The sequence below is a fragment of the Streptomyces sp. UF-297 genome (assembly GCF_058245575.1).
Map to the genome: position 1 here is coordinate 1 of NZ_JBSIBZ010000032.1, position 81,922 is coordinate 81,922.

At 71.3% G+C, this 81,922-nt stretch carries 72 protein-coding genes, 5 tRNA genes and 1 pseudogene; 54 read left to right on the top strand and 24 right to left on the bottom strand.

Features of this window, described 5'->3' with window-relative positions:
* Positions 1 to 846: pseudogene (locus AC4IJH_RS19635) on the bottom strand (PucR family transcriptional regulator); the annotation flags it as partial.
* Between the two features lie 214 nt (positions 847 to 1,060).
* Between AC4IJH_RS19635 and AC4IJH_RS19640 the strand changes: the two are divergent.
* From AC4IJH_RS19640 to AC4IJH_RS19655, 4 genes are all read left to right on the top strand, one after another.
* Entirely contained in the window at positions 1,061 to 1,987 is a 927-nt protein-coding gene (locus AC4IJH_RS19640) for a proline dehydrogenase family protein (protein ID WP_490853073.1), read from the top strand.
* Between the two features lie 106 nt (positions 1,988 to 2,093).
* Positions 2,094 to 3,725, top strand: a complete 1,632-nt coding sequence (gene pruA, locus AC4IJH_RS19645) for an L-glutamate gamma-semialdehyde dehydrogenase (RefSeq protein WP_490853074.1) — start codon at positions 2,094 to 2,096, stop codon at positions 3,723 to 3,725.
* Between the two features lie 282 nt (positions 3,726 to 4,007).
* Positions 4,008 to 4,139: a hypothetical protein gene (locus tag AC4IJH_RS19650; RefSeq protein WP_490853075.1), complete on the top strand. Its 132-nt coding sequence runs from the start codon at positions 4,008 to 4,010 to the stop codon at positions 4,137 to 4,139.
* 89 nt (positions 4,140 to 4,228) lie between these two features.
* A complete protein-coding gene (locus AC4IJH_RS19655) occupies positions 4,229 to 5,026 on the top strand; it encodes an SDR family NAD(P)-dependent oxidoreductase (RefSeq protein WP_490853076.1) in 798 nt (265 codons plus the stop codon).
* On the opposite strand, the gene AC4IJH_RS19660 is transcribed toward AC4IJH_RS19655, so the two are convergent.
* Positions 5,023 to 6,663: a purple acid phosphatase family protein gene (locus AC4IJH_RS19660; protein WP_490853077.1), complete on the bottom strand. Its 1,641-nt coding sequence runs from the start codon at positions 6,661 to 6,663 to the stop codon at positions 5,023 to 5,025. The genes AC4IJH_RS19655 and AC4IJH_RS19660 overlap by 4 nt on opposite strands.
* A gap of 129 nt (positions 6,664 to 6,792) precedes the next feature.
* Between AC4IJH_RS19660 and AC4IJH_RS19665 the strand changes: the two genes are divergently transcribed.
* The 10 genes from AC4IJH_RS19665 (at position 6,793) to cimA (ending at position 18,934) form a co-directional block, all read left to right on the top strand.
* A complete protein-coding gene (locus AC4IJH_RS19665) occupies positions 6,793 to 7,836 on the top strand; it encodes a 3-isopropylmalate dehydrogenase (RefSeq protein ID WP_490853078.1) in 1,044 nt (347 codons plus the stop codon).
* Between the two features lie 230 nt (positions 7,837 to 8,066).
* Positions 8,067 to 9,152, top strand: coding sequence for a branched-chain amino acid aminotransferase (locus AC4IJH_RS19670; protein WP_490853079.1), 1,086 nt, complete (start codon positions 8,067 to 8,069; stop codon positions 9,150 to 9,152).
* A 200-nt stretch (positions 9,153 to 9,352) separates the two neighbouring features.
* A complete protein-coding gene (ureA, locus tag AC4IJH_RS19675) occupies positions 9,353 to 10,030 on the top strand; it encodes an urease subunit gamma (protein ID WP_490853080.1) in 678 nt (225 codons plus the stop codon).
* Positions 10,031 to 10,039: 9 nt separating this feature from the next.
* Positions 10,040 to 11,731, top strand: a complete 1,692-nt coding sequence (locus tag AC4IJH_RS19680; protein WP_490853081.1) for an urease subunit alpha — start codon at positions 10,040 to 10,042, stop codon at positions 11,729 to 11,731.
* 50 nt (positions 11,732 to 11,781) lie between these two features.
* Positions 11,782 to 12,816, top strand: coding sequence for an agmatine deiminase family protein (locus AC4IJH_RS19685; protein ID WP_490853082.1), 1,035 nt, complete (start codon positions 11,782 to 11,784; stop codon positions 12,814 to 12,816).
* An 81-nt stretch (positions 12,817 to 12,897) separates the two neighbouring features.
* The gene (locus AC4IJH_RS19690) at positions 12,898 to 13,455 is read left to right on the top strand and encodes a TetR/AcrR family transcriptional regulator (RefSeq protein ID WP_490853138.1); all 558 of its coding nucleotides are present in this window, start codon (positions 12,898 to 12,900) and stop codon (positions 13,453 to 13,455) included.
* A 114-nt stretch (positions 13,456 to 13,569) separates the two neighbouring features.
* Positions 13,570 to 14,136: a TolB family protein gene (locus AC4IJH_RS19695; RefSeq protein ID WP_490853083.1), complete on the top strand. Its 567-nt coding sequence runs from the start codon at positions 13,570 to 13,572 to the stop codon at positions 14,134 to 14,136.
* Positions 14,137 to 14,238: 102 nt separating this feature from the next.
* Complete coding sequence (locus AC4IJH_RS19700) at positions 14,239 to 15,567, top strand: MFS transporter (protein ID WP_490853084.1); 1,329 nt, start codon at positions 14,239 to 14,241, stop codon at positions 15,565 to 15,567.
* A gap of 118 nt (positions 15,568 to 15,685) precedes the next feature.
* A complete protein-coding gene (locus tag AC4IJH_RS19705) occupies positions 15,686 to 16,999 on the top strand; it encodes a S28 family serine protease (RefSeq protein WP_490853085.1) in 1,314 nt (437 codons plus the stop codon).
* 309 nt (positions 17,000 to 17,308) lie between these two features.
* Entirely contained in the window at positions 17,309 to 18,934 is a 1,626-nt protein-coding gene (cimA, locus tag AC4IJH_RS19710) for a citramalate synthase (RefSeq protein ID WP_490853086.1), read from the top strand.
* A 190-nt stretch (positions 18,935 to 19,124) separates the two neighbouring features.
* Here cimA and AC4IJH_RS19715 read toward each other — a convergent pair whose 3' ends face one another.
* A complete protein-coding gene (locus AC4IJH_RS19715; protein ID WP_490853087.1) occupies positions 19,125 to 19,748 on the bottom strand; it encodes a YceI family protein in 624 nt (207 codons plus the stop codon).
* A 261-nt stretch (positions 19,749 to 20,009) separates the two neighbouring features.
* Here AC4IJH_RS19715 and AC4IJH_RS19720 point away from each other — a divergent pair, with 261 nt between their 5' ends.
* The 4 genes from AC4IJH_RS19720 to AC4IJH_RS19735 all read left to right on the top strand — a co-directional run bounded on the left by AC4IJH_RS19720 (position 20,010) and on the right by AC4IJH_RS19735 (position 25,672).
* Positions 20,010 to 22,334 carry a polysaccharide lyase 8 family protein gene (locus AC4IJH_RS19720; RefSeq protein WP_490853139.1) on the top strand — a complete coding sequence of 775 codons (2,325 nt, stop codon included), beginning with the start codon at positions 20,010 to 20,012 and terminating at the stop codon, positions 22,332 to 22,334.
* Between the two features lie 303 nt (positions 22,335 to 22,637).
* Complete coding sequence (locus AC4IJH_RS19725; protein WP_490853088.1) at positions 22,638 to 24,221, top strand: acyl-CoA carboxylase subunit beta; 1,584 nt, start codon at positions 22,638 to 22,640, stop codon at positions 24,219 to 24,221.
* A 54-nt stretch (positions 24,222 to 24,275) separates the two neighbouring features.
* Positions 24,276 to 24,488, top strand: coding sequence for an acyl-CoA carboxylase epsilon subunit (locus tag AC4IJH_RS19730; RefSeq protein WP_490853089.1), 213 nt, complete (start codon positions 24,276 to 24,278; stop codon positions 24,486 to 24,488).
* Between the two features lie 527 nt (positions 24,489 to 25,015).
* On the top strand, positions 25,016 to 25,672 hold the full coding sequence (locus AC4IJH_RS19735; protein WP_490853090.1) for a DUF4360 domain-containing protein: 657 nt from the start codon (positions 25,016 to 25,018) through the stop codon (positions 25,670 to 25,672).
* Positions 25,673 to 25,802: 130 nt separating this feature from the next.
* Here the strand turns inward: AC4IJH_RS19735 and AC4IJH_RS19740 are convergent, their stop codons facing one another.
* The gene (locus AC4IJH_RS19740) at positions 25,803 to 27,095 is read right to left on the bottom strand and encodes an MFS transporter (protein WP_490853091.1); all 1,293 of its coding nucleotides are present in this window, start codon (positions 27,093 to 27,095) and stop codon (positions 25,803 to 25,805) included.
* Positions 27,096 to 27,303: 208 nt separating this feature from the next.
* Between AC4IJH_RS19740 and AC4IJH_RS19745 the strand changes: the two genes are divergently transcribed.
* Positions 27,304 to 29,271 carry a dihydroxyacetone kinase family protein gene (locus tag AC4IJH_RS19745; RefSeq protein WP_490853092.1) on the top strand — a complete coding sequence of 656 codons (1,968 nt, stop codon included), beginning with the start codon at positions 27,304 to 27,306 and terminating at the stop codon, positions 29,269 to 29,271.
* Between the two features lie 426 nt (positions 29,272 to 29,697).
* Here the strand turns inward: AC4IJH_RS19745 and AC4IJH_RS19750 are convergent, their stop codons facing one another.
* The 8 genes from AC4IJH_RS19750 to AC4IJH_RS19785 all read right to left on the bottom strand — a co-directional run bounded on the left by AC4IJH_RS19750 (position 29,698) and on the right by AC4IJH_RS19785 (position 40,336).
* Positions 29,698 to 30,276: a GTP-binding protein gene (locus tag AC4IJH_RS19750; protein ID WP_073447656.1), complete on the bottom strand. Its 579-nt coding sequence runs from the start codon at positions 30,274 to 30,276 to the stop codon at positions 29,698 to 29,700.
* Positions 30,257 to 30,907, bottom strand: a complete 651-nt coding sequence (locus AC4IJH_RS19755) for a DUF742 domain-containing protein (RefSeq protein WP_490853093.1) — start codon at positions 30,905 to 30,907, stop codon at positions 30,257 to 30,259. Before AC4IJH_RS19755 ends, AC4IJH_RS19750 begins: the two co-directional genes overlap by 20 nt.
* An 86-nt stretch (positions 30,908 to 30,993) precedes the next feature.
* Complete coding sequence (locus AC4IJH_RS19760) at positions 30,994 to 31,407, bottom strand: roadblock/LC7 domain-containing protein (RefSeq protein ID WP_018087204.1); 414 nt, start codon at positions 31,405 to 31,407, stop codon at positions 30,994 to 30,996.
* A 10-nt stretch (positions 31,408 to 31,417) separates the two neighbouring features.
* Positions 31,418 to 34,642: a sensor histidine kinase gene (locus tag AC4IJH_RS19765; protein WP_490853094.1), complete on the bottom strand. Its 3,225-nt coding sequence runs from the start codon at positions 34,640 to 34,642 to the stop codon at positions 31,418 to 31,420.
* A gap of 414 nt (positions 34,643 to 35,056) precedes the next feature.
* A complete protein-coding gene (locus AC4IJH_RS19770) occupies positions 35,057 to 35,641 on the bottom strand; it encodes a GTP-binding protein (RefSeq protein ID WP_490853095.1) in 585 nt (194 codons plus the stop codon).
* Positions 35,622 to 36,029 (bottom strand): DUF742 domain-containing protein, encoded by a 408-nt coding sequence (locus tag AC4IJH_RS19775; RefSeq protein ID WP_490853096.1) that lies wholly within the window; start codon positions 36,027 to 36,029, stop codon positions 35,622 to 35,624. The genes AC4IJH_RS19770 and AC4IJH_RS19775 overlap by 20 nt, the downstream gene beginning before the upstream one ends.
* 128 nt (positions 36,030 to 36,157) lie before the next feature.
* The gene (locus AC4IJH_RS19780; protein ID WP_490853140.1) at positions 36,158 to 36,571 is read right to left on the bottom strand and encodes a roadblock/LC7 domain-containing protein; all 414 of its coding nucleotides are present in this window, start codon (positions 36,569 to 36,571) and stop codon (positions 36,158 to 36,160) included.
* Between the two features lie 9 nt (positions 36,572 to 36,580).
* Positions 36,581 to 40,336, bottom strand: coding sequence for a sensor histidine kinase (locus AC4IJH_RS19785; RefSeq protein ID WP_490853097.1), 3,756 nt, complete (start codon positions 40,334 to 40,336; stop codon positions 36,581 to 36,583).
* A 603-nt stretch (positions 40,337 to 40,939) separates the two neighbouring features.
* Here AC4IJH_RS19785 and AC4IJH_RS19790 point away from each other — a divergent pair.
* The 9 genes from AC4IJH_RS19790 to AC4IJH_RS19830 all read left to right on the top strand — a co-directional run bounded on the left by AC4IJH_RS19790 (position 40,940) and on the right by AC4IJH_RS19830 (position 44,924).
* Positions 40,940 to 41,140, top strand: a complete 201-nt coding sequence (locus AC4IJH_RS19790; protein ID WP_490853098.1) for a hypothetical protein — start codon at positions 40,940 to 40,942, stop codon at positions 41,138 to 41,140.
* Positions 41,141 to 41,231: 91 nt separating this feature from the next.
* The gene (locus AC4IJH_RS19795) at positions 41,232 to 41,993 is read left to right on the top strand and encodes a fumarylacetoacetate hydrolase family protein (RefSeq protein WP_490853099.1); all 762 of its coding nucleotides are present in this window, start codon (positions 41,232 to 41,234) and stop codon (positions 41,991 to 41,993) included.
* Entirely contained in the window at positions 41,986 to 43,473 is a 1,488-nt protein-coding gene (gene gltX, locus AC4IJH_RS19800; protein ID WP_490853100.1) for a glutamate--tRNA ligase, read from the top strand. The genes AC4IJH_RS19795 and gltX overlap by 8 nt, the downstream gene beginning before the upstream one ends.
* Before the next feature lie 101 nt (positions 43,474 to 43,574).
* Positions 43,575 to 44,300, top strand: coding sequence for an HAD family hydrolase (locus AC4IJH_RS19805; RefSeq protein WP_490853101.1), 726 nt, complete (start codon positions 43,575 to 43,577; stop codon positions 44,298 to 44,300).
* A gap of 86 nt (positions 44,301 to 44,386) precedes the next feature.
* Positions 44,387 to 44,458, top strand: a tRNA-Gln gene (locus AC4IJH_RS19810).
* A gap of 21 nt (positions 44,459 to 44,479) precedes the next feature.
* A tRNA-Glu gene (locus AC4IJH_RS19815) sits at positions 44,480 to 44,552 on the top strand.
* Between the two features lie 84 nt (positions 44,553 to 44,636).
* A tRNA-Glu gene (locus AC4IJH_RS19820) sits at positions 44,637 to 44,709 on the top strand.
* Between the two features lie 34 nt (positions 44,710 to 44,743).
* A tRNA-Gln gene (locus AC4IJH_RS19825) sits at positions 44,744 to 44,815 on the top strand.
* Positions 44,816 to 44,851: 36 nt separating this feature from the next.
* A tRNA-Glu gene (locus AC4IJH_RS19830) sits at positions 44,852 to 44,924 on the top strand.
* A gap of 44 nt (positions 44,925 to 44,968) precedes the next feature.
* On the opposite strand, the gene AC4IJH_RS19835 is transcribed toward AC4IJH_RS19830, so the two are convergent.
* Entirely contained in the window at positions 44,969 to 45,640 is a 672-nt protein-coding gene (locus AC4IJH_RS19835; RefSeq protein ID WP_490853102.1) for a MerR family transcriptional regulator, read from the bottom strand.
* Positions 45,641 to 45,729: 89 nt separating this feature from the next.
* Between AC4IJH_RS19835 and AC4IJH_RS19840 the strand changes: the two genes are divergently transcribed.
* Positions 45,730 to 46,221, top strand: a complete 492-nt coding sequence (locus AC4IJH_RS19840) for a DUF4188 domain-containing protein (protein ID WP_490853103.1) — start codon at positions 45,730 to 45,732, stop codon at positions 46,219 to 46,221.
* 14 nt (positions 46,222 to 46,235) lie between these two features.
* On the opposite strand, the gene ndgR is transcribed toward AC4IJH_RS19840, so the two are convergent.
* On the bottom strand, positions 46,236 to 46,952 hold the full coding sequence (ndgR, locus tag AC4IJH_RS19845) for an IclR family transcriptional regulator NdgR (protein WP_490853104.1): 717 nt from the start codon (positions 46,950 to 46,952) through the stop codon (positions 46,236 to 46,238).
* A gap of 195 nt (positions 46,953 to 47,147) precedes the next feature.
* Between ndgR and leuC the strand changes: the two genes are divergently transcribed.
* The 5 genes from leuC (at position 47,148) to AC4IJH_RS19870 (ending at position 50,754) form a co-directional block, all read left to right on the top strand.
* Entirely contained in the window at positions 47,148 to 48,578 is a 1,431-nt protein-coding gene (leuC, locus tag AC4IJH_RS19850; RefSeq protein ID WP_490853105.1) for a 3-isopropylmalate dehydratase large subunit, read from the top strand.
* 3 nt (positions 48,579 to 48,581) lie between these two features.
* Positions 48,582 to 49,190 carry a 3-isopropylmalate dehydratase small subunit gene (gene leuD / locus AC4IJH_RS19855; protein WP_490853106.1) on the top strand — a complete coding sequence of 203 codons (609 nt, stop codon included), beginning with the start codon at positions 48,582 to 48,584 and terminating at the stop codon, positions 49,188 to 49,190.
* Between the two features lie 135 nt (positions 49,191 to 49,325).
* The gene (locus AC4IJH_RS19860) at positions 49,326 to 49,571 is read left to right on the top strand and encodes an SCO5555 family protein (RefSeq protein WP_490853107.1); all 246 of its coding nucleotides are present in this window, start codon (positions 49,326 to 49,328) and stop codon (positions 49,569 to 49,571) included.
* A gap of 125 nt (positions 49,572 to 49,696) precedes the next feature.
* Positions 49,697 to 50,386: an HU family DNA-binding protein gene (locus tag AC4IJH_RS19865; RefSeq protein ID WP_490853108.1), complete on the top strand. Its 690-nt coding sequence runs from the start codon at positions 49,697 to 49,699 to the stop codon at positions 50,384 to 50,386.
* Positions 50,387 to 50,505: 119 nt separating this feature from the next.
* Positions 50,506 to 50,754: a hypothetical protein gene (locus tag AC4IJH_RS19870; RefSeq protein ID WP_490853109.1), complete on the top strand. Its 249-nt coding sequence runs from the start codon at positions 50,506 to 50,508 to the stop codon at positions 50,752 to 50,754.
* Here the strand turns inward: AC4IJH_RS19870 and cofC are convergent.
* Positions 50,735 to 51,430: a 2-phospho-L-lactate guanylyltransferase gene (gene cofC, locus AC4IJH_RS19875; RefSeq protein ID WP_490853110.1), complete on the bottom strand. Its 696-nt coding sequence runs from the start codon at positions 51,428 to 51,430 to the stop codon at positions 50,735 to 50,737. The genes AC4IJH_RS19870 and cofC overlap by 20 nt on opposite strands.
* A 140-nt stretch (positions 51,431 to 51,570) precedes the next feature.
* Between cofC and AC4IJH_RS19880 the strand changes: the two genes are divergently transcribed.
* The 3 genes from AC4IJH_RS19880 (at position 51,571) to AC4IJH_RS19890 (ending at position 54,565) form a co-directional block, all read left to right on the top strand.
* The gene (locus tag AC4IJH_RS19880; RefSeq protein WP_490853111.1) at positions 51,571 to 52,350 is read left to right on the top strand and encodes a lysophospholipid acyltransferase family protein; all 780 of its coding nucleotides are present in this window, start codon (positions 51,571 to 51,573) and stop codon (positions 52,348 to 52,350) included.
* A complete protein-coding gene (locus tag AC4IJH_RS19885) occupies positions 52,347 to 53,348 on the top strand; it encodes an NAD(P)H-dependent glycerol-3-phosphate dehydrogenase (protein ID WP_490853112.1) in 1,002 nt (333 codons plus the stop codon). The genes AC4IJH_RS19880 and AC4IJH_RS19885 overlap by 4 nt, the downstream gene beginning before the upstream one ends.
* Positions 53,349 to 53,428: 80 nt before the next feature.
* Positions 53,429 to 54,565 (top strand): D-alanine--D-alanine ligase family protein, encoded by a 1,137-nt coding sequence (locus AC4IJH_RS19890; RefSeq protein WP_490853113.1) that lies wholly within the window; start codon positions 53,429 to 53,431, stop codon positions 54,563 to 54,565.
* Between the two features lie 77 nt (positions 54,566 to 54,642).
* Here the strand turns inward: AC4IJH_RS19890 and AC4IJH_RS19895 are convergent, their stop codons facing one another.
* The gene (locus AC4IJH_RS19895; protein ID WP_490853114.1) at positions 54,643 to 55,128 is read right to left on the bottom strand and encodes a DUF3515 domain-containing protein; all 486 of its coding nucleotides are present in this window, start codon (positions 55,126 to 55,128) and stop codon (positions 54,643 to 54,645) included.
* A gap of 20 nt (positions 55,129 to 55,148) precedes the next feature.
* Entirely contained in the window at positions 55,149 to 55,382 is a 234-nt protein-coding gene (locus AC4IJH_RS19900; RefSeq protein ID WP_490853115.1) for an Lrp/AsnC family transcriptional regulator, read from the bottom strand.
* Between the two features lie 158 nt (positions 55,383 to 55,540).
* On the opposite strand from AC4IJH_RS19900, the gene AC4IJH_RS19905 reads away from it, so the two are divergent.
* Both AC4IJH_RS19905 and thiD read left to right on the top strand, forming a co-directional pair.
* Positions 55,541 to 56,509, top strand: coding sequence for a thiamine-phosphate kinase (locus AC4IJH_RS19905; RefSeq protein ID WP_490853116.1), 969 nt, complete (start codon positions 55,541 to 55,543; stop codon positions 56,507 to 56,509).
* A gap of 10 nt (positions 56,510 to 56,519) precedes the next feature.
* Positions 56,520 to 57,353, top strand: a complete 834-nt coding sequence (thiD, locus tag AC4IJH_RS19910) for a bifunctional hydroxymethylpyrimidine kinase/phosphomethylpyrimidine kinase (RefSeq protein ID WP_490853117.1) — start codon at positions 56,520 to 56,522, stop codon at positions 57,351 to 57,353.
* Between the two features lie 88 nt (positions 57,354 to 57,441).
* Here thiD and rpmB read toward each other — a convergent pair whose 3' ends face one another.
* Entirely contained in the window at positions 57,442 to 57,627 is a 186-nt protein-coding gene (gene rpmB / locus AC4IJH_RS19915) for a 50S ribosomal protein L28 (protein ID WP_003984695.1), read from the bottom strand.
* A 255-nt stretch (positions 57,628 to 57,882) separates the two neighbouring features.
* On the opposite strand from rpmB, the gene AC4IJH_RS19920 reads away from it, so the two are divergent.
* The 10 genes from AC4IJH_RS19920 (at position 57,883) to mutM (ending at position 67,578) form a co-directional block, all read left to right on the top strand.
* Positions 57,883 to 59,529: a DAK2 domain-containing protein gene (locus AC4IJH_RS19920; RefSeq protein WP_490853118.1), complete on the top strand. Its 1,647-nt coding sequence runs from the start codon at positions 57,883 to 57,885 to the stop codon at positions 59,527 to 59,529.
* A 95-nt stretch (positions 59,530 to 59,624) separates the two neighbouring features.
* Entirely contained in the window at positions 59,625 to 61,841 is a 2,217-nt protein-coding gene (recG, locus tag AC4IJH_RS19925) for an ATP-dependent DNA helicase RecG (RefSeq protein ID WP_490853119.1), read from the top strand.
* Positions 61,842 to 61,972: 131 nt separating this feature from the next.
* Positions 61,973 to 62,530, top strand: a complete 558-nt coding sequence (locus AC4IJH_RS19930; protein ID WP_490853120.1) for a hypothetical protein — start codon at positions 61,973 to 61,975, stop codon at positions 62,528 to 62,530.
* 80 nt (positions 62,531 to 62,610) lie between these two features.
* Positions 62,611 to 63,210 (top strand): 16S rRNA (guanine(966)-N(2))-methyltransferase RsmD, encoded by a 600-nt coding sequence (gene rsmD, locus AC4IJH_RS19935; protein WP_490853121.1) that lies wholly within the window; start codon positions 62,611 to 62,613, stop codon positions 63,208 to 63,210.
* A gap of 26 nt (positions 63,211 to 63,236) precedes the next feature.
* The gene (gene coaD / locus AC4IJH_RS19940) at positions 63,237 to 63,716 is read left to right on the top strand and encodes a pantetheine-phosphate adenylyltransferase (RefSeq protein ID WP_490853141.1); all 480 of its coding nucleotides are present in this window, start codon (positions 63,237 to 63,239) and stop codon (positions 63,714 to 63,716) included.
* 99 nt (positions 63,717 to 63,815) lie between these two features.
* Positions 63,816 to 64,880 carry a F0F1 ATP synthase subunit B gene (locus AC4IJH_RS19945; RefSeq protein WP_490853122.1) on the top strand — a complete coding sequence of 355 codons (1,065 nt, stop codon included), beginning with the start codon at positions 63,816 to 63,818 and terminating at the stop codon, positions 64,878 to 64,880.
* A gap of 76 nt (positions 64,881 to 64,956) precedes the next feature.
* On the top strand, positions 64,957 to 65,652 hold the full coding sequence (locus tag AC4IJH_RS19950) for a YceD family protein (RefSeq protein ID WP_490853123.1): 696 nt from the start codon (positions 64,957 to 64,959) through the stop codon (positions 65,650 to 65,652).
* A 2-nt stretch (positions 65,653 to 65,654) separates the two neighbouring features.
* Entirely contained in the window at positions 65,655 to 65,828 is a 174-nt protein-coding gene (gene rpmF / locus AC4IJH_RS19955) for a 50S ribosomal protein L32 (RefSeq protein WP_490853124.1), read from the top strand.
* A 19-nt stretch (positions 65,829 to 65,847) separates the two neighbouring features.
* Positions 65,848 to 66,633 carry a ribonuclease III gene (gene rnc, locus AC4IJH_RS19960; RefSeq protein ID WP_490853125.1) on the top strand — a complete coding sequence of 262 codons (786 nt, stop codon included), beginning with the start codon at positions 65,848 to 65,850 and terminating at the stop codon, positions 66,631 to 66,633.
* An 84-nt stretch (positions 66,634 to 66,717) separates the two neighbouring features.
* Positions 66,718 to 67,578 carry a bifunctional DNA-formamidopyrimidine glycosylase/DNA-(apurinic or apyrimidinic site) lyase gene (mutM, locus tag AC4IJH_RS19965; protein WP_490853126.1) on the top strand — a complete coding sequence of 287 codons (861 nt, stop codon included), beginning with the start codon at positions 66,718 to 66,720 and terminating at the stop codon, positions 67,576 to 67,578.
* Positions 67,579 to 67,606: 28 nt separating this feature from the next.
* On the opposite strand, the gene AC4IJH_RS19970 is transcribed toward mutM, so the two are convergent.
* On the bottom strand, positions 67,607 to 68,044 hold the full coding sequence (locus AC4IJH_RS19970; RefSeq protein ID WP_490853127.1) for a winged helix-turn-helix transcriptional regulator: 438 nt from the start codon (positions 68,042 to 68,044) through the stop codon (positions 67,607 to 67,609).
* Positions 68,045 to 68,158: 114 nt separating this feature from the next.
* Here AC4IJH_RS19970 and AC4IJH_RS19975 point away from each other — a divergent pair, with 114 nt between their 5' ends.
* On the top strand, positions 68,159 to 68,755 hold the full coding sequence (locus tag AC4IJH_RS19975; protein ID WP_490853128.1) for a flavodoxin family protein: 597 nt from the start codon (positions 68,159 to 68,161) through the stop codon (positions 68,753 to 68,755).
* A gap of 57 nt (positions 68,756 to 68,812) precedes the next feature.
* Here the strand turns inward: AC4IJH_RS19975 and AC4IJH_RS19980 are convergent, their stop codons facing one another.
* Positions 68,813 to 69,751, bottom strand: a complete 939-nt coding sequence (locus AC4IJH_RS19980; RefSeq protein ID WP_490853129.1) for a CAP domain-containing protein — start codon at positions 69,749 to 69,751, stop codon at positions 68,813 to 68,815.
* Positions 69,752 to 69,989: 238 nt separating this feature from the next.
* Here AC4IJH_RS19980 and AC4IJH_RS19985 point away from each other — a divergent pair, with 238 nt between their 5' ends.
* From AC4IJH_RS19985 to AC4IJH_RS20000, 4 genes are all read left to right on the top strand, one after another.
* Complete coding sequence (locus AC4IJH_RS19985) at positions 69,990 to 70,271, top strand: acylphosphatase (protein WP_490853130.1); 282 nt, start codon at positions 69,990 to 69,992, stop codon at positions 70,269 to 70,271.
* A 431-nt stretch (positions 70,272 to 70,702) separates the two neighbouring features.
* Entirely contained in the window at positions 70,703 to 70,912 is a 210-nt protein-coding gene (locus tag AC4IJH_RS19990; protein WP_490853131.1) for a hypothetical protein, read from the top strand.
* Positions 70,913 to 71,205: 293 nt separating this feature from the next.
* The gene (locus AC4IJH_RS19995) at positions 71,206 to 75,111 is read left to right on the top strand and encodes an AAA family ATPase (RefSeq protein ID WP_490853132.1); all 3,906 of its coding nucleotides are present in this window, start codon (positions 71,206 to 71,208) and stop codon (positions 75,109 to 75,111) included.
* 224 nt (positions 75,112 to 75,335) lie between these two features.
* On the top strand, positions 75,336 to 76,754 hold the full coding sequence (locus tag AC4IJH_RS20000; protein WP_490853133.1) for a sugar porter family MFS transporter: 1,419 nt from the start codon (positions 75,336 to 75,338) through the stop codon (positions 76,752 to 76,754).
* Positions 76,755 to 76,833: 79 nt separating this feature from the next.
* Here the strand turns inward: AC4IJH_RS20000 and AC4IJH_RS20005 are convergent, their stop codons facing one another.
* The 4 genes from AC4IJH_RS20005 to AC4IJH_RS20020 all read right to left on the bottom strand — a co-directional run.
* Complete coding sequence (locus AC4IJH_RS20005) at positions 76,834 to 77,820, bottom strand: LLM class flavin-dependent oxidoreductase (protein ID WP_490853134.1); 987 nt, start codon at positions 77,818 to 77,820, stop codon at positions 76,834 to 76,836.
* Positions 77,821 to 77,906: 86 nt separating this feature from the next.
* On the bottom strand, positions 77,907 to 79,391 hold the full coding sequence (locus AC4IJH_RS20010) for a purine-cytosine permease family protein (RefSeq protein WP_490853135.1): 1,485 nt from the start codon (positions 79,389 to 79,391) through the stop codon (positions 77,907 to 77,909).
* Positions 79,392 to 79,603: 212 nt separating this feature from the next.
* Positions 79,604 to 81,172 (bottom strand): class I adenylate-forming enzyme family protein, encoded by a 1,569-nt coding sequence (locus AC4IJH_RS20015; RefSeq protein ID WP_490853136.1) that lies wholly within the window; start codon positions 81,170 to 81,172, stop codon positions 79,604 to 79,606.
* Positions 81,173 to 81,583: 411 nt separating this feature from the next.
* Positions 81,584 to 81,922: thiamine pyrophosphate-dependent enzyme (locus AC4IJH_RS20020; RefSeq protein ID WP_490853137.1), on the bottom strand; the 339-nt coding region annotated here is incomplete at its 5' end.

The window sequence follows — 81,922 nt, forward strand, 5'->3', positions numbered from 1 at the left end:
GAGCAGGGGGGCCGCGCCGGTGCGCCGGGCCGCGGCCGCGCCCGCCCCGGCCCGCGGGGAGCGCAGCAACTGCTCGCCCGCCGTGCGCGCCTGGTCGGTGAGCGCCGCCGTACGCAGCCGGACCAGGGCCGCCAGCACCTGCCCCTCGGGGGCGTCACCGGCGCAGTCGTCGGCGGGCTGCGGCCGACCGGCCGGCAGGGAGCAGGCGGCGAGCAGGCCCGGCAGACCCGGCAGGGGAGCGGCGTCGGTGTCGGAGGTGTCCCAGGGGGCGACGGCGACCATGGCCAGCGGGGTGCCGTCCGCCGTGCGCAGCGCCGCGCCCAGGGCGTCGGCCGCGGCCGGGCGGGCGGCCGGGCGGCAGGTCAGCAGCTCGCGCAGCAGATCGCCCAGTTCGGCGCCGGAGCGGGCCTCGGCCGCCAGCAGCGCGCCGATGCGGTCGGCGGTCTCCATCGCCTGTGCGATCCGGGCGTCGGGCTCGGTGCCCGCCCCGCCCAGCGCCAGGTCGGTCAGATGCCCGTCGTCCAGCAGCCAGACATAGCCGTGCACGGTGCCCCGGTGGCGTACGGGCAGACAGATCCGCCCCCTGAAGACGCCGGCCGCCGGGTCCGGGGGGATGCGCAGGGCCGTTTTCGCGCGGGCGATGCCGAAGCCCTCGAACCACGCGCGCACCGCCGCGGTCGAGCGCCGCTGGAGGATCGATCGGGTACGGACCGGATCCATGGCCAGATCGTCCTCGCCGTCGTGCGCGCCGAAGGCGATCAGCGCGAAGTCCCGGTCCTCCAGGGTCGCCGGGGCCCCGAGCGCCTCCGAGACCTCGTCAACGAGCTGTTGGTAATCGCCCCGCATCCGCCGCGTGGCTCCTTTCCGGTCGCATCCCACTGGTGTCCCGCCGACCATTCTCATACATGTGTCTGAGATGCAGGGCACGAAGGCGTGACAGCTGTCGATGGTCCAGATCCCTGGAGATCTCTAGGTTTCACGGTGGTTCTCCGTGCCGCGCCCGGGCCGTTGTTTCGCGTTCCCCGGCCGGTACCTTTCTGCTGTTTCATTGGAGGTGCCCGTGCTGGCTCCCGTGATCCTCACCGCGTCCCGCAGCGACAAGATGCGCCGTTTCGTTTCGGCGGCCCCGGGCACCAAACAGGTCGTCGACCGCTTCATCGCCGGTGAGACCGTCGACCAGGTCGTCCCGATCGTCCAGGACGCCGCGGCCAAGGGCCTCGAAGTCACCCTGGACGTGGTCGGCGAGGACATCACCACGGTCGAGCAGTCGCACGCCGCGCGCGACGCCTACCTGGAGCTGATCGGGCGTCTGAAGGAGCTGGGCCTGGGCGAGAAGGCCGAGATGTCGGTCAAGCTCTCCATGTTCGGCCAGTCCCTCCAAGACGGCCACGAGCTGGCGCTGGCCAACGTCCGCCCGGTCGTCGAGGCCGCCGCCGCGATCGGCACCACGGTCACCCTGGACGCCGAGGACCACACCACCCTCGACTCGATGTTCGCCATCCACGAGGAGCTGCGGAAGGACTTCCCGCAGACCGGCTGCGTCATCCAGGCCTACCTCTTCCGCACCGAGGACGACGCCCGCCGCCTGGCCGCGGCCGGCAGCCGGGTGCGTATCGTGAAGGGTGCCTACAAGGAGCCCGCCACCGTCGCCTACCAGGACAAGGCGGCCATCGACAAGGCGTTCGTCCGCATCGTCAGGATTCTGATGGCGGGCGAGGGCTACCCGATGATCGGCTCCCACGACCCGCGCCTGATCGCCATCGCGCAGGAACTGGGCCGGCAGGCGGGGCGCAAGCTGGACGAGTACGAGTTCCAGATGCTGTACGGCATCCGCAGCGAGGAGCACGTCCGGCTGGCGGCCGAAGGACACCGGATGCGCGTCTACACGGCGTACGGCACCGACTGGTACGGCTACTTCATGCGCCGGCTGGCCGAGAAGCCCGCGAACCTGCTGTTCTTCGCCCGCTCCGTGCTCACCAAGAGCTGAGACACCGGCTCTGAGCGCCGGCCGGGGCCGGACCTGAAGGTTCCGGCCCTCCGGGCGCCCACAACTTAATGTCCCCTGACACCCCCCGATCGAAGGAGACACGGCCATGGACGCTGTGACCCAGGTCCCGGTGCCGGTTAACGAGCCGGTCCACACCTACGCCCCCGGCTCCCCGGAGCGCGCCCGCCTGGAGGCCAAGCTCAAGGAGCTGGCCGGCAACCCCATCGAGCTGCCGATGACCATCGGCGGCGAGCGGCGGATGGGCGGCGGCGAGCGCTTCGACGTCGTCCAGCCGCACAACCACTCCGCCAAGCTCGGCACGTACGCCAACGCCACCGTCCAGGACGCCCAGGACGCGGTGGACGCCGCCCTGGCCGCCGCCCCGGCCTGGCGCGCGCTGTCCTTCGACGACCGCGCCGCGATCATCCTGAAGGCCGCCGACCTGCTGGCAGGCCCCTGGCGCGAGACGATGGCCGCCTCCACGATGCTGGGCCAGTCCAAGACCGCGCAGCAGGCCGAGATCGACACCCCCTGCGAGCTGGTGGACTTCTGGCGCTTCAACGTGCACTTCGCGCGCCAGATCCTCGCCGAGCAGCCCCCGGCCAACGCCCCCGGCGTCTGGAACCGCTCGGACCACCGTCCTCTCGAGGGCTTCGTCTACGCGATCACGCCCTTCAACTTCACCGCGATCGCCGGCAACCTGCCGACCGCCCCGGCCCTGATGGGCAACGTGGTCGTCTGGAAGCCGTCCCCGACCCAGACCCACTCCGCGGTGCTGCTCATGCAGCTCCTGGAGGAGGCCGGGCTCCCCAAGGGCGTCATCAACCTCGTCACGGGCGACGGCAAGGACGTCTCCGAGGTGGCCCTGAACCACCCCGACCTGGCCGGCATCCACTTCACCGGCTCGACCAAGACCTTCCAGTACCTGTGGAAGACGGTCGGCAACAACATCGAGAAGTACAAGACCTACCCGCGTCTGGTCGGCGAGACCGGCGGCAAGGACTTCATCGTCGCCCACCCGAGTGCCGACCGCGCGGTGGTCAAGACCGCCATGACCCGTGGCGCCTTCGAGTTCCAGGGCCAGAAGTGCTCCGCGGCCTCGCGCGCGTACGTCCCGGCCTCCATCTGGAACTCCGGCTTCAAGGAAGAGTTCGCCGCCGAGGTCGACGGCCTCACCCAGGGCGACGTGTCCGACCTGTCGAACTTCATGTCGGCCGTCATCGACGAGCGCTCCTTCGCCAAGAACAAGGCCGCCATCGACCGCGCCAAGAACGACCCGACCGTCGAGGTCGTGGCCGGCGGCACGTACGACGACAGCCAGGGCTACTTCGTACGCCCGACCGTTCTCGTCTCCACCGACCCGGAGAACGAGATCTTCAAGGACGAGTACTTCGGCCCGATCCTGGGCGTCTACGTCTACGAGGACGCCGAGTACGACGCGATGCTGGAGCAGATGGAGTCGGCCTCGGCCTACGGCCTGACCGGCTGCGTCATCGCCCAGGACCGCGCCGAGGCGGCCCGTACCTGTGAGGTGCTGCGCTTCGCGGCCGGCAACTTCTACATCAACGACAAGCCCACCGGTGCCGTCGTCGGCCAGCAGCCCTTCGGCGGCGGCCGCGCCTCGGGCACCAACGACAAGGCGGGCGCCAAGCAGAACCTGATGCGCTGGACCTCCACCCGCTCCATCAAGGAGACCCTGGTCCCGCCGACGGACTACCGCTACCCGCACATGGGCTGACGCCCCGGGGCACCACGGATGCGGCCCGGCTTCCCTTAGGGGGGCCGGGCCGCATCCGTCTCAGATAGTAGGAAGCCAAAGTAATTGTGCAGACATCACGGCCCGGCTGGCTTACGTTTGTAGAAGCCGAACGTCCCGCTCCATCGAGCGAAGGCGGATGCGGCCCGGTGCGCCGGTGCAGGTGACCCCTGCCGCGCCGTGGCCCCCGCCCCTTCCGGCGCGTATCTGAGAAGGCACATTCCTTGAACCCTCTCGGGGCTTTTCGCATGGGAGACGTGAATCATGGCCACGACCGCTGTCCGCAGGACCCGTCACTCCGCCCGTACGACCAATGAGGCCGACCGCAAGGCGGCCGCCGCCGCGCTGCAGCGGGCGCTGGACCGCCGCGACAACGGCGGCTCCACCGGACACTGAGCGCCCCGGTCCCGGTACGGACACCCACCCGGCCGTGTCCCGGTAGGACATGACGTCCCACAGGGTCACGGCCGGTGTACGGTCCGTACATGACTGTGGCGCCATCGTCGACCGACCGCCCAGCCGGTGACCCGGTGGCCGGGGAATTCGCCGGACACAGCGCGCTGATCACCGGAGGGGCCTCCGGGATCGGGCTGGCCGTCGCCCGGCGGCTGGCGCGGGCCGGCGCCGCCGTGGTGCTGGCCGACCGCGACGGGGAGAGCGCGCGCAAGGCCGCCGCCGAGCTGTCGGGCGAGGGCGCGCGCGCCGTCGCCCTCGCCGTGGACGTGGCCGATCCCGCCTCCGTCGAGGCCGCGGTGCGCCGCACCGTCGAGGTGCTCGGCGGGCTGACGCTGGCCGTCAACAACGCGGGCATCGGCGGGCCCAACGCGCCGACCGGCGAGTACGCGCCCGAGGACTTCAAGCGCGTCATCGACATCAACCTCGGCGGCGTCTTCCACTCGCTGCGCTACGAACTGCCCGTGATGGCCGCGGCGGGCGGCGGCGCCATCGTCAACATGGCCTCCATCCTGGGAAGCAACGGCTTCAACAACACCCCGGCCTATGTCGCCGCCAAGCACGGCGTCATCGGGCTCACCAAGACCGCGGCCCTCGAATACGCCGCGCGGGGCATCCGTACCAACGCCGTGGGCCCCGGCTTCATCGACACCCCGCTGCTGCGCGAGGCCGACCCGGCCGCCCGGCACTTCCTCGCCTCGCTCTCCCCGGCGGGCCGGCTGGGCACCGCCGAGGAGGTCGCCGAACTGACCGCGTTCCTGCTCTCGGACCGCGCCTCGTACATCAACGGCAGCTGCCACCTGGTGGACGGGGCCTACTCCGCGCGCTAGCGGGAGCCGCGGCGCTCGACGGTGAAGTGGTCGATGCGCCGGCCCGATTCGGCGAGGGCGGTGACGGCCATCCGGGGGCGGGGGCCGGGATGGACCCGGACCGCGATGAAGGAGAAGCCGGTGTAGCGCACCCGGGACCACTCCACGCTCTCCTTCGCCTTCTCGCCGTCCTTGGTCCAGTGGTACGTGGCCACGGAGTCCAGGTCCTGGACGTGGCCCTCGTGGCTGTCGGGCACGGGGAAGTCGTACAGGGCCTTGCCCGCGCCGCCCGCCGTGACGTACACGATCCCCTCGCGCGCGGGGTCCACGCTTGCGCCGACGGGCACCCGAGCGCTGCGGCGGCCGCCCTTGAGGGCGTCGGTGCGCTCGTAGATGTGGTTGTGGCCGTTGACGACCAGATCCACCCGGTGTTTGTCGAACAGCGGCAGCCAGGCGTCGCGCACGCCGCCGTCGGAGGCGTGCGCGGTGGTGGTGGAGAAGGCGCAGTGGTGGAAGAAGACGACGACGAAGTCGATGCCGTCGCGGGCGCGCAGCTCGCCCAGGCGGCGGTCCAGCCACGCGGTCTGCCGGCCCGCCAAGTAGCCCTGGTTGGCGGGGATTTCGTAGGAGACGTCGTTGGCGTCCAGGGCGACGACGGCGAGGTTGGCGTAGGTGAAGGAGTAGACGCCGGGGGCCTTGGCGGCGTCCGGGCCGTTGCCGGGCAGGGTCCAGCGGGCGCTCTGGCCGCCGTAGCCGTTGGGGGAGTACCAGGCCTCCATGTCGTGGTTGCCGGTGGTCACCATCCACGGCACGGACTTGGCCACCGACTCGGTCTGGGCCAGGAACTGGTCCCACACCCGGGCGTCGTAGGTGTCGTGGTCGCTGCCGTGCCCCGAGGAGTCCGCGTAGCAGATGTCCCCGGCGTGCAGGTGGAAGGCGGGGGCCTGGCCCAGGATCAACTGGTCGTTGGCGAGCGCGTCGTAGCTGACGCCCTGGTCGCCGAAGGCGGTGAAGGTGAAGGGCTCGGGCCGGGCGGGGGCCGTACGGAAGGTGCCCAGGGTGCCGATGTGGCGCGCGTCGGCGGGGTCGAAGCCGTCGTGCCCCACGCCGTAGTAGTACGTCGTGCCGGGGCGCAGTCCGTCCAGCGCGGCGTGCAGGTAGTACTGGTCGACGGCCGGGAGCTTCTTGGACAGCGCGGGGGTGTGCAGCGCGCGGACCTCGGCCTGGATCTTGACGCCCAGGTCCCAGGGCTTGAGTCCCACCCGCAGATACGGGCGTCGGACGGGGAGGGGGACCTGCCAGGAGACGCGCATCTGGCGCTCGGGGTCGGCGCCGAAGGCGAGGTGCCGGCCGAAGGGGGCGACCAGCGCGCCGTCCACCGCGGCGGTGGCGCGGGCGGTGTGCGGGGCGGGGGGAGAGGCGGAGGGGGCGGCGGGCGGGGCCGCGCAGGCCGCCGCGGAGAGCAGGCCGGTGCCGGCGAGCGCGCCCGTGGCGGCGGCCGAGACGCGCAGGGCCGAGCGGCGGGTCAGCCGCGCGCCCAGCTTCGTACGGAGGTACTCGTGCTGCTCGGGCATGGTCATGCGGCGGGCGAGCTGCTCGGGGATGCCGACGCGGGGGGTGGGGGATTCGGGGGCCGTGCCCCGGGGTGTCGCTGCCATGGAAGGGAAGTTCCCACCGCGGGCCGACTTGATGGCGTACCCGCGGTGAACGCGGGGTGGCGCGCCGCCCATGTGTCCGTATGCCGGACGTCAAGTGTCAATCAATGGGACGGGGAGTAGCCTCCAGTCATGTCTCGCAGCATGCGCCTCGCAGTGATCCCCGGTGACGGAATCGGCCAGGAAGTAGTGGCCCAGGGCCTGAAGGTCCTGAGCGCGGTCCTCCCGCAGGAGGTGAAGCTGGAGACCACCGAGTACGACCTCGGCGCCAAGCGATGGCACGCCACCGGCGAGACGCTCCCGGACAGCGAACTGGCCTCGCTCAAGAACCACGACGCGATCCTGCTGGGCGCGATCGGCGACCCGTCCGTGCCCTCCGGCGTCCTGGAGCGCGGCCTGCTGCTCAAGCTGCGCTTCGCCTTCGACCACTACGTCAACCTGCGCCCCTCCAAGCTCTTCCCCAACACCGCGACCCCGCTCGCGGGCCGCCCCGAGATCGACTTCGTGGTCGTCCGCGAGGGCACCGAAGGCCCCTACACGGGCAACGGCGGCTCGCTGCGCACCGGCACCCCGGCCGAGGTGGCCACCGAGGTCAGCGTGAACACGGCCTACGGCGTGGAGCGCGTGGTGCGCGACGCCTACGAGCGGGCCCAGGCCCGGCCGCGCAAGAAGCTGACGCTGGTTCACAAGAACAACGTCCTGGTCTACGCGGGCCACATGTGGAAGAAGATCTTCGACAAGGTGGGCGAGGAGTACCCCGAGGTCACCACCGACTATCTGCACGTCGACGCCGCGACGATCTTCTTCGTCACCCAGCCCGAGCGCTTCGATGTGATCGTCACCGACAACCTCTTCGGCGACATCCTCACCGACCTCGCCGCGGCCGTCACCGGCGGCATCGGCCTGGCCGCCTCCGGGAACATCAACCCGAGCGGGGCCTTCCCGTCCATGTTCGAGCCGGTGCACGGCTCGGCCCCCGACATCGCGGGCACCGGCAAGGCCGACCCGACGGCCACCGTGCTCTCCGTCGCCCTGCTGCTGCGCCACCTCGGCTTCGAGGCGCAGGCGGCCCGTATCGAGGCGGCCGTGGCGGCGGACCTGGAGGCCAGGGACGGCTCCGGGGCCCGTACGACGGACGAGATCGGCGACGCGCTGGCGGCACGAGTAGCGGGCTGACGCCCGCCGCGACCAGGACACAAACCGGTACACAGCGGTGGGGGCACCCGCCGCTGTGCTACCGCGCGGTTGGGTGCGACCATCGATCCCAGGCCGCGCACGCGTTTCCGCGACGGATCCCACGAGAGCGATAATCGAACGTGGGGCCCGCCGCATGAGGGGAACTCGTATCTCTCCACACGCCTTCGTGAGCGCGGCCGCCACAACCAAACGGTGAAGGAAACGCACTCATGACGACGCCCACGATCGAGCTCAAGCCCTCCTCGCACCCGCTCTCCGACACGGAGCGGGAGCAGATCCTGGCCAACCCCGGTTTCGGACGCCACTTCACCGACCACATGGTCACGGTCAAGTGGACGGAGGGCAGGGGCTGGCACGACGCACAGCTGGTTCCCTACGCCCCGCTGTCCATCGATCCGGCGAACATGACCCTGCACTACGCCCAGACGATCTTCGAGGGGCTCAAGGCCTACCGCCAGCCCGACGGCTCGGTGGCCACCTTCCGCCCCGACGCCAACGCCCGCCGCTTCCAGGCCTCCGCGCGCCGCCTGAGCATGCCCGAGCTGCCGGTGGAGACCTTCATCGAGGCCTGTGACGCGCTGGTCAAGCAGGACAAGGAGTGGGTGCCGGCCAGCGGCGAGGAGTCGCTGTACCTGCGCCCGTTCATGTTCGCCACCGAGGTCGGGCTGGGCGTGCGGCCCGCCAACGAGTACCTCTTCGTGGTGATCGCCTCGCCGGCCGGCGCGTACTTCTCCGGCGGCATCAAGCCGGTGTCGGTGTGGCTCTCGCAGGAGTACGTGCGGGCCGTGCGCGGCGGCACGGGTGCCGCCAAGACCGGCGGCAACTACGCCGCGTCCCTGGTCGCCCAGGCCCAGGCCGCCGAGCAGGGCTGCGACCAGGTGGTGTGGCTGGACGCGATCGAGCGCCGCTGGATCGAGGAGATGGGCGGCATGAACCTGTACTTCGTGTACGGGAACAAGATCGTGACGCCTGAGCTGACCGGCTCGCTGCTGCCCGGCATCACCCGTGACTCGCTGCTGAGCATCGCCGCCGACCTGGGGTACGAGGTCGCCGAGGGCCGTATCAGCGTCGAGGACTGGAAGCGCGGCACCGAGGACGGTTCGCTGAGCGAGGTCTTCGCCTGCGGCACCGCCGCCGTCATCACGCCGGTCGGCTCGGTGAAGTCGGCCGACGCCGACTGGACGGTGGGCGACGGACAGCCGGGCGAGGTCACCATGAAGCTGCGCAAGGCCCTGCTGGAGATCCAGACGGGCGCGGCGGCCGACCCGCACGGCTGGATGCACCCGCTGGGCTAGGGAGCCCGCCCCGCCGCCAGGGCTGAGGGATTCACCCGCGGCCGCCCCTCGACAACGACGGGCGGCCGCGGGTTTTTCTGTGCCGGCGGACGTTTTGAGCGTCATTCAATGTGGCCCGGTTCCGACGGCCAAGTCAACCCTTCCGGGATGGGGGATTGTTGTTTAGAGTGACGCTCTAAACGAGCTGGAGGTGTGGCGGAATGCGGCTGACTCCGACCGAGCGCGACCGGCTGCTGCTGTTCGGCGCCGCCGAGCTGGCGCGGGCGCGCCGGGCCCGCGGGCTGAGGCTGAACGTTCCGGAGGCCACCGCGGTCATCGCGGACACGGTCTGCGAGGTGGCCCGCGACGGCGGGCGGCTCGCCGAGGCCATCGAGGCGGGCCGTACGGTGCTCGGCCCCGAGGACGTGCTGCCGGGGGTGGCCGATGTGGTCACCGAGGTGCATGTGGAGGCCGTCTTCGAGGACGGCTCACGGCTCGCGGTGGTCACCGCGCCGATCCGCGGCGGCTCGCTGGGCGATCACGCCCCCGGTGCCGTACGCCCGGGACCGCCCCACGCGCAGCCGGAACCCGCGCTGACGCTGCCCGTACGCAACACCGCGGCCGTGCCCGTCAGCGTCACCTCGCACTTCCACTTCTTCGAGGCCAACCCCCGGCTGCACTTCGACCGCGCGGCCGCCTACGGCATGCGGCTGTGCGTACCGGCCGGCTCCTCGGTGCGCTTCGACCCCGGCGGCCAGGCCGAGGTCGGACTGGTGCCGATCGGCGGCGAGCGGATCGCGATCGGCTTCGCGGGGCTGGTGGACGGGCCGCTGGACGCGCCCGGCGCGAAGGCACAGGCACTGCGGCGGGCGGCCGCCTGCGGCTATCTGGGAGCGTGAGGAGCGGCGATGACGGCGATCGACCCACGGGAGTACGCGGCGGTGCACGGGCCGCGGGCGGGGGACCGGGTGGTCCTGGGCGACACCGGGCTGGTGGTGCGCGTCGAGTCCGATGCGCAGGAGCCCGGCGAGGAGTTCCTGGCGGGCTTCGGCAAGACGGCCCGCGACGGGCTGCACCTGAAGGCCGCCGCCGTGCGCGAGACCTGCGACGTGGTGATCAGCAATGTGCTGGTGATCGACGCCGTACAGGGCATCAGGAAGGTGTCCGTCGGCATCCGCGAGGGCCGTATCCACGCCATCGGACGGGCCGGGAACCCGGACACGCTGGACGGCGTGGACGTCGTCGTGGGCACCGGCACCTCCATCGTGTCCGGCGAGGGCCTGATCGCGACGGCCGGCGCGGTGGACACCCATGTCCACCTGCTCTCGCCGCGGGTGATGGAGGCCTCGCTCGCCTCCGGCGTCACCACGATCATCGGCCAGGAATTCGGTCCGGTGTGGGGGGTGGGCGTCAACTCGCCCTGGGCGCTGCGGCACGCCTTCTCCGCCTTCGACGCCTGGCCGGTCAACATCGGCTTCCTGGGCCGGGGTTCGTCCTCCGGCGCGGCCCCGCTCGTCGAGGCGCTGGCCGAGGGCGGCGCCTGCGGCTTCAAGGTGCACGAGGACATGGGCGCGCACACCCGCGCCCTGGACACCGCGCTGCGCGTCGCCGAGGAGTACGACGTCCAGGTGGCCCTGCACAGCGACGGGCTGAACGAGTGCCTGTCGGTGGAGGACACCCTCAAGGTGCTGGACGGGCGCACCATCCACGCCTTCCACATCGAGGGCTGCGGCGGCGGACACGTACCCAACGTCCTGAAGATGGCGGGCGTGCCCAACGTCATCGGCTCCTCCACCAACCCCACCCTCCCCTTCGGGCGGGACGCGGTCGCCGAGCACTACGGGATGATCGTCTCCGTACACGACCTGAAGACCGACCTGCCCGGGGACGCCGCCATGGCGCGCGACCGCATCCGGGCCGGGACGATGGGCGCCGAGGACGTGCTGCACGACCTGGGAGCCATCGGGATCACCTCCTCCGACGCGCAGGGCATGGGCCGGGCGGGCGAGACGGTGCGGCGCACCTTCGCCATGGCCGGGAAGATGAAGGCCGAGCTGGGGCCCGGCGAGGGCGACGGGCCGCACGACGACAACGGCCGGGTGCTGCGCTATGTCGCCAAGCTGACGGTCAACCCCGCCATCGCCCATGGCCTCGCGCACGAGATCGGGTCCATCGAGGTGGGCAAGCTGGCCGACATCGTGCTGTGGAAGCCGCAGTACTTCGGCGCCAAGCCGCAGCTCGTGCTGAAGTCGGGCTTTCCCGCGTACGGGGTCACCGGCGACCCCAATGCCGCCACCGACACCTGTGAACCCCTCGTGCTGGGGCCGCAGTTCGGGGCGCACGGCGCGGCGCCCGCCGAGCTGTCCGTGGCCTTCGTCGCGCGGGCCGCCGCCGAGCAGGGCCACGACCTGATGCCCACCCGGCGCCGCCGTGTCGCCGTGCGCCACACCCGCGGCATCGGCCCGGCCGACCTGCTCCTGAACTCCCGTACGGGAGCGGTCGAAGTGGACCAGCACACCGGCCTGGTGAGTCTCGACGGCGATCCCCTGCGCTCCGAGGCCGCCGAATCCGTCTCGCTGAACCGGCTCTACTTCCTCTGAACGCCCTGTTTCGAGCCCCCCGATCAAGGCCCCCTGATCTAGGAACCGCGATGACCCTGTACATGCCGCCCGAGTGGGCCCCGCACGAGCGCACCTGGATGGCCTGGCCCGGCCCCAACACCACCTTCCCCACCCCCGAGGACCTGGACGAGGCCCGGCAGGCGTGGGCCGCCGTCGCCCGCGCCGTGCGCCGCTTCGAGCCCGTCACCATGGTGTGCGGACCCGGGCAGTCGGCCTGCGCCCGCGAACTCCTGGGCCCCGGCGTGGAGTTGGTCGAGCGCGAGCTGGACGACGCCTGGATGCGCGACATCGGCCCCACCTTCGTCCGCGAGACGCAGGGCGGGAGAAGCCAACTGGCCGCCGTGGACTGGACGTTCAACGGCTGGGGTGCCCAGGACTGGGCCCGCTGGGACCACGACGCCAAGATCGGCGCGCAGGTCGCGGACCTGGCCGGCGCCGCCACCCACAGCTCCCTCCTGGTCAACGAGGGCGGCGGCATCCACGTCGACGGCGAGGGCACCGTCCTGCTCACCGACACCGTCCAGCTCGGCCCGGAGCGCAACCCCGGCTGGACCCGCGAGCAGGCCGAGGCCGAGATCCACGCCCGCCTGGGCACGACCAAGGCCATCTGGCTGCCGCGCGGCCTGGCCGCCGACTACCCCGAGGACGGCTTCGGCACCCTCGGGCACATCGACCTGGTCGCCTCCTTCGCCCGCCCCGGCGTCGTCCTCGTCCACACCCAGCCCGACCCCGCCCACCCCGACCACGAGCCGTGCAAGGAGAACGTGGCGCTGCTGCGGTCCCGGACCGACGCCAAGGGGCGGCCGCTGGAGGTCGTGGAGATTCCCGCGCCCACCGTCCTGGAGACCGAGGAGGGGTGGGTGGACTACTCCTACATCAACCACTACGTGTGCAACGGCGGCGTGGTGCTGTGCGCCTTCGGCGACGAGCGCGACGAACACGCCGCCGGGATCTTCCGTCGCCTGTTCCCCGGGCGCACCGTCACCCTGGTCGACGCCCGTACGATCTTCGCCGGGGGTGGTGGCATCCACTGCATCACCCAGCAGCAGCCCGTCGTGAACTGACCTGAAGGAGCGAGCGTGGCCCAGGCCCGTGCGCCGCGCAGGCGCAACGCCCCGCCCCGCGAGGAGGTGCTCGCCGCCGCCATGGCCGCCATCGCCGAGCACGGCCTGGACCGGCTGACCATGGCGGGCCTGGGCCGCGCCGTCGGCATGAGCAGCGGCCACCTCCTGTACTACTTCGGCACGAAGGACGAGCTGCTGCTGCAGACCCTCCAGTGGAGCGAGGAGCAGCTGGGCGCCCGGCGCCGGGCGGCGCTGAGCCGCCGCGTAGCGGTACGGGAGCGGCTGGACGACCTGATCGGCCTCTACCTGCCCACCGGACAGGGCGACCCGCGCTGGACGCTGTGGTTCGAGGTGTGGAACCGCTCGCAGAACGCGGACGCGCACACCCGCGAGCGACAGCTGGAACTGGAGCTGGCCTGGCACCGCGACCTGGTGGCGCTGCTGGCCGAGGGCGCCTCCACCGGCGAGCTGCGGACCGTGGACGCGGACCGCTTCGCGACCCGCACCCGCGCCCTGCTGGACGGCTTCGGCACCCACCTCGTGGTCGGACTTCCCGGCGTCGACCGGGCCCAAGTCCTCGCCCACACGAGGGAGTTCCTGGACGAAGGGCTGCTGCCCGAGGCGCCCGCGGACGCTTGACGGCGCGGGTGGGCTGTACGGAAAAGAGCCCATTGACCGCTTGGCGGCGGTGCGGTTGCATCCCTGCGTGCCCTCGGTGCGGGGCCGGGGGCAGGAGTGTTTCCGGGGGGAGACATGGGACGTGGCACACGCGCGGCCATCGGGGCCGCACTGGCCGTCGGGCTCACGGCGGGCGCCGCGGGCGCGGTGCCCTCGGCGCCGCACACCGAGCGATCACGGACCGAGAGAGCCAGCGTCACCCGCGAGGGCACCCAGGCGGACGCGCCCGCCTCCGGAGCCACCGTCAGCGCCGACGGCCGCCGCGTCGCCTTCTCCTCCAAGGCGCGCAGCCTCGGCGGCAACGGCCGCTACTACAGCGCGTTCGTCAAGGACCTGCGCACCGGCACCACCCGCAGGCTCGCCGAAGTGGCGGGCGCGCAGGGCACGTCGGTGCGGGCGATCGACGCGGGCGGGCGCCGGGTGCTGCTGTCCGCGCGCGAGGCGGGCGGGACCGCGCTGTTCCTGCGCGATCTGCGCACCGGGCGGGACACCCGGGTGACCGCGCCGGCGCCGGGCGCCTGGGCCATCGACGGCGCCCTCGCGGCCGGCGCCGGGGCCGTCGCCTTCGGCTCCGACGCGAGCGACCTCGTGGAGCAGGACACCAACGGGCAGCCGGACGTGTTCCTGCGGCGCGGCCGCTGACCGCGGCGGCCTCGGGCCGTGACCACAACGCACGTAAGTACGCGCGATCGTTGTGGTCACGGCTCTTGCCGCGGTGCTGATCGTGGGCGACCGTGATCGGCTATGGGACGAGAGCAATGGAAGAAGATCTGGGTCGGCTCGGCCGGCAACATGGTCGAGTGGTTCGACTGGTTCGTGTACGCCAGCTTCGCGGTGTACTTCGCGGACTCCTTCTTCCCCAAGGGCAATGACACCGCCAACCTCATGAACACCATGGGGATCTTCGCCGTCGGCTTCTTCATGCGGCCGGTCGGCGGCTGGCTGCTGGGCCGGGTCGGCGACCGCAAGGGCCGCAAGGCAGCCCTCACCCTCACCGTCACCCTGATGTCCGCCTCGGCCGTACTGATCGCCGTCGCCCCGACCTACGCGGTGGCCGGCTACGGCGGTGTGGCGGTGCTGCTCATCGCCCGCATGCTGCAAGGCCTCTCCGTCGGCGGGGAGTACGCGGCCAGCGCCACCTACCTCACCGAGGCCTCCGCGCCCGGCCGCCGCGGCTTCGCCTCCAGCTTCCAGTACGTCTCCATGACCGCGGGCCAACTGCTGGGCCTGGGCCTGCAGATCGTCCTGCAGCGCACCATGTCCGAGGACGCGCTGCACAGCTGGGCCTGGCGCATCCCCTTCATCATCGGTGCGCTGGGCGCGGCCGTCGTCTTCTACCTGCGGCGCAACATGCTGGAGACGGAGGTGTACGCGGCCGACGACGACGCCCACACCGACCCCGACCCCGACCGCGGCACCATCAAGGCCCTGTGGGCCCACAAGCGCGAGGCGTTCCTGGTCATCGCCCTGACCATGGGCGGCACGGTCGCGTACTACACGTACACCACCTACCTGACCAAGTACCTCTCCAACAGCGCCGGGATGTCCAAGCCGACCGCCTCCCTGGTCAGCTTCTGCGCGCTGTTCGTCTTCATGTGCATCCAGCCGCTGGCGGGCCGGCTCTCCGACCGCATCGGCCGCCGCCCGCTGCTGATCACCTTCGCGATCGGCTCGACCTTCCTGACCGTGCCGATCCTGACGCTGCTCCAGCACGCCGGGAGCTTCTGGCCGGCCCTGGGTCTGTCCCTGCTCGCGCTGCTCGTCGTCACCGGCTACACCTCGATCAACGCCTGTGTGAAGGCCGAGCTGTTCCCCACCGGCATCCGCGCGCTCGGCGTCGCCCTGCCGTACGCGATCGCCAACGCCCTGTTCGGCGGCACCGCCGAATACGTCGCCCTGTGGTTCAAGAACGGCGGCATCGAGTCGGGCTACTACTGGTACGTCTCCGGCTGCGCCGCCGTCTCGCTGATCGTCTACCTCACGATGCGCGAGACCCGCACCATCGACCTGCACCGGGTGGGGGCCAAGGAGGAGGCGGGCGCGGCGGCGCCGCGGGTCGGCACCGCGAGCTGAGGCGCGTACGGCTTCCCGCGCGGGGGCAGGCGGCTCCCCCGCGCGGGGGAGCCGCACCGAGGGCCGGGCTTGGTTGACTGACGCCATGGCGCATACGAAGAGACTGCCTCCAACGACCATGGCGCTCTCGGTACTTGTGCTGCCGGCCACGCTCCTCGGCCAGGCCCCCACCGCGGCGGCGCACCCCCTCGCCGAGCGCACCGGCATCCTCACCCGCCTCAAGGCCGTCCCCGGCCTGCGCGTCCTGGGCGAGGCGCCCGCCCCCGCCGGACACCGCGCCTTCCGGATGGCCTACCGCCAGCCCGTGGACCACCGGGGCCCGGCCCGCGGCACCTTCGAGCAGCGGCTGATCCTGCTGCACCGCTCCACCGACCGCCCGACGGTCCTCTACACCAACGGCTACGCCCTCAACCCCGACACGGGCTTCGTCAGCGAGCCCGCGGCCCTGCTGGACGGCAACCAACTCAGCGTGGAACAGCGGTACTTCGAAGCCTCCACTCCCAGCCCCACGGACTACTCCGCGCTGGACATCCGGCAGGCCGCGAGCGACCACCACCGCCTGGTGCGGGCCCTGCGGCCCCTGTACACCCGCGCCTGGATCTCCACCGGAGGCAGCAAGGGCGGCATGGCCTCGGTCTACCACCGCCGGTTCTTCCCCCGCGATGTGCAGGGCACCGTCGCCTACAGCGCCCCCAACAACACCGACGACGGCGACGACAGCGCGGTGGACGCCTTCCTCGGCCGGGTGGGGACCGCGCGGTGCCGGGCCGCGCTCAGGTCCGCGCAGCGCGAGGCGCTGCTGCGCCGCGAGGAGATGGTGGCCCGCTATACCCGCTGGGCCGCCCGCACCGGCCGGACGTTCTTCGTCGTCGGCAGCGCCGACCGCGCCTTCGAACTCGCCGTCCTGCGCACCCCGCTGAACTTCTGGATGGGCAAGGACCCGGGCGACCGCGCCGCGATCCCCGCGCCGTCCGCCTCCACCGACGCGCTCTACGCCTTCTTCGAGGACGCCGGCCAGCTCCCCGTCCTGACCGACCAGGTCCTGAGCCGGGTCGTCGCCTCCTTCTGCCAACTGGGCACCCAGCTGGGCAACTTCGAGGTCAGGGCGGCGCATCTGGACGGGCTGCTGCGCCACCCGGGCGTCCAGCAGGCCCGTACCTACGTCCCCCGCGAGATCCCGCTGCGCTTCCAGCCGCGGGCGATGCCCGACATCGACCGCTGGGTGCGCCGCCACGGCAGCGAGCTGCTCCTCGTCTACGGCGAGCGGGACCCCGTACGCGCCGAGCCCTTCCGGCCGGGCCCCGGCAGCCGGGACACCCACGTCCTGCTGGCCCCCGGCGCCAACCACGTGGCGCGCATCGAGAAGCTGGCCCCGCGGGACAGGGCGCGGGCCGTCGCGGCCCTGAAGCGGTGGGCGGGCGCAGCGGCCTGATATCGCCCGGTCCCCGCCCGCATCGTGAGACCGCCCCGTGCTCCTCCGTACGGGTGTGGCAGACTGCGGCCGTGCTCTCGTTCGCCATGATTATTGGCAGCAGGCGCGCCGGTCCGCAGTGACCGCCCGTACGAACCGAGTACGGCGCGGACACCGTCGTCCCAAGACCCGCGCGCAGACCTCTCGCACCCGCGAGGGGTCTTTTCGTTTCCGGCCCACCCGCTGCCGGAGCGGAGCGCGCGGGATCATGGAGGGACGGTGGAGCCGGTTCTTCCGGTAGACCGAGATCCCGACAGGAGCCAGACCAGCATGACGGACACCTCCACGGACGCCCCCGACACCACAGGGCTGTCGGACGACTTCCATGTCTTCGACACCACGCTGCGCGACGGCGCGCAGCGCGAGGGAATCAACCTCACCGTCGCCGACAAGCTGACCATCGCCCGGCACCTGGACGACTTCGGCGTGGGGTTCATCGAGGGCGGCTGGCCCGGCGCCAACCCCCGCGACACCGAGTTCTTCCGGCGAGCCCCCGAGGAGATCGACTTCCAGCACGCCCAGTTGGTGGCCTTCGGCGCCACCCGCAAGGCGGGCGTACGGGTCCAGGACGACCCGCAGGTCGGCGCGCTGCTGGACTCCAAGGCCCCCATCGTCACGCTGGTCGCCAAGTCCCATGTCCGGCATGTGGAACTGGCCCTGCGCACCACGCTGGAGGAGAACCTGGCGATGGTCCGCGACACCGTCGCCTACCTGTGTGAGCAGGGCCGCCGGGTCTTCCTGGACTGCGAGCACTTCTTCGACGGGTACGCGCTGGACCCCGGGTACGCCAAGCGGGTCGTACGGACCGCGAGCGAGGCCGGCGCCGATGTGGTCGTGCTGTGCGACACCAACGGCGGCATGCTCCCCGCGCAGGTCTCCGCGGTCGTACGGACCGTACTGGCCGACACCGGCGCCCGGCTGGGCATCCACGCCCAGGACGACACCGGCTGCGCCGTCGCCAACACCCTGGCCGCGGTGGACGCGGGCGCCACCCACGTCCAGTGCACCGCCAACGGCTACGGCGAGCGGGTGGGCAACTCCAATCTCTTCCCGGTGGTCGCCGCCCTGGAGCTGAAGTACGGCCGCGCCGTCCTGCCCGAGGGCAAGCTCGCCGAGACCACCCGCATCTCGCACGCCGTCGCCGAGGTCGTCAACCTCACCCCCTCCACCCACCAGCCCTATGTGGGCGTCTCCGCCTTCGCGCACAAGGCCGGGCTGCACGCCTCCGCCATCAAGGTCGACCCCGACCTCTACCAGCACATCGACCCCGCCCAGGTCGGCAACAGCATGCGGATGCTGGTCTCGGACATGGCGGGGCGGGCGTCCATCGAGCTCAAGGGCAAGGAGCTGGGCGTCGATCTGGGCGACGACCGCGAGCTGGTCGGCCGGATCGTGGAGCGCGTCAAGGAGCGGGAGCTGGCGGGCTACACCTACGAGGCCGCCGACGCCTCCTTCGAGCTGCTGCTGCGCGAGGAGGTGCGGGGCCGGATCCAGCGCTACTTCACGGTCGAGTCCTGGCGGGCCATCGTGGAGGACCGGCCCGACGGCACGCACGCCAACGAGGCGACGGTGAAGCTGTGGGCCAAGGGCGAGCGGATCGTCGCCACGGCCGAGGGGAACGGCCCGGTCAACGCGCTGGACCGGGCGCTGCGGGTCGGCCTGGAGCGGATCTACCCGCAGCTGGCCGAGATGGAGCTGGTGGACTACAAGGTCCGCATCCTGGAAGGGCGCCTGGGCACCGGCTCGATCACCCGGGTCCTGGTCTCCACCAGCGACGGACACGGCGAGTGGTCCACGGTCGGCGTCGCGGAGAACGTCATCGCGGCGTCCTGGCAGGCACTGGACGATGCCTACGCCTACGGCCTGATGCGAGCCGGGGTGGAGCCGCAGGACTAGAAGTCCAGGCCCCGGCCGGGACCGCGGTGCCCGGCGCCTCCCGCACCTCCCCCGTGTCCCCCCGTGTGTGGGCAGGAGCGCCGGGCACGCTTCAAGGCTGCGCCCGGCGCCGCCCCGGGGGCGAACTGTTTCGGTGTGGACCGAAGGTCGGCCGGCGCCGGGGTGAGCCCGGCGCCGGCCCGGTCCTGGCTCAAGCCTGTTCGGCGGCCTTGACGGCGGAGATGTCGAAGGTCAGCTTGACCTTGTCGCTGACCATCACGCCGCCGGTCTCCAGCGCGGCGTTCCAGGTCAGGCCCCACTGCGAGCGCAGGATCTCGGCGCTGCCCTCGAAGCCGACCCGCTGGGCGCCGTAGACGTCGGTGGCCGCGCCGTTGAACTCCAGGTCGATGCTGACCGGCTTGGTGACGTCCTTGATGGTCAGGTCGCCGGTGATGCGGTACGTGTCGGAGCCGACCCGCTCGGCGGCGGTGGAGCGGAACGTCATCAGCGCGAAGCGCTCGGCGTCGAAGAAGTCGGCGCCGCGCAGGTGGGCGTCGCGGTCGGCGATGCCGGTGTCGACGCTGGGGATCTTGACGTCGATGGCGGCGGTGGAGCGGGACGGGTCGGCGCCGTCCAGGTGCAGCGCGCCCTCGTACTCGGTGAAGGCGCCGCGGACGTTGGTGACCATGGCGTGCCGCACGGTGAAGCCGATCCGGCTGTGCGCGGGGTCGATCGTGTAGTCGCCGGTCAGCGCGGCCAGCGCCGGGTCCGCCTCAAGGACGGCGGTGCCGGTGGCGGCGGATTCGGCGGTGCGCTTGCGGTTGAACAGAGCCATGGCTCCTCCTTGAGAACGGTTTGTTTAACCTTCAACGAGATTTACTCTAGGCCTATCTGGTTCAACATTCAACTTCTGCGGGGTTCCGCTACGCCCATTGCTGTCCCCCGCTCCCCGTGCTGCACTGGCGGCCAGCCTCCAACTGGCCGTACGCGCCGCACAGTTGGCGCTCCATGGAGAGGATCGCCCGTGCCGCCTCCCGCAGCCTTCTCCCGCAGAGGATTCCTCACCGCCGCCACCGCGGGCGCCCTCCCGCTCGCCATGGCCGACGGGCCCGCAGCGGGCGCGGGCGCGGGACGCGCGGCGCCCGATGAGTACGAAGCGCTGCGGCAGCGCTGGCTCGGCCTCCAGCTCGGCACCGGCTACGACCCCGCCGCCGAGCCGTACGCCGCCCGCCTGAAGGAGACCGGCGACCTCGCCCGCGGATTCCGCGCCACCATGGCGCCCACCGACACCTCCCTGTGGCCGGGCCACCCCTTCGACCCGCCCGCCGGCATCACCCGCAGCTACGGCAGGCTGGACACCATGGCGCAGGCCTACGCCCAGCCCGGCACCGGGCTCACCGGCGACGCGGGCCTGGCCGCCGACGTCCTGCGCGGCCTGGACCACCTCGAACGGCGCGTCTACAACCCCGCCACCACCCGCTACGGCAACTGGTGGGAGTGGCAGATCGGCAGCCCCCGGCTCCTCCTGGACACCGTCGCGACCCTGTACCCCCTCATCCCCGAGGACCGCCGCACCGCCCACCTCGCCGCCGTCGACCACTTCGTCCCCGACACGATGCTCGGCGACTACACCGGCACCAGTACGGGCGCCAACCGCGTCGACCTGTGCCGCGTCGTGGCCCTGCGCGGCATCCTCGGCCGCGCCCCCGCCAAGATCGCCCTGGCCCGCGACGCGCTCTCCCCGGTCTTCCCCTACGTCACCAAGGGCGACGGCCTCTACGCCGACGGCTCCTTCGTCCAGCACACCTGGGTCGCCTACTCCGGCACGTACGGGCAGGTCCTGCTGGACGGCCTGGGCCGGCTCTTCGCCCTGCTGCGCGGCTCCACCTGGGCCGTGACCGACCCCGCCCGGCAGATCATCCTGGACGGCGTCACCCACGCCTTCGCCCCGCTGCTGCACAACGGGCTGATGATGGACATGGTCAACGGCCGTGCCATCAGCCGCGGTTACCTGGCGAGCGACGACCGGCAGGTCATGCGCAGCGACCACTTCCACGGCCACGCGGTGATCGCCGCCATCGCCCTGCTGGGGCTGGGCACGGAGGAGGGGGAGCGGGCCCGCTTCGACGCCCTGGTCAAGGGCTGGATCCAGCGCGATGCGGCCCGGCCGGTGCTGGCCGACCGGCAGTTCCCCGTCGCCGATCTGGCCCGCCTGAAGGCGATCGCCGACGGCGCGGGGCCCGCGGCCCCCGAACCCGTCGCCCACCGGCTCTTCCCCGCCATGGACCGCGCCGTGCACCGCCGCCCCGGCTGGGCCGCCGCCATCGCCATGGCCTCCGACCGCATCACCTACTACGAGAACGGCAACGGCGAGAACCCGCGCGGCTGGCACACCGGCGCCGGGATGCTGTCCTGGTGGGGCGCGGACTTCGGCGGCGACCAGTACACCGACTCCTTCTGGCCCACCGTCGACCCCTACCGGCTGCCCGGAACGACCGTGTCCGCCAAGCGGCTCGCCGACAACGAAGGCGGCGCCTGGGGCGCGCCGCGGCCGGCCGTCCGCTGGGTCGGCGGCACCACCGACGGCGAGTACGCCGCCATCGGCCAGGACCTGCGCGGCCTCGCCTCGACCCTGCGCGCCAAGAAGTCCTGGTTCTGCGCCGACGACGCGATCGTGTGCCTGGGCGCCGGGATCACCTCGCGCGACGGCGCAGCGGCCGAGACGGTCGTCGACAACCGCAATCTGGGTGCCGAGGGCACCCACCGGCTCACCGTGGACGGCGTCCGCCAGCCGGCCGACCCCGGCTGGTCGGCCCGCTTCCCGCGCGCCCGCTGGGCCCACCTCGCGGGCCACGGCGGCTATGTCTTCCCCGGCGGCGGGCCCCTGAACGCGCTGCGCGAGGCGCGTACCGGCTCCTGGCGCGACATCAACACCGGCGGGTCGCCCGCCCCTGTCACCCGCCGCTACCTCACGCTCTGGCACGACCACGGCACGGACCCGGACGGCGCCTGCTACGCCTATCTGCTGATGCCCGGCGCCACCGAGGAGGCGCTGGCCGCCCGCGCCGCCGACCGCCACTGGCTGAAGGTCCTGGCCAACACCGACGCGCGGCAGGCCGTCGCCGTCCCCTCGCTCGGCCTGACCGCCGCCAACTTCTGGCTCCCCGGACGCGCGGGCGCGCTGAGCGCCTCCGCGCCCGCGAGCGTGCTGCTGCGGCTGCGCGGGCGCAGCGCCACCCTCCACGTGGCCGAGCCGCCGCGCACCGGCGGTGTGCTGGAGATCACATGGCACTGCCCGGTGCGCTCGGTGACCGCCCGGGACCCCTCCGTCCAGGTTCTGGCGACCGCCCCCGCGCTGCGTCTGCGCATCACGCCCGGCACCGCGTGCGCCACCCACGGCTGTACGGTCGCGCTGCGCTGAATACCGGGCGGTAGGCAAGCGCCCGCGAGCCCGGCCGGAGCCGCATCTGAGGTCTCGCTCAAGCCGTTGGTGCGGCCTGGGTCAAGCCCGGCTCAAGCCGTGGTCAAGCGGCGGACCACGACAACACCACCCGACCCACGTTTGTCGGGCCCATACAGACCGCCTCCGTCCGGCTCACCCGTCTGGAGGGCCGGGCTCAGGCCGCGTACAGGACGGTTCTGTCCTGCCTGCCCACGAAATCGAGCCTGACGTTGTACGAAACTGACATCGGTCCCGGGGGCCTTGTCCACGTACCGTCTATCCATGACCACTGTCGAAGATGCGCCCGCCGAGGCGAATGACGCCCGCGGGCGCGTCGCCGAGCTGCACGCCATCCGCGAGCAGGCCCGGCGAGGCCCCAGCGAGCGTGCCACCCAAGCCCAGCGGGCCAAGGGCAAGCTCACCGCCCGTGAGCGGATCGACCTGCTGCTGGACGAGGGCTCCTTCAGCGAGGTCGAGCCGCTGCGCCGGCACCGCGCCACCGGCTTCGGCCTGGAGGCGAAGAAGCCCTACACCGACGGCGTGATCACCGGCTGGGGCACGGTCCACGGCCGCACCGTCTTCGTGTACGCGCACGACTTCCGGATCTTCGGCGGGGCGCTCGGCGAGGCCCACGCCACCAAGATCCACAAGATCATGGACATGGCCATCCAGGCCGGTGCCCCGCTGGTCTCGCTCAACGACGGCGCCGGCGCCCGTATCCAGGAGGGCGTCTCGGCGCTGGCCGGCTACGGCGGCATCTTCCAGCGCAACACCAAGGCCTCCGGCGTCATCCCGCAGATCTCCGTCATGCTCGGCCCCTGCGCCGGCGGCGCCGCCTACTCCCCGGCCCTGACCGACTTCGTCTTCATGGTCCGCGAGACCTCGCAGATGTTCATCACCGGACCCGACGTGGTCCGCGCGGTGACCGGCGAGGAGATCACCCAGAACGGCCTGGGCGGCGCCGATGTGCACGCCGAGACCTCCGGTGTGGCGCACTTCGCCTACGACGACGAGACCACCTGCCTCGAAGAGGTCCGCTACCTGCTCTCGCTGCTGCCGCAGAACAACCGGGAGAATCCCCCGGCGGTGCACTGCGAGGACCCCGCCGACCGCTCGGGCGACGCCCTGCTGGACCTGGTGCCCGCCGACGGCAACCGCCCCTACGACATGCGCAAGGTCATCGAGGAGATCGTCGACGACGGCGAGTACCTGGAGGTCCACGAGCGCTGGGCCACCAACATCCTGTGCGCGCTGTCCCGCCTGGACGGCGAGGTCGTGGGCATCATCGCCAACCAGCCGCAGTCGCTGGCCGGTGTGCTGGACATCGAGGCGTCCGAGAAGGCCGCCCGCTTCGTCCAGATGTGTGATGCCTTCAACATCCCCATCGTGACCCTGCTGGACGTCCCCGGCTTCCTGCCCGGCGTCGACCAGGAGCACGGCGGCATCATCCGGCACGGCGCCAAGCTGCTGTACGCCTACTGCAACGCCACCGTCCCGCGCATCTCCGTCGTGCTGCGCAAGGCCTACGGCGGCGCGTACATCGTCATGGACTCCCAGTCCATCGGCGCCGACCTGACCTACGCCTGGCCCACCAACGAGATCGCGGTGATGGGCGCCGAGGGCGCTGCCAACGTCATCTTCCGCAAGCAGATCGCCGAGGCGGACGACCCCGAGGCCATGCGCGCCCGCATGGTCAAGGAGTACAAGTCCGAGCTGATGCACCCCTACTACGCGGCCGAGCGCGGCCTGGTCGACGACGTCATCGACCCCGCCGACACCCGCCAGGTGCTCATCCGCTCGCTGGACATGCTCCGCAGCAAGCACGCGGACCTGCCCAGCCGCAAGCACGGCAACCCCCCGCAGTAAGCACCACCACCCACCACCGCGCAGCACTTCCTGCGACTTGGAGACGAGAAGAAAGTGAACCCTGCCACTAGCAGCCCCATCCGCGTGGAGAAGGGCGAGGCGAGCGAGGAAGAGCTCGCGGCCCTGACCGCCGTCCTGCTGGCCCGCGCCGCCCACCGCCCCGCGGCCACCACGGCGGCCACCACCCGCCCGCACGCCACCGCCGCCCGCTGGCGCCGCCTGGAGCGCCAGTACGGCTTCCGCAGCGCCCGCAGCTGGCAGCGCTGACGCGCCACCGCGCACACCCGATGGGCCCCGCACACCACGTGCGGGGCCCATCGTCGCTTCCGCCGTCAGCGGCGGGACCTCGCAGGGGCAGCCAACTCGGCCACCACGGCGGGATGTTGTCCGGAGCGCACGGTGTGACCGGGTAGCCGTCCGGCGCGTGCCGCCAGACCGGCAGCGCCCACACCAGCGCCAGTGACCCCACCAGTGCACAGCACACCGCGGCGGTCACGCTCTGCTTGCCGACCGTGGCGAGCACCGCGCCCCACCAGACCGTCGCCGCCGCCCATGCCGGTACGAAGACCAGCGGCAGAGCGAAGGAACGTGCGGACGCATTGGTTCCGATATCGCGGGTCTGCCAGGCGCGGGCGAGAGGGCCGGGCGGCCGAATCAAGGCGTAGGTTCGCCTCAATACCTGGGCGTAGAACTGTTCAGGCCTAGATCCCCGTGCTGGCATGCGCTCGTCATCCCCGTCCCCTCGCCTCTGGAGGTCCTTCCCGGGGCCCCAGGGAAACCGGAAGGAAACGGCCATGCTCAGCACCCTTGGCACCGCTGCCGCCGCGGCGGCCCTGCTCTTCGCCGGTACGGCTTCGACCACCGCCGCGCCGGACCCCGAGACCGACCCGCCCACCGGCAAGATCACCATCACCGTCGCCACGGTCAACGGCTCGGGCTGCCGGCCCGGCAGCGCCGCGGTCGCCGTCGCGCCCGACAACACCGCGTTCACGGTGACGTACAGCGAATACCTCGCCCAAGCGGGCAAGGACAGCAGACCGACCGACTCCCGCAAGAACTGCCAGATCGCGCTGAGGGTCCATGTGCCACAGGGCTTCACCTACGCGATCGCCCGCGCCGACTACCGCGGCTACGCCTCCCTCGCCCAGCGCGCCAGCGGCCTGCAGCAGGCGAGCTACTACTTCCAGGGCCACCCGGAGACCGCACGCAAGAGCCACCGGTTCGCCGGTCCCTACGACGCCAACTGGCAGGCCTCGGACGAGACCGACGTCGAGCAACTGGTCTACGCGCCCTGCGGCGAACAGCGCTACTTCAACATCAACACCGAGCTGCGGGTGGACCACAAGGCCGCGGACCCGGCGGCCACCAGCTACATGGCCATGGACTCCACCGACGGCAGCATCAACACGCTGTACCACTTCGCGTGGAAGACGTGCCCGCGCCAGGGCTGAGCGGGCGCGGATGACCGGCCGGCCGGGCAGCCGGGCGAGCCGGTGAGCTGACGCGGGGGCCCGCGCGCACACCGCGCGGGCCCCTGTCGTGATGCGGTACGGGCCCAAGTGCCCCTCCACACGCCAGGGTTCAGGCGCGTACCGCCTCGGTGGCGGACGGCGGGGGAGCGGGGGCGGCCGCGGCGGCACTCTCCTCGGGCAGCTTGAGGTACAGGGTCAGCAGCGCGGCGAGCACGTACAGGGCGGCGAAGATGATGACCACGCCGGAGGGGCCGAGCGGGCCGAGGAAGACGCTGACGATGGCGGGCCCGACGAAGGCGGCGCCGCCCGCGCCGAGGTTCAGCAGGGCCATCGCGCCGCCCTTGCTCTCGGGTGCGAGAGCGGGCACCAGCGCGGAGATGGAGACGAATCCGGCCAGGGTGACCCCGTAGAGCATGCCGACGGCCAGGGCCACGCCGTAGTGGGGGCCGACGGCCTTGGGCACGAAGTACAGGGCCAGGGTCGTCACCGCGCAGCCCACGCCGCCGAATCCGGCGATGGTGCGCCGCCAGCCGATCCTGTCGCCGATGACCCCGAAGAGCAGGTTGCACAGGACGTTGGTGCCGTAGATGACGGCGAGCAGGGTCAGCCAGCGGCCCTCGCCGAAGCCCAGCTCCCGGGCGAAGAAGGTGGGCAGGAAGACCAGGAAGCCGAACTCGGGGGCGGTGTTGATGACGCGTACGACGCAGCCGACGGCGACCTTGGGGTGGGTCCAGGCGATGGAGAGGCTGGAGAGCAGCGACTGCACCGGCCTGACCCCGGGCGGGGCCAGCCGCGCGTAGCCGGTGCGCTCGCGCACGCCCAGCAGGCAGCACGCGCCGCCGAGGGCGATGATGCCGAGCGCGATCCACAGCGTCCCCCGCGGCCCGAACCAGGGGTTGGTGGCGCCGGCGACCAGCGAGCCCAGCGTCGGCAGGCCGCCGGTGAAGGCGACGTAGAACCAGCCGACCGCGGTGCCCATCCGGGCCTTCGGCGCGGTGGCGGTGATCCAGACCAGGAAGCCGAAGGCGAACAGCGGGTAGCCCAAGCCGCGCAGGCCGTAGAACACCAGCATCAGGGGGTAGTTCTGCGGGCCGAGGGCGAGGGTGAGGAAGAGGGCGTCGAAGACGATCCACAGCGCCAGGCCGAGCCGCATGACGCGGCGCGGGCCCCACAGGTCGGACAGGGCGCCGGAGAGCCAGGACGCGAGCATGACGGTGACGCCGTAGACGGTGATCACGTACGAGGCGCGGACCTCGGTGCCCGCGCCGTGCCCGGCCATGTACGGCGCGATGAACCCGGATTCCACGCCGTCGCCGACCATGAACAGCAGCACGCCGAGATAGCCGAAGACCAGGGCCCTGGGGATGCCGATCCGGTCCAGGAGGGTGGGGGGTGGAGCCATGTCGCGCCTCCGTCGGTGCGCTCGCGGGGGAGGGTGTGGGGGGTGACGCGAGCAGCATGAATCCTGTGAAGTTCACACGCAAGATGTGATGCGGAGGTTTCTTGGCGGCCATTCTCACAACATCCGGCCCGGTTTCCGGCATGGGAGATGACGTATCTGTGATCTGGGTGTTAAATCCAACAGGGACGAAACAAAGGAGTGAGCCCTGATGACCACCACCCCCGCCGGCCTCGGACACGACACCGAGACCTTCCGTGAGGACTGGATCGAAGGGCTGGCGGACGCGTACGCGCGCACCGTCCGCCGGGTGCCCGGCGCCTACGGCGTCGTCGGGCGCCATGTGCCCCGCCCCGGCAAGGTGGCCGTCGTCACCGGCGGCGGCTCGGGCCACTACCCCGCCTTCGCCGGACTCGTCGGCCCCGGCCTGGCCGATGCCGCCGCCATCGGCGACATCTTCGCCAGCCCCAGCGCCGAACAGGTCTACCGCACCGCGCGGGCCGCGGACGGCGGCGCGGGCGTGCTGCTGACCTACGGCAACTACTCCGGCGACGTCATGCACTTCGGGCTGGCCGCCCGCCGCCTGGCCGCCGAGGGCATCGGGACCCGTACCGTCCTGGTCACCGACGACGTGGCGAGCGGGCCGCCGCCGGTGGAGGGGCAGCGGGTCGACCCCGCACGGGACCGCCGCGGCGTGGCGGGCGACTTCTTCGTCTTCAAGGTGGCGGGGGCGGCCGCCGAGCGCGGCGACGACCTGGAGTCCGTGGCCCGCCTCGCCGCCCGCGCCAACGCCATGACCCGCACCTTCGCCGCCGCCTTCGCCGGATGTACGCTCCCGGGCGCCGCCGAACCGCTGTTCAGCGTGCACGCCGGGACCACCGAGCTGGGCATGGGCATCCACGGCGAGCCCGGCCTGCGCACGACCCGCCACCTGAGCGCCGCCGAGGTCGCCGACGAACTGGTGGAGAACCTGCTGCCCGAACTCGCCGGCCTGCTCCCCGCCGACGGCCGCTCAAAGCGCCGGGTCGCGGTCCTCCTCAACGGCTTGGGCCGCACCAAGTACGAGGAGATGTTCGTCGTCTACCGCCAGGTCAACCGCCGGCTGCGGGCGGCGGGCCTGCGCCCCCACCGCCCCGAAGTAGGCGAATTCGTCACGTCCTTCGACATGGCGGGCCTCTCGCTGTCCCTGATGGTCCTGGACGACGAACTGGCCGAGCTGTACGACGCCCCCTGCGACAGCCCCGCCTTCCGCATCCTGCCGGGAAGCGGCACCGACGCGGACGACGTACGGGAGGAGACGGTGTCTTCGGCGCAGGCCTCGGCGGTGACGTCGGGGGCAGTGTCGGCGGCGACGACCGAGGCGGCCTCGGCGGTGACCTCCGAGGCGGCATCCGTCAGGGACGTCGGGGGCATTTCCGTACGGGACACCGGGGGCATTTCCGTACGGGACACCGGGGGCACTTCCGTACGGGACACCGGGGGCATTTCCGTACGGGGTGATGCCTCGCCTCCCGTACGGGACTCACCCCGCCCTGAGGGGGGAATGCCCGCAACCGCCGCGCTTGAAGCCGCCCTCGACCTGGTCGCCGCCAACGAGGAGGAACTGGGGCGGCTGGACGCGGTCGCCGGGGACGGGGACCACGGCATCGGCATCGTGCGCGGACTGCGCGCCGCGGTCGCCGCGGCCCGGTGTGCCGAACCCGGCCCGGCGGGCGACCCGCGCTCGGCCGGCGCCGCCCTGCTCGCCGCGGGCCTGGCCCTGGCCGATGCCTCCGGCGGCGCCTCCGGGGCCCTGTACGGCGCGCTGCTCGCCGAAACCGGCGCCGTACTGGCCACACCTGCCGCAGGCCGCCCCTGCGCCACCGAACTCCTCGCCACGGCCGCAGAGTCCGCCCAGCGCGCCGTCTCGGAGCTGGGCGGCGCCGAGGTCGGCGACAAGACCCTCCTCGACGCCCTGGACCCCTTCCGCCGCGAACTGCGCGCCCGCGCCGCCGAGCCCCTGCCCGGCGCCTGGAAGGCCGCCGCCCAGGCCGCCACCCGCGCCGCCGCCGGCACCGCCGCCCTCACGCCCTCGCGCGGCCGCGCCGCCCGTATGGGCACGCTGGGCCACGGCCACCCCGACCCCGGCGCGGTCTCCCTCGCCCTGATCCTCACCGCCGTCGGCGACACCCTCCACTGACCCCACGCCGAAGGCCCCCGCACCTGGCAGGTGTGCGGGGGCCTTCGCATGCGGGCAAGGAAGCGGTCGTCCGGCACCGCCGAAGTCCGCTGCCGGGGCCGCGCCACGTCGTGGCGGGCGTCACGGCGTGGCCGGAGCCGCGCCCGGAAGCTGCTGCTGTGGGCCGTGTCGGGAGGTACAGCGGGCCCGGAATGGGCCCGGCAGCCAGGGCAGGATTGTCTCCGCCGTCCTCTCCGCCACAACGGTGAATGGCCGTACGGCGCATTCCGGCGGTGGCGAACCGGCCCGTACGGTGCGGGGGCGTACCGGTCCGTACGGCCGAAGCCCTCACACCTGGCCCCACGCCGGGACGGCGCACGCCGACAGCGCGCACGGCGGTGCGAACCGGCCGCCGCAGGGCGGCCCGGCGCACCCGTCAGAAGCGCCCTAGCGGAGGCGGGCCATCAACGCGTGTTCGACCAGCGTGATCAGCGCCGACTTCGCCTCGCTGCGGTGGCGGGCGTCGGTCGTGATGATCGGGGCGTCGGGGCCGATCTGGAGGGCCTCGCGGACTTCGTCCGGGGTGTAGGGCTGGTGTCCGTCGAAGCCGTTGAGGGCGATGACGAAGGGCAGGCCGCTGTTCTCGAAGTAGTCCACGGCCGGGAAGCAGTCGGCCAGGCGGCGGGTGTCGACCAGGACGACGGCGCCGATCGCGCCGCGTACGAGGTCGTCCCACATGAACCAGAAGCGGTCCTGGCCGGGCGTACCGAAGAGGTACAGGATCAGGTCCTGGTCGAGCGTGATGCGGCCGAAGTCCATGGCCACCGTGGTGGTGGTCTTGTCCGGCGCGTGCGTGAGGTCGTCGATCCCCGCCGAGGCGGAGGTCATCACGGCTTCGGTGCGCAGCGGGTTGATCTCCGAGACCGCGCCGACGAACGTGGTCTTGCCCACGCCGAAGCCGCCCGCCACCACGATCTTCGCGGAGGTGGTGGAGCGGGCTGCACCGCTAGAGCTTGCGAAGTCCACTGAGCACCCTTTCGAGCAGTGTCACATCTGGCTGTCCGCCGGCGGTCTCGTCCCCGCCGGGCTGATGGATGGCGACGTGTCCGGCCTCGGCCAAGTCGGCGACGAGGATTCGGGCGACGCCGAGGGGGATGGAGAGAAGGGCCGAGATCTCGGCCACCGACTTGATCTCGCGGCACAGGTGGCAGATGCGTTGGTGCTCCGGCAGCTGCCCCTGCATCTGGGCCGGGTCCACGCTCGTGCTGACCAGTGCCTCGATGGCGAGCTGGTAGCGCGGCCTGGTCCGGCCCCCGGTCATCGCGTACGGACGCACGAGGGGGTTGTGCGCGCCCCCCGCGGGAGCCGTGGGCTCCGGAGCGCGCCGCTGGTGCTGTACCGGCTGGATACGGGGCGCCCGCGGCTGCTCGTACGCCGGCTGCTCGTACGCGCGCGGGCCGTACCCACCGGAGTGGTACGGCTGTGACGGGTGATGCGGGGACTGGGACTGCTGGTGCTGCTGTGGCTGCGGCGGTGGAGTCTGCTGCTGCCGACGGCTCGGCGCAGAGGGGAAGTTGAAGCGGTTGTGACGGTTCTCGCCCTGTGGCTCGGGCTGCTGCCCGGAACCGTACGGGTAACCGTTAGGGGGCGTTGCCACGTCTCCTCCTCCAACTTGCCTTCTCTGACGCCGGTCGCGCCCCCGAACCTTAACGGCGCGGTGGCGAGAAACGCACTGCCTGTCTGTTAGTTGAGAAGGCTGCCCTGCAGTTCGGCGCGCAGATCCGGCGTCAATACCGTGCCCGCGCGGTCGACCAGCAGGGCCATCTCGTACCCGACCAGGCCGATGTCGCACTCGGGGTGGGCGAGCACGGCCAGGGAGGATCCGTCCGAGACGGACATGATGAAGAGGAAGCCGCGCTCCATCTCCACCACGGTCTGGTTCACGCTGCCGCCCTCGAAAATGCGGGAGGCACCGGAGGTCAGCGAGGTCAGCCCGGAGGCCACCGCCGCCAACTGGTCCGCTCTGTCCCGGGGGAAGCCCTCGGACATCGCGAGGAGGAGACCGTCCGCGGAGACCACGACCGTGTGGGACACACCTGGGGTGTTGTCCACGAAGTTGGTGATCAACCAGTTCAGGTTCTGCGCCGCCTGGCTCATCGGGCTCACACTAACGCTCCTGATCGTAGGTGCTGCCGGGGCCGAAGCCCTGTTGGTCATTCTGGGGGACCTCTGGGTGTTCCCCGCCCGCGGTGCGCCCCTGCTGGACACCGCGGCGCAGGTTGCTCAGCCTGCCGCGGACGGCCTCCGGGGCGCGGGAGACCTGGGGGCCGCCCTGCGGGGTCTGCTCCGCGGTGCCCTCGACCAGGTTGGCCTTGGGTACGCGCCGGGGAAGTCCGGACGAGGTCACTCCGCCCGCCTTGGGGCGGCGCAGTTCCTCGGCCCGGTGCCAGCGGTCGTCGTTGGCGCTGCGCCAGTCGGAGCCGTCGGAGCTGCCCGGACCGGTCTCCGGCGCGCTCCGCTGCTGCGGGGACGACGCCGGCTCCGCGGGCTGCTGCCACTGCTGCTGAGCCTGCTCGTTGCCGCCTCCGCGGCGCGGAAGGCCGGCATCGGTCAGCGAGGGGGAGTCGCTCGTGGAGGGGCCCGGACGGTCGAATGCTACGCGCTCGGACGCATCCGCGGGAGCGGCAGGTGCATTCCGGTCAGATTCCGCTTCCTGGCCGAAGTGGCTTTCGTACGAAGCGGGTTCGGCCCACTGCGGGCGCTGCTCGTCCGGCTGCTGCGGCTCGTGGGACACGTACGGCTGCTGCCCGGTGGCCCCGTCGAAGGACGGCTCGCCCAGGCCCTGACCCCCGAAGGAGCCGTCGCCGTAAGCAGGTTGCCCCGGTTCCGCATATGCCTGGCCGCCGAAGCCGGGGGCGGGGGAGGGGAAGCCGGGCGCCTGGTTGAGGCCCGCGGCACCGAAGTCCTGCGGCTGCGCCGGGTGGGCCGGCTGCGCCGACTGGTCCTGGGCCTGCGCCGGGCCGCCGGGGAAGGCGCCGCCGTGCGGTGCCTGCTCGCCGAAGAGTGCGCCCTCGGTGCGGTCCTGGCCGCCGGTGTGCTGCGCCTCCAGCGCCGCGCGGCGCTCCTCGCGCAGCAGCGAGCGGCCCAGCGGGTCCAGCTGCGAGCCGCCGCCGGGCGCCGTGGCCTGGCCGGCCGCGGGGTAGCGGGACTCGTCGAAGCCGAGCTCGGCGGCGCTGCGGCCGTCGCTCTGGTAGGCCTGCTGCTCGTGCTCGGGGACGATGCGCGAGACGGTGAAGTCGCTCTCGTAACCGCTCTCGTAGCCGCCGTCGTGGCCCTGCTCGTTGCCCCCGCCGTGGGTGAGGTTCTCCGGCAGCATGACCAGCGAGGTGGTGCCGGCCTGCTCGCCCGAGGGGCGCAACTGCACGCGGATGCCGTGCCGGTCGGCCAGCCGGCCGACCACGAACAGGCCCATGCGCTGGGAGATCGCGGCGTCCACGGTCGGCGGGTTGGCCAGTTTGTGGTTGATGTCCGCGAAGTCCTCGGCGGTCAGACCGATGCCCTTGTCATGGATCTCGATCATGATGCGGCCGTCGGGGAGCCGGGTACCGGTCACCCGCACCTTGGTCTGCGGCGAGGAGAAGGTGGTGGCGTTCTCCAGCAGCTCGGACAGCAGGTGCACCAGGTCGGTGACGGCGGTGCCGTGGATGTCGTTCTCGGGGACGCCGGTCAGTTCTATTCGCTCGTACGACTCGACCTCGCCGGTGGCCGCGCGCAGCACGTCCACCAGCGGCGTGGCCTGGTTCCAGCGGCTGCCCGGCTCCTCGCCCGCGAGGATGAGGAGGTTCTCGCCGTTGCGCCTCATACGGGTGGCGAGGTGGTCCAGGCGGAAGAGGTTCTCCAGCTGGTCCGGATCGGCCTCGTTGTTCTCCAGCTCGGTGATGAGCGTCAACTGGCGTTCGATCAGGCCCTGGTTGCGGCGCGAGAGGTTGGTGAAGATCGCATTCACGTTGCCCCGCAGCAGCGCCTGCTCGGCGGCCAGCCGGACGGCCTCGCGGTGGACCTGGTCGAAGGCGCGGGCGACCTCGCCGATCTCGTCGGTGGTGCCGATCGGGATGGGCTCCACACGGGTGTCGACCCGGCCCGGCTCCGTACGGGAGAGCTGGTCGACCAGCATCGGCAGGCGCTGCTCGGCGATGCCGAAGGCCGCGGTGCGCAGCTGGCGCATGTTGCGGCTCATCCGGCGGGCCATCATGCCCGCGACGAAGAACGCGATGATCAGGGCGGCCAGCACGATCGCGGAGTCGATGAAGGTGAACTGCTTGGCGTCGGCGGAGATCTGCGCCGCCTCGGCCACCGCCTTGTCCGCCAGGTCCTTCTCGATCGCGCGGTACATGTCGAACTTGCCGGTGGAGGCGGTGAACCAGGTCTGCGGCGTGATGCCCCTGGCGGCCAGCTGCTGCGCACTCGCGCCCGAGGCGATGGCGCTGACCATGGCCTCCTGGCCGGGAGCGGTGCGGCCGGCCTTCTTCTTCAGCTCCGCGCTGTCGCTGCGCAGCCGCTCGACGTCGGCCGGGGTGCCGCCGGAGGTGTACTCGCCGACGGCGATGTTCTCCAGGTAGGCGTACGAGGCGAGCGCGGTGAGCTGCTTCTTGTGCTGGGCGCCGTCGGCCGGGTCGACCAGCAGGTGCACGCCGATGGAGCGCTGCAGCGATTCGGCGGCCTTGGCCAGGGAGATGGCGTAGACGGTGCGGCCGTAGGAGGTGATGTTGCCGGTGCCCAGCCCGAGTTCGTTGGCGAACTCCATCAGCGGGTGCTGGACCTGGGTGTAGCCCTCTTCGGTCCGTACGCCGGGAAGCTTGGCGGTGTAGGCGTCCTTGCGGAGCGTCTCCAGGTTGGGCTCGACCTTCTGGAAGGCCGCCAGCCGGCGCTTGAGGCCTTCCTTGTCGGGCATGGCCTCGGCCGCGGCGTGGAAGTCCTTGGCCGCGGCGTCGGTCGCGGCCCGCGCGGTCCGTACGGCCTCGTGCTCGCGGTTGCCCTTGAGCAGCGGCTCGGCGCTGCGGTCGCGCTCGTCGATGAGGGCCTGCCCGTAGGAGGCGGCGGCCTGGACGAGCTTGGCGGTGTTCTCCGCGTCCTGCGCCTCGCGCCAGGTCTCCAGCGAGGTGTTGACCCGCAGTCCGCCGAAGACGAGGGCGAGCAGGACGGGGATGAGCAGGATGGCGTTCAGACGGGTGGCCACGCGCCAGTTGCGGGGGGAGTACTTCTTGCCGCTGACGGGCGGGGCGACGGCCGGGGGCGCGGACGCGTCGGCGGGCGGCGCAGCAGTGTGCGACGGCGGGGTGAAGTTGCCCCGCCGCGCTTCCTGCGGCTCGGGGCTGGACTTGCTTCGCCTCACTCGACCAACAACCTCTCGGCGCCGGCACCGACCAGCGCTGTGCCGTTTCTTCTGAGCGTTACTACTCCGGAGTTCACGAATTCCAGCACGTCAGGGCCGTGCGTTCCAAACAGTCCGCTGGGCCCTTACGGCCACGGAGAGGCGTCAGATAAAACGGGCGTAAAGGGAGGGGGGTGGCAAATGGCGGGAGAATAGTGAACGCAGCGAAGCCGCCTGTGCGCGCAAGGTGTCGAGGATGCGCGAATTCTCTGTCGAAACGTTATGAACACCGGGGCGGGCGTGGCAAAGGACACAGGAGTGGCGCCCTGCGGTGTGTACCCCCGGCACAACTGGCAACCGGGGGAAGCAACTTGGCGAATATGGCCGAAAAACGGCTGGTGGCGAGGGCCGCGGCGGATCGCGGCCGGCCGGGAATTACTTCAGACGCGCCATCAGCGCATGCTCGACCAGCGTGATCAGCGTGCTCTTGGCGTCGTTGCGCTGCCGGGCGTCGGTCACCACGATCGGGGTGTCCGGGCCGATCTGGAGGGCCTCGCGGACCTCGTCGGGCGAGTACGGCTGGTGTCCGTCGAAGCCGTTGAGGGCGATGACGAAGGGCAGGCCGCTGTTCTCGAAGTAGTCCACGGCCGGGAAGCAGTCGGCCAGACGGCGGGTGTCGACCAGGACGACCGCGCCGATCGCGCCACGCACCAGGTCGTCCCACATGAACCAGAAGCGGTCCTGGCCCGGCGTACCGAAGAGGTACAGGATCAGGTCCTGGTCCAGCGTGATGCGGCCGAAGTCCATCGCCACCGTCGTGGTGGTCTTGTCCTGCACATGGCTCAGATCGTCGATCCCCGCCGAGGCGGAGGTCATCACGGCCTCCGTACGCAGCGGGTTGATCTCCGAGACCGCGCCGACGAACGTGGTCTTGCCCACGCCGAAGCCGCCCGCCACCACGATCTTCGCGGAGGTGGTCGAGCGGCTCTGGCCGCTCTCGCTAGAGCTTGCGAAGTCCACTGAGCACCCTCTCCAGCAGCGTCACGTCGGGAGTGCCGCCGGCCTCGGTGCTGCCGCCCGGCTGGTGGATCGCCACCATCCCGGCCTCCGCCAGGTCCGCGACCAGAATGCGGGCCACACCCAGCGGTATGTGCAGCAGCGCGGAGACCTCCGCGACCGACTTCACCTCACGGCACAGGTGGCAGATGCGCTGGTGCTCGGGCAGCAGCCCGGGCAGCTGGGCGGGGTCGGCGGTGGTGCTGACCAGAGCCTCGATGGCGAGCTGGTAGCGCGGGCGGGTCCGGCCGCCGGTCATGGCGTACGGGCGCACCAGCGGCTGGTCGCCTTCGTCCCCGTACGGCGCGTGATAGGCGCCGTACGGGCCGGGCGAGGCAGGTGGCGGGGTCATGGGGTCCTCCGGGCGGGACAACTGACTGTCGTCGGGTTGGGCCGGTGGGGGGTGCGGCGGTGGACGTTCGGACAAGTGGCGGCCCTGCGGCGACGGCTGCGGGAACCGGTGCCGCCGGGCGGTGCCGGTCAGTGCAGCAGGCTGCCCTGCAGTTCGGAGCGGAGCTCGGGCGTGAGCACCGTGCCCGCGCGGTCGACCAGCAGGGCCATCTCGTACCCGACCAGGCCGATGTCGCACTCGGGGTGGGCGAGCACGGCCAGGGAGGATCCGTCCGAGACGGACATGATGAAGAGGAAGCCGCGCTCCATCTCCACCACGGTCTGGTTCACGCTGCCGCCCTCGAAGATCCGGGAGGCACCGGAGGTCAGCGAGGTCAGCCCGGAGGCCACCGCCGCCAACTGGTCGGCGCGGTCGCGCGGGAAGCCCTCTGACATGGCGAGGAGCAGCCCGTCGGCCGAGACCACCACCGTGTGGGACACCCCCGGGGTGTTGGCCACGAAGTTGGTGATCAACCAGTTCAGATTCTGCGCCGCCTGGCTCATCGGACTCAACTAACGCTCCTGCTGGTGAGAGGGGTCGACAACGCCGTGGTTGCCGGTGGTGGAGTTCGAGCCGGCCTGGCGGCCCTGCTGGATACCCCGACGGAGATTGGTCAGCCGGCCGCGTACGTCGTCGGGCGCACGCGAGACCTGCGGACCGGCTTGCTGGGACTGCTGCTGCGCGGTGCCCGCGACGAGGTTCGCACGGGGCACCCGGCGCGGCAGCCCGGAGGTGGTGACACCGCCGGCGGCCGGCTGGCGTATCTGCTCGGCCTGGCGCCACCGCTCGTCGTTGGGCGAGGCGCTCCAGCCCGGGCGGTCCTGCTCCGGGGCCTGGCCCGCGGCACCGTTCGCGCCGGCCGGCTCACGGCGCGGCAGCCTCGGCGGCTCGGGCCGCTCCGCGGGCTGCTCCGCTGCGGAGGGACCGGAAGCGGGGGGCGCCGCCTGCGTGTTGAACCAGTTCGACTCGATGGTGTCGAAGATCGGCGTACGGCCGTCCCCCGGCCCCGCGGGAGCCCCGCCGAGCACATCGCTGTCCCCGGAGCCGCGGGTGGGCAGCGGCGGCGCGGGGAACTCGCCGGTGTCCCGGCCCTCCTGCGGCGCGGTGGGGAGGGTGAACTCGCCGGTGGTCTGCGTGCGGTCCGCGCCGGCCTGCGGGAACTCACCGGTGTCGCCGGGCCCGCGGCCGCCCTGGTGGGTGCCGGCGTCCTCGCGCCCGAACTCCCCGGAGCCGCGGGTGGGCAGCGGCGGCGCGGGGAACTCGCCGGTGTCCCGGCCCTCCTGCGGGGCGGTGGGAAGGGTGAACTCGCCGGTGGTCTGCGTACGGTCCGCGCCGGCCTGCGGGAACTCGCCCGTGTCGCCGGGGCCCCGGCCCTGGTGGGTGCCGGCGTCCTCGGTGGGACGGGCCTCGGGGCGTACGAACTCCCCGGTGCCCTGGTCGCGGTCCGCACCCGGCAGCGCGAAGCCGCCCGTGGTCTGCGAGGGGCTCTGCGCGCCCGGCGGCGGGCCGTTGAAGTCGGGGCGGGAGAACTCGGTCGTGTCGCCGGGACCGCCCTGCTGCGCCGGAGGCGAGAAGAGGTCCGGGGTCTGCGGCTCCTCGTGGCCGCGCGGCCGGTCCTGCGCCTGGCGGGGGGTGAGCGGCCAGTCGTCCGCCGAGCCGCCGCGCTCGCGCCGGGCACCCCAACTGGTGCCGGCGCGCTGGTCGTCGGAGCCGCCCGGCAGCTCGCCCGCGGGGCCGCGCGGCGGCAGCTGCGGCCGCTCCTCGCGCGGAGCGCCCGTGGGCGGGGCGACGGTCGGCTGCTGGGAGGCGGCGCTGTCCGCGCCGCGCATGGGCAGCGAGGGACGGCCGTCGCCCGACGGCAGCGAGCCGTGCGCATCGGTCTTGGCGGGCGGGGCACCGGAGGGGCCGGAGGACTGCGTACGGCTCGGCAGGCCCGGAGCGCCGAAAGCACCGCCCTGGCCGCCTTGGCCCCCCTGGCCGCCCTGGCTGGACGGACCGCCGAACGCGCCACGGCCCGGCAGCGCCGGACGCGCCCCGCCGGGACCCGAACCGACCTGTCCACGCGGCTGGAGACCCGCCAGACGGCTGGAGGAGGAGTTGGGCACCTCGCCGGCGCCCGGCGTCCCCTTGGCCGGCTGCGGCTTCTTGCCGCCCTGCGCGACATCCACGGGCAGCATGACCAGCGCGGTCGTACCGCCGGAGTCGGAGGGGCGCAGCTGGATACGGATGCCGTGGCGCAGCGACAGACGGCCGACCACGAACAGGCCCATGCGCCGGGAGACGGAGACGTCCACGGTCGGCGGGCTGGCCAGCCGCTCGTTGATCGCCGCCAGGTCCTCGGGCGAGAGCCCGATACCGGTGTCGTGGATCTCGACCAGCACCCGCCCGTCGGGCAGCGCGTGACCGGTGACCTTGACCTTGGTCTGCGGGGAGGAGAAGGAGGTGGCGTTCTCCAGCAGCTCGGCGAGCAGGTGCACGAGGTCGTTGACGACCCGGCCGGCGACCTCGGTCTGCGGCACCGAGCTGAGCTCGATGCGCTCGTACTGCTCCACCTCGGAGGCCGCCGCACGCAGGACGTCGACCAGCGGGACCGGGCGGGTCCACCGGCGGCCCGGCTCCTCGCCCGCGAGGACGAGGAGGTTCTCGCCGTTACGGCGCATACGGGTCGCGAGGTGGTCGAGCTTGAAGAGCGAGGAGAGCTGGTCGGGGTCGGCCTCGCGGGACTCCAGCTCCGAGATGAGCGAGAGCTGGCGCTGGATCAGACCCTGGCTGCGGCGCGAGAGGTTGGTGAACATCGCGTTGACGTTTCCTCGCAGCAGCGCCTGCTCGGACGCCAGGCGGACCGCCTCGCGGTGCACGTCGTCGAAGGCCGCGGCCACCTTGCCGATCTCGTCCCGGCTGTGCACACCGACCGACTCCACCGAGGTGTCCACGTCCTGCGGGTCGGCCTCGGAGAGCTGCTTGACCAGCTCGGGCAGCCGGTCCTGGGCGACCTTCTGCGCGGTGTCCTGCAGACGGCGCAGCGAGCGGACCATGGAGCGCGAGACGACGAAGGCGCCGACCAGCGAGATGCCCAGGACCAGCAGGATCAGCGCACCGTTGAGGATGGCGCCCTGGGTGGCCTCGTTGCGCAGCTCGCGGGACTTCTGCTCCATCTCCGAGAGCAGCGTCTTCTCGATACGGGACATCTCATCGATCTTGATGGTGTCCTGGTCGTACCAGTCCAGGTACTGCATGTTCTCGCTGCGGATGCCGTTGTCCGTGGCGAAGGCGCGGTTGGCGAACTTGGTGGCGGCGACGATGTCGTCGATGCCGCCGTCCAGGCCGCGGGTCAGCTCGGTGGCGCCCTTGCCGCCCTGGTAGATCTGCTGGAAGCGGGCGCGCTCGGCCTTCTCGTTGTCCTCGGCGGTACGCCCCGCCAGCCGGTCGTTCTCCGAGAGCTGCGCGCCGCCCTTGCGCGCGAGGCCGGAGGAGACCATCGCGCGCTGCATCGAGGCGAATTCCTTGGCGGAGGAGAACGCCGCCAGCGCACGCGTGCTGCGGATCATCTCCGGGTTGCTGGTGGCCTGCGCCATGTCCTGCGAGAGCGCGAGCAGCGAGGTGACCAGCTGGTCGTAGGCGCTGACGGTGCGCGCGGAGTTGTTGTCGTCCGTGTACGCGCTGTTGCGGATCTCGTTGAGGGTGTTCAGCTGCCGGCCGATGTCCAGCAGCGTGGCCTGCACGCCCGCCATGGCCGGGTCGTCGCGCTGGACGTCGCCGGTGGCCTTGTCGAAAGCATGCTTGGCGGTGTCGGTGGCCTCGCGCGGGGCGACGACGTTGGCGTCGTCCTTGGTGTTGCCGCTGGCGGAGATGGGGCCCGCGGACTTGTCCCGCTCCACCTGGAGGGCGTCGGCCAGCTCGGTGGCCTTGCGCGTCATCTCCGTCAGGAGCTGCATCTTGTCGAGCTGCTCGATGTCGTCCATCGAGGTCTGGATACGCAGTGCGCCCAGCGTGGTCGCCGCGATGACGGGGAGCGCGAGCAGGGAGACCAGACGGGTGCTGATGCGCCAGTTGCGCAGGGCTATTCGTGCACCGGGGCCACTGGGGCCCTTCGGCGCGCTGCGCTCGGCGGACTCACCGCTCTGCGCCTCGCCGCCCCGGTCGGCCGGCGCACTGCCGCCCGCCGGAGTGCTGCCCTGGGCACGCTGTGGCGAGGAGGCGCGGTCGGTCCCGCCGCGCAGCTCCGGGTCCGCCGCACCGCTGCCATCCCTCTTGAAACGTCCCTGCACTAGCGTCGCAACCTCTGGACCAGGCGTCCTGCCGCTGGTACGGCGGGACGGTGTCGAGTCGTAGGGGACATCGGTCCCCCGTGGCGGTCGTGGGTGACCGGCGGAGCTACCCCCTCTGGCAGAGGAGGAGCCACCACCGCGCGGCGCTGCTGTGCGCCCGTGCGCGCCGGGTGAATCCTGCGGCGGTCCGTGGAATTCCAGCACAGTGCCAGATCTCCAACAAGGGCGGCGCCATCTGCTGTGACATGCGTGACGCAATGTGCGGGGGGCGTTACGAGGCGTAGAACCCTCATAGGCCGATAACGGACTTTTGCCCGCGAGTCGTTCACGCGTACGCGCTGTCCCGGCTGAGGTGATCGGGAGCGGAACGTGCGCTTCAGTCCGTCAATGTCCGTTTCGGACATGCTTGTTGATCATGAGAAATGCGGCATTTGTCACACACCTCGTGAGCAAACTCACAGGTCGATCGCCGACTTCCCGGCGCTGCCGCTGGGAATAGCGTGCTTAGCCTGGCGCTTTACAGAGTTGCCCACAATGACAAGTCGGCAATCCCCGCCCGATCCGCTGAATCCTCAAAGACTCCTCCGACAGAAGGCATAACCAGTGAAGACCACGATGATGTTCCGCAACATAGCCAACCCGCGGCGCACCACCCTGGCCCATCTCAAGGACGCCGAGGAGCTGCAGACCGCGCCCGCCGACCAGCCGGCCCACACCGTGGATCTGCCCACGCAGACCGCCAACCCCCGCCGTACGGTCCTGATGGACGCCCCCGAGGCCGCGCCGCAGGACGCCACGGTCTGAGGCGGCCGCTGAGCAGGGGAAGCAGCCGCGCCCCCGCGATAGCCTGGAGTGTCAACTCCGGCCATCGATCAATGAGGGGCAGCGGCTTCCCGTGCGCATCGCCAGATTTTCCATCGACGGCAACGTCGGCTTCGGCGTGGTCGAGGGCGACGAACTCGACGTCATCAAGGGACACCCCTTCGCCGAATTCGAGCGCTCGGGCCAGAAAGTCCCCCTGGACAAGATCCGGCTGCTGCCGCCGGTCCTGCCCAACAAGGTCGTCGCGATCGGCCGCAATTACGCCGAGCACGCCGCCGAACTGGGCAACGAGGTCCCCCAGACCCCGGTCACCTTCTTCAAGCCCTCCACCTCCGTGGTCGGCCCCGGCGACCCCATCGCCTACCCCTCCTTCTCGCAGGAGGTGCACCACGAGGCCGAGCTGGCCGTGGTGATCGGCCGTATGTGCCGCGAGGTCCCGCGCGAGCGCGTCAAGGACGTCATCCTCGGCTACACCTGCGCCAACGACATCACCGCGCGCGACGTCCAGCAGCGCGAGGCGCAGTGGGCCAGGGCCAAGGGCTTCGACTCCTCCTGCCCGCTGGGCCCCTGGGTCGAGACCGAGCTGGACCCCGGTGACCTGACGATCCAGTGCACGGTCAACGGCGAACAGCGCCAGCTCGGCCGCACCAGCGAGATGGTCCGCTCCGTCGAGGACCTGATCGTCCACATCACCGAGGCCATGACGCTGCTCCCCGGCGACGTCGTCCTCACGGGCACCCCGGCCGGGGTCGGCCCGCTCAACGTCGGCGACGAGGTCGCCGTCACCATCGAAGGCATCGGCACTCTCACCAACAAGGTGGTCAAGCGTGGCTAACGCGACCCCAGGCACCCCTGTGCGGGTCCGTTTCTGTCCCTCCCCGACCGGCAACCCCCACGTGGGCCTGGTCCGCACCGCTCTCTTCAACTGGGCCTACGCCCGGCACAACGAGGGCGCCCTGGTCTTCCGTATCGAGGACACCGACGCTGCCCGTGACTCCGAGGAGTCCTACGAGCAGCTGCTGGACTCGATGCGCTGGCTGGGCTTCGACTGGGACGAGGGCCCCGAGGTCGGCGGCCCCCACGCGCCGTACCGCCAGTCGCAGCGCATGGACATCTACCGGGACGTGGCGGCCAAGCTGCTGGACGGCGGCTACGCCTACCCCTGCTACTGCACCACCGAGGAGCTGGACGTCCGCCGCGAGGCCGCCCGCGCCGCCGGCAAGCCCTCCGGCTACGACGGCCACTGCCGCGGCCTGAGCGCCGAGCAGAAGCTGGCGTACGAGGCCGAGGGCCGCAGCCACATCGTCCGCTTCCGCATGCCCGACGAGGCGACCACCTTCACCGACCTGGTCCGCGGCGAGATCACCGTCCAGGCGGAGAACGTCACCGACTACGGCATCGTCCGGGCCAACGGCGCCCCGCTGTACACCCTGGTCAACCCGGTCGACGACGCCCTGATGGAGATCACCCACGTCCTGCGCGGCGAGGACCTGCTCTCCTCCACCCCGCGCCAGATCGCTCTCTACAAGGCCCTGATCGAGCTCGGCATCGCGAAGACGATCCCCGCCTTCGGCCACCTGCCGTACGTCATGGGCGAGGGCAACAAGAAGCTCTCCAAGCGCGACCCGCAGGCGTCCTTGAACCTCTACCGCGAGCGCGGCTTCCTCCCCGAGGGCCTGCTCAACTACCTGTCCCTGCTGGGCTGGTCGTTCTCCGCGGACCAGGACGTCTTCACCATCCCCGAGATGGTCGCCAAGTTCGACCTCGCGGACGTGAACTCCAACCCGGCGCGCTTCGACCTGAAGAAGGCCGAGGCGATCAACGCCGACCACATCCGCATGCTGGACGTGAAGACCTTCGCCGAGGCCTGCGAGCCCTGGCTGAGGGCCCCGCACGCCAACTGGGCCCCCGAGGACTTCGACGAGGCCGCCTGGCAGGCCGTCGCGCCGCACGCGCAGTCCCGCCTGAAGGTCCTCTCCGAGATCACGGCCAACGTCGACTTCCTCTTCCTGAAGGAGCCGGTCGAGGACGAGGCCTCCTGGACCAAGGCCATGAAGGAAGGCTCCGACGCCCTCCTGCGCACGGCCCGCGCCAAGCTGGAGGCGGCCGACTGGACCTCCCCGGAGTCCCTCAAGGAGGCCGTCCTGGCCGCCGGTGAGGAGCACGGCCTCAAGCTCGGCAAGGCCCAGGCCCCGGTCCGCGTGGCGGTCACCGGCCGCACGGTCGGCCTGCCGCTCTTCGAGTCCCTGGAGATCCTGGGCCAGGAGCGCACTCTCGCCCGCATCGACGCGGCGCTGGCCAAGCTGACCGCCTGACCCGCCCCGCGCGCCCCGCGCGCGCCCATATGCGCCCACAGGGCCCGGAAGCCCCCGGTTTCCGGGCCCTGGCACATGCCAGGGGCGCTACCGTCGTTGCCATGCCGATCCGCGCGATCCTCTGGGACGTAGACGACACGATCTTCGACTACCGCACCGCAGACCGCACCGGCATGCGGGCGCACCTGCGGGACGAGGGCCTGCTCGACGCATTCCACTCCGTCGAGCAGGCCCTCTCTCTTTGGCACGAGACCACCGAGATCCACTGGGCCCGCTTCGCCGCCAAGGAGACCGACTTCCTGGGCCAGCGCAGAGACCGCGTACGCGCCTTCCTCCAGGAGCCGATGAGCGACGCCGCCGCCGACGCCTGGTTCGGCCGCTACATACGCCACTACGAGGCCGCCTGGGCGCTCTTTCCGGACACCGTCCCCGCCCTGGACGCCCTGGCCGCCGCCTGCCGCCACGGGGTGCTCTCCAACTCCCACTCCGCCAACCAGGAGCGCAAGCTGCGCGCCCTTGGCCTGCGGGACCGCTTCGAAGTGCTGCTGTGCGCCAACGACCTCGGCTGCTCCAAGCCCGCTGCCCGCGCCTTCCTCGCCGGCTGCCGCGCACTGGGCCTGCCGCCCGCCGAGGTGGCCTACGTCGGCGACAAGCTGGACATCGACGCACTGGGCGCCAGGGACGCAGGACTGCACGCTGTGTGGGTGGACCGGGCGGACACGGAGAGTGATCTTCCGGAGGGCGTGATGCGGGTGGAGAGCCTGTGCGATCTCCCCGAGCTGTTGTGGCGGCTTATCGGTTTTGGAGCGCCGTCCCCCATCGGGTAATGTTCTTCCTGCGCCGCCCGAGAGGGCCGAAAGGTCCGGCCGGGAAGCGCAAGCCAAGCAAAACCCCGCAGGGGGTTGTGGTTTGGTGGCCTATGGTGTAATTGGCAGCACGACTGATTCTGGTTCAGTTAGTCTTGGTTCGAGTCCAGGTAGGCCAGCTCGCAGAGCTCATCTGCAACGCCCCCGTTGTGTAGCGGCCTAGCACGCCGCCCTCTCAAGGCGGTAGCGCCGGTTCGAATCCGGTCGGGGGTACAGATCCATCCCGTAGATCACCAGGGTCGCTCCCGGTGATGTCGCGGTGACAACACCCGGCTCCGGCCGGGTGGGATCGCTAGGGCCCCCGTTGTGTAGCGGCCTAGCACGCCGCCCTCTCAAGGCGGTAGCGCCGGTTCGAATCCGGTCGGGGGTACTGGTTGAACAACCAAAAATGGTCTAAACCACCATGGCCTATGGTGTAATTGGCAGCACGAGTGATTCTGGTTCATTTAGTCTTGGTTCGAGTCCAGGTAGGCCAGCGCAGTCGAGATCTTTTCGATCTGCACCCCAAGCAAGCCCCCGTTGTGTAGCGGCCTAGCACGCCGCCCTCTCAAGGCGGTAGCGCCGGTTCGAATCCGGTCGGGGGTACGCAACGAGAAGGCCCCCCGCATCACGCGGGGGGCCTTCTCGCGTCAGCCGTCCTTCTCGCAACTGCCTTGTCCGAAGCGCCGGTCGGACTCCTCCGCCTCCGCCAGTCTGCGCAGGCTCAGCAGCACCGGCTCGAAGAGCACGGTCAGCGCCACCGCCGCCTCCACCTGCTCGGTGGGTGTGTCGTAGGTCTCCACCAAGTCCAGGTCGGCGACGGCCAGTTCGCCCGCCAGGCGCGCGTACGGCAGCAAGTACTCCGTCTCGTGCGGATATCCGAGCCGGGCCAGCGCCGCGACGGCGTTCACCAGCATCCGGTACGCGGGCGACAGCGCCCCCACCTGTGCCCCGTAGTGCCACTGCAGGCGCTGGAGCAGGGCGTCCACCGTGCGGCGCGCGGCGGCGGTCTCCGGGGGCTCCTGGGCTTCCGCCTGGGTCTCGGCGTCGTGGGGGAGGGCCCACACGGCCGCGCCCAGGCGCAGATGGTGGTCCAGCGACTGGTCGTCCACGGCCGCCAGCACCTCGCGCGCGGTGGCCACCGGCATCTTCCCGACCTGGATCAGGGCCCGTACGAGGCGGAGCCGGCGCAGGTGGTCCTCGCCGTACTCGGACTGGGTGGCGGTGATCCGGTGACCGGGCGGGAGCAGTTTCTCGCGCAGGTAGTACTTGATCGTGGCTGTGGGGACCCCGCTGCGTTCGCTCAGTTCCGCCAGTCGCATTTCCCTTGCGCCTTTCCTTGGAGAGTGTCACTATCCAAGCATGGATAGTGACGCTATCCAATACGCGCGACAAAGGAGCAGGGGCTGTCATGGGTGCGAAGGTGATCGAGGGGCGGATGACCGCCGACGCCGAGGGGGACGCGGTCGTCTTCCTCGTCGGGATGCGTATCAACAGCTGGCGCGCGGTGCGCAGTTGGGTGCCGGTGCTGCGCGCGATGCCGCGCATGATGAAGGAGCTGGGCCGCGAGAAGGGCAGCGGGCTGATCGGCTACCGCGCGACGGCCTCGGGGCTGCGGGAGTTCAGCATGATCCAGTACTGGGAGTCACGCGAGAAGCTGCTGGCCTACGCGAGCGACGGGAACATGGAGCACCGCCCGGCCTGGGCGGCGTACAACCGCAGCCTGAAGCGGGGCCGCGGCAAGGTGGGTATCTGGCACGAGACCTATGTCGTGCCCGCGGGCTCGTACGAGGCCATCTACGCCGACATGCCCGCGTACGGCCTGGCGGCGGCCACCGGTGTCACCCCGGTCGGCCGCCGCGGGGAGCGGGCGGTCGACCGGCTGGCGAAGAGCGGCGTCTGACCGGCTTTCGTCGATCAATTCCCGCGGCGCAGCGCCTCGCTGAGGCGGGCGGCCGCGTCGATGACCGCCTGGGCGTGCATCCGGCCCGGGTGGCGGGTCAGCCGCTCGATCGGTCCGGAGACCGAGACGGCGGCGACCACGCGGTTGGAGGGGCCGCGCACGGGCGCGGAGACGGACGCGACACCGGGCTCGCGCTCACCGATCGACTGGGCCCAGCCGCGGCGCCGTACGCCGGACAGGGCCGTGGCGGTGAAACGGGCGCCCTGCAGGCCGCGGTGCAGGCGCTCGGGCTCCTCCCAGGCCATCAGGATCTGGGCGGCGGAACCGGCCTTCATGGGGAGCGTGGAGCCCACCGGGACGGTGTCCCGCAGGCCGGACAGGCGCTCGGCCGCGGCCACACAGATGCGCATGTCGCCCTGGCGGCGGTAGAGCTGGGCGCTCTCGCCCGTCACATCGCGCAGGTGCGTCAACACCGGCCCCGCCGTGGCCAGGAGGCGGTCCTCGCCGGCCGCGGCGGCCAATTCGGCCAGCCGCGGGCCGAGGATGAACCGGCCCTGCATGTCGCGCGCCACCATGCGGTGGTGCTCCAGAGCCACGGCGAGCCGGTGTGCCGTGGGCCGTGCGAGCCCGGTCGCCGCGACCAGCCCGGCGAGGGTGGCCGGACCGGACTCCAGAGCGCTCAATACCAGAGCCGCCTTGTCGAGAACGCCGACGCCGCTAGAGTTGTCCATGCAACGATACTCACGTCTCACAGTGTGAAACGCAAGTTCAATTTTCCGCGGAAGTCGTCACTCTGGAGACGCGGCCCCCGACCAGGGCCCGCGGCACCGCCCGCCACGAGCGGTTCGTACGCCCCGCCATCGGCGGCACAGCGGCGCGCGCACAGTCGAGTTGGGCCGGCAGAGCGGCCGGCCGAAGGGAAAGCGATGGGACGGACACTCGCGGAGAAGGTCTGGGACGACCACGTCGTCCGGCGCGCGGAAGGCGAACCCGACCTCCTCTTCATCGATCTGCACCTGCTCCACGAAGTGACCAGCCCGCAGGCCTTCGACGGTCTGCGCAAGGCCGGCCGCACGGTGCGCCGCACGGACCTGACCATCGCCACCGAGGACCACAACACCCCCACCCTCGACATCGACAAGCCCATCGCCGACCCCGTCTCGCGCACACAGCTGGAGACGCTGCGCAAGAACTGCGCGGACTTCGGGGTACGGCTGCACCCGCTGGGCGACGTCGAGCAGGGCGTTGTCCACGTGGTGGGACCGCAGTTGGGACTGACCCAGCCCGGCACCACCGTCGTGTGCGGCGACAGCCACACCTCCACCCACGGGGCCTTCGGCGCCCTCGCGTTCGGCATCGGCACCAGCCAGGTCGAGCACGTGCTGGCCACCCAGACGCTGCCGCTCTCGCCGTTCAGGACCATGGCCATCACCGTCGAGGGCGAACTGCCCGACGGCGTCACCGCCAAGGACCTCATCCTCGCCGTCATCGCCCGTATCGGCACCGGCGGCGGCCAGGGCTACGTCATCGAGTACCGCGGTGAGGCCATCGAGAAGCTCTCGATGGAGGCCCGGATGACCATCTGCAACATGTCCATCGAGGCGGGCGCCAGGGCCGGCATGATCGCCCCCGACGAGACCACCTTCGCCTACCTCAAGGGCCGCGACCACGCCCCCCAGGGGGCCGACTGGGACGCGGCGGTGGCGTACTGGAAGACCCTGCGCACCGACGAGGACGCGGTCTTCGACCACGAGGTCGTCATCGACGCCGCCGCACTGGCCCCGTTCGTCACCTGGGGCACCAACCCCGGCCAGGGTGCGCCCCTTTCGTCGGCCGTCCCCGACCCGGCTTCGTACGAAGACGCATCGGAGCGGCTCGCCGCCGAAAAGGCCCTGGAATACATGGGATTGACGGCGGGTCAGCCGCTGCGCGAGATCGCCGTGGACACCGTCTTCGTAGGTTCGTGCACCAACGGCCGCATCGAGGACCTGCGCTCGGCGGCCACCGTCCTGGACGGCCGCAGGATCGCCGATTCGGTACGGATGCTGGTGGTCCCCGGCTCCGTACGCGTCGCCCTCCAGGCCGTCGAGGAGGGGCTGGACAAGGTCTTCACCGCCGCCGGCGCCGAATGGCGGCACGCGGGCTGCTCGATGTGCCTGGGCATGAACCCCGACCAGCTCGCGCCCGGCGAGCGCTCCGCCTCCACCTCCAACCGCAACTTCGAGGGACGGCAGGGCAAGGGCGGCCGTACGCACCTGGTCTCCCCCCAGGTCGCCGCCGCGACGGCGGTTCTCGGCCATCTGGCCTCCCCGGCCGATCTGTCCGACGCCGATGTCCCCGCGCCCACTGGAGTCTGAACCATGGAAGCTTTCACCACCCACACCGGCCGGGGCGTCCCGCTGCGCCGCTCCAACGTCGACACCGACCAGATCATCCCTGCTCACTGGCTCAAGAAGGTCACCCGCGACGGCTTCGAGGACGGGCTCTTCGAGGCCTGGCGCAAGGACTCCTCCTTCGTGCTCAACCAGCCCGCGTACAAGGGCGCGACCGTCCTGGTGGCGGGTCCGGACTTCGGTACGGGCTCCTCGCGCGAGCACGCCGTCTGGGCGCTGCAGAACTACGGCTTCAAGGCGGTCATCTCCTCCCGCTTCGCCGATATCTTCCGCGGCAACTCCCTCAAGAACGGTCTGCTGACGGTGGTCCTGCCCCAGGAGACCGTGGAGAAACTCCAGCAGCTGATCGAGGCCGACCCCACCGCCGAGGTGACCGTCGACCTCGTCGGACGCCAGGTCACGGCCCGTGCCGCGGGCCGTCCCGGGCTGAGCGCCGGATTCGAGCTGGACGAGAACGCCCGTTGGCGTCTGCTGGAGGGCCTGGACGACATCAGCCTCACTCTTCGGGAGGAGAGCGCCATCGCCGCCTACGAGGCGAACAGGCCGTCCTTCAAACCGCGGACGGTACAGGTCTGACCTCGGATTTTCTGTCTCAAAGGCTTCTTGCGTACGATGCGCCCTTCGCTAGTTGGCGAGGGGCGCATTGTCGTGTCGAGGGGGCTGTTGAGGCCCCGTGAAGCGACAACTCGCCGCAGATGGCACAATTAGCGCATGGGAAGCGACGACCAACTCGAGCTCTACGGTCTCGTCGCCGACCGGCTCAAAGTCGCACACGCAAGAGTGCGGACACTGCAAGTCCCGGAGGGCGTACGGATGGCGCTGACCCGGAAGCTGCTCGTCATCACGGCTGCGGCGAAACACGATCTGGTAGACGCGGCAAGGCGTCTGGAGTGGTTCATGAATGACCTGGATGAGGGTCGTCTCCCCGAAGACGTGCGAGCTGACGGAACTACGTGAAGGTCGAGTTCGTTGCGGCACAAGGGTGATTAGCCCGTTTCGTGTTTGATTTGCGGTATATATCTGCCTAACGTGCGAAAAAGCTTGAACACTTTCGTTCCAGCAATGTCTCCGAAGGGGAAGACGTGAACAAGGCGCAGCTCGTAGAGGCCATTGCCGACAAGGTCGGTGGACGTCAGAACGCCGCGGACGCGGTGGACGCGGTTCTGGACGCGATCGTCCGTGCCGTCGTCTCCGGCGACCGTGTATCGGTCACCGGTTTCGGTTCGTTCGAGAAGGTCGACCGCCCGGCCCGTTACGCCCGCAACCCGCAGACGGGTGAGCGCGTACGGGTCAAGAAGACCTCGGTGCCCCGCTTCCGTGCGGGTCAGGGCTTCAAGGACCTGGTCAGCGGCTCGAAGAAGCTCCCGAAGAACGACGTGGCCGTCAAGAAGGCCCCCAAGGGCAGCCTCTCGGGTGGCACTTCCAAGTCCACCGTGAAGAAGGCGGCGGCCAAGAAGGCCACCACCGCCAAGAAGGCGGCGGCGAAGAAGACCACCACCGCCAAGAAGACCACGGCGGCGGCGAAGAAGACCACGGCGAAGAAGACCACCGCCAAGAAGACCACGGCGAAGAAGGCCACGGCCACGAAGACGGCGGCCAAGAAGGCCACCACCGCCAAGAAGGCCACGCCGGCGAAGAAGGCCACCACGGCCAAGAAGGCCACCGCCAAGAAGACCGCTCCGGCGAAGAAGGCGACGGCCAAGAAGGCTCCGGCCAAGAAGACCACGGCGCGCAAGACCACCGCGAAGAAGACCACCGCCCGCAAGCGGTAATTCCTCAGCGGCGACGCCACACGCGTCGGGCCGGGCTCCCTCCGGGGAGCCCGGCCCGCGGTGCGTTGCGGGCCTTGCGCACCGCCTTGCGCCGCCGGGGCCCGTCTAGGCTGTGGCCCATGCAGGCCACCGCGTACACCTACGACCCCGAAACCCGCTCCGGCAGCGTGCTGCTGGACGACGGGACCCCGCTGCCCTTCGATGCGGCGGCCTTCGACGCGGGCGGCCTGCGGCTGCTGCGGCCCGGCCAGCGGGTCCGTATCGACGTCGAGGCCGAGAAGGCTGATACGGGCGACAAGGCCGATGAGGCAGCTCAGGGCGCGGCGGACGGCCGCCGGGTCGTTCTGGTCACGCTCCAGACGTTCTGAGGCCTTTCAGGCGCACCGGCGTCCCCAGAAGGGCCGTACGAGCGGCCGTGTGCGGGCCCACGCCCAGTGCCAGAGCGGCCCGCAGATCCTCGCCGGTGTCCACGTCCCGGCGTACGGAATCCACGCCCTGCGAGGGGATCTCGTGCGCTCCCGAGCCGAGGTGACGGGCCCGGGAAGGGCCACCGAATGCCGGTGCCAATTCCACTCCGGAAGCCGCGGTCAGCAAAGTTGTTCCTATTTCCGCCGCGTCCGGGAGAAATGCGCGGGGAAATTCGGCGGCGGCCTGCAGGACGCGGTCCAGTTCCTGGGGGCGCAGGGCCGGCAGGTCGGCGTTGAGGGCCGCGACGGGCGCCGCGGGGCGCTGTGCGCGCACCGCGCTCGCCCCGTACGCCAGCGCGGCGTTGAGCCCCCGCGCCGGAGCGTCGGCCACGATGCGCGCCCCGAGCGCGGAAAGTTCCCCGCCGGCCAGCGGATCGTCCGTGACAACCGCCACATCGCGCACCCGGGCACAGGCCAGCGCGGCCGCCACGGTGTCCAGGGCGAAGGCCAGGGCCAACTGGGGCCGCAGTTCCTCTCCCGCGGCCTGGGACAGCCTGCTTTTGGCCCGCACCAGCGGTTTCAGCGGCACCACCAGGCTCCAGGCCGCTTCCGCTCCGTCAGTTCGCATCGGACTCATTCTCACCTGCTGCCACCGCCACCCGGCAGCCACGGGGTTACGGTGTTCTCGACAGACCGGGTACCTGGGGCGACACTTGTGCGGCTGCCGGGTCGCAGCAGCTCAGCAGGTCCCACAAGCCCCACAAGGAGGGTGTCCCAGTGTCCCGCCGCAGAATCGGCTTCTGGTACCGCTTGGCCGCGGTCCTGTGTAAACCACCGCTGGTGGTTCTGTTCAAGCGGGACTGGCAGGGAATGGAGAACATTCCGGCCGACGGCGGATTCATCACCGCGGTGAACCACAACTCGTATCTCGATCCGCTCTCCTACGCGCACTACCAGTACAACACCGGCCGGGTGCCGCGATTCCTCGCCAAGTCCGGGCTCTTCAAGAGCGGCTTTGTCGGCGCCATCATGCGCGGCACCGGCCAGATCCCCGTCTACCGGGAGACCACCGACGCCGCACACGCCTTCCGCGCCGCCGTGGAGGCCATCAACAAGGGCGAATGCGTCGCGTTCTACCCCGAAGGCACCCTCACCCGCGATCCGGACATGTGGCCGATGCAGGGCAAGACCGGTGCCGCCCGGGTGGCGTTGCTCACCAAGGCACCCGTGATCCCCGTCGCGCAGTGGGGCGCCAACGAAGTGATGCCGCCCTACGCCAAGGAGAAGAAGCTCCGCCTCTTCCCGCGCAAGACGCTGCGGGTCCGGGCCGGAGCGCCGGTCGACCTGAGCGAGTTCTACGGCCAGGAGCCCACCGCCGAGGTTCTGCGCGCCGTGACGGACACGATCATGGCCGCCGTGACGGAACTGCTGGCCGAGGTCCGCGGCGAGCCCGCGCCGGCCGAGCCGTACAACCACAAGAAGGCCGTCGCCGCGGCCCGCCGCGACAAGCAGCAGGCACAGCAGTCCCAGCAGGCACAGGAGGATGAAGGCAAGTGACGCGCTGCGCCGTCTACGGCACGGGGTCCTGGGGCACCGCATTCGCGATGGTGCTCGCCGACGCGGGCTGCGAGGTGACCCTGTGGGGCCGCCGGGCCGCGCTCGTGGACGCCATCAACACCGGCCGCACCAACCCCGACTACCTCCCGGGCACCGAACTCCCCGAGAACGTACGGGCCACCACCGACCCCGCCGAGGCGGCCCGCGGCGCCCAGTTCACGGTCCTGGCCGTCCCCTCCCAGACGCTGCGCGCCAACCTCGCCGAGTGGGCGCCCCTGCTGCCCCAGGACACCGTCCTGGTGTCGCTGATGAAGGGCGTGGAACTGGGCACGGCCAAGCGCATGAGCGAGGTCGTCGAGGAGGTCGCCAAGGCCCCCGCCGAGCGCGTCGCGGTCCTGACCGGGCCCAACCTCGCCAAGGAGATCGCCGACCGGCAGCCCGCCGCCGCCGTCGTCGCCTGCGCCGACGAATCGGTTGCGCAGCGCCTCCAGGCCGCCTGCCACACCCCGTACTTCCGCCCGTACACCAACACCGACGTGGTCGGCGCGGAGCTGGGCGGCGCGGTCAAGAACGTCATCGCGCTCGCGGTGGGCATCGCCGACGGCATGGGCCTGGGCGACAACGCCAAGGCCTCCCTGATCACCCGCGGCCTCGCCGAAACCTCCCGTCTGGGGCTGGCGATGGGCGCCGACGCGCACACCTTCGCGGGCCTGGCCGGCATGGGCGACCTGGTCGCCACCTGCTCCTCGCCGCTGTCGCGCAACCGCACCTTCGGCGCCAACCTCGGCCGCGGTCTGACGCTCCAGGAGACCATCGCGGTCACCAAGCAGACCGCCGAGGGCGTCAAGTCCTGCGAATCGGTACGGGAGCTGGCCCGCCGGCACGGCGTCGACATGCCGATCACCGAGACGGTCGTGGGGATCGTGCACGACGGCAAGCCCCCGCTGGTGGCCCTCAAGGAGCTGATGGCGCGCAGTGCCAAGCCCGAGCGGCACTGACGCCCTCGGGGGAGCCGGGTGCGGCATTGACCCGATGCCGCACTGACTCCTGTTGGGGCAGCAGGTACGCTCAACGCGATATGAGCAGCCAGACCCCCTCCCACAAGCCCCGCGTGGCCGTCGTGTTCGGCGGCCGCAGCTCCGAGCACCAGATCTCCGTGGTCACCGCTGGCGCGGTGCTGCGGGCGATCGACCGCACCAAGTACGACGTGCTGCCCATCGGCATCACGGCGGACGGCCGTTGGGCGCTGACCGCGGACGACCCCGAGCGGATGGCCATCACCGACCGGCAGCTGCCCAGCGTGGAGCAGCTCGCCGAGTCCGCCGAGGGAGGCGTCGTCCTGCCGGTCGACCCCACCAGCCGCGAGGTCGTCTACAACGAGCCCGGCTCGGTCCCCAAGGCGCTGGGCGAGGTCGACGTCGTCTTCCCCGTGCTGCACGGCCCCTACGGCGAGGACGGCACCATCCAGGGCCTCCTGGAGCTCTCCGGCGTCCCCTACGTCGGCTCGGGCGTGCTCGCCTCGGCCGTCGGCCAGGACAAGGACTACATGAAGCGGGTGTTCACCTCCTTCGGGCTGCCCGTCGGCCCGTACGAGGTCATCCGCCCCCGCGAGTGGGAGCAGGATCCTTCCGCCGCCCGCAAGAAGATCGTGGACTTCGCCGGTGAGCACGGCTGGCCGCTCTTCGTGAAGCCCGCCCGCGCCGGCTCCTCCATCGGCATCACCAAGGTCGAGGGCCTGGCCGGGCTGGACGAGGCCGTCGAGGAGGCCCGCCGCCACGACCCGAAGATCATCGTGGAGGCGCTGCTGCGCGGCCGCGAGATCGAGTGCGGGGTGCTGGAGTTCGAGGACGGCCCGCGGGCCAGCGTCCCGGCCGAGATCCCGCCGGTCAGCGCGCACGACTTCTACGACTTCGAGGCCAAGTACATCGACTCGGCCGCCGGTCTGGTGCCCGCGCCGCTGACCGAGGAGCAGACCGCCACCGTCCAGGAGTTGGCCGTCCAGGCCTTCGAGGCGGCGTCCTGCGAGGGGCTGGTGCGCGCGGACTTCTTCCTGCAGGACAACGGCGAGTTCGTGATCAACGAGATCAACACCCTGCCGGGCTTCACCCCGATCTCCATGTACCCGCGGATGTGGCAGGAGAGCGGCGTGAGCTACCCGGAGCTGATCGACCGGCTGATCCAGGCGGCGCTGAACCGGTCCACGGGCCTGCGCTGAGCCGCTTCGGCGGCCCTGCGGCGAGCCCGGCCCACCGCGCCGGGCTCGCTCAGATCCCCCGGCTCAGATCCCCCGGCTCAGATCCCCTTGGGAACCGTCTTCTTGACGGCGTCGGCGAGGTCGCTCAGCACGACCTCGGCGGCGTACTTCTTCGGTACCGTCACCTCGACGTAGGCCTTGCGCAGCACGGTCGTGTAGCGGAAGCCGCCGTCGTACTGCTCCATCAGCCACTCCACACCGGCGACGTCCCCGGCCGGCGCGGTGGGGTTGTAATGTTCATTCCCGCGCTGGATGACCCCGGGCTTGGGAACACCGCAGCGCAGTTGCACCCCGGGATCGCCCCACACCGCGGTGAAGTCCGAGGCCGGCTCGGTACGGCCCCGCCTGAGCTGGTCCACGGTGGCCGGCAACTCCTTGTGCAGCGCGGAGCAGTACTGCGCGGCCTTGCCCGTAGGGGTGGGAACCGCGAGGTCCACCGACCCGTCCGAGGATGCGCAGCCGACCGCGGCGAAGGCCACGGCGAGCAGGGGAGTTGCCAGTTTCCGACGGGGCGAGGTGAACACCCGGCCGAGCATACGGGGAGCTAGAGATGGACCACCGGGCAGGTCAGGGTGCGGGTGATGCCGTCCACCTGCTGCACTCTGGCGACCACCATGCGCCCCAGTTCGTCGACCGTGTCGGCCTGTGCGCGCACGATGACGTCGTAGGGGCCGGTCACGTCCTCGGCCTGGAGCACACCGGGGATCTTGGCGATCACTTCTGCTACGGCCGAGGCCTTGCCGACCTCGGTCTGGATCAGGATGTACGCCTGTACCACGGAACCTCCAGGGCGGCTACGAGGATCATGTGGGAAGAAGGGACGCCACGGTACCGCGTCCCCACGCGGAGCGGGGAGACCCGCGCGGGCAGTGCGACAAGTGCGGCCCGGTCGTCAGTGACGCACGGATGGTTCGTCCGGATGGGAAGGACAACAGCATGAAGGGCACCGTGGGCGAGTTGGGGGAGTTCGGGCTCATCAGAGAGCTCACCTCCCGGCTCACCTCCACCCCGGCCGTACGCATCGGACCGGGCGACGACGCCGCCGTGGTCACCGCGCCCGACCGCAGGGTCGTGGCCAGCACGGACGTACTCCTGGAAGGGCGGCACTTCCGCCGCGACTGGTCCACCGCCTACGACGTGGGCCGCAAGGCCGCCGCGCAGAACCTGGCCGACATCGCCGCCATGGGCGCGGTGCCCACCGCCATCCTGCTCGGCCTGGTCGTGCCCGCCGAACTCCCCGCCACCTGGGCCAGCGAGCTGATGGACGGGCTGCGCGACGAGTGCCAGGTGGCGGGAGCGGCCGTGGTCGGCGGCGATGTCGTACGCGGCGAGACCATCACCGTGGCCGTCACCGCCCTGGGCGACCTGCGCAATCAGGAGCCGGTCACTCGTTCCGGTGCCCAGCCGGGCGACGTTGTCGCGGTCACCGGCTGGCTGGGCTGGTCGGCGGCCGGATACGCCGTCCTGACGCGCGGATTCCGCTCGCCGCGCGCCTTCGTGGAGGCGCACCGCCGCCCCGAGCCGCCGTACCACGCGGGCCCCGCGGCGGCCGCGCTCGGCGCCACCGCCATGACGGACGTCAGCGACGGCCTGGTCGCCGACCTGGGGCACATCGCCGAGGCCAGCAAGGTCCGTATCGACCTGCGCTCCCAGAAGATCGACATTCCCTCGCAGATGTCCGACATCGGTACGGCCGTGGGCGTGGACCCGCTGCAGTGGGTGCTCAACGGGGGAGAGGACCACGCGATCGTGGCGACCTTCCCGCCGGACGTGAAGCTGCCCGCCCGCTGGAAGATCATCGGGGAGGTGCTCAACCCCTCGGCGCTGCCCCAGGTGACGGTGGACGGCGCCCCCTGGACCAAGGTCGGCTGGGACCACTTCGGGGACAACGGGGACGCCGAGTAGATTCGCGGGTATGCCCATACCCCCCGGATCTCCAGTCCTGCCGCGCCAAGCGCCGCCCCGTGTCCTGACCGTCGCCGGATCCGACTCCGGCGGCGGCGCGGGCATCCAGGCCGACCTGAAGACGATGCTGGCGCTCGGCACGCACGGCATGAGCGTGATCACCGCCGTCACCGCGCAGAACTCCCTGGGCGTGCACGGCGCGTGGGAGCTTCCCGCGCAGGCCGTGACGGCCCAGTTCCGCAGCGTGGTGGACGACATCGGCGTCCAGGCGGTCAAGACCGGCATGCTGGCCTCGCCCGAACTCGTCGAGACCGTCGCAGGGCTGCTGTCAGCCGTGGGCGCACCCGTGGTCGTCGACCCGGTCGGCGTCTCCAAGCACGGGGACGCGCTGCTGTCCTCCTCGGCGCTGGAGGCGGTCCGCAGCAAGCTGCTGCCCACCGCGACCGTGGCGACCCCCAACCTGGACGAGGTCGCGCGGCTGACGGGCGTACAGGTGCGTCAGGAGGCCGACATGCGGCGGGCGGCGGCCGAGCTCCTGGCCCTCGGCCCGCGCTGGGCGCTGATCAAGGGCGGACACCTCGCGGGGGACGCCGACGCGGTGGACCTGCTCACCGACGGCGACCAGGAGCACTGGCTGCGCGCCCCGCGCCACGACAACCGCCACACCCACGGCACCGGCTGCACCCTCGCCAGCGCGATCGCCGCCCAGCTCGCCAAGGGGAACACCGTCCCGCAGGCCGTCCAGGCGGCCAAGGAGTACGTCACGGGCGCCATCGCGGGCGGCTTCCGGCTGGGCGCGGGCATCGGCCCGGTGGACCACGGCTGGCGCTCCCCCAAGGCCTAGGACCTGCGTCGGGGTACGGCAAAAAGCCGGTCCACCACAGGGTGGACCGGCTTCAAGGCAACCGGCGGGCTGCGCTACGACTCAAACGTCAGCGCGAGACCTTGCCGGCCTTGATGCACGAGGTGCAGACGTTGAGCCGCTTCGGCGTGCGACCGATCACAGCGCGCACCGTCTGGATGTTGGGGTTCCAACGACGGTTGGTACGGCGGTGCGAGTGGGAGACGCTCTTGCCGAAGCCCGGCCCCTTGCCGCAGACGTCGCAGTTGGCAGCCACGGGTCACTCCAAAGACTTCAGATGCACTTACGGTGAAATCCCGACGAGCCGAGTGCACTGACTGTCCGACGTCGCGGGAAACGAATGGCCCGATTTTCATCGGGCAACCGGAGCAGCATACAACGGCCGCTCCCGTAGAACGAAACTACCATGACCGCCCGGTCCGCTCCGGCCCCCGGCCCTGCCCGAGGCGCCCGCCACGGCTACTGTGCGGTGGCATCCCCATGACCGAGCCCTGAACTCCGGAGGACGACGGTGCCGCACACGCTCGACGCCGATGCGGTACGCGCCTGGTGCGGGCTGGCCCTGGAAGCGCTCGGCCGGGAAAGGGAGCGGATCGACGCGATCAACGTCTATCCCGTCGCGGACGGCGACACCGGCACCAACCTCTATCTGACCGTGGAGTCCGCGGCCCGCGCCGTGGAGGCCGCTTTCGACGGGCACGCCTCCTCGGGCACCGCCCCCGGCCCGGCCGACGCGATCCGCGCCATGGCGCACGGCGCCCTGATCGGGGCCCGCGGCAACTCCGGCACGATCCTGGCGCAGCTGCTGCGCGGCATGACCGATGTCCTGGCCGACGGCGACGGCAGTGACGGACACCACAGCCGGGGCGCCGGGGGCCAGGAACTGGGGCGGGCGCTGCGCCGGGCGGCGGAGTCGACGTACGAAGCGGTGGCCCACCCGGTGGAGGGCACGGTGCTGACCGTGGCGAGCGCGGCGGCAGCGGCCGCCGGGCAGACCAGGGGCGGCGCCGCCGAGGTGGCCACGGCCGCCTACGAAGGGGCGCGTACGGCCCTGGAGGCGACCCCGGGGCAGCTGGCGGTCCTGGGGCGCGCGGGCGTCGTGGACGCCGGGGGGTGCGGCCTGGTGGCGGTTCTGGGGGCGCTGGCCGACGCGCTGTCCGGGGAGCGGACGGGACGGCCGCTGACCCTGCGCACCGAGCCGGGCGCCGCCGTGGAGCCGGGCGGCTGCGAGGGCGAGGAGCACGGCGCGGGCGGCCCGGCCTTCGAGGTGATCTACCTGCTGGAGGCCGCCGACAGCGCGGTGGAGCGGCTGCGCGCCCGGCTGGACCGGCTCGGCGACTCCCTGGTGGTGGTCGGCGGCGACGGGCTGTGGAACGTGCACGTCCATGTGGACGACGCGGGCGCCGCCGTCGAGGCGGGCATCGAGGCGGGGCGGCCCTACCGGATCCGCATCACCCACTTCGGCGCCGGGACGCGCGCCGAGGAGCCGGAGCCGGCGGCGCGCGCGGTGGTCACGGTGGTGCCGGGCGAGGGGCTCGCCGCGCTGTGCGCCCGTACCGGCGCCACCACGGTGACCACACGGCCGGGGGAGCCGCCCGCCAGCGGCGAGCTCGTCCAGGCCATCCGGCAGGCGCACGCCCGCGAGGTGGTGCTGCTGCCCAACGACCCCGAGTTGGCGCACACCGCGGCCGCCGCGGCGGAGCAGGCCCGCAGCGAGGGCGTACGGGTCGCGCTGATCCCCACCAGGGCCGCCGTGCAGGGCATCGCGGCGCTGGCCGTGCACGAGCCCGCCCGCGGCTTCGACCAGGACGTGGTGGCCATGACCTCGGCCGCGGGCGCCACCCGCTACGCCGAGGTGGCCGTCGCCGAGCGGCAGGCGTGGACCATGGCGGGCGTCTGCCAGGCCGGCGACATTCTCGGATTGATCGACGGCGATGTGGCCGTGATCGGAGCCGGTCTGGCGGATACGGCGAAGACGGTTTTGGACCGGATGCTTTCCGCGGGCGGGGAAATGGTCACCCTCGTCGTCGGCGCGGATATCCCCGATTCGCTGGCCGAAGACCTCGAAAGGCACGTACGGGAGCGCCATCTCGCGGTGGACACCGTCGTCTACGAAGGCGGGCAGCGCTCGGCGCCATTGCTCATCGGTATCGAATAGCCGCACGGGACAAGGCGTGCCGCGCGCCTTCGGGCGGCGCCGGTTATCCACAGCTTTCCCGGGCTTCTCGCGCCGTGTCAGTGCTGTGGTGTGCAATGGTCGGCGTGCCCGCGCTAGAAGAACCTCTGAAGAAGATCCTCGGTGGCACCACCGCGAAGGTGATGGCCGAGCATCTCGATCTGCACACGGTCGGCGATCTGCTGCACCACTATCCGCGCCGATATGCCGAGCGCGGAGAGCTGACCCGGCTTTCCGACCTCCCGCTGGACGAACACGTCACCGTCGTCGCGCAGGTCGCCGACGCCCGGGTGCTGAAGTTCAACGGCGGCCGCGGCCAGCGCCTGGAGGTCACGCTCACCGACGGCAGCGGGCGCCTGCAGCTCGTCTTCTTCGGCAAGGGCATCCACAAGCCGCACAAGGACCTGGTGCCGGGGCGCCGCGCGATGTTCGCGGGCAAGGTCTCCGTGTTCAACCGCAAATTGCAGCTGGCCCATCCGGAGTACGAACTCCTGGACGGCGAGAGCGCACAGGACGCCGTGGGCGACTTCGCGGGCCGGCTGCTGCCGATCTACCCGGCCTGCCAGCAGATGGCCTCCTGGAAGATCACCAAAGCGGTGGACGCGGTCCTGCCCAGCGCGCAGGAAGCCGTCGACCCGCTGCCGCCCGCACTGCGCGAGGGCCGCGGCCTGGTGCCGCTCACCGAAGCCCTGCTCAAGATCCACCGGCCGCGCACCAAGGCAGACATCGAGGACGCCAGGGCCCGGCTCAAGTGGGACGAGGCCTTCGTACTCCAAGTGGCCCTGGCCAGACGCCGCTTCGCAGAGACCCAACTGCCCGCCGTACCCCGCCCGTTGAAGAGCGACGGCATCCTGGACGCCTTCGACGCCAAGCTGCCCTTCACCCTCACCGACGGCCAGCGCAAGGTCAGCCAGGAGATCTTCGACGACCTGGCCACCGCCCACCCGATGCACCGCCTGCTCCAGGGCGAGGTGGGCAGCGGCAAGACGATGGTCGCGCTGCGCGCCATGCTCGGCGTGGTGGACTGCGGCGGACAGGCCGCGATGCTGGCGCCCACCGAGGTGCTGGCGCAGCAGCACCACCGCTCGATCACCGAGATGATGGGGGAGTTGGCCGAGGGCGGGATGCTGGGCGGGGCCGAGCACGGCACCAAAGTGGTGCTGCTGACCGGCTCCATGGGCGCGGCCGCGCGGCGGCAGGCGCTGCTGGACCTGGTCACCGGCGAGGCCGGGATCGTCATCGGCACGCACGCGCTGATCGAGGACAAGGTCCAGTTCCACGACCTGGGGCTGGTCGTGGTCGACGAGCAGCACCGCTTCGGCGTCGAGCAGCGGGACGCGCTGCGCGGCAAGGGACACTCCCAGGGCGAGAAGCGCACCCCGCACCTGCTGGTGATGACCGCGACGCCCATTCCGCGCACCGTCGCGATGACGGTCTTCGGCGATCTGGAGACCTCCGTACTGGACCAACTCCCCGCCGGGCGCTCGCCGATCGTAAGCCATGTGGTGCCCGCCAAGGAGAAGCTGCACTTCCTGGAGCGGGCCTGGACGCGGGTGCGCGAGGAGGTCGAGGCCGGGCACCAGGCGTATGTGGTGTGCCCGCGCATCGGTGACGAGGAGGACGACCCCAAGGGCGCCAAGGGCGGCAAGAAGAAGCCGCCGGAGGAGGGCGAGGACAAGCGGCCGCCGCTGGCGGTGCTGGAGGTCGCCGAGCAGCTGGCCAAGGGCCCCCTGGCCGGGCTGCGGGTGGCGGTGCTGCACGGCAGGATGCACCCGGACGACAAGGACGCGGTGATGCGCCGCTTCGCCGCGGGCGAGGTGGATGTGCTGGTCGCCACCACCGTCATCGAGGTCGGCGTGAACGTCCCCAACGCCACCGCCATGGTGATCATGGACGCGGACCGCTTCGGCGTCTCCCAGCTCCACCAGCTGCGCGGGCGGGTGGGCCGTGGTTCGGCGGCGGGGCTGTGCCTGCTGGTCAGCGAGATGCCCGAGGCGAGCCCCGCGCGGGCCCGGCTCGGCGCGGTGGCGAGCACCCTGGACGGCTTCGAGCTCTCCCGTATCGACCTGGAGCAGCGGCGCGAGGGCGACGTCCTGGGGCAGGCGCAGTCGGGTGTGCGCTCCTCGCTGCGCATGCTGGCCGTCATCGAGGACGAGGGGATCATCGAGGCCGCCCGCGAGGAGGCCACCGCGGTGGTCTCGGCCGACCCGGAGCTGGCCCAACTCCCCGAGCTGCGCATCGCGTTGGACGCCCTGCTCAACGCCGACCGCGAGGAGTACCTCGACAAGGGATGACGAGGGGCGGGCGGCGGGCGGCCTGCCGGACCCGTACGCCCGGCCGGATGTCGCACCCGCTGCGACACTGGAAGCAGTCCGGGCCAACCGGTGTACGGCTGGCCGCAGTTGGACCCTTGGGGGCCGCCGCCATGTCCTTCAGGCATCTGAACGAACTCCCGCTGGGCGACAAGATCTTCCGGATCGAGCTGGACAGCGACGACGACACCACCGTCACGCTCACCCTCACCGGCTGGCACGAGAGCGCGCCGCAGACCCTGCTGGCCTCCGGCGCGCTCACCCTCCCGCTCGCCGAGGTGCCTGCCCTGCGCATCGCGCTCAACCGCGCGCTGCGCGCCCTCGCCCTGGTCGCCGACGTCGCCGAGCCGATACCGGACCGCGATGTGCTGCGCGAGCTCTTCCCCGGCCACGGCGCCCCCTGGGTGCCCCGGCACGAGGAGGACCTGCTGCGCCGCTTCCACGAGGAGGAGACCGTCGCCCGGATAGCGGCCCGCTTCGGCCGCACCCCCGACTCGGTGCGCACCAAACTGCGCGAGCTGGGCCACGACCCGCGCCGCCCGGAGTACTGCCCGCCGGACGGCTGTCTGTCCTGGTCGCGCTATGCCTCGCCGGCGCTGGTCGGTGCGGGGGAGGAGGAGGGGGCTCCGGGGCAGCAGGGGGCGGGAAAGGGGGAGTCCGCCGAGAGCTGAGAGCAGGGGGACGCCATATCGTGGTGCCACGGGAGTGCACCCGGCTCCCGCTCCACCCACCGCGAAGGACGTCCAGCCCCATGACCCGCGTGATCGCCGGCACGGCAGGCGGCCGGCGCCTGGCCGTACCGCCGGGCAACGGCACCCGCCCGACCTCCGACCGGGCGCGCGAGGGCCTGTTCTCCACCTGGGAGTCGCTGGACGGCCCCCTGGAGGGCGCCCGCGTGCTCGATCTGTACGCCGGCTCGGGCGCCGTCGGCCTGGAGGCGCTCTCCCGCGGCGCGGCCCACGTCCTGCTCGTGGAGGCCGACGCCCGCGCGGCCCGCACCGTCGAGCACAACGTGCGCACCGTCGGCCTGCCGGGCGCCCAGGTGCGTACCGGCAAGGCGGAGCAGGTGATCGCGGGTCCGGCCCCCGCCGAGCCGTACGACATCGTCTTCCTGGACCCGCCCTACGCCGTCACCGATGACGATCTTCGGGAGATCCTGCTCACACTCCGCGCCCAGGGCTGGCTCACCGGCGATGCGCTCGCCACCGTGGAGCGCAGCACCAGAGGCGGCGAATTCGGCTGGCCCGACGGGTTCGCGGGCCTGAGGGCCCGTCGATACGGCGAGGCCACGCTTTGGTACGGTCGCGCCGCTTCCACGTGCGAAAACGCCATGTCGGCAAGCGAGTCATGACCGGATCGGAGAGCGAGGAACCTCTGTTGCGCCGCGCCGTCTGTCCGGGGTCGTTCGACCCCATCACCAACGGGCACCTGGACATCATCGCCCGTGCCTCCAAGCTCTACGACGTCGTGCACGTCGCCGTGATGATCAACAAGTCCAAGAAGGGCCTGTTCTCGGTGGAGGAGCGGATCGAGCTGATCCGCCGCGCCACCGCCGAGTACGGCAACGTCGAGGTCGAGGCCTTCCACGGCCTGCTCGTCGACTTCTGCAAGCAGCGCGACATCCCCGCGATCGTCAAGGGCCTGCGCGCGGTCAGCGACTTCGACTACGAACTCCAGATGGCCCAGATGAACAACGGGCTCTCCGGCGTCGAGACGCTCTTCGTCCCCACCAACCCCACCTACAGCTTCCTGTCCTCCAGCCTGGTCAAGGAGGTCGCGGCCTGGGGCGGGGACGTCTCCCACCTCGTCCCGCCGCACGTGCTGGAGGTCCTCACCGAACGCCTGGGCGAGCGGTAACGTCCTGACGGCTCGTCAGTAGGTGTCGGGGCGGGGGTCCGTGGCCGTACAGTCGTCCCCGTTCCGTCGTCCCATCCCTGCAGAGAGTGGCGAGCCCAAGTGGACGTGCAGAAGAAGCTCGACGAGATCGTCGAGGCCGTCGGCAGCGCCCGGTCCGTGCCCATGTCGGCGTCCTGCGTGGTCAATCGCGCGGAGCTGCTCGCCATGCTGGAGGAGGTGCGCGCCGCCCTGCCCGGGTCGCTGGCCCAGGCGCGGGAGCTGCTGGGCGGCCGCGAGCAGATGGTCGAGGAGGCGCGCGCCGAGGCGGAGCGGATCATCGAGGCGGCGCACGCCCAGCGCGGTTCGCTGATCTCGGACACCGAGGTCGCCCGGCAGTCCCAGGAGGAGGCCGACCGCATCCTGGCCGAGGCCCGCCGCGAGGCCGAGGAGATCCGCGCCGAGTCCGACGACTACGTCGACAGCAAGCTCGCCAACTTCGAGGTCGTGCTCACCAAGACCATCGGCTCGGTGGACCGGGGCCGCGAGAAGCTGCTCGGCCGCGGGCCGGAGTCCTACGGGCAAGGAGCCGACGGCGCCGGTGACGCCGACGACGAGGCGCCCGAGCGCAGCGCCGACCCCGAGACCCTCAAGCAGCGCGCGGACGCCTATGTGGACGCCAAGTTCGGCGCCTTCCAGGCCGTCCTGACCAAGACCCTGGAAGCGGTCGGCCGCGGCCGCCTCAAGCTCCAGGGCGCCCGCCCCACCGACGAGCTGGGCGCGCAGCAGGACCCGTTCGCCGCCGGGCAGCACGCCGACGACGCCCAGTACCTCGCCGATCTCGCCGCCATCTCCCAGCCGTCGCAGGAGCCGGACCGCCCGCGGACCCCGCCGCCCGCCGTCCCGCCGCAGCAGGACTACTACACACCGGCGGCCGGCTATCAGCAGCAGGACGGCTACGGCTACCAGCAGCCGCAGTACGCCCAGCAGGACCCGTACGGCTACGGCTGGCAGCAGCCTCAGCAGCAGGGCTACGACCCCTCCGCCGGGTACGCCGCAGGGCAGTCGCAGGCGCCCCAGCAGGCCCCCGCGCACCAGCCCGCCGCGGCGCTCGACGAGACCAGCCTCTTCGACACGAGCATGATCAACCTGGATCAGATCCGCCGGTACGAGGAGGGGCGCCAGTAGCGGATTGGGCCTATCGGGGCCCGTCCAGTATCCTGGCTCTTCGGTCGCGAGTACGTCCGCGATCTCTGCTGCCCACTTGGCCGCACCAGGTCCTGGGCAGTTCGTACCAAAGCGTAGAAAGCAGGAAGCCATCAACGCGCGTCTCGATCACCGCTCCCCTCTCGTGTTCGACACACGTGAGCTGGGTCGGCGTCCCGGTGCGCTCAAGCGGCTCTCCCGCTCGGTCGAGGCCCCCCGGGACCTCGGCAACGAGGTCATCGGAGTCGCCGAGGGCGCTCCGGTGGAGCTCGACCTCCGCCTTGAGTCGGTCATGGATGGGGTGCTTGTCACAGGCACCGCCCGTGCGTCCGTCAAGGGGGAGTGCGTAAGGTGTCTGGAGCCGCTGGAGCGTGAGCTCGACGCGGACTTCCAGGAGATGTTCTCCTACCCCGACGCCGATGCCCGGGTCCGCGAAGCGGACGCAGGCGACGACGCCGAGGACGAGGAGGACACCCTCTTCCTCGAGGACGACCTGTTCGACCTCGAACCCGTGCTGCGTGATGCGGTGGTGCTCGCACTGCCGATGCAGCCGGTGTGCCAGGACGACTGCCCCGGCCTGTGCTCCGAATGCGGAGCGCGGCTGGCGGACGACCCGGACCACCACCATGACGCCGTCGACATCCGTTGGGCGGCACTGCAGGGACTCGCCGGGACCATCCAGGACGGCGAGAAGGACAATATGAGCGGCGACGCGCTTCGAACAGCGCACGTCGACGAGAAGCAGGAGAAGTAGCCGTGGCTGTTCCGAAGCGGAAGATGTCGCGCAGCAACACGCGCCACCGCCGGTCGCAGTGGAAGGCTGCGGTCCCCACCCTGGTGGCGTGCGAGCGCTGCAACGAGCCGAAGCAGCAGCACATCGCGTGCCCGAGCTGCGGCACCTACAACAAGCGCCAGGTCCTCGAGGTCTGAGCGGCTGGTGACAGGCTCCATGTCAGACGCTGATTCGTCGAAGACCTCGTCGAAGAAGACGCCGGCGGACACAGCCTCGTCCCACACGCTTCTGGAAGGGCGGCTCGGGTACCAGCTCGAGTCCGCCCTTCTGGTGCGTGCGCTGACCCATCGCTCGTACGCGTACGAGAACGGCGGGCTGCCCACCAACGAGCGGCTGGAGTTCCTCGGGGACTCCGTGCTCGGCCTGGTGGTCACCGACACGCTGTACCGCACCCACCCCGACCTGCCCGAAGGCCAGCTGGCCAAACTGCGGGCCGCGGTGGTCAACTCGCGTGCGCTGGCCGAGGTCAGCCGTGGACTGGAGCTCGGCTCCTTCATCCGGCTCGGCCGGGGCGAAGAGGGCACGGGCGGCCGTGACAAGGCGTCCATCCTCGCCGACACCCTTGAAGCGGTGATCGGCGCCGTCTACCTCGACCAGGGGCTGGACGCGGCAGGGGAGCTGGTCCACCGGCTCTTCGACCCGCTGATCGAGAAGTCCTCCAGCCTCGGCGCGGGCCTGGACTGGAAGACCAGCCTCCAGGAACTCACCGCCACCGAAGGTCTCGGGGTCCCCGAGTACGCGGTCTCCGAGACCGGGCCCGACCACGAGAAGACCTTCACTGCTGCTGCCCGCGTCGGTGGTGTCTCGTACGGCACCGGCACCGGCCGCAGCAAGAAGGAAGCCGAGCAGCAGGCGGCCGAGGCCGCCTGGCGGGCGATCCGCGCGGCGGCCGACGAAGCGGCCAAGGCCGCCCAGGCGGCCACCGAGGAGCCCGGCGCCTAGTACCACCCGCGCCCGAGCGCGGTTCTTCCCGCCCGTTCCCCTCACCGAGGGGGACGGGCGGATCCCGTACGGAGGAGGGGACCCATGCCCGAGCTGCCCGAGGTCGAGGTCGTACGCCGTGGACTGGAGCGCTGGGTGGCCGGGCGCACCATCGACGGTGTCGAGGTGCTGCACCCCCGCGCGATCCGCCGGCACACCGCGGGCGCCGCCGACTTCGCCGCCCGCCTCAAGGGCCGCCGGGTCGCCGAGGCCCGCCGCCGCGGCAAGTACCTGTGGCTGCCGGTCGCGGACGGTCTGTCGGTCCTGGCCCACCTGGGCATGAGCGGGCAGCTGCTCGTCCAGCCCGCGGGGGCCGCCGACGAGAAGCACCTCAGGGTCAGGGTCTCCTTCGCCGACGACCTGGCCACCGAGCTGCGCTTCGTCGACCAGCGCACCTTCGGCGGCCTCTCGCTGCACGACACCGTCCCCGGCGACCCCGACGGGCTGCCCGACGTCATCGCGCACATCGCCCGCGACCCGCTGGACCCGGCCTTCGACGACGAGGCCTTCCACAGCGCGCTGCGCCGCCGCCGTACGACCATCAAGCGCGCGCTGCTGGACCAGTCGCTGATCAGCGGGGTGGGCAACATCTACGCGGACGAGGCGCTGTGGCGCTCGCGGCTGCACTACGACCGGCCCACCGCCGCCTTCACCCGCCCCCGTACCGCCGAACTCCTGGGCCACGTACGGGAGGTGATGACCGCGGCGCTCGCCGTCGGCGGCACCAGCTTCGACAGCCTCTATGTGAACGTGAACGGCGAATCAGGCTATTTCGAGCGGTCGTTGGACGCCTACGGGCGCGAGGACGAGCCCTGCCGCCGCTGCGGTGCGGCCATGCGCCGCCGCCCCTGGATGAACCGCTCCAGCTACTTCTGCCCGCGCTGCCAGCGCCCGCCCAGGGTCTGAAGGCCTTCCGGGGCCGCGGCGCCCGGGCTCAGTGCCCGGCGTCGTAGCGCTCGCGCGCGCTGAGCACGGCCGGCATCCGGTCCTCCACGAGCTGGATCAGCTCCATCAGCTTCGCGGCGGTCTCCCGGCCCAGCGGCGTCAGCTCGTACTCCACGCGCGGGGGGTTGGTCGGCTGCGCCTCGCGGTGGACCAGCCCGTCGCGCTCCAGGGCGTGCAGCGTCTGCGACAGCATCTTCTCGCTGACCCCGTCCACCCGGCGGCGCAGCTCGTTGAAGCGGAACGTGCCCTCGAACAGCGCGCCCAGCGTCAGGGCGCCCCACCGGTCCGTGACGTGCTTGAGGGTGTCGCGCGAGGGGCAGCTGCGCGCGAAGACGCTGAAGGCGAGGTCGTCGGCGTCCGCGGAGCCCTGGCGTACCTCGTCGGCGCTGAAGGCCCCGGCGCTCCCGGCGCTGCTCTTCGTCGGCATGCGGCCAGCATACTCCCGCACAGCGCTAACCATCAGGTTGCGCTTTCTAAAAGTTAGTGCTTCTCTTCTGGGGCGTGCTCCGGCACGCCATCACCGCTCACGAGGAGAGACGCCATGACCACCCCCGCCCCCGTTGTCGCGATCGCCTACCACTCGGGCTACGGCCACACCACCGTCCTCGCCGAGGCGGTGCGCGACGGCGCCGCCGACGCCGGCGCCACCGTCCACCTGATCCGCGTCGACGAGCTGGACGACGCGCGGTGGGAACTGCTGGACGCCGCCGACGCGATCATCTTCGGCTCGCCCACCTACATGGGCACCGCCTCCGGCGCCTTCCACGCCTTCGCCGAGAGCACGGCAGGGCGCTGGGCCACCCGCGCCTGGCAGGACAAGATCGCCGCAGGCTTCACCAACTCCGCCTCCAAGAGCGGCGACAAGCTGCACACCCTGCAGTACTTCACCATGCTCGCCGCCCAGCACGGCATGAGCTGGGTGGGCCTGAACCTGCTCCCCGGCTGGAACGCCTCCAGTGCCTCCGAGAACGACCTCAACCGCCTCGGCTTCTTCCTCGGCGCCGCGGCCCAGTCCAACAACGACCAGGGCCCCGAGGGCGTCCACAAGGCCGACATCGCCACCGCCGAACACCTGGGCCGCCGCGTCGCGGACCAGACCGCCGTCCTCCTCGCGGGGCGCGCCGCCGTGGCCGCCTGACCGCAGTACGCCGACGGCCGCCCGCAGACATACGGGCGGCCGCTGCTCGCGCACTCCTCAGAAGCCGAAGTTCTGCGTCCACCACGGGCCGCCGGGGCCGAAGTGGGCGCCGACCCCCAGGGTGCGGTACTCGCAGTTGAGGATGTTGGCGCGGTGGCCCGGGCTGTTCATCCACGTCTCCATCACGGCGCGGGCGTCCGCCTGCCCGCGGGCTATGTTCTCGCCGCCCAGGCCGCCGATGCCCAGCGCCTTGGCGCGGTCCCAGGGGCTCGCGCCGTCCGGGTCGATGTGGTCGAAGAAGCCGCGCCGCGCCATGTCCTCGCTGAAGTTCTGCGCCAGGGTGCCCAGTTGCCCGTCCGCCGTCAGCGGCGAGCAGCCGGCCTGCGCCCGCTCCTGGTTGACCAGCGCCAGCACCTGCGAGGCGACGGCCGACGGGGCCTTGGGGGTCTTCGAACCGCCCGTGGCCGGCGGGGACTTGGGGCGCGGCGACTGCGTACGGCCGGCGGCAGGGTCCTTGGCGGAGCCCGGCCCGGCCTTCGGCTCCGCGCCGTCGTGCCCGCGCGCGGGAGCGGAGGGCTGACGGGGCGAGGGGGAGGTGCTGGGCGCGGCTGCCGAGGCGGGCGCGCTGTGCGGGGCCTGCTTGCGCTGCGCGCCGCGGCTGGCGGCGTCGCCGCCGGAGCGGTCCACGGGCGTCGCGGACTGCCCGCCCTGCGCCGCCTGCGCCTCGCCGTCGGGCAGCGCGTCGGCCCGTACCCGCTCGCCCGCCTCGCGCCCCGTCTCGAAGGTGCTGCCGCCGGGCAGCAGCCCCGAGGCGAGGGCGACCGCGCCCATCGCGACCGTGGCGGAGGCCCCCAACAGGCCGGTGCGCACGGTCCGTCCCGGCGCGATCCGGCCGCGCGGCGGGCGGTTGCGGTGCCGTCCCCGGTCGGACGCCTCGTCGGCCGCGGCAGGCCCCGTCCCGGCGGCTGCGGGAACCGATCGTCGATGGCGGCCCATCAGCTGACTTCCTTCCGTCCTCGGCGCCCCGCGCGGCATCCCGCCGGCGTGTGCGGCACGTGCTGTGCTGCCTGTGCGGCGCCCGTTCCTGCACTGCGCGCCGGTCCGGGCGACGGCCGGCCGATCCGGACGTCAACTCGCCTCACTCGTAAGGGTGAGTGGCGCTGCCGGGCGACTGTACGCCATGGCGCAAGGGGCCGAAGTGTCCCCTGAGCAATTGGCCGGTTAACGTGCACGCATGAACGAAGATGTCCGCCTGACCGCCTGGGTGCGCGGCCGCGTCCAGGGCGTCGGCTTCCGCTGGTTCACCCGGGCCAACGCCCTGCGCATCGGCGGCCTGGCCGGCTTCGCCCTCAACCTCGGCGACGGCCGGGTCCAGGTCGTCGCCGAAGGCCCCCGCGACCACTGCGAGCAACTGCTGGAGTGGCTGCGCACGGGAGACACGCCCGGCAGCGTCGACGGTGTCACTGAGATCTGGGACACCCCGCGGGGCGGTTACGACGGCTTCGCCATCCGCTGAGGCGCCCCGCTCCAGGTCCGCGCGCGATCCGCGCCGGGGCTGCCCCGCGCGGGCCGGGCGCAGAACCCCGGCGCGAGACTTTGTCACCTGCGCGGGGCAGAAATCACCTGGTGGTTGCCAACTCGCCCGACCCGTGCAAGGCTGCGGCAGTAAGGATGATCTCTACGCCCCCGCGGGTTCTTTCTGGAGAGCGACGCCCCGTCCGACGCACAGATGTCGGACGCAGCCCCAAGCGGCCGTACGCTCTCGGAGCCCGAGGATACGGGGCGTGATCGTGTTGACCGTCAAACCTTTTGGTGAGACTCTGGAAGCCCCGCGCACCTTAGCTGTTTGGCATTGAGAAGACCCACTAAATGACAAGCACCGCGGGTGCGAATCCCTCACGACCCACACCGCTTCGGTCGGTCACTCAGTGTGGAGGACCATCCATCATGGCAAAGGCGCTTCTCGGTTACGTCGGCGGCTCCGACCCCCGAGTCCTCTCCGAGATGCGACGGCTTCAGCAGCGAGTCCAGGACCTCGAATCCGAGCTCATCCGGATCCAGGCCGAGAACGACGCGCTGTCCGCTGTCGTACGTCACAACGGAGACTCGCTGCTCGAAAGCATCGACGTACCCCAGGCGGAGCCCGCGCTCACCTGACCCCAGCCCCAGGGGCCGGTGGCGCAGCCTCACAGAGATTGTCGCCAGTCCTGAGAGGCACCGCTGTATTCAAGATCTGCAAGGGACGCTTCGGCGTCCCTTCGTCGTTTCGGGCCGGATCCGCAGCAGGCCTGCTGCGCTTCGATCAGACCTGGCCGGGTGGGTCCTTCGGCCCGGTGGCGCGTTCCTTAACGTCTGATGTGCCCTGCACCTTCCCCGGTGAAACCGAAAATTGCCGGGGCGGGGCTCTTGCGCCCGGGCCGCGGGGCGGCCGGGAGGTAGAGTCGACCGGCGTGCATCTCAAGAGCCTGACCCTGCGAGGCTTCAAGTCCTTCGCCTCCGCCACGACACTGCGTTTCGAACCCGGCATCACCTGTGTCGTGGGGCCCAACGGCTCGGGCAAGTCCAATGTCGTGGACGCGCTGTCCTGGGTGATGGGCGAGCAGGGCGCCAAGTCGCTGCGCGGCGGCAAGATGGAGGACGTCATCTTCGCCGGGACCACCGGGCGGCCGCCGCTGGGCCGCGCCGAGGTCTCGCTGACCATCGACAACTCCGACGGGGCGCTGCCCATCGAGTACGCCGAGGTCACCATCACCCGCACGATGTTCCGCAACGGCGGCAGCGAGTACCAGATCAACGGTGACACCTGCCGTCTGCTGGACATCCAGGAGCTGCTCTCCGACTCCGGCATCGGGCGCGAGATGCACGTCATCGTCGGGCAGGGCCAGCTCGACTCCGTACTCCACGGCGACCCGATGGGCCGCCGCGCCTTCATCGAGGAGGCGGCCGGCGTCCTCAAGCACCGCAAGCGCAAGGAGAAGGCGCTGCGGAAGCTGGACGCGATGCAGGCCAACCTCGCGCGCGTACAGGACCTCACCGACGAACTGCGGCGCCAGCTCAAGCCGCTGGGCCGGCAGGCCGCCGTCGCCCGCCGGGCCGCGGTCATCCAGGCCGACCTGCGCGACGCCCGGCTGCGGCTGCTCGCCGATGATCTGGTCACCCTGCGCGAGGCGCTGCGCAGCGAGATCGCCGACGAGGCGGCGCTCAAACAGCGCAAGGAGAGCGCCGAGGCCGCGCTGAAGGCGGCGCTGCAGCGGGAGGCGGCACTGGAGGAGGAGGTGCGCACGCTCACCCCGCGGCTGCGGCACGCCCAGCAGACCTGGCACGAGCTCTCGCAGCTCGCCGAGCGGGTGCGCGGCACGGTCTCGCTGGCCCAGGCCCGGGTCAAGAGCGCCTCGGCGGCGCCGGTTGAGGAGCGGCGCGGGCGTGATCCGGAGGATCTGGAGCGCGAGGCGGAGCGGGTGCGCGAGCAGGAGTCGGAGCTGACGGCGGCGCTGGAGGCGGCGAGCCGGGCGCTGGAGGACACCGTCGAGCACCGGGCCGAGCTGGAGCGGCAGTTGGCGGACGAGGAGCGGCGGCTGCGGGACGCGGCGCGGGCGATCGCCGACCGCAGGGAAGGGCTCGCCCGGCTGCAGGGGCAGGCCACCGCGGCCCGCAGCCGGGCGGCCTCCGCCCAGGCCGAGATCGACCGGCTCGCCGAGGCCCGGGACGGGGCCCGGCAGCGGGCGGTGGCGGCGCAGGAGGAGTACGAGCAGCTCAAGGCCGAGGTCGACGGGCTGGACGCGGGCGAGGGGGAGCTGGCGGGACGGTACGAGGCCGCCAAGCGCGAACTGGCCGAGGCGGAGACGGCGCTCGGGGCGGCCCGCGAGGCCCTGGCGGACACCGAGCGCCGCCGCGCGGCGACGGCCGCCCGGCACGACGCCCTGGCCCTGGGCCTGCGCCGCAAGGACGGCACCGGCGCCCTCCTGGCCGCCACCGACCACCTCGCCGGCCTCCTCGGACCCGCCGCCGAACTCCTGACCGTGGCCCCCGGCTACGAAATCCCCGTCGCCGCGGCCCTGGGCGCAGCGGCGAACGCCGTAGCGGTCACCGACCCCACCACCGCCGCCGAAGCCATCCGCCTCCTGCGCAAGCAGGACGCGGGACGGGCGGCAATGGTGCTGGGCGGGACGGCCGGCACGCCGTCGCCGGCGGGCGGCCGGGGCGCGGCAGGGGGTTCGGCGTCGGGTGTCGTGCCGGGTGGTGGCGTCGGTGCCGGTGGTACGGGTGCGACGGCGCCGGGCGGTGACGGGCAGGGGGCCGCGGGCGGTACGGGAGGTACTGGCGGCGTGGCAGGTTCTGGTGATGCCCGGGGCCGGGACGCGGCAGGCGGTTCGGGGGCGGATGGCGTGCCGGGGGGTGGCGCGGGCGCTGGTGGTACGGGCGTGGCGGAGCCTGACGGTGGCGCAGGGGGCGCGACGCACGGGGAGACGGGTGTGCGCGGGGCTGCGGGGGTGGGCGCGGTGACGTACGGGGGTGGTTCGGGTGTCGGTGGGGCCAAGGTGACGGGGGCGGACGGGCCGCCGTTCGCCGGTGAACTGGTGCGCGGGCCGGGCGACTTGATGGATTCGGTCCGGTGGCTGTTGCGGGATGTCGTGGTGGTGGGGACGCTGGAGGACGCCGAGGATCTGGTCGCACAGCGTCCGGAGCTGATGGCGGTGACCGGCGAAGGGGACGTGCTGGGCAAGCACTTCGCGCACGGCGGTTCGGCGGGGGCGCCGAGCCTGCTGGAGGTTCGGGCCTCCGTCGACGAAGCGGCGGCGGAGCTGGGGGAACTGGGCGTGCGGTGCGAGGAGTTGGCGCGTGCGCTGGATTCGGCGACGGCGCGGCGGAATCAAGCCGCCGCGCTCGTCGAGGAGTTGGGCGAGCGGGGCCGGGTCGCCGACCGCGAGAAGTCCCAGGTGGCACAGTCGTTGGGGCGGCTGGCCGGGCAGGCGCGGGCGGCCGAGGGCGAGGCGGAACGGTCCGCCACGGCAGCGGCCAGGGCCCAGGAGGCGCTGCTGCGGGCCACCGAGGAGGCCGAGGAGCTGGCCGAGCGGCTGGCGGTGGCCGAGGAGAGCCCGGGCGAGGAGGAGCCGGACACCTCCGTACGGGACCGGCTGGCGGCCGACGGGGCGAACGCGCGGCAGACCGAGATGGAGGCCCGCCTCCAGGCCCGTACCCACGAGGAGCGGGTCAAGGGGCTCGCCGGGCGGGCGGACTCGCTGGACCGGGCCGCGCGGGCCGAGCGCGAGGCGCGGGCGCGCGCCGAGCAGCGGCGGGCGCGGCTGCGGCACGAGGCCGAGGTCGCCTCGGCGGTGGCCTGCGGCGCGCAGCAGCTGCTCGCGCACATCGAGGTCTCCGTCCAGCGCGCCGAGCAGGAGCGGGCCGCCGCCGAGCTGGCCAAGACCGAGCGCGAGCAGGCGCTGGTGGCCGAGCGCAACCAGGGCCGCGAGCTGAAGGAGGAGCTGGACAAGCTGACCGACTCGGTGCACCGCGGCGAGGTGCTGGGCGCCGAGAAGCGGCTGCGGATCGAGCAGCTGGAGACCAGGGCGCTGGAGGAGCTGGGCGTGGAGCCGGCCGCCCTGGTGGCGGAGTACGGCCCCGGCCAGCTGGTACCGCCCTCGCCGCCCGCCGAGGGGGAGCGCCTGCCCGAGGACCCGGACGATCCGCGCAACCAGCCGGTGGCCTTCGTGCGCGCCGAGCAGGAGAAGCGGCTCAGGGCCGCCGAGCGGGCGTATCAGCAGCTCGGGAAGGTGAACCCGCTCGCTCTGGAGGAGTTCGCGGCGCTGGAGGAGCGCCATCAGTTCCTCAGCGAGCAGCTTGAAGACCTGAAGAAGACCCGGACCGATCTGATGCAGGTGGTCAAGGAGGTCGACGAGCGGGTCGAGCAGGTCTTCACGGAGGCCTACCGGGACACGGCGCGGGAGTTCGAGGGGGTCTTCGCGCGGCTGTTCCCGGGCGGAGAGGGGCGGCTGGTGCTGACCGACCCCCACAACATGCTGACCACCGGCGTGGACGTGGAGGCGCGGCCGCCGGGCAAGAAGGTCAAGCGGCTCTCGCTGCTCTCCGGCGGTGAGCGGTCGCTGACGGCCGTGGCGCTGCTGGTGTCGATCTTCAAGGCACGTCCGAGCCCGTTCTATGTGATGGACGAGGTCGAGGCGGCGCTGGACGACACCAATCTCCAGCGGCTGATCGGGATCATGGAAGAGCTCCAGGAGAGTTCACAGCTGATTGTGATCACCCATCAGAAACGGACGATGGAGGTCGCGGACGCGCTGTACGGCGTCTCGATGCAGGGCGACGGTGTCTCCAAGGTCATCAGCCAGCGGCTTCACTGACCGTAATTCGTTCATAGACCATCGGTATTTGTTCAAGGCTTGAATGAAAGACGCCTAGAGTTGCCGCGAAACATATTCATCACGCCCTATTGACTTTGAAACTTGAAGACATAGGGTCTGCAACGTTGCTTTTACCTTCAAGTGGTGGGTGCCCCCAACCTATGCGCCACTAGAAGGGCCAGCCCCCTACGCCCGGCAGCGTTGCCGGGCCACTGGAGTACACGTTGACCAGCACCGCGCAGCCGACGGTGCCGGAAGGGCGCAAGGCCCAACCGGACCACCTCGGCCATGTCATCTTCATCACCGCGGCTGCCGCGATGGGCGGCTTCCTCTTCGGCTACGACAGCTCCGTCATCAACGGCGCCGTCGAGGCGATCCGTGGCCGCTACAACATCGGCTCCGCCGCCCTGGCCCAGGTCATCGCCATCGCGCTGATCGGCTGCGCCATCGGTGCCGCGACCGCGGGCCGGATCGCCGACCGCATCGGCCGGATCCGTGTGATGCAGATCGCCGCGGTGCTCTTCACCCTCAGTGCCGTCGGCTCGGCCCTGCCGTTCGCGCTGTGGGACCTGGCCATGTGGCGCATCGTGGGAGGCTTCGCCATCGGTATGGCCTCGGTCATCGGCCCGGCCTACATCGCCGAGGTCGCGCCGCCCGCCTACCGCGGCCGGCTCGGCTCCTTCCAGCAGGCCGCGATCGTCATCGGCATCGCCATCTCCCAGCTCGTCAACTGGGGCATCATCAACCTCGCCGACGGCGACCAGCGCGGCAAGCTGGCGGGCCTGGAGGCCTGGCAGTGGATGCTCGGCGTGATGGTCGTGCCGGCCGTCCTGTACGGCCTGCTCTCCTTCGCCATCCCCGAGTCGCCGCGGTTCTTGATCTCGGTGGGCAAGGTCGACAAGGCCAAGGAGGTGCTGGCCGAGGTCGAGGGCCAGGGCGTCGACCTGGACGCGCGGGTGCACGAGATCGAGCACGCGATGCGCAGCGAGCACAAGTCCACCTTCAAGGACCTGCTGGGCTCGAAGTTCGGCTTCCTGCCGATCGTGTGGGTCGGTATCGGGCTGTCGGTCTTCCAGCAGCTGGTCGGCATCAACGTCGCGTTCTACTACTCCTCGACGCTGTGGCAGTCGGTGGGCATCGACCCGTCCAGCTCGTTCTTCTACAGCTTCACCACCTCGATCATCAACATCATCGGCACCGTGATCGCGATGGTGCTCGTGGACCGGATCGGACGCCGCCCGCTGGCGCTGATCGGCTCCGCCGGTATGGCCATCGCGCTCGCCCTGGAGGCCTGGGCCTTCTCGGCCAAGTCGGCCGCGGGCACCCTGCCCACGACCGAGGGCACCGTCGCACTGATCGCCGCGCACGCCTTCGTGCTCTTCTTCGCCCTGTCCTGGGGCGTGGTGGTCTGGGTCTTCCTCGGCGAGATGTTCCCCAACCGGATCCGCGCCGCGGCCCTGGGAGTTGCCGCCTCCGCCCAGTGGATCGCCAACTGGGCCATCACGGCGAGCTTCCCGAGCCTGTCGGACTGGAACCTGTCCGGTACGTATGTGATTTACGCGGTCTTCGCCCTGCTCTCGATCCCCTTCGTGCTCAAGTACGTCAAGGAGACCAAGGGCAAGGCGTTGGAGGAGATGGGCTAACCCCCCCGCCGCCCCTCTCCTCAGTATTGACGGCTGCCCCTCCCGGACGACCCGGGAGGGGCAGCCGTCCGCTTTCGCGTTACGGCTTGAGATGGGGCAGGACCTGCTCCGCGAACAGGCGCAGCGAGCGCCAGCCCTCCTCCACGGGCATGCCGCCGCACAGCGGATGCAGGATCAACGAGCCCCGGGGACCCTGCTGTTCGGCCAGCGCCAGGCACTCGGCGGGCGTCAGCACGCGGTAGACGCCCTCGCGCCGCAGCGCCTGGGCGTCCCCGGCCGCGGAGTACACGGCCGAGCGGGTGTCCGGCGGCTGCCAGGAGGCGTACGTACGGGCCTCGTGGAGGAAGTGCTCGCCGACGTCGGCCCAGGTGCGGTCGGGGTCCTCGGAGAGGTGGAGCAGGCAGGTGGTGGGCGGCGGCTGGAGCACCCAGCCCTCGGTGCCGTAGTCGGCGCGGCGGGCGTCGTAGTACGCCTCCAGCTCCGGCAGATGCGCGCTGGGGAAGAAGGGCAGGCCCAGGCGGGCGGCCCGGCGCGCCGCGGGTTTGGAGCTTCCGCCGACCAGCAGGAGGGGATGGGGCCGGGTGTACGGGCGCGGAGTGACCCGCACCACCCGGCCGCGGTAGGCGAAGGGCTCGCCCTTCCAGGCGGCCAGCAGCGTCTCCAGCACCTCGTCCTGGAGCTTGCCGCGCCAGCGGAAGTCCTTGCCGTGGGCGGCGTACTCCTCGGGCCGGTAGCCCACGCCCGCCACCGTGACCAGACGGCCGCCGCTGAGCAGGTCCAGCACCGCGATGTCCTCCGCCAGGCGCAGCGGGTCGTGCAGCGGCGTGATGAGGGCGGAGACGGTGACGGTGATCCGGGAGGTGGCGCCGAAGACGGCGCCGGCGAAGGCCAGGGGGGAGGGGAGCCAGCCGTTGGCGGTGGCGTGGTGCTCCTCGGTCTGGACGGAGGTCATGCCGCGCTCGTCGGCGAAGGCGGCCATCTCGACGGCCGCGCGGTAGCGGGCGCTGAGGGAGGCGGGGGTGGGGGAGGGGTCGACGAGGTTGAAGCGCAGGACCGTGACGGGCATGACAGACGTCCCCTTCGCCAAGGCAGTTGAACGCTCCGGGCGAAGGGGACGCTAGTTGACGTTATGTCAGATGGATAGGGGGCGGGTCAGCCGACCCGTACCGCCTGCTTGCCGCTCGCCGGGGCCTCGCCCGCCGCAGCGTTCTCCTTGGGGCGGGGAAGGACGGCGAAGACGACCGCGGCGACGACGATGGTGGTCGCCCAGCCCAGGCCGTGCTCGCCGAGCCAGGTGGTGGCCAGCGGGCCGGTGAACCAGGTCACCTTGGTCAGGCACACACCGACCGCGAGCGCGATCGCCCAGGCCGTCATCGCCTGCCAGCAGAAGCCGCCGACGTACCAGTAGCGGCTGGTGCGGCCGGTGTTCATCAGGCTGTCGCCGTCGTAGCGCACCGCCATCGTGCGGCGGCGCAGCATGTCGATCGCGTACACGCCGATCCAGGCGGAGAAGGAGACGCCCAGCAGCGTGAGGAAGGTGATGAACTGGCCGAAGAAGTCCTTGGAGATCAGCATGATGTACAGGCCGCCGACCAGGGAGATGACGGCGTTGATGCTGACCGCCATCGACCGGGGCAGCTTGACGCCCATGGTCTGGGCGGTGAAGCCGGCGGAGTACATCGACAGGCTGTTGATCAGGAGCATCCCGACCAGGGCCGTGAGCAGGTAGGGGACCGCGAGCCAGCCCGGCAGCGCCTTGCCCAGGAAGGACATCGGGTCGGTGCCCTGGCTGGCCAGCTCCGGCTTGGAGACGGCCATCACGCCGCCCATCAGCACCATCGGGACCAGGACCAGCGCCGCGCCCGAGATGGTCGTACCGACGATCTTCTTGCCGGAGGCGGAGTGCGGCAGGTAGCGGGCGAAGTCGGGTCCGGTGGGGACCCAGCTGATGCCGCCGGCCGCGATCGTGCCGATGCCCGCGATCACCATCGCGGTGGTGCCGGGCGACTGGGAGAAGATCTTGTTCCAGTCCATCTCGGCGATCAGGTACACCAGCACCATCACGCTGAAGACGGCGAAGAGGTACGTGGAGTACTTGTTGCAGACGTTCAGCGCCTTGCGGCCCAGGCCGCTCACCAGGAAGGTGCCGGCCACGAAGGCGAGCAGGGTGATGACGACGAGGAAGTTGTTCGCCTCGATGCCGAACAGCAGGTTCAAGACGGTCAGCACGGCGTACGCGCCGCTGACCGCGTTGATGGTCTCCCAGCCGAAGCGGGCCACCCACAGGATCGCGCCGGGGAAGTAGTTGCCCCGTACGCCGAAGGTCGCGCGCGAGAGCATCGCGCCGGGCGCTCCGCCCCACTTTCCGGAGACCGACAGCACGCCGACCATTCCGAAGGAGACGGCGGCGGCGATGGCCGCCACGAGCAGGACCTGCCAGAAGTTCAGCCCGTTGGTGATCACCAGGGACGCGCCCATGGTGAGCAGCAGCACGCTGATGTTGGCGGCGACCCAGGTGGGGAAGAGCTCTCGGACTCGACCGTGACGTTCGTTGTCGGGCACGGGCTCGATGCCTCGTGTCTCGACGGCGCCTTCGGTTTCAGGAGCGGACATGGTGTCCGTGGACGTGGTGCCCATGGTGCAGGTGTCTCCGTGCGGGTTCAGGCAGCGGCCTTGGTGCCTGGCTGGGAGGGGGTTAAGGGGTTGCCAGGACTCTACGCGCGTTGCGCGGCCAATCACCATCGTACTTTGATCCAACTTCGGCCTGTACGAGGCATTGGTACCTCCGACGAATCCGGGGCGCCACCGGACCCGTCGGAGGGGGGATCAGCGGGCAGACGCGGGCGGGATCAGGCGGCCTTTCCCTCGGCGTTCAGGATCCGGGCCAGCTCCAGCCGCTTGATCTTGGTGGTGGCGGTGTGGGGCAAATCGGCCAGCCGCCACTGGACGGGGTCCGCCATCGCCGGCAGGCCCGCGACCGCGGCCCGCCAGGCCCCGGGGTCCAGCGGCCGGTCGTCCCGGGTGGCCACTACCGGCACCGCCCTGCCGTCCTCGCCGGGGATGATGATGACCTCCGCCAGGCTTTCCAGCCGCGCGAAGAGCTGGTCCTCGGCGGCCAGCGTGCTGCCGAAGCCCGGGATCTCGTCCACCTCGCGGTCCAGCAGGTGCAGACAGCCCCACTTGGTGCGGTAGCCCAGGTCGCCCATCCGCCACCAGGTGCCGTTGGTCTGCCGGTCGTAGCGCTCCGGCTCTCCGAGGAAGGTCACCGCCCGGCCGTCGCTGCGGACCTCGATGAAGCCGGGGGAGTCCTTGGTCGGCGGCTTGCCGTCGCGGCTGACCACGCGGATGTCGGTCATGCCGGGGAAGGGCACCCCCACACAGCGTCCGTCGGCCTCCATGGGCCGCAGCTTGGTGTACGAGCGGGCGACCACCGGGCCCGTCTCGCTCTGCCCGTACAGCTGGCCGAACAGCGGGGCGCGGCGGCGGGTGGCGTGCAGCAGGCGGTGGACGGTGCGGGGGTGGATGGCGTCGAAGGTGGAGGAGAAGAGCTTGACGTTGGCCAGCGGCTCGCGCGGGTCCTCGGCGAGCTTCTCCCACAGCATGAAGGAGTTGGGGTGGGCCTCCAGGACGCCGGGGCGCAGCTCCGCGAACAGGTCCGCCACATGCCCCGGCTCGTCGTCGGCGAGCACGATCAGCGGGAAGCCGCGGGACAGGGAGATCAGGACGGCGCTGATGACGCGGGAGTGCACGAAGGAGACGTGCATGGCCACGGTCTCGCGGCCGCGCAGCAGGTTGACGGCCGAGACCTGGGGTCGGTAGCGGGACTGGAGGCTGAAGCCGGTGTGCACGGCGAGCTTGGGCAGACCGGTGGTGCCGGAGGTGTGCGTCACCAGGGTCGGGTGACTGGCCGGCATGATCACGGGGGCGACCGGCTCGGCGTCGGCGAAGTCCTCCAGCGATACGGCGCGGTCGTCGGCGCCGGAGGCCAGCAGGACGGACCTGGCGAGGGTGAAGACCGACTCGGGCAGTTCGGTCTTGAGCTTGGCCTGGTCGGTCAGCAGATAGGGCCGCCGGGCCCGGGTCAGCAGCTCGGCGACGCTGGCGCCGTCGAGCTTGGGAGAGAGCATGACGGGCACGGCGCCGATACGGGCGATGGCGGCGGCGAGCAGGGGGATGTCGAAACCGTCGCTCTTGTAGACCACCACGTGGTCGCCGGTGCGGACGTCCGCCGCCCACAGCCGGGAGGCGAAGTCGGCCACCAGGGCGGCGAGTTCGGTCACCATCAGACGGCGTCCGAGGTGCGGGGCGATGCTGAGGTCGTGGTCGAGGATGACGACGTTCGCCGGGTGCTTGGCGGCGACCCGGTCGAAGGCGGTACCGAGCTGAATTCCCTGGTTCTTGATGCGCTGCAGAATCATGAACCCACCTCTTCGGTCGTGTCATGGACTCCAGGGTCGATCTCGCACAGCGAGTTGCGCTTTGTTGCATGGCAGCCGTGACTTCGGCACGGGGCACGGCGTGTTCTGCGCTGATTTCTTCCGCAATGCATGGGCGGTGTCGGTACGCACGGGTACTTCAGTACGGCCCATCAAGTGCGGCGGCAGTTCCGAGTCGGCTGCCCTGAATAGAAGTGTGGCAGCTACAGCCATCGGAGCAACGAGGGAAATGAATTTACGTCAAGTCTGTTCCGCGGGCTGAAAAAACCGAAAGTCACCGGCCAGCTCGGGGGTGCTGGCCGATAACTTTCGGAGTCTCTTCATTCCGGCCTGCCGAAAACATTCACAAGGTAATGGTTCCGGGGTGCGAAAACTGAATCCGCAGAATGTTTTTCAGTCCTGGGAATTATTCCCGAAGTCCGGACGGAGGTGCTGGGCGGTCATGATGTCGTCGTTGGAGGTGCCGGCCGCGACCATCGGCCAGACCATCGAGTCCTGGGCGACCACGAAGTCCACCACCACGGGCCGGTCCTCGACGGCGTTGGCCTTGGCGATGACCGCGTCCAGCTCGGCCGGGTCCGTACAGCGCAGCCCCACGCAGCCCATGGCCTCGGCGAGGAGGACGAAGTCGGGGACGGCCGCCAGCGAACTGTGCGAGTAGCGCTGGTTGTAGAAGAGGGTCTGCCATTGGCGGACCATGCCCAGGGCGCCGTTGTTGATGATGGCGACCTT

What these genes read in the sequence shown, in the direction of transcription:
- pruA (WP_490853074.1), top strand. Translation starts at nt 2,094, where the DNA reads ATGGACGCTGTGACCCAGGTCCCGGTGCCGGTTAACGAGCCGGTCCAC.
- AC4IJH_RS19650 (WP_490853075.1), top strand. Translation starts at nt 4,008, where the DNA reads ATGGCCACGACCGCTGTCCGCAGGACCCGTCACTCCGCCCGTACGACC.
- AC4IJH_RS19655 (WP_490853076.1), top strand. Translation starts at nt 4,229, where the DNA reads ATGACTGTGGCGCCATCGTCGACCGACCGCCCAGCCGGTGACCCGGTG.
- AC4IJH_RS19660 (WP_490853077.1), bottom strand. Translation starts at nt 6,663, where the DNA reads ATGGCAGCGACACCCCGGGGCACGGCCCCCGAATCCCCCACCCCCCGC.
- AC4IJH_RS19665 (WP_490853078.1), top strand. Translation starts at nt 6,793, where the DNA reads ATGTCTCGCAGCATGCGCCTCGCAGTGATCCCCGGTGACGGAATCGGC.
- AC4IJH_RS19670 (WP_490853079.1), top strand. Translation starts at nt 8,067, where the DNA reads ATGACGACGCCCACGATCGAGCTCAAGCCCTCCTCGCACCCGCTCTCC.
- ureA (WP_490853080.1), top strand. Translation starts at nt 9,353, where the DNA reads ATGCGGCTGACTCCGACCGAGCGCGACCGGCTGCTGCTGTTCGGCGCC.
- AC4IJH_RS19680 (WP_490853081.1), top strand. Translation starts at nt 10,040, where the DNA reads ATGACGGCGATCGACCCACGGGAGTACGCGGCGGTGCACGGGCCGCGG.
- AC4IJH_RS19685 (WP_490853082.1), top strand. Translation starts at nt 11,782, where the DNA reads ATGACCCTGTACATGCCGCCCGAGTGGGCCCCGCACGAGCGCACCTGG.
- AC4IJH_RS19690 (WP_490853138.1), top strand. Translation starts at nt 12,898, where the DNA reads ATGGCCGCCATCGCCGAGCACGGCCTGGACCGGCTGACCATGGCGGGC.
- AC4IJH_RS19695 (WP_490853083.1), top strand. Translation starts at nt 13,570, where the DNA reads ATGGGACGTGGCACACGCGCGGCCATCGGGGCCGCACTGGCCGTCGGG.
- AC4IJH_RS19700 (WP_490853084.1), top strand. Translation starts at nt 14,239, where the DNA reads ATGGGACGAGAGCAATGGAAGAAGATCTGGGTCGGCTCGGCCGGCAAC.
- AC4IJH_RS19705 (WP_490853085.1), top strand. Translation starts at nt 15,686, where the DNA reads ATGGCGCTCTCGGTACTTGTGCTGCCGGCCACGCTCCTCGGCCAGGCC.
- cimA (WP_490853086.1), top strand. Translation starts at nt 17,309, where the DNA reads ATGACGGACACCTCCACGGACGCCCCCGACACCACAGGGCTGTCGGAC.
- AC4IJH_RS19715 (WP_490853087.1), bottom strand. Translation starts at nt 19,748, where the DNA reads ATGGCTCTGTTCAACCGCAAGCGCACCGCCGAATCCGCCGCCACCGGC.
- AC4IJH_RS19720 (WP_490853139.1), top strand. Translation starts at nt 20,010, where the DNA reads ATGGCCGACGGGCCCGCAGCGGGCGCGGGCGCGGGACGCGCGGCGCCC.
- AC4IJH_RS19725 (WP_490853088.1), top strand. Translation starts at nt 22,638, where the DNA reads ATGACCACTGTCGAAGATGCGCCCGCCGAGGCGAATGACGCCCGCGGG.
- AC4IJH_RS19735 (WP_490853090.1), top strand. Translation starts at nt 25,016, where the DNA reads ATGCTCAGCACCCTTGGCACCGCTGCCGCCGCGGCGGCCCTGCTCTTC.
- AC4IJH_RS19740 (WP_490853091.1), bottom strand. Translation starts at nt 27,095, where the DNA reads ATGGCTCCACCCCCCACCCTCCTGGACCGGATCGGCATCCCCAGGGCC.
- AC4IJH_RS19745 (WP_490853092.1), top strand. Translation starts at nt 27,304, where the DNA reads ATGACCACCACCCCCGCCGGCCTCGGACACGACACCGAGACCTTCCGT.
- AC4IJH_RS19760 (WP_018087204.1), bottom strand. Translation starts at nt 31,407, where the DNA reads ATGAGCCAGGCGGCGCAGAACCTGAACTGGTTGATCACCAACTTCGTG.
- AC4IJH_RS19775 (WP_490853096.1), bottom strand. Translation starts at nt 36,029, where the DNA reads ATGACCCCGCCACCTGCCTCGCCCGGCCCGTACGGCGCCTATCACGCG.
- AC4IJH_RS19780 (WP_490853140.1), bottom strand. Translation starts at nt 36,571, where the DNA reads ATGAGCCAGGCGGCGCAGAATCTGAACTGGTTGATCACCAACTTCGTG.
- AC4IJH_RS19805 (WP_490853101.1), top strand. Translation starts at nt 43,575, where the DNA reads ATGCCGATCCGCGCGATCCTCTGGGACGTAGACGACACGATCTTCGAC.
- AC4IJH_RS19835 (WP_490853102.1), bottom strand. Translation starts at nt 45,640, where the DNA reads ATGCGACTGGCGGAACTGAGCGAACGCAGCGGGGTCCCCACAGCCACG.
- AC4IJH_RS19840 (WP_490853103.1), top strand. Translation starts at nt 45,730, where the DNA reads ATGGGTGCGAAGGTGATCGAGGGGCGGATGACCGCCGACGCCGAGGGG.
- ndgR (WP_490853104.1), bottom strand. Translation starts at nt 46,952, where the DNA reads ATGGACAACTCTAGCGGCGTCGGCGTTCTCGACAAGGCGGCTCTGGTA.
- leuC (WP_490853105.1), top strand. Translation starts at nt 47,148, where the DNA reads ATGGGACGGACACTCGCGGAGAAGGTCTGGGACGACCACGTCGTCCGG.
- leuD (WP_490853106.1), top strand. Translation starts at nt 48,582, where the DNA reads ATGGAAGCTTTCACCACCCACACCGGCCGGGGCGTCCCGCTGCGCCGC.
- AC4IJH_RS19860 (WP_490853107.1), top strand. Translation starts at nt 49,326, where the DNA reads ATGGGAAGCGACGACCAACTCGAGCTCTACGGTCTCGTCGCCGACCGG.
- AC4IJH_RS19870 (WP_490853109.1), top strand. Translation starts at nt 50,506, where the DNA reads ATGCAGGCCACCGCGTACACCTACGACCCCGAAACCCGCTCCGGCAGC.
- cofC (WP_490853110.1), bottom strand. Translation starts at nt 51,430, where the DNA reads ATGAGTCCGATGCGAACTGACGGAGCGGAAGCGGCCTGGAGCCTGGTG.
- AC4IJH_RS19890 (WP_490853113.1), top strand. Translation starts at nt 53,429, where the DNA reads ATGAGCAGCCAGACCCCCTCCCACAAGCCCCGCGTGGCCGTCGTGTTC.
- AC4IJH_RS19905 (WP_490853116.1), top strand. Translation starts at nt 55,541, where the DNA reads ATGAAGGGCACCGTGGGCGAGTTGGGGGAGTTCGGGCTCATCAGAGAG.
- thiD (WP_490853117.1), top strand. Translation starts at nt 56,520, where the DNA reads ATGCCCATACCCCCCGGATCTCCAGTCCTGCCGCGCCAAGCGCCGCCC.
- recG (WP_490853119.1), top strand. Translation starts at nt 59,625, where the DNA reads ATGGTCGGCGTGCCCGCGCTAGAAGAACCTCTGAAGAAGATCCTCGGT.
- AC4IJH_RS19930 (WP_490853120.1), top strand. Translation starts at nt 61,973, where the DNA reads ATGTCCTTCAGGCATCTGAACGAACTCCCGCTGGGCGACAAGATCTTC.
- rsmD (WP_490853121.1), top strand. Translation starts at nt 62,611, where the DNA reads ATGACCCGCGTGATCGCCGGCACGGCAGGCGGCCGGCGCCTGGCCGTA.
- rnc (WP_490853125.1), top strand. Translation starts at nt 65,848, where the DNA reads ATGTCAGACGCTGATTCGTCGAAGACCTCGTCGAAGAAGACGCCGGCG.
- mutM (WP_490853126.1), top strand. Translation starts at nt 66,718, where the DNA reads ATGCCCGAGCTGCCCGAGGTCGAGGTCGTACGCCGTGGACTGGAGCGC.
- AC4IJH_RS19970 (WP_490853127.1), bottom strand. Translation starts at nt 68,044, where the DNA reads ATGCCGACGAAGAGCAGCGCCGGGAGCGCCGGGGCCTTCAGCGCCGAC.
- AC4IJH_RS19975 (WP_490853128.1), top strand. Translation starts at nt 68,159, where the DNA reads ATGACCACCCCCGCCCCCGTTGTCGCGATCGCCTACCACTCGGGCTAC.
- AC4IJH_RS19980 (WP_490853129.1), bottom strand. Translation starts at nt 69,751, where the DNA reads ATGGGCCGCCATCGACGATCGGTTCCCGCAGCCGCCGGGACGGGGCCT.
- AC4IJH_RS19985 (WP_490853130.1), top strand. Translation starts at nt 69,990, where the DNA reads ATGAACGAAGATGTCCGCCTGACCGCCTGGGTGCGCGGCCGCGTCCAG.
- AC4IJH_RS19990 (WP_490853131.1), top strand. Translation starts at nt 70,703, where the DNA reads ATGGCAAAGGCGCTTCTCGGTTACGTCGGCGGCTCCGACCCCCGAGTC.
- AC4IJH_RS20005 (WP_490853134.1), bottom strand. Translation starts at nt 77,820, where the DNA reads ATGCCCGTCACGGTCCTGCGCTTCAACCTCGTCGACCCCTCCCCCACC.
- AC4IJH_RS20010 (WP_490853135.1), bottom strand. Translation starts at nt 79,391, where the DNA reads ATGGGCACCACGTCCACGGACACCATGTCCGCTCCTGAAACCGAAGGC.
- AC4IJH_RS20015 (WP_490853136.1), bottom strand. Translation starts at nt 81,172, where the DNA reads ATGATTCTGCAGCGCATCAAGAACCAGGGAATTCAGCTCGGTACCGCC.